At 32.8% G+C, this 115,343-nt stretch carries 103 protein-coding genes (2 of these 103 cut by a window edge); 58 read left to right on the top strand and 45 right to left on the bottom strand.

Annotated features, from left to right (window positions below; genetic code table 11):
* A protein-coding gene (locus tag QLQ95_RS03295; RefSeq protein ID WP_428238267.1) for a GNAT family N-acetyltransferase crosses the window boundary here: on the top strand, window positions 1-295 show its 3' portion. It extends 236 nt beyond the left edge of the window; 295 of the gene's 531 nt are visible here — the last part of the coding sequence; its start codon lies beyond the left edge, outside the window; the stop codon is at window positions 293-295.
* Between the two features lie 81 nt (window positions 296-376).
* Here QLQ95_RS03295 and QLQ95_RS03290 read toward each other — a convergent pair whose 3' ends face one another.
* Window positions 377-901, bottom strand: a complete 525-nt coding sequence (locus QLQ95_RS03290) for a hypothetical protein (RefSeq protein WP_095931853.1) — start codon at window positions 899-901, stop codon at window positions 377-379.
* 487 nt (window positions 902-1,388) lie between these two features.
* Between QLQ95_RS03290 and mtaB the strand changes: the two genes are divergently transcribed.
* Window positions 1,389-2,723, top strand: coding sequence for a tRNA (N(6)-L-threonylcarbamoyladenosine(37)-C(2))-methylthiotransferase MtaB (gene mtaB / locus QLQ95_RS03285; RefSeq protein WP_095931104.1), 1,335 nt, complete (start codon window positions 1,389-1,391; stop codon window positions 2,721-2,723).
* A 33-nt stretch (window positions 2,724-2,756) separates the two neighbouring features.
* On the opposite strand, the gene QLQ95_RS03280 is transcribed toward mtaB, so the two are convergent.
* The 9 genes from QLQ95_RS03280 to QLQ95_RS03240 form a co-directional block, all read right to left on the bottom strand.
* Entirely contained in the window at window positions 2,757-3,731 is a 975-nt protein-coding gene (locus QLQ95_RS03280; RefSeq protein WP_320494668.1) for an IS110 family RNA-guided transposase, read from the bottom strand.
* Window positions 3,732-4,085: 354 nt separating this feature from the next.
* Window positions 4,086-4,592: a hypothetical protein gene (locus QLQ95_RS03275; RefSeq protein ID WP_320492400.1), complete on the bottom strand. Its 507-nt coding sequence runs from the start codon at window positions 4,590-4,592 to the stop codon at window positions 4,086-4,088.
* 111 nt (window positions 4,593-4,703) lie between these two features.
* Complete coding sequence (locus tag QLQ95_RS03270) at window positions 4,704-5,420, bottom strand: 3-ketoacyl-ACP reductase (protein WP_095931102.1); 717 nt, start codon at window positions 5,418-5,420, stop codon at window positions 4,704-4,706.
* A 114-nt stretch (window positions 5,421-5,534) separates the two neighbouring features.
* The gene (locus QLQ95_RS03265; protein ID WP_095931101.1) at window positions 5,535-6,122 is read right to left on the bottom strand and encodes an LURP-one-related family protein; all 588 of its coding nucleotides are present in this window, start codon (window positions 6,120-6,122) and stop codon (window positions 5,535-5,537) included.
* Window positions 6,123-6,175: 53 nt separating this feature from the next.
* Window positions 6,176-8,338 carry a vWA domain-containing protein gene (locus tag QLQ95_RS03260; RefSeq protein ID WP_482502621.1) on the bottom strand — a complete coding sequence of 721 codons (2,163 nt, stop codon included), beginning with the start codon at window positions 8,336-8,338 and terminating at the stop codon, window positions 6,176-6,178.
* A 70-nt stretch (window positions 8,339-8,408) separates the two neighbouring features.
* A complete protein-coding gene (locus tag QLQ95_RS03255) occupies window positions 8,409-9,374 on the bottom strand; it encodes a hypothetical protein (RefSeq protein ID WP_482502619.1) in 966 nt (321 codons plus the stop codon).
* A 2-nt stretch (window positions 9,375-9,376) separates the two neighbouring features.
* Window positions 9,377-9,877 carry an RNA polymerase sigma factor gene (locus QLQ95_RS03250; RefSeq protein ID WP_320492378.1) on the bottom strand — a complete coding sequence of 167 codons (501 nt, stop codon included), beginning with the start codon at window positions 9,875-9,877 and terminating at the stop codon, window positions 9,377-9,379.
* Window positions 9,878-10,036: 159 nt separating this feature from the next.
* The gene (locus QLQ95_RS03245) at window positions 10,037-10,873 is read right to left on the bottom strand and encodes a DUF6929 family protein (RefSeq protein ID WP_482502617.1); all 837 of its coding nucleotides are present in this window, start codon (window positions 10,871-10,873) and stop codon (window positions 10,037-10,039) included.
* A gap of 24 nt (window positions 10,874-10,897) precedes the next feature.
* Window positions 10,898-11,563 (bottom strand): hypothetical protein, encoded by a 666-nt coding sequence (locus tag QLQ95_RS03240; RefSeq protein WP_482502616.1) that lies wholly within the window; start codon window positions 11,561-11,563, stop codon window positions 10,898-10,900.
* A gap of 228 nt (window positions 11,564-11,791) precedes the next feature.
* Here QLQ95_RS03240 and QLQ95_RS03235 point away from each other — a divergent pair, with 228 nt between their 5' ends.
* The 3 genes from QLQ95_RS03235 (at window position 11,792) to QLQ95_RS03225 (ending at window position 14,992) form a co-directional block, all read left to right on the top strand.
* Window positions 11,792-12,670 (top strand): PPK2 family polyphosphate kinase, encoded by an 879-nt coding sequence (locus QLQ95_RS03235; protein ID WP_482502614.1) that lies wholly within the window; start codon window positions 11,792-11,794, stop codon window positions 12,668-12,670.
* A gap of 251 nt (window positions 12,671-12,921) precedes the next feature.
* Window positions 12,922-13,971 carry a sensor histidine kinase gene (locus QLQ95_RS03230; RefSeq protein ID WP_482502612.1) on the top strand — a complete coding sequence of 350 codons (1,050 nt, stop codon included), beginning with the start codon at window positions 12,922-12,924 and terminating at the stop codon, window positions 13,969-13,971.
* A gap of 307 nt (window positions 13,972-14,278) precedes the next feature.
* Window positions 14,279-14,992 (top strand): LytR/AlgR family response regulator transcription factor, encoded by a 714-nt coding sequence (locus QLQ95_RS03225; protein ID WP_482502610.1) that lies wholly within the window; start codon window positions 14,279-14,281, stop codon window positions 14,990-14,992.
* 2 nt (window positions 14,993-14,994) lie between these two features.
* Here the strand turns inward: QLQ95_RS03225 and QLQ95_RS03220 are convergent, their stop codons facing one another.
* Complete coding sequence (locus QLQ95_RS03220) at window positions 14,995-15,930, bottom strand: DUF6268 family outer membrane beta-barrel protein (RefSeq protein ID WP_095931093.1); 936 nt, start codon at window positions 15,928-15,930, stop codon at window positions 14,995-14,997.
* Window positions 15,931-16,102: 172 nt separating this feature from the next.
* A complete protein-coding gene (locus QLQ95_RS03215; protein ID WP_095931092.1) occupies window positions 16,103-16,621 on the bottom strand; it encodes a hypothetical protein in 519 nt (172 codons plus the stop codon).
* A 189-nt stretch (window positions 16,622-16,810) separates the two neighbouring features.
* Between QLQ95_RS03215 and QLQ95_RS03210 the strand changes: the two genes are divergently transcribed.
* From QLQ95_RS03210 to QLQ95_RS03200, 3 genes are all read left to right on the top strand, one after another.
* On the top strand, window positions 16,811-18,193 hold the full coding sequence (locus tag QLQ95_RS03210; protein WP_095931091.1) for an MATE family efflux transporter: 1,383 nt from the start codon (window positions 16,811-16,813) through the stop codon (window positions 18,191-18,193).
* 95 nt (window positions 18,194-18,288) lie between these two features.
* Window positions 18,289-18,516: a hypothetical protein gene (locus QLQ95_RS03205; RefSeq protein WP_095931090.1), complete on the top strand. Its 228-nt coding sequence runs from the start codon at window positions 18,289-18,291 to the stop codon at window positions 18,514-18,516.
* Window positions 18,517-18,553: 37 nt separating this feature from the next.
* Window positions 18,554-20,491 carry an LTA synthase family protein gene (locus tag QLQ95_RS03200; protein ID WP_482502607.1) on the top strand — a complete coding sequence of 646 codons (1,938 nt, stop codon included), beginning with the start codon at window positions 18,554-18,556 and terminating at the stop codon, window positions 20,489-20,491.
* 82 nt (window positions 20,492-20,573) lie between these two features.
* Here QLQ95_RS03200 and meaB read toward each other — a convergent pair whose 3' ends face one another.
* The 3 genes from meaB to QLQ95_RS03185 form a co-directional block, all read right to left on the bottom strand.
* Complete coding sequence (meaB, locus tag QLQ95_RS03195; protein WP_482502605.1) at window positions 20,574-21,671, bottom strand: methylmalonyl Co-A mutase-associated GTPase MeaB; 1,098 nt, start codon at window positions 21,669-21,671, stop codon at window positions 20,574-20,576.
* 138 nt (window positions 21,672-21,809) lie between these two features.
* Window positions 21,810-22,451 carry an NAD(P)-dependent oxidoreductase gene (locus QLQ95_RS03190; RefSeq protein WP_482502603.1) on the bottom strand — a complete coding sequence of 214 codons (642 nt, stop codon included), beginning with the start codon at window positions 22,449-22,451 and terminating at the stop codon, window positions 21,810-21,812.
* 57 nt (window positions 22,452-22,508) lie between these two features.
* Window positions 22,509-22,916: an RrF2 family transcriptional regulator gene (locus QLQ95_RS03185; RefSeq protein ID WP_095931086.1), complete on the bottom strand. Its 408-nt coding sequence runs from the start codon at window positions 22,914-22,916 to the stop codon at window positions 22,509-22,511.
* A 293-nt stretch (window positions 22,917-23,209) separates the two neighbouring features.
* Here QLQ95_RS03185 and QLQ95_RS03180 point away from each other — a divergent pair, with 293 nt between their 5' ends.
* Together QLQ95_RS03180 and QLQ95_RS03175 are read left to right on the top strand one after the other, a co-directional pair.
* On the top strand, window positions 23,210-24,133 hold the full coding sequence (locus QLQ95_RS03180) for an AEC family transporter (RefSeq protein ID WP_482502601.1): 924 nt from the start codon (window positions 23,210-23,212) through the stop codon (window positions 24,131-24,133).
* A 99-nt stretch (window positions 24,134-24,232) separates the two neighbouring features.
* Window positions 24,233-24,871: a peroxiredoxin gene (locus QLQ95_RS03175; RefSeq protein WP_248727929.1), complete on the top strand. Its 639-nt coding sequence runs from the start codon at window positions 24,233-24,235 to the stop codon at window positions 24,869-24,871.
* Between the two features lie 191 nt (window positions 24,872-25,062).
* Here the strand turns inward: QLQ95_RS03175 and QLQ95_RS03170 are convergent, their stop codons facing one another.
* The 4 genes from QLQ95_RS03170 to QLQ95_RS03155 all read right to left on the bottom strand — a co-directional run bounded on the left by QLQ95_RS03170 (window position 25,063) and on the right by QLQ95_RS03155 (window position 30,322).
* Window positions 25,063-27,300, bottom strand: coding sequence for a cation:proton antiporter (locus QLQ95_RS03170; protein ID WP_482502599.1), 2,238 nt, complete (start codon window positions 27,298-27,300; stop codon window positions 25,063-25,065).
* A gap of 216 nt (window positions 27,301-27,516) precedes the next feature.
* Window positions 27,517-28,863 carry an adenylosuccinate lyase gene (gene purB / locus QLQ95_RS03165; protein ID WP_482502598.1) on the bottom strand — a complete coding sequence of 449 codons (1,347 nt, stop codon included), beginning with the start codon at window positions 28,861-28,863 and terminating at the stop codon, window positions 27,517-27,519.
* A gap of 68 nt (window positions 28,864-28,931) precedes the next feature.
* Complete coding sequence (locus QLQ95_RS03160) at window positions 28,932-29,624, bottom strand: sterol desaturase family protein (RefSeq protein WP_482502597.1); 693 nt, start codon at window positions 29,622-29,624, stop codon at window positions 28,932-28,934.
* Window positions 29,621-30,322 (bottom strand): SIR2 family NAD-dependent protein deacylase, encoded by a 702-nt coding sequence (locus tag QLQ95_RS03155; protein WP_482502595.1) that lies wholly within the window; start codon window positions 30,320-30,322, stop codon window positions 29,621-29,623. The genes QLQ95_RS03160 and QLQ95_RS03155 overlap by 4 nt, the downstream gene beginning before the upstream one ends.
* Window positions 30,323-30,456: 134 nt before the next feature.
* Between QLQ95_RS03155 and cysC the strand changes: the two genes are divergently transcribed.
* Genes cysC through QLQ95_RS03135 form a run of 4 tightly spaced genes read left to right on the top strand, consistent with a single transcriptional unit; the run spans window position 30,457 to window position 33,374 of the window.
* Complete coding sequence (gene cysC, locus QLQ95_RS03150) at window positions 30,457-30,984, top strand: adenylyl-sulfate kinase (protein WP_482502593.1); 528 nt, start codon at window positions 30,457-30,459, stop codon at window positions 30,982-30,984.
* A 4-nt stretch (window positions 30,985-30,988) separates the two neighbouring features.
* Window positions 30,989-31,675: an aspartyl/asparaginyl beta-hydroxylase domain-containing protein gene (locus QLQ95_RS03145; protein ID WP_482502591.1), complete on the top strand. Its 687-nt coding sequence runs from the start codon at window positions 30,989-30,991 to the stop codon at window positions 31,673-31,675.
* A gap of 4 nt (window positions 31,676-31,679) precedes the next feature.
* Window positions 31,680-32,648, top strand: a complete 969-nt coding sequence (locus QLQ95_RS03140; protein WP_095931077.1) for a sulfotransferase family protein — start codon at window positions 31,680-31,682, stop codon at window positions 32,646-32,648.
* A 60-nt stretch (window positions 32,649-32,708) separates the two neighbouring features.
* Window positions 32,709-33,374, top strand: a complete 666-nt coding sequence (locus tag QLQ95_RS03135; RefSeq protein ID WP_095931076.1) for a TrmH family RNA methyltransferase — start codon at window positions 32,709-32,711, stop codon at window positions 33,372-33,374.
* Between the two features lie 173 nt (window positions 33,375-33,547).
* Here the strand turns inward: QLQ95_RS03135 and secA are convergent, their stop codons facing one another.
* The 5 genes from secA to QLQ95_RS03110 form a co-directional block, all read right to left on the bottom strand.
* Window positions 33,548-36,892, bottom strand: a complete 3,345-nt coding sequence (gene secA / locus QLQ95_RS03130) for a preprotein translocase subunit SecA (protein WP_482502588.1) — start codon at window positions 36,890-36,892, stop codon at window positions 33,548-33,550.
* Window positions 36,893-36,979: 87 nt separating this feature from the next.
* Window positions 36,980-37,201 (bottom strand): DUF2795 domain-containing protein, encoded by a 222-nt coding sequence (locus QLQ95_RS03125; RefSeq protein ID WP_007138072.1) that lies wholly within the window; start codon window positions 37,199-37,201, stop codon window positions 36,980-36,982.
* A 262-nt stretch (window positions 37,202-37,463) separates the two neighbouring features.
* Window positions 37,464-38,033 carry a cob(I)yrinic acid a,c-diamide adenosyltransferase gene (locus QLQ95_RS03120; protein WP_095931074.1) on the bottom strand — a complete coding sequence of 190 codons (570 nt, stop codon included), beginning with the start codon at window positions 38,031-38,033 and terminating at the stop codon, window positions 37,464-37,466.
* Between the two features lie 43 nt (window positions 38,034-38,076).
* Window positions 38,077-38,583, bottom strand: coding sequence for a hypothetical protein (locus QLQ95_RS03115; protein ID WP_482502586.1), 507 nt, complete (start codon window positions 38,581-38,583; stop codon window positions 38,077-38,079).
* Window positions 38,584-38,647: 64 nt separating this feature from the next.
* The gene (locus QLQ95_RS03110) at window positions 38,648-39,355 is read right to left on the bottom strand and encodes an ABC transporter ATP-binding protein (RefSeq protein WP_482502584.1); all 708 of its coding nucleotides are present in this window, start codon (window positions 39,353-39,355) and stop codon (window positions 38,648-38,650) included.
* A gap of 291 nt (window positions 39,356-39,646) precedes the next feature.
* On the opposite strand from QLQ95_RS03110, the gene QLQ95_RS03105 reads away from it, so the two are divergent.
* The gene (locus QLQ95_RS03105; RefSeq protein ID WP_095931072.1) at window positions 39,647-40,306 is read left to right on the top strand and encodes a DUF6565 domain-containing protein; all 660 of its coding nucleotides are present in this window, start codon (window positions 39,647-39,649) and stop codon (window positions 40,304-40,306) included.
* A gap of 57 nt (window positions 40,307-40,363) precedes the next feature.
* Here QLQ95_RS03105 and QLQ95_RS03100 read toward each other — a convergent pair whose 3' ends face one another.
* The 4 genes from QLQ95_RS03100 to QLQ95_RS03085 form a co-directional block, all read right to left on the bottom strand.
* Complete coding sequence (locus QLQ95_RS03100; RefSeq protein WP_482502582.1) at window positions 40,364-41,143, bottom strand: O-methyltransferase; 780 nt, start codon at window positions 41,141-41,143, stop codon at window positions 40,364-40,366.
* A 21-nt stretch (window positions 41,144-41,164) separates the two neighbouring features.
* Window positions 41,165-41,647, bottom strand: a complete 483-nt coding sequence (locus tag QLQ95_RS03095) for an FKBP-type peptidyl-prolyl cis-trans isomerase (protein WP_379796962.1) — start codon at window positions 41,645-41,647, stop codon at window positions 41,165-41,167.
* Window positions 41,648-41,812: 165 nt separating this feature from the next.
* Window positions 41,813-43,675 (bottom strand): ABC-F family ATP-binding cassette domain-containing protein, encoded by a 1,863-nt coding sequence (locus QLQ95_RS03090; protein WP_379796960.1) that lies wholly within the window; start codon window positions 43,673-43,675, stop codon window positions 41,813-41,815.
* 90 nt (window positions 43,676-43,765) lie between these two features.
* A complete protein-coding gene (locus QLQ95_RS03085) occupies window positions 43,766-44,731 on the bottom strand; it encodes a T9SS C-terminal target domain-containing protein (protein ID WP_482502579.1) in 966 nt (321 codons plus the stop codon).
* 327 nt (window positions 44,732-45,058) lie between these two features.
* Between QLQ95_RS03085 and QLQ95_RS03080 the strand changes: the two genes are divergently transcribed.
* The 13 genes from QLQ95_RS03080 (at window position 45,059) to QLQ95_RS03020 (ending at window position 60,719) form a co-directional block, all read left to right on the top strand.
* Window positions 45,059-45,484 (top strand): adenylyltransferase/cytidyltransferase family protein, encoded by a 426-nt coding sequence (locus QLQ95_RS03080; RefSeq protein WP_320492348.1) that lies wholly within the window; start codon window positions 45,059-45,061, stop codon window positions 45,482-45,484.
* Window positions 45,485-45,495: 11 nt separating this feature from the next.
* A complete protein-coding gene (locus tag QLQ95_RS03075; RefSeq protein ID WP_320492347.1) occupies window positions 45,496-46,446 on the top strand; it encodes a GDP-L-fucose synthase family protein in 951 nt (316 codons plus the stop codon).
* 31 nt (window positions 46,447-46,477) lie between these two features.
* The gene (gmd, locus tag QLQ95_RS03070; protein ID WP_320492346.1) at window positions 46,478-47,605 is read left to right on the top strand and encodes a GDP-mannose 4,6-dehydratase; all 1,128 of its coding nucleotides are present in this window, start codon (window positions 46,478-46,480) and stop codon (window positions 47,603-47,605) included.
* 163 nt (window positions 47,606-47,768) lie between these two features.
* Window positions 47,769-49,133 carry a lipopolysaccharide biosynthesis protein gene (locus QLQ95_RS03065; protein ID WP_482502577.1) on the top strand — a complete coding sequence of 455 codons (1,365 nt, stop codon included), beginning with the start codon at window positions 47,769-47,771 and terminating at the stop codon, window positions 49,131-49,133.
* Between the two features lie 9 nt (window positions 49,134-49,142).
* Entirely contained in the window at window positions 49,143-50,495 is a 1,353-nt protein-coding gene (locus QLQ95_RS03060) for an O-antigen ligase family protein (protein ID WP_482502575.1), read from the top strand.
* 12 nt (window positions 50,496-50,507) lie between these two features.
* The gene (locus QLQ95_RS03055; RefSeq protein WP_320492343.1) at window positions 50,508-51,401 is read left to right on the top strand and encodes a glycosyltransferase family 2 protein; all 894 of its coding nucleotides are present in this window, start codon (window positions 50,508-50,510) and stop codon (window positions 51,399-51,401) included.
* Window positions 51,402-51,606: 205 nt separating this feature from the next.
* A complete protein-coding gene (locus QLQ95_RS03050) occupies window positions 51,607-52,500 on the top strand; it encodes a sugar transferase (RefSeq protein WP_320492342.1) in 894 nt (297 codons plus the stop codon).
* A 2-nt stretch (window positions 52,501-52,502) separates the two neighbouring features.
* Window positions 52,503-53,675, top strand: a complete 1,173-nt coding sequence (locus QLQ95_RS03045; protein ID WP_320492341.1) for a glycosyltransferase — start codon at window positions 52,503-52,505, stop codon at window positions 53,673-53,675.
* On the top strand, window positions 53,672-54,412 hold the full coding sequence (locus tag QLQ95_RS03040) for a WecB/TagA/CpsF family glycosyltransferase (RefSeq protein WP_320492340.1): 741 nt from the start codon (window positions 53,672-53,674) through the stop codon (window positions 54,410-54,412). The genes QLQ95_RS03045 and QLQ95_RS03040 overlap by 4 nt, the downstream gene beginning before the upstream one ends.
* A gap of 14 nt (window positions 54,413-54,426) precedes the next feature.
* Window positions 54,427-55,845, top strand: a complete 1,419-nt coding sequence (locus QLQ95_RS03035) for an undecaprenyl-phosphate glucose phosphotransferase (RefSeq protein ID WP_320492339.1) — start codon at window positions 54,427-54,429, stop codon at window positions 55,843-55,845.
* A gap of 102 nt (window positions 55,846-55,947) precedes the next feature.
* The gene (locus QLQ95_RS03030; protein ID WP_320492338.1) at window positions 55,948-56,739 is read left to right on the top strand and encodes a polysaccharide biosynthesis/export family protein; all 792 of its coding nucleotides are present in this window, start codon (window positions 55,948-55,950) and stop codon (window positions 56,737-56,739) included.
* Window positions 56,740-56,759: 20 nt separating this feature from the next.
* Entirely contained in the window at window positions 56,760-59,126 is a 2,367-nt protein-coding gene (locus QLQ95_RS03025) for a GumC family protein (RefSeq protein ID WP_320492337.1), read from the top strand.
* Between the two features lie 177 nt (window positions 59,127-59,303).
* On the top strand, window positions 59,304-60,719 hold the full coding sequence (locus QLQ95_RS03020; RefSeq protein ID WP_320492336.1) for an undecaprenyl-phosphate glucose phosphotransferase: 1,416 nt from the start codon (window positions 59,304-59,306) through the stop codon (window positions 60,717-60,719).
* A 26-nt stretch (window positions 60,720-60,745) separates the two neighbouring features.
* Here the strand turns inward: QLQ95_RS03020 and QLQ95_RS03015 are convergent, their stop codons facing one another.
* Window positions 60,746-61,483 carry a tyrosine-protein phosphatase gene (locus tag QLQ95_RS03015; protein WP_320492335.1) on the bottom strand — a complete coding sequence of 246 codons (738 nt, stop codon included), beginning with the start codon at window positions 61,481-61,483 and terminating at the stop codon, window positions 60,746-60,748.
* Between the two features lie 112 nt (window positions 61,484-61,595).
* Here QLQ95_RS03015 and QLQ95_RS03010 point away from each other — a divergent pair, with 112 nt between their 5' ends.
* Window positions 61,596-62,786 (top strand): DUF5009 domain-containing protein, encoded by a 1,191-nt coding sequence (locus QLQ95_RS03010; RefSeq protein WP_482502573.1) that lies wholly within the window; start codon window positions 61,596-61,598, stop codon window positions 62,784-62,786.
* A 243-nt stretch (window positions 62,787-63,029) separates the two neighbouring features.
* On the opposite strand, the gene QLQ95_RS03005 is transcribed toward QLQ95_RS03010, so the two are convergent.
* Window positions 63,030-63,587, bottom strand: a complete 558-nt coding sequence (locus QLQ95_RS03005) for a hypothetical protein (protein WP_482502572.1) — start codon at window positions 63,585-63,587, stop codon at window positions 63,030-63,032.
* Between the two features lie 135 nt (window positions 63,588-63,722).
* Between QLQ95_RS03005 and QLQ95_RS03000 the strand changes: the two genes are divergently transcribed.
* The 15 genes from QLQ95_RS03000 (at window position 63,723) to QLQ95_RS02930 (ending at window position 76,327) form a co-directional block, all read left to right on the top strand.
* A complete protein-coding gene (locus QLQ95_RS03000; protein ID WP_482502571.1) occupies window positions 63,723-64,904 on the top strand; it encodes a hypothetical protein in 1,182 nt (393 codons plus the stop codon).
* 75 nt (window positions 64,905-64,979) lie between these two features.
* Complete coding sequence (locus QLQ95_RS02995) at window positions 64,980-66,308, top strand: pentapeptide repeat-containing protein (protein ID WP_482502569.1); 1,329 nt, start codon at window positions 64,980-64,982, stop codon at window positions 66,306-66,308.
* Window positions 66,305-67,471: a glycosyltransferase family 2 protein gene (locus QLQ95_RS02990; protein WP_482502568.1), complete on the top strand. Its 1,167-nt coding sequence runs from the start codon at window positions 66,305-66,307 to the stop codon at window positions 67,469-67,471. The genes QLQ95_RS02995 and QLQ95_RS02990 overlap by 4 nt, the downstream gene beginning before the upstream one ends.
* Window positions 67,472-67,555: 84 nt before the next feature.
* The gene (locus QLQ95_RS02985; protein ID WP_482502566.1) at window positions 67,556-68,914 is read left to right on the top strand and encodes a dihydrolipoamide acetyltransferase family protein; all 1,359 of its coding nucleotides are present in this window, start codon (window positions 67,556-67,558) and stop codon (window positions 68,912-68,914) included.
* A 218-nt stretch (window positions 68,915-69,132) separates the two neighbouring features.
* Complete coding sequence (locus QLQ95_RS02980) at window positions 69,133-69,903, top strand: 3'-5' exonuclease (RefSeq protein ID WP_248727902.1); 771 nt, start codon at window positions 69,133-69,135, stop codon at window positions 69,901-69,903.
* Between the two features lie 87 nt (window positions 69,904-69,990).
* Window positions 69,991-70,602 (top strand): fumarylacetoacetate hydrolase family protein, encoded by a 612-nt coding sequence (locus tag QLQ95_RS02975; protein WP_095931061.1) that lies wholly within the window; start codon window positions 69,991-69,993, stop codon window positions 70,600-70,602.
* Window positions 70,602-70,946: an Hpt domain-containing protein gene (locus tag QLQ95_RS02970; RefSeq protein ID WP_008468078.1), complete on the top strand. Its 345-nt coding sequence runs from the start codon at window positions 70,602-70,604 to the stop codon at window positions 70,944-70,946. The genes QLQ95_RS02975 and QLQ95_RS02970 overlap by 1 nt, the downstream gene beginning before the upstream one ends.
* A gap of 175 nt (window positions 70,947-71,121) precedes the next feature.
* Window positions 71,122-72,375: a CinA family nicotinamide mononucleotide deamidase-related protein gene (locus QLQ95_RS02965; protein ID WP_320492331.1), complete on the top strand. Its 1,254-nt coding sequence runs from the start codon at window positions 71,122-71,124 to the stop codon at window positions 72,373-72,375.
* A gap of 71 nt (window positions 72,376-72,446) precedes the next feature.
* Window positions 72,447-72,683 carry a 50S ribosomal protein L28 gene (gene rpmB / locus QLQ95_RS02960; protein WP_008468080.1) on the top strand — a complete coding sequence of 79 codons (237 nt, stop codon included), beginning with the start codon at window positions 72,447-72,449 and terminating at the stop codon, window positions 72,681-72,683.
* Between the two features lie 27 nt (window positions 72,684-72,710).
* Entirely contained in the window at window positions 72,711-72,893 is a 183-nt protein-coding gene (rpmG, locus tag QLQ95_RS02955; RefSeq protein WP_011963553.1) for a 50S ribosomal protein L33, read from the top strand.
* 75 nt (window positions 72,894-72,968) lie between these two features.
* On the top strand, window positions 72,969-73,121 hold the full coding sequence (locus QLQ95_RS02950; RefSeq protein WP_008468081.1) for a DUF4295 domain-containing protein: 153 nt from the start codon (window positions 72,969-72,971) through the stop codon (window positions 73,119-73,121).
* 188 nt (window positions 73,122-73,309) lie between these two features.
* On the top strand, window positions 73,310-74,263 hold the full coding sequence (gene ftsY, locus QLQ95_RS02945) for a signal recognition particle-docking protein FtsY (RefSeq protein ID WP_095931059.1): 954 nt from the start codon (window positions 73,310-73,312) through the stop codon (window positions 74,261-74,263).
* Between the two features lie 485 nt (window positions 74,264-74,748).
* Window positions 74,749-75,189 (top strand): lipocalin-like domain-containing protein, encoded by a 441-nt coding sequence (locus tag QLQ95_RS02940; protein ID WP_320492327.1) that lies wholly within the window; start codon window positions 74,749-74,751, stop codon window positions 75,187-75,189.
* The gene (locus QLQ95_RS02935; RefSeq protein WP_095931056.1) at window positions 75,170-75,466 is read left to right on the top strand and encodes a DciA family protein; all 297 of its coding nucleotides are present in this window, start codon (window positions 75,170-75,172) and stop codon (window positions 75,464-75,466) included. Before QLQ95_RS02940 ends, QLQ95_RS02935 begins: the two co-directional genes overlap by 20 nt.
* A gap of 141 nt (window positions 75,467-75,607) precedes the next feature.
* Window positions 75,608-76,327 carry a hypothetical protein gene (locus QLQ95_RS02930; protein WP_095931055.1) on the top strand — a complete coding sequence of 240 codons (720 nt, stop codon included), beginning with the start codon at window positions 75,608-75,610 and terminating at the stop codon, window positions 76,325-76,327.
* 71 nt (window positions 76,328-76,398) lie between these two features.
* On the opposite strand, the gene QLQ95_RS02925 is transcribed toward QLQ95_RS02930, so the two are convergent.
* From QLQ95_RS02925 to bshC, 3 genes are all read right to left on the bottom strand, one after another.
* On the bottom strand, window positions 76,399-76,818 hold the full coding sequence (locus QLQ95_RS02925; protein ID WP_012026941.1) for a nucleoside-diphosphate kinase: 420 nt from the start codon (window positions 76,816-76,818) through the stop codon (window positions 76,399-76,401).
* Between the two features lie 231 nt (window positions 76,819-77,049).
* Entirely contained in the window at window positions 77,050-78,321 is a 1,272-nt protein-coding gene (locus QLQ95_RS02920; protein WP_320492325.1) for an acyltransferase family protein, read from the bottom strand.
* A gap of 123 nt (window positions 78,322-78,444) precedes the next feature.
* On the bottom strand, window positions 78,445-80,034 hold the full coding sequence (gene bshC / locus QLQ95_RS02915) for a bacillithiol biosynthesis cysteine-adding enzyme BshC (protein ID WP_482502559.1): 1,590 nt from the start codon (window positions 80,032-80,034) through the stop codon (window positions 78,445-78,447).
* Window positions 80,035-80,306: 272 nt separating this feature from the next.
* On the opposite strand from bshC, the gene QLQ95_RS02910 reads away from it, so the two are divergent.
* From QLQ95_RS02910 to QLQ95_RS02895, 4 genes are all read left to right on the top strand, one after another.
* The gene (locus QLQ95_RS02910; protein ID WP_482502557.1) at window positions 80,307-81,584 is read left to right on the top strand and encodes an MFS transporter; all 1,278 of its coding nucleotides are present in this window, start codon (window positions 80,307-80,309) and stop codon (window positions 81,582-81,584) included.
* A gap of 102 nt (window positions 81,585-81,686) precedes the next feature.
* Window positions 81,687-81,941 (top strand): autorepressor SdpR family transcription factor, encoded by a 255-nt coding sequence (locus QLQ95_RS02905; RefSeq protein ID WP_482502555.1) that lies wholly within the window; start codon window positions 81,687-81,689, stop codon window positions 81,939-81,941.
* Window positions 81,942-81,945: 4 nt separating this feature from the next.
* On the top strand, window positions 81,946-82,608 hold the full coding sequence (locus QLQ95_RS02900; protein WP_482502553.1) for an SdpI family protein: 663 nt from the start codon (window positions 81,946-81,948) through the stop codon (window positions 82,606-82,608).
* 16 nt (window positions 82,609-82,624) lie between these two features.
* On the top strand, window positions 82,625-83,983 hold the full coding sequence (locus tag QLQ95_RS02895) for an alpha/beta hydrolase family protein (protein WP_482502551.1): 1,359 nt from the start codon (window positions 82,625-82,627) through the stop codon (window positions 83,981-83,983).
* Window positions 83,984-84,052: 69 nt separating this feature from the next.
* On the opposite strand, the gene QLQ95_RS02890 is transcribed toward QLQ95_RS02895, so the two are convergent.
* Window positions 84,053-87,442 carry a DUF7948 domain-containing protein gene (locus tag QLQ95_RS02890; protein ID WP_482502550.1) on the bottom strand — a complete coding sequence of 1,130 codons (3,390 nt, stop codon included), beginning with the start codon at window positions 87,440-87,442 and terminating at the stop codon, window positions 84,053-84,055.
* A gap of 114 nt (window positions 87,443-87,556) precedes the next feature.
* On the opposite strand from QLQ95_RS02890, the gene QLQ95_RS02885 reads away from it, so the two are divergent.
* Entirely contained in the window at window positions 87,557-89,758 is a 2,202-nt protein-coding gene (locus QLQ95_RS02885) for a B12-binding domain-containing radical SAM protein (RefSeq protein WP_482502548.1), read from the top strand.
* Between the two features lie 68 nt (window positions 89,759-89,826).
* Here the strand turns inward: QLQ95_RS02885 and QLQ95_RS02880 are convergent, their stop codons facing one another.
* The 4 genes from QLQ95_RS02880 to QLQ95_RS02865 all read right to left on the bottom strand — a co-directional run bounded on the left by QLQ95_RS02880 (window position 89,827) and on the right by QLQ95_RS02865 (window position 93,228).
* Window positions 89,827-90,330: a hypothetical protein gene (locus QLQ95_RS02880; protein ID WP_482502546.1), complete on the bottom strand. Its 504-nt coding sequence runs from the start codon at window positions 90,328-90,330 to the stop codon at window positions 89,827-89,829.
* Window positions 90,331-90,430: 100 nt separating this feature from the next.
* Window positions 90,431-91,195, bottom strand: coding sequence for an MBL fold metallo-hydrolase (locus QLQ95_RS02875; RefSeq protein ID WP_095931046.1), 765 nt, complete (start codon window positions 91,193-91,195; stop codon window positions 90,431-90,433).
* An 84-nt stretch (window positions 91,196-91,279) separates the two neighbouring features.
* Window positions 91,280-91,966 carry a response regulator transcription factor gene (locus tag QLQ95_RS02870; protein ID WP_095931045.1) on the bottom strand — a complete coding sequence of 229 codons (687 nt, stop codon included), beginning with the start codon at window positions 91,964-91,966 and terminating at the stop codon, window positions 91,280-91,282.
* Window positions 91,963-93,228: a sensor histidine kinase gene (locus QLQ95_RS02865; RefSeq protein ID WP_320492315.1), complete on the bottom strand. Its 1,266-nt coding sequence runs from the start codon at window positions 93,226-93,228 to the stop codon at window positions 91,963-91,965. The genes QLQ95_RS02870 and QLQ95_RS02865 overlap by 4 nt, the downstream gene beginning before the upstream one ends.
* 164 nt (window positions 93,229-93,392) lie before the next feature.
* On the opposite strand from QLQ95_RS02865, the gene QLQ95_RS02860 reads away from it, so the two are divergent.
* Window positions 93,393-93,812, top strand: a complete 420-nt coding sequence (locus QLQ95_RS02860) for a DUF1573 domain-containing protein (RefSeq protein WP_095931044.1) — start codon at window positions 93,393-93,395, stop codon at window positions 93,810-93,812.
* Between the two features lie 168 nt (window positions 93,813-93,980).
* A complete protein-coding gene (locus QLQ95_RS02855; RefSeq protein WP_320492313.1) occupies window positions 93,981-95,561 on the top strand; it encodes a L,D-transpeptidase family protein in 1,581 nt (526 codons plus the stop codon).
* A gap of 132 nt (window positions 95,562-95,693) precedes the next feature.
* On the opposite strand, the gene QLQ95_RS02850 is transcribed toward QLQ95_RS02855, so the two are convergent.
* Entirely contained in the window at window positions 95,694-96,194 is a 501-nt protein-coding gene (locus tag QLQ95_RS02850; protein WP_095931042.1) for a C40 family peptidase, read from the bottom strand.
* Window positions 96,195-96,410: 216 nt separating this feature from the next.
* Here QLQ95_RS02850 and QLQ95_RS02845 point away from each other — a divergent pair, with 216 nt between their 5' ends.
* The 5 genes from QLQ95_RS02845 to mgrA all read left to right on the top strand — a co-directional run bounded on the left by QLQ95_RS02845 (window position 96,411) and on the right by mgrA (window position 103,620).
* Window positions 96,411-97,511: an SGNH/GDSL hydrolase family protein gene (locus QLQ95_RS02845; RefSeq protein WP_482502542.1), complete on the top strand. Its 1,101-nt coding sequence runs from the start codon at window positions 96,411-96,413 to the stop codon at window positions 97,509-97,511.
* Window positions 97,501-98,883, top strand: coding sequence for a sialate O-acetylesterase (locus QLQ95_RS02840; RefSeq protein WP_428238227.1), 1,383 nt, complete (start codon window positions 97,501-97,503; stop codon window positions 98,881-98,883). The genes QLQ95_RS02845 and QLQ95_RS02840 overlap by 11 nt, the downstream gene beginning before the upstream one ends.
* 410 nt (window positions 98,884-99,293) lie before the next feature.
* On the top strand, window positions 99,294-101,591 hold the full coding sequence (bglX, locus tag QLQ95_RS02835; RefSeq protein WP_482502540.1) for a beta-glucosidase BglX: 2,298 nt from the start codon (window positions 99,294-99,296) through the stop codon (window positions 101,589-101,591).
* A gap of 365 nt (window positions 101,592-101,956) precedes the next feature.
* Window positions 101,957-102,523, top strand: a complete 567-nt coding sequence (locus tag QLQ95_RS02830; RefSeq protein ID WP_482502538.1) for an HdeD family acid-resistance protein — start codon at window positions 101,957-101,959, stop codon at window positions 102,521-102,523.
* A 140-nt stretch (window positions 102,524-102,663) separates the two neighbouring features.
* Window positions 102,664-103,620 (top strand): L-glyceraldehyde 3-phosphate reductase, encoded by a 957-nt coding sequence (mgrA, locus tag QLQ95_RS02825; protein WP_095931037.1) that lies wholly within the window; start codon window positions 102,664-102,666, stop codon window positions 103,618-103,620.
* 132 nt (window positions 103,621-103,752) lie between these two features.
* Here the strand turns inward: mgrA and QLQ95_RS02820 are convergent, their stop codons facing one another.
* From QLQ95_RS02820 to QLQ95_RS02795, 6 genes are all read right to left on the bottom strand, one after another.
* Complete coding sequence (locus QLQ95_RS02820; RefSeq protein ID WP_482502537.1) at window positions 103,753-105,732, bottom strand: glycoside hydrolase family 97 protein; 1,980 nt, start codon at window positions 105,730-105,732, stop codon at window positions 103,753-103,755.
* A 109-nt stretch (window positions 105,733-105,841) separates the two neighbouring features.
* Entirely contained in the window at window positions 105,842-107,128 is a 1,287-nt protein-coding gene (locus tag QLQ95_RS02815; RefSeq protein WP_482502535.1) for a glycoside hydrolase 5 family protein, read from the bottom strand.
* A 132-nt stretch (window positions 107,129-107,260) separates the two neighbouring features.
* A complete protein-coding gene (locus tag QLQ95_RS02810) occupies window positions 107,261-108,451 on the bottom strand; it encodes an AGE family epimerase/isomerase (protein ID WP_482502533.1) in 1,191 nt (396 codons plus the stop codon).
* A 6-nt stretch (window positions 108,452-108,457) separates the two neighbouring features.
* Window positions 108,458-109,648 (bottom strand): glycoside hydrolase family 130 protein, encoded by a 1,191-nt coding sequence (locus tag QLQ95_RS02805; protein WP_482502531.1) that lies wholly within the window; start codon window positions 109,646-109,648, stop codon window positions 108,458-108,460.
* A gap of 27 nt (window positions 109,649-109,675) precedes the next feature.
* Window positions 109,676-111,067, bottom strand: a complete 1,392-nt coding sequence (locus QLQ95_RS02800; protein WP_095931033.1) for an MFS transporter — start codon at window positions 111,065-111,067, stop codon at window positions 109,676-109,678.
* A 36-nt stretch (window positions 111,068-111,103) separates the two neighbouring features.
* Window positions 111,104-112,240: a glycoside hydrolase family 26 protein gene (locus QLQ95_RS02795; protein WP_482502529.1), complete on the bottom strand. Its 1,137-nt coding sequence runs from the start codon at window positions 112,238-112,240 to the stop codon at window positions 111,104-111,106.
* 304 nt (window positions 112,241-112,544) lie between these two features.
* Between QLQ95_RS02795 and QLQ95_RS02790 the strand changes: the two genes are divergently transcribed.
* On the top strand, window positions 112,545-113,423 hold the full coding sequence (locus QLQ95_RS02790; protein WP_095931031.1) for an AraC family transcriptional regulator: 879 nt from the start codon (window positions 112,545-112,547) through the stop codon (window positions 113,421-113,423).
* Window positions 113,424-113,736: 313 nt separating this feature from the next.
* A protein-coding gene (locus QLQ95_RS02785) for a SusC/RagA family TonB-linked outer membrane protein (protein ID WP_482502527.1) crosses the window boundary here: on the top strand, window positions 113,737-115,343 show its 5' portion. It continues 1,561 nt past the right edge of the window; the window shows 1,607 of its 3,168 coding nt (coding positions 1-1,607); it begins with the start codon at window positions 113,737-113,739; its stop codon lies off the right edge, out of view.

The raw sequence follows: 115,343 nt of genomic DNA, 5'->3' as shown, positions 1-115,343 counted from the left end.
GTCTGGAATCAAATTTATTACAGACGAGATAAATAATCATAAAAACTTTTATGAGTTAGGATATCGTTTTATCGAAAAGCATTGGGGAAAGGGTTATGCTACAGAAGCAGGAAGAGCTTTTATTAATCATGCTTTTAACGAAATGAAAGTAGAAGTGCTTTATGCTTATGCAGATGCAGGAAACGAGAACTCAAGAAAAATTCTGGAGAAATTAGGATTTCATTTTGTAAATTCTTTTGAATACGATGAAGAATTAGAAGTTTGGTACGAACTTAAGAATCCAAACAGAATTTAAATAAAAAACGAATTCCAAATCTTTACATACTTAAAAGTCAGTAAAGATTTGGAATTAATTAAGAAGTAATATTTGAAAATATTATTTTTTAGCTACAGAAACAAAATATTTATTTCCGTCACCCATAGTTAATTTTACACGCTCGTCGCAAAGATCGATTGCAAAATTGGCACTTTCGTAACAGCTGCAAGTCGTATTTTTATCTTTAGACATTTCTGTCTTACAGTTGTTGTTTTTAAAGCTTGCTAATTGTGGAGTGTATAAACTAACTAAATCAGTAGAAGCGGTTACTAAAGAAATGATACTTGCAGAATTGTTGTTTGTAATTCTGTATACAATTCTATCTGTATAATTTACTTCGTTAACTGTTACTTTACGAATGTAGGTATAAGCTGTAGATCCTTCACCAGGTTCTTTAACTTCAAACTTAAACCCAACTGCACGAATAGCAACATCAAATTGCTGTTGTGAGTTAAAGCTTGCCCAAGTCGTCAATGTGCTAATAGTAGGAAATGGATTTGCATTTGCGGCTGGAGCATTAGTTTGCGCTTGCGAACTAAATACGGTTAAGAACATCAAGCAGATTGTGGGTAAAAATGCTTTCATAAAGCGTGGTATTTGTATTTTAATTTTGCCTACTCTCTTTGGTTTTCGGCTTTCCCATTTCATTTTGTAACACAAAACAACAACATAACGAGTAAAATTCAAAATTGTTATGCCCGAATTATTATTAAATTAATTAAAGCGTATCAAAATTCTTTAATCTAAACTAATTTTGAATTACATTCATAACAATGGTAAATGTAAGAAATTTAGAATTTAAAACCGAGAAAAACGTATTTAATCGATAAAATTTGCATTTAATCGATTATTTTGTCATTTAATTCTTATCAGAGCATTAAAATTTCAAGAATATCAGGCTCAGATTTTTTTTTAATAAAAATAGAAAAAATTAGCTTTCGAATGTTTCTAAATTAACATTAGTGTCAAATTATTGATTCGAAGTAGATTAATTGCTTTCTTTTGATGAATATTGTTTGTAAATTTGCAGCCTTAAATTTTTTGACAACGATTTCATTAATTTAAGCAGATTATGGAAAACAGAAAAAAAGTTGCCTTTTATACGCTGGGTTGTAAACTGAATTTTTCAGAGACTTCTACAATTGCCAGAAATTTTAATGACGAAGGTTTTGACCGCGTCGATTTTGAAGAAATAGCAGATATTTATGTCATTAATACTTGCTCTGTAACAGAAAATGCAGATAAGCAGTTTAAGCAGGTAGTTAGAAAAGCAATGAAGCTGAATGAAAAAGCTTTTGTTGCTGCTGTTGGATGTTATGCACAATTAAAACCAGAAGAATTAGCAGCGGTTGATGGTGTTGATTTGGTCTTGGGCGCAACAGAAAAATTCAAAATCACAGACTATATCCATGATTTGAGCAAAAACGATATGGGCGAAGTTCACTCATGCGAAATTGCTGAAGCCGATTTCTACGTAGGAAGTTATTCTATTGGAGATCGTACCAGAGCATTCTTAAAAGTTCAAGACGGTTGCGATTATAAATGTACCTATTGCACAATTCCGTTGGCAAGAGGAATTTCTAGAAGTGATGCTTTAGAAAATGTTTTAAAAAATGCCAAAGAAATTTCGGCTCAAAATATCCGTGAAATTGTTTTAACGGGTGTAAATATTGGTGATTACGGAAAAGGGGAGTTCGGAAACAAAAAACACGAACATACTTTTCTAGATTTAGTTCAGGCTTTAGATAAAGTAGAAGGAATTGAGCGTTTGAGAATTTCGTCTATCGAACCGAATTTATTGAAAAACGAAACGATCGAATTTGTTTCTAAAAGCAGAACTTTTGTACCGCATTTTCATATTCCGTTGCAATCAGGAAGCAATGATATTTTGAAATTGATGAAACGCCGTTATTTACGTGAAGTTTATATTGACCGTGTCAATAAAATTCGCGAAGTAATGCCACACGCTTGTATTGGTGTCGATGTGATTGTTGGTTTTCCTGGAGAAACAGATGAGCACTTTTTAGAGACGTATCATTTCTTAAATGAATTGGATATTTCGTATTTGCACGTATTTACGTATTCAGAAAGAGATAATACCGAAGCTGTTGATATGGAAGGTGTAGTTCCTTCAAATGTTAGAGCAAAACGTAGTAAAATGCTACGCGGTTTGTCAGTTAAAAAACGTCGTGCTTTTTACGAAAGCCAGTTAGGAACAAACAGAACAGTTCTTTTTGAAAGCGAAAATAAAGAAGGATACATTCATGGGTTTACTGAAAACTACGTAAAAGTAAAAACACCTTGGAATCCAGAATTAGTAAATACTTTGCAAGAAATCAATCTAACAAAAATAGACGAAGACGGAAGTGTACGTTTGGAGTTTTTGAATAAATTGGCGGAAGCTTAAAAAATATACTCAAAGTATTTGTCATTCCGATTTCTATGATAAAACCAAATCTTTTTCATAAAAGGTTTGGTTTTTTATTACTGCAAAAACTCTATGGATTATTTTGTTTCTCACAGCATTTAAAACACTCATTTTGTTTTTTCCTTCATCAACTTTTCTAATGTAATATCTTCTCAGATCATTATCGAATCTAATTGCACTCATTGCTGCCAAATGCAGAATGGTTTTTAGGTTTTTATCTGCAAGCATTGATACTCCGGGTCTTCTTTTTAATGATGTTCCAGATTGAAAATCAAAAGGCACGACTCCGCTGTAGCATGCCATTTTTCTTGGATCAGTTATAACTGTAAAACCTTCTGTTTTTGATAATAATGTCCATGATAGAACTTGGCCCACTCCAGGAACAGATCTTATCAGTTTCTGTTGCTGGCTTAAACTTTGGTCATTATGTATTACTTTTTCAATATCATTTTCAATAATCTTAATCTGTGCATCAATGCTTTTAATAAGTTTGATGTTTAAGCTTTTCAATTCTTTATCCATTGCAATGCCTTTCATTAATTTGTAGTCATGCTGCTGAACCATAAGCTGTTTTTTGATTTTTATTCTTAAAGCTCTTTCGGTTAATAATATTTTTATCTTTTTAATGGAGCAGGAACTTGGTTTCCATTCCCTATTTTCCTGATAATTTTTTTCAATAAAACTACAAATTCGCAACGCATCAATTTTATCATTTTTGCCTCTGACAAGACCTATGCTTTTCTTGATATGCAAAGCAGATATTACATAAACCTTAAAGTTGAATTTTTCAAGTGCTTCAAACAGATTCCAATTGTATCTGCCAGTATTTTCCATAGCGATCATTACATTTTCACCTGAATATTTTTTGAAAAAATGCTTTATTGCCTGAATCTTATTCTCAATAGAAAAATAATTTACTGATTCCTCTTTAACACAAATATCCAAAGTCTTGCTGCTGATATCAATGCCGATAATAATGTTTTTCATAACTTTGCTTTTACGATTCAACAAATGATTTGAGAAATTCATCATAAGCTCAACTCCTTAATAACGGGTCACTAGCCCAAATTTCTATCTGAGTCTTTGATGAAAAGGAAGCTAAAGTCTTAATCGAAATATGAGTCACAAGCTCGGAGGAACGAACAGTTTACTTTTGCTTCCTTTCTCAATCATAAATCTACTTAAAATTTCAAAAAACAAATCTAAAGGAGGAACGAGGAATCACACTCGAAACTCTACAAAGATTGACGATTATAGCATACGGAATTACTAGTGTGATTCCTCGTTCCTCGGAATGACAAAAAAAAAGCCTCTTATTAGAGGCTTTTCTGTTTTTATAAATTATTCATTTTCCTGAACAACCAATTTCAAAGAATTAATATAATCGGTATCAAATTCTATAACTCGAATTTTTTCGGGATTAAAACTTAATTCTCCTCCAAACTGACCTTGCGTATCTAAAAAATCGATAGTCAATTCTTCCTCATTTAATTCGATTAATTTTCCTAGATAAGCAGATTTAGATGATTTTTTTGCAATCTGAAAAATGCCATATTTCTCAGAAATAAATTTAATAATCGAAGTCAAATCTTTAATTGGGATAATATCATCCGAATTAATTTTTAATCCTTTCATCCGAATTACTTTTTCTGTGAAAGCCAAATCGTGATCTCGGTTTACGGCTTCAATGTTTTTATTTCTCAAAATAACAAAACCATCCAAAATAAAATCTACAGGATTATTTCGAAGCAAAATCCATTCATCAGAATAATCAATAAGAAATCCGGAGAAAATCTGTTTTTTATCCTGAAATTCTATTTCGACCAATTGTCTTAAATATTGTTCCATCATGTTTTTTTAAAATTCCAATAATTTAGTTCCAAATTCCAATATTTAAATTCCAAACTCCAATTACTTTGAGATTGGAATTTGGAATTTCAAAAATTTAGAATTTATTCTTTATGGGTTAGTAGACCAGATGCTGCTATTTTTAATAAACACTCTTCTGTTCAGTTTTAATTGAGCAATGATTAAATCTGCCATGTCTTCAGACTGCATTACTTTTTCTGGGTTTCCATCAGTTAAGTTTAAGTCTTTTGCCATATCAGTTGCAACGGTACTTGGTGTTAAGGCCGTAACACGAATATTGTGTTTTCTCATTTCCTGCATCAAAGAATCAGTTAAGCCTAAAACAGCAAATTTAGAAGCACTATAAGCACTTGTCAAAGCGTTTCCGTTTAATCCAGCAGTCGAAGAAATATTGATAATGTCTCCAGTTTGTCTTTCGATCATATTTGGAATAATCGCACGAGTAGTGTAATACGTTCCCATTAAATTGACCTGAATAATTCTTTCCCAAGCTTCTGGCTCTAATTCTAAGAATTTTCCAAAAGAAGCAATTCCAGCGCTATTGATTAAAATATCGATACTTTTAAATTCTGCAATAGCTTTTTCAACAGCAGAATTGATAGAGCTGATGTCAGAAACATCGGCAGACAAAGCCAAAGTTTTTACGCCCAATTTAGCAGTTTCTTCTGCCAGCTGATCAATATCGCTTTTTGTTCTCGAAACTAAAATTAGGTTTACGCCTTCTTTGGCCAAAGCAATTGCCACAGCTTTTCCAATTCCTTTTCCTGCGCCTGTAATAAAGGCATTTTTATTTTTTAAGTCGGTCATGATTGTATTTTTAGAAATGCAAAAAGCATCATTTTAAGTCTTACAAAAATAAGGTTTTGAAAACTAAAATGATGCTTTAAAAGATATTCTTAATCTAAGTTTAACAACTTTCTGTTATTCTTTCAGAACCATGTCTATACACATTACGGCTCCTAAAATTAACTGTCTCAACGGACTATCGGCTGCTACTGTCTCTTCAATTTGAAGTACATAATTATCGGCACTTGTAAAAAACTCTTTTCCTAATCCAGCCCATTTTTTATTTACTTGCGCTAATTGTTTGCCTTCATGAGAGAATTTAAAATCCCAACCGGTCCATTTTCCTTGAAGCGTTGCAACTGGTTTTTCGTTTTTATCTAGGATATCAAACTTTCCTCCAATAGAAAAGAATTTTTGTTTGAAAGTTCCAACCAAACGATCTTTTTCGTCCAAAACTTCAACAGTAGATCTAAAGATGGCAACACCTCTTCTTACTGTTATTAATTTTTCTCCAGAAGCAGTTGTAATTTCAACATTAAACGGAGTTGCTCTTTTATAATCTGTAAAACGAAATACTTTGGTGAAAAAACCAAGATTGTTTTCTCGGCAGTTCATTATAATTTGATTGGTTTCTGGATGATAAATATCGTAATTGTTTGCGGCTTTGAACATTCCAACATGTTCTTTTACTAAAAATAGATTTTGGCTTAAAATAGGATTCATACGTGTGTAAAATAAGTTTTAAAAATAAAGCCACAAATGTAATATAATTTTTATTAATTGTGCAGTTTCGAAGTTTCAACTAAACGAATAAATTCTGCTTTGTAACCTTCGCCGTCGTTTGAATTTCCTTGTTTGGCCAGTTTTATAATTTCTTTCGAAGATTTGTCAGCGATTAATTTTGAATCTCTCAATTTCAAACCAAACCAAGCTACGGCAGAACTAAATTTCATATCATCACTTGCTTTCTCTAAAATTACCGATTTGTTTTCGATTACCTGAACCATTTCGATGCTTTTATCGCCGTCAGGCTTTTTGTAACGGAATTTTATTGTAGCCAATTCATTGCTGTAATTAGTAGAACTGTTTTCGGTTTTAGTATATTTTAAAGGATCTGGCTGTTCTGCTAAATAATCGCTTTTTACTCCAGCTGGAATAATTTCATACAAAGCTGTAACCGTATGATTGCTGCCCAATTCTCCTGCATCAATGGCGTCATTTTTAAAATCTTCTGGACGCAATTTTCTGTTTTCATAACCAATCAATCTATACGCCTGAACTTGTTTTGGATTAAATTCAATCTGGATTTTTACATCTTTCGCGATAGCAAACATCGAACCTTTGAATTCTTTTCCTAAAAAACGATTGGCTTCTTGAATGTTATCGATGTAGGCATAATTTCCGTTTCCTTTGTCAGCCAAGATTTCCATTTTGCTGTCCTTGTAATTTCCCATTCCATAACCTAAACAAGTTAAGAAAACGCCTGTTTTTCTTTTTTCTTCAATTAGTTTTTCCATATCAGAATTAGAAGAACTTCCAACGTTAAAATCTCCGTCGGTAGCCAAGATTACTCTATTGTTTCCGCTTTTAATGAAATTTTCAGTTGCAATCTTATAGGCTAATTCAATTCCTGCTCCGCCGGCCGTACTTCCTCCAGCTTGCAAATTATCCAATGCATTAATAATTGTTTTTTTCTCATCTCCAGAAGTTGGCGGTAAAACCATTCCTGCAGCACCCGCGTAAACCACAATTGCCACTTTATCTTTTGGTCTTAATTCGTTAACCAAAATTTTTAATGATTGTTTTAGCAAAGGCAATTTGTTCATGTCTTCCATAGATCCAGAAACATCAATCAAGAAAACAAGATTTGAAGCGGGTAAATCTTCAGTTGGAATGTTTTTTCCTTGTAAACCAATTTTCAAGATTTTGTTATTGGAGTTCCAAGGCGAATCGCTCACTTCGGTATTGATCGAAAACGGATGCTCGTTTTTGGGCTGCGGGTAAGTATATTTAAAAAAATTAACCATTTCTTCTACACGAACGGCATCTTTTGGTACTTGCTGTCCGTTGTTTAAAAATCGTCTAATATTCGTATAAGAAGCATTATCGACATCTATAGAAAAAGTAGAAAGTGGCGCTGTTTTCGGACTTTCAAAAGCATTTTCTACAAAAGAATTATAATCTTCTTGAGTTGGTTCAGTTGGAATTGGCATAATGTTTAATTTTTTGTCCAATTCTTTTTCTGAAAGGTTTTTGTAGATTTCATTTTTGGTTGAAATTATTACAACACCATTTGAAGCTTTGCTTCCATAAATCGAAGTTGCCGCTTGGTCTTTTAAAACCGAAACATTATCAATATCATTCGGATTAATTTTTGCCATTTGATTGGCTTTTGCAGGAACTCCATCAATAATGTACATAGGTTCGTTTATGGGTGAAATTGATGCAGTACCGCGAATAGCAATTGGAGCTGGCATAGCAGAATATGCGATAGAATTTTGAGTTTGAATTCCTGCAACTTTTCCTTTAAGTGCTTGCTTAGCATCTTTTTTCTCTCTTTTTCTTTCAGCACGAGCATAACTTCGGTCTTCGTATTCAGAACTGGAAGTTCCATAGCCAACAACTACAACTTCTTGTAATTCAGCATGACTACTTTTTAGTTTAACATTGATAATATTTGAAGATTGTACATAAAAGGTTTGAGTATCCATACCGATGTAACTAAAAACAAGAGCGTCTCCCCTTTGTGCCTGAATAGAATATTTACCATCAAAATCGGTTTGGGCATACTTTTTAGTTCCTTTAATATTTATTTGAACCCCCGGAAGCGCTAGGCTAGATTCATCTGTAACTGTTCCTGTAATGGTTCTTTCTTGTGCCATGGTTACGAAACATATAAGCATAGCAATGGCTGATGAAATAAGTTTTAGACTTTTCATGATAATAAGTTTTAAGATTAATGTTTTGATTTTGCTTTGTCAAAGCTGCAGACTTTGACAAAGCATAAGATTATTTTTTCGGAGCTGGTTTTCCGTTTTTAGTAGTGATAATAAGAACTCCCTTTTTTCCTCGTTCGCCATATTTAGAAGTAGCTTCAAGGTCTTGTAAAATAGTTATAGTTTTAATTTCCTGTTTGTCTAAAGGCGCATAAGGACTTGTTGGGTTTTTGCCAAATAAATCTTCTTCAGAGTAATAGATGCCATCGATAATGTACAAAGGATCGTCTAAAACTACTAGGGACTCAACATTTTCAGGCTGTAAATTAGACATTTCTGCTTGCATCATTTTATCTCTTTTAGCATCGTCACTATGTGCCATAGCATTTCCGTTAAGAATTACCAGAGGAGCATTTTTCTTAGCTTTTTGAGCGGGTGCGGCTGCGTAAGCAACTTTAGCAGATTGTCTGTCTTTTGTGTCTAGATAACTTCTTTCTTCTAAAGCATCTTTTTTTGAAGAACTAGCATCTTCTTCATCAAAACTTTCACTTATTGCGACTTTTGCAGGAATAGTAGCTTCTGCTTCAATTTTTGGTGTCACAACAGCTTGAATTGGTTCTGCTTTAGGAATCATTGTTTCTTGAATCGCAACTCGTTCTTTGTTTTTAGTTTGATTTTCTAAAATTTTAACCGCTTCTTCATTAGAAACTATTTCTGAATCTGAGGTTGGAGTTGCCACTTTTTTATCTAAAATTGGTTTTTCCAATTGTTTGATTTCTTTTGCATCAAAAACCACTTTTGGTGTTTCTGTTACAGTTTCTTTATCTGCATGTAAAAATTGATATCCTAAAGAAATAAGTAAAAGAAGAGAAGCCGCAATTGCAATTTTCTTCCATAAAGCGATTGTTTTTTTATCTTCTTTTTTGTCCAGTTTTTCTTCAACACGCGACCAGACTTTTTCCATTCCTGGAAAGTCTTGAAACTCGGCTTTTTGCGAAGCTTCTTTTATTTTATCGAATAATTTATCTTGATTGTCCATGACTATTTTGCTTTTTGATAATACAGTTTATTAACCAGTTCTTTCAGTTTGGTCTTAGCGGCATTCAATTGTGATTTTGAGGTGCCTTCAGAAATCTTTAGCATTTCGGCTATTTCTTTATGAGAGAAACCTTCAATAACAAAAAGGTTAAAAACAGTTTTACAGCCGTCAGGAATGTGGTTTAATAAATTAAGTAGATCTTCTTCTTCCAACGTATTCAGTTCATCGACAGAAGGCTGAGAAATCAGCTTTATGTCGTCTAAATACATATTGAAGTTGGTTGCTTTTCTAATAGTCGCCAAACAATGATTTACAGTTATTCGTCTAGCCCAAGCTTCAAAAGCATACGCTTCTTTTAATTGATCCAGTTTGGTGAAAATAGTAAAGAAAGAATCGGCTAATGCTTCTTCAATTTCTTCTTCCTTTTTTAAATATCTTTTGCATAGGCGGTACAACTTAGGCGCCATGTATTCGTACACCTCACGCTGGGCGTCGCGATGCATTTTTTTACAGTTTGCTATTTGAGTCTCGTTTATCACAATTGTTGTCTTTCTTATATAGAGAGATAAAAAGATAAAAAGGTTGGGATGGGGGTGAAAAAAATATTAAAATATTTTTTTTGGGTTCAAAGGTTCAAAGGTTTTATTGTAATCGAATAGCTTTTACTTAATCGGTAATGTCAATTTATAGATTTTCGTTTCTAAAAGCTCTGTGTCATTGTCTTCGCAAAGCAAAAACTCGATTTTATTATTTTCTTTTTTGTATAAAGTTAGACCTTCAAATTTATTGGTTGCCGTAATTTTTTGAGTGAAATCTATTTTCATAGTTTTAACGTCTATTCTTCCAATGAAACTTCCTAAAATGTCTCCGTCATCATAAGTTGATTTGGTATCTTCGGCAGTTGAAAGGAAATAGATTTTATCATCGACCAAAACAGCATCGGTAAAACTGGAGCGAACGCCTTTTATTTTTGGCAGTTTGTAATTGACCGAAATCAGAGCAAATTCTTCTCCGAGATTTTTAGCGTGAATAGTAAAAATGGTGTTTTTGTTAGTGGCCCCATTTCCTCGATTGAATAAATACCAATTTTCTCCATCAAAAATAGCACCTTCCAGATTAAAATCTTCGGGTTTTATTTCTCCGAAATTCTGCATTACGGCATATAAATCGACTAAATTATTCTTTTGTAAAACCGTTTTCGATTTAATATCAAATTCAATCATTTTATTTCGGTTTTCGGTTGAGCCAGAACCAAAAACATACAATGTGTCGTTATGATGCGTTAGGGATTCAAAATCAGGTTTTAGATTTTTCGGAATATTTTGCATCGGATTATCAATTAAAGCGTGTTGATTTAATTGCTGATTCTGCATATTGTATTCGTAAAGGAATCCGCTGTTGTCGCCAATTACATAAAGTGCATCGTTATTGTAAAATAATCCTGATGCAGAACCGATTCCGATAATTTGAAATAATATTTCTAAGGTGAATTTTTCCATGAGTTTTATTTTGAAGTCTTTAGTTTATCTTGACTTTATCTTTTTAAATGTATTGTTTTTTTCGGCTTCTGAAGTTATTTTTTCAAGAATATCAACGATTAGTTTACTTTTTAAGTTGATATTGTGTTGATAATTGATATTTATTCCGGAATTATTTTTTTCTTGTAATTTATAAAAATCAAAATCCTTCTCTATTTTTTCATTATTTGTTAAGAGTTTGAAATTTTTATGACAGGAATGATCGACGGCTGATATATACCTCATTATTTTTTTTCCATCAATGCTTGGAGGTCTATATTCAAATGGTTTAATTTCTTCAATATCTATCAAACCTTTGTGCGAAAAATAAAGATTCCAAAGATTGCTTTCAGGTACAATAATTTTAGAATATATAAAACATATACTTATTTTCGTTTGATAAGTTTTGCCATTTTCTTTCCAAAATATGTAAACAGGATCATTTGGAAAATCTTCTATACAAAAATCCGTAGTATCATTTAGCTTAATATCATATGTTTTAATACTTCCAACGCAATAACTTTCATAAACACAAATCGTATCTATTTTTCGAGATTGAAGTTCTTTAACATAATTCGAAACTAAACTGTCAATTTTAACTTCCGAGTTATTTTGCGCATTTGCGAAAAACATTAAATGAAAAACAAATAAAATTAGAATTCTTTTAATCATTATGGATTTGAAATACTTGAATTGTTATTTTGAAAATGAGTGTCTAGCCCTGATAGAAATGGAAATACTTTGAAAAGAAATTGCATTTTTTCCTGACATAAGAAAGCGACCAACGGAAGCTCTTGTTATGGCTTTGAAAAAAAGCAGTTTATTGAAAAGTATTGCAATGAATAGCAGGAATATGCTTCGTAAAATTACTATATTTATAAGACAAAAATTGAAAAAGATATGAAATCAATAGATCCGAAAGATTTTAAAGTTGTAGATAAAATAAAGCTTAAAGAAATTCCAACTGTTTTGAATGTCAAAGCAGATGATGACGAAAAAGAAGAAAAATTAGATAAGGTACAAGCCAAATTAAGCGATTTGCAAGACGTAATGTACGCACACAACAAATACAGTGTTTTGATTTGTCTGCAAGGAATGGATACTTCGGGGAAAGATAGTTTGATTCGTGAAGTTTTTAAGGAGTTTAATCCGCGTGGAGTAGTGGTGCATAGTTTTAAAACGCCCACTTCAACAGAACTGGAGCATGATTATTTATGGCGCCATTATATTGCATTGCCAGAAAAAGGAAAGTTTGCCATTTTTAATAGAACCCATTATGAAAATGTTTTGGTAACCCGTGTGCATCCTGAATATGTCTTGGCCGAAAACTTACCAGAAATTAATTCTGTAGAAGATATTACGCCTGATTTTTGGAAAAATAGAATTGAACAGATTAATAATTTCGAAAAGCATATTTCTCAAAACGGAACAATCGTAATGAAATTCTATCTGCATTTGAGCAAAGAAGAACAGCGCCAGCGTTTATTGCGTCGTTTGGAGGAAGAAAAACACAATTGGAAATTTTCGCCAGGAGATTTAAAAGAACGTGGCTATTGGGATGAATACATGAAATATTATGAAGAAGCAATCAATAAAACATCGACTTCGCATGCACCATGGTATATTATCCCTGCAGATGACAAAGAAATGTCACGCTATATTGTAGCAAAAATTATTTGGGAAGAAATGAAAAAACATACCGATATTAAAGAACCTGAACTAGACGAAAAAACGGCTTCCAATATTGAATTGTATAAGAAAGAATTAGGAAAGAAGTAATGGAACAATTGAGATAATTAGTCAATTTGATAATTTTTGAACCCCGATAAGTTTTTAAAAACCTGTCGGGGTTATTTTATATTTATATCTGAGAAAATTTTAAACTGTTTTGTAAATACCATTGGTCAAAACAAAAACGCAGTTCGTCAAACTAATTTTAATAGTGCTTGTGGTTTATGCTCCTTTGTTATTTGTTTCAAAAAATATAGGACTATTTTTGAAGTCAAATTTTCTCAATAAATTAACTATAAATGATTGCAATCAGTAAAAATAGGCATTGGATATTTTTAGTCTTTTTTTGGAGCTTGTTGGGTATCACGATTTGGGCGCAGATGATCGAAGATTACGATTTCTTTACCGCTACGATTCAGGCTGTTTTAGTTTTGTTTTGTTCTGCTGTTTTAGCTCATATTTTAAGTGATGTTATACTGCCCAAAGCGCTAAAACAAAATAAAATGAGCTGGTTTGCGGTACAAAGCGTTTTTGTTGTAATGCTTTTGGGGTTTTGTCTGTCATTGATTTATATTGTTTTTTCTGATTCGGTTTTGAGAAGGAAAGCATATCCTGAAGCAGCAGATGTAGATTCTCTACAATTTTTGTGGGCACGATTTTATGGCAACATTCCGTCAGCGATTTTAATTTGTGGTACTGCTTGCGGACTTCGATTTTATCAGGAACATAATGTCATCGAAAGAAATCATGCACAATTACAGCAGGTTCATTTAGAAGCACAAATTAAGATTTTACAAGATCAGATCAATCCGCATTTAATGTTTAATGTGTTAAACCATATTCATATTCTGATGCAAAGCAATGTAAAGTTAGCTTCAGATTTATTGGTTCAGTTTTCGGATATTTTGAGGTATCAATTGTACGAATGCAATAAGGAATACGTGCCTCTGCATCTTGAAATTAAATATTTAAAAGACTTAATTGCTGTTGAAGAAACCAGATGGGGAAATGAACTAGAGGTTAAAAGTAAATGGAGCATTGAAAATGGACAGCTTCAGATTGTGCCTTTGCTTTTGGTTCCGTTAATTGAAAATGCATTTAAACACGTTTCAAGGCTTCCGAACCAAAAAAGATATGTGCATTTATCCTGCAAACAGCTCAACAATCAATTGAGTTTTAAAATTGAAAACTCTTATACAGAGCAATATAAAATAGCTTCAAAAAATCAAGGATTAGGTTTGGAAAATGTAAAGAAAAGGCTGGAAATACAATATCCAGAAAAACACAATTTAAACATCCATAAAACCGATTCGGATTTTACCGTTGAAGTAACTCTAGATTTGAGATGATTTTTTGCCACAGATTATAGTTTTTTTGCCACGACCCGAGCGATAGCGAACAGGCGAAGCAATTGCACGAATTAACGCGAATTTTTAATCTTGAAAATCTTAACATATTGCTTTGTGCTCTTAGCATCCTTTTATAAAACTAAAACTTTGCGAACTTTGCGTTAAAATTTTTAGCCACAGATTATAATGATTAAAGGGATTTCAAAAAAATCTGCTAAATCTGCTAAATCTGCTAAATCTGCTAAATCTGCCAAATCTGCCAAATCTGCGTGAAACAAAAAAACACCAAACCAGAAACAAAAAAAAGATGAATATGAAATGTCTCATTATCGATGATGAACCCATAGCAAGAAACGGAATAGCAGATTTTGTTTCTAAAATTGATTTTCTAGAAACTGTAGCGACTTGTGCTTCGCCTCTAGAAGCGACTTCATATCTTCAGGAAAAACAGATCGATTTATTATTTCTGGATATCAATATGCCTTATTTATCGGGATTGGAGTTTTTAGAATCTTTAGAGAATCCACCTTTAGTAATTTTTACAACTGCTTATTCAGAACATGCTTTAGACGGATACCGACTTCAGGTTGTAGATTATTTATTAAAGCCCATTACATTTCAGCGTTTTTATCAGGCTTCGTTAAAAGCAAAGCAATGGCATCAAATGATGAATTCTCCAAAACAAAGTCAATTAGATCCTTTTTTATATGTGCGTCAGGAAGAAGGATTTCAGAAAATTTCTTGGATAGATATTTTGTATATCGAAGGAATGCAAAATTATGCTAAGCTTCATTTTAAAGATAAAGTGCTAATTATTCATCAAACGATGATATCATTAGAAGAAACACTCCCTGCAGAAATTTTCTTTAGAATCCATAAATCATTTCTGGTAAATGTTACACATATAGATTCTATTTCTGGCGGGCGATTATTTATAAAAGGACAAGAACTACCTATTTCAAGAACTCGAAGAGAAGTATTATTGAAAGAGGTAGTGTATAAAAACTTGTTAAGCAGATAGCTCTAGAATTTCCATTTTAGAGCTATTGCTCCATAAAAAGTAGTAGTGAATCTTGGATCTGCAATATCTTTTTCTTTAAAGATTTCTTTAATTTTTCGGTTCGTCGTCGAAAAACTTCGAACAAGAGTAGTTCCTCCAGTTGGTTCTAAAATCCAATGTTTTCCAAATTTCATCTGAGGTCTTAAGCCTGCAATTATCTGCTGATATCCGAGTAATGTAGATTTATTTCCAATTTTGGTTTCAGCTGTCATTCCGCTTAATTCAGCTACTGCTTTTAAGTCAAAATGATCAGACATTCGATAGCCTATTTCTACGCCTTCCGGAAAAGCAACCTTAAAATGTAAAGCTCCAGTAGATTCCCAGTTAAAATAAATTCCAGGAAGCACCATTGGAACACCAAAACTATTAGTCAAAACAGGACCTGCACCCAAAGCCAGTTTAGGGTTAAATTGTTTGATAAAAAGAATTCCCCCTTGAATAAGGACATCATCTTTATTAATTTCGACCATGTCTGTATAAACACCAACGGAAGCCATTATTAATAAAGACCATGAAGAAGAAATGGAACGTAAATGCTTAACTCCAATTTGCGTATTGAGTAATTCATTCGGAAATCCGCCTTGAAATTCTACTGGTAGATCTTGAATATTGTAATTTCTGTTTTCCATTTTGGCGTAACTGCTATTAAAAAATACAGACCAGAGTTTTGGATGATCGTATTTATCCATTTTTATAGATAGGGGTACTTCAAAAGCGATCTGTGATCTTTTAAAATTGCTTTCGGCATTTGTTTTCGTACTGTCCAATGGCCTTACATATTTAGAAAAAGGGACAAAATCGAGTTTAAATTCGCCTGAAATTCCCGATTGTGAGCGTGCAGCAACTGTGGCAAGTAAAAAAAGTAAAAGTTGCGATAGATAAAAGATTGTTTTGTTCATGATTTGATTAATTTTTCTGCGAATTACCGCGTTCCAAATCAATCCTGAAAAATCATTTGACTACTAGCACTTTTGTTTTGACGAATGGTATGTGATAAAAATAAAAAACCCGACAGACCATTCAGACTGTCGGGTTTTTACCAAAAACAAAATAATAAATTAAACCTATTTTTTATAGTTTAAAACCATAAGCAACACGCAATGCTACTTGATTGGTTCTAAAATCGTGATAATCTTCGTAACGAACACTTAAGTCGATGTACTTGTTGGCATAACCAATTCCTGGAGCCCATAAAAAAGTTGTTTTATCGTAACCATTTGTTACCGCAAAACCAGCACCCAGTTCTCCTAAAACATAAAATTGATCTTTTAAGACAAAAGCTTTAAAACCTGCTTTGGCCGGAATAAATCCAAGATCTTTTATGTTGTTTCCAAGGTCATCTTTTCCCATAAATAGGTTTGTAAAACCCGTTGTTAAAGTCAAAGATGTTTTCTTAGAAAGATCATATTGTAAACGAACGTCTCCCCCAAGAGCCCAGTCGTAATCACCGTCGGTCGGTAATCCTCCATTTAATCCGACTCCTAATCTAAAACCCTGATCGTAATTTTCTACTCCGCTCTCTTGAGCAAAAGTGGTGTTGGCAAATAAAAACGTGAACGCAGCTAGGCATAACATCTGTAATTTTTTCATGGCTTATATTTTTGAAATTTCTATGTTGTAAAATTATATTGGAGGCGTTTGGAGTTTGTTATACAATTTTTAAAAATCGTTACATAATATTGAGTTCGTCTTATTTTTGTCTTAAAATTGGTATATATTTTTATTGATAGGATAGAATTCGAAGCTTCTGACTATCTTTGCGCACAAAATAGAATAAAAGTGAATTTAAAGCAGTACACCAAAGAGTTTTCGTATAATTTAAGACTAGCATATCCCGTAATTTTGGGTATGGTCGGGCATACTTTAATTGGTATTGTTGATAATATAATGGTTGGTAAAATTGGAAGCACAGAATTGGCGGCAGTTTCACTGGGTAACAGTATGATTTTTATTGCAATGTCTTTAGGAATCGGATTTTCTACAGCTATTACGCCAATCGTTGCCGAAGGTGATGCGGAGAAAAACGATACCAAAATTCGTTCTGCCTTTCATCATGGATTATTTCTATGTACAATTCTAGGATTGGTACTTTTTACCGTTATCATGTTTGCTAAACCAATTATGGAATTGTTAAAACAGCCAGAAGATGTTATTGTACTTGCAAAACCTTATTTAGGATGGGTAGCTTTTTCTTTGATTCCGCTTGTAATGTATCAGGGGTATAAGCAATTTGCAGACGGAATGTCTTTGACCAAATATTCTATGTATGCGATGGTAATGGCAAATGTGCTTCACGTAGGTATAAATTATGTTTTGATTTACGGAATCTGGATTTTTCCAAAAATGGGAATTATTGGCGCAGCATTAGGAACCGTAATTTCGAGAATATTTTTGGTAATGTTCATGCATATTATGCTTTCGCGAAGAGATGATTTAAAGCGATTTTTTAAAGGTTTTAGTTTTAATGAAATCAAAAAAACTATGATCAAAAAAATTATCAGTATCGGATTTCCTTCTGCAATGCAGATGCTTTTTGAAGTGGTTTTGTTTACCGCTTCGATCTGGCTTTGCGGGAACATCGGAAAAACAAGTCAGGCTGCCAATCAGATTGCTTTGAGTTTGGCTTCGATGACTTTTATGTTTGCAATGGGATTAAGTGTAACTTCTATGGTGCGTGTAAGTAACCAAAGAGGACTGATGGATTATAAAAAACTGATTGTTGTTGCCCGTTCTATCTTTTTGCTTGCTATAATATTAGAGACCGTATTTGCAATTTTCTTTATTATTTTCCACGATTATCTTCCATACATTTTCTTAAATATGGAAAATACAGGGCAGATTTTAGATAACGAAGAAGTTATTGGCATTGCTTCAAAACTGCTTTTAATTGCAGCTGTTTTCCAGATTTCTGACGGAATTCAAGTTGTTGTTTTAGGCGCTTTACGCGGATTACAAGACGTAAAAGTTCCAATGTACATTACTTTTGTAGCCTATTGGGTTATTGGTTTTCCGATTTCCTATTATTTAGGAGAACACACAGAACTGAAGGCGCAAGGAGTTTGGGTCGGACTTTTGGCAGGTTTGACTGCAGCGGCAATTTGTCTTTATATTCGTTTTCATTACTTGACAAAGAGATTAATTGCGAAATCAGATATAGAATAATTAAATTTGAAAAATATATTTCACTGATTTTGAAGATTAAAACAAGAGAAATCGGTTAAAAAAATAATAATCAATTACTAAAAAAATAAACACATATGGAATTACCTAAATTTTTACTTGGAGATAACACAGATTTTCCAGACGATATTTTTATCATTCACTTAGATTATCCAAGATTTATAATCAATTTGAAAGATGATGAGGTGGAGTTTTTAGAAGAAGCTGAAGATCTTGACGAAGCAGAATTAAATGCCGAAATGGAAGATTTAATTGAAAAAGCAAATGAGTTTTATGATAGAGAAATAAACCGTTACGAAGAGTAATTTGTTTCTCTAATTTTACGTTCTTATAACTATCTTAATGAAAAACTTACGTTTCTTAAAACCGATTTTTAGTTTCATCGCAATCGGATTATTGATTACCACTCTAAGTCGAGTATTTTTATTTTTTCTTTTTAAAGAAAGAGTAGTTCAAACGCCAGATTTCTGGTATATTTTTCCAATCGGTCTTCGAATGGATTTGATATTACTTTGTTATTTGTCGTTTCTTCCAGCATTACTAATTACCTTTTTGCCGAATAAATGGCTAAAATTTACCAATAAGTTTCTGGTAGTATATAGTTTTCTGTTTCTGTTTTTAATTCTTTTTGTAGAATTAGCTTCGCCAGATTTTGTAAAACAATATGATACACGTCCTAATAAGATTTTCTTAGATTATCTTATTTATCCAAAGGAAGTTGTAGGAATGCTTTTAAAAAGTTATTTGACTTCTATAATCGTAACATTTTTAATTTTAGGAGTTGCGCTTTATTTTGCTGTCAAAAAAGGAAAACAATTATTCTATACTTCAAGTGCAGAATACAAATTCAAGTTAATGATATTTCCATTAGTAGCTTTTTTATTGTTTTTTGGAGCACGTTCTAGTTTAACTTCAAAACGTCCTATTAATGCGAGTAATGCTGTTTTTTCTACCGATCAATTAACAAATGCTCTTGGATTAAATTCATTTTATACGGTTGCTTTTGCTGCCTATTCAATCAAAAATGAAGGAAATACAAAAATGTATGGAAAAATGGATGAAGCCGAAGCTATTGCTCGTGTAAAAAAATACATGATCGCGGGGCCGAAGGATTTTACCGATGCTGAAATTCCGTTTTTGCATGTCCAGCAACCAGATTCTTTATTGAAGAAACCTTACAATTTAGTAATCTTTTTGCAAGAAAGTTTAGGCGCAGAGTACGTTGGAATTTTAGGCGGAAAACCATTAACGCCAGAATTTGATAAATTATCTAAAGAAGGAACATTATTTACTAATTTGTATTGCACAGGAACCAGAAGTGTTCGCGGAATTGAAGCAGTAGTAACTGGATTTTTGCCTTCGCCATCTGAAAGTGTCGTAAGATTAGGAAATTCACAGCAAGGCTTTTTTACCTTAGCAGATGCTTTAAAACAAAAAGGGTACGACACCAGTTTCATTTACGGAGGAATGGCCAATTTTGATAATATGGCTTCATTTTTTAATGGAAATGGTTTTCAAGATATTGTTGATCAAACCGATTTTGAATCTGATGGGAATAAATATGCTTTTAAAGGAACTTGGGGATATTCTGATGAAGATTTGGTAACCAAAGCCAATCAGTATTTTAAATCAAAAGGAGATAAACCGTTCTTTTCCTTAATGTTTTCGACTTCTAATCACGAACCTTTTGAATATCCGGCAGGAAGAATTAAACCTTATGATAAAAAACCTAACACGGTAAATAATGCCATGAAATATGCCGATTTCTCTATTGGAAAATTCTTTGAAATGGCAAAAAAAGAGGATTATTTTAAAAACACAATTTTCATTGTAATCGCAGATCATAATACTAGAACATACGGCAAAAATTTAGTTCCAATAAATAAATTCCATATTCCAGCATTTATTATGGGGCCGGGAGTTCCAAAAGGAGCAGTTTATGACAGACTAGCAAGTCAAATTGATATTCCGCCAACATTGTTAGGGTATTTAGGAATGCCTTTTGAAACCCCAATGGTAGGACGCAACTTGACAAAATTAGATTCAAAAGTGCAAGGAAGATCTATTATGCAGTTTAATGACATTAATGCATTTAGAGTTGAGAATCAAGTTGTGATCATGCAGCCCAATTTGAAACCATTACAATTTGAAATCAAAAATGATACAACTTTAATTCCAGTTAAATTAAACGAAGATTTAGCAAAAGATGCCTTAGCGCATGTTATTACAGCAGGGAATTTGTATAAAGAGAGTAAGTATAAGCTTAGACCTAAAAAATAGGTTCAAAGGTTCAGAGTTACAAAGTAACAAAGTAACAAAGGTTCAAAGAAGCAGAGAAAAACTTTGCCACTTTGGACCTTTGTTACTTTACACCTTTATTAAAATATAGTTTTAATAACTCAGAAGCAGCGGCAAAAGATGAAATTTCATTGTTTTGCACTGCTTTTTTGTTTTCTTCCAATAATGAAATAATTTCAGGGAGGTTATAAAAATTCTGTTTCAATTGCTCATTGATGGTTTCCATCATCCAAAAATGATTTTGTTCGTTTCTTTTTTCTTGGAAAAATCCTGATTCTTTTGTCAATTCTAAATAATTAGAAATCGTACTCCAAACTTCGGGAATTCCATCTTTTGTTAGCGAACTGCAAGTGGTTACTTTAGGCTGCCAATTTGATTTTTTTGGAGGAAATAAATGTAAAGCACGATTAAACTCTAATTTCGCCTGATTGGCTTTTTTTACATTGTCGCCGTCTGCTTTGTTGATTACAATTGCATCAGCCATTTCCATTATACCTCGTTTGATGCCTTGGAGTTCATCGCCTGCACCAGAAATTTTTAAAAGTAAAAAGAAATCGACCATACTGTGCACAGCAGTTTCGCTTTGACCAACACCAACTGTTTCGATAATTATAGTATCAAAACCTGCGGCTTCACAAAGAATAATCGTTTCTCGGGTTTTTCGAGCCACTCCTCCTAAAGTTTCTCCAGAAGCACTTGGCCTAATAAAAGCATTTTCGTCTTTAACCAATTCTTCCATTCTAGTTTTGTCGCCCAAAATACTTCCGTGCGAAAGCGAACTGCTGGGATCAACGGCCAAGACCGCTACTTTTTTTCCTAGTTGAGTGAGATGTTTTCCAAAAGCTTCAATAAAAGTGCTTTTTCCAACACCGGGAACCCCCGTAATTCCAATTCGAATTGATTTATTAGCATGAGCCAAGCAGCCTTGAATGACCTCGCCAGCTTTTTCAAAATGATCTGGATTGGTGCTTTCGATTAAAGTGATGGCACGGCTTAAAGAGGTTCTGTTTCCTTCTAAAATACCATTAATTAACTCTTGAGAAGAAGGTTGTTGTCTGCGTTTATTTTTAATTTGATTGATAGCCAAAATATTGGTGATTTCGGGAGGTGAAATTCCAGCTTTTTTAGATATGCTACCAGTTTGTTTATTAGAATTTGACAAAACGCACTTTTTAGAAATGTAAAAGTACAGAAAACAAAAGCAGTTTCAAAAAGTTAGTTTGCCACGAATTACACGAATTTCTACTAATTCGTGGCAAAAAAACTTAGAATCTTAGTTTCTTAGCAACTTAGTATCTTTTTAATACCCAGCAGTAAACCTAACTTGGTGATGTTTTGGAGTTTCTACTTCATCAGCAATTACAACCGCTAAATCTTCTACAGAAAGAATACTTCTTTGCTCATCATTAAAAACAGGATTTTCTAATCCTAAACGGTATTTTCCAGTTCTACCTGTTTTAGTTCCAGCATGCATTTCGAAAGCAGGACTAAAAAATGCCCAGTCTAAATCTTTTTCTTCTTTTATGATATTTAAATAATGTCTTGCAGCATTTGCACCTGGGAAAATCTCTTTTGGAAAATCTGGAGTGTCAACCGCTTGTAAATCTGGAGCAACATATAAACTTCCTGCACCACCGATGGTGATAAAACGTTTAACACCCGATTTTTTAACCGCTTCCTGAATAGCTTTGGATCCAGCTAAAAAGTCATCGTAAATATTTGGGTTAGTCCATCCCGGATTATAAGCATTAACCACAACATCATGACCTTTTAAGATCTCTGCCAAAGCATCAATATTAAAGATATCTGTAGCAACCCAAGTAGCGTTTGCTGTATCTTTTGGAGTTCTTGCAATAGCAGTGATTTCATGTTTTCTATCTGCTAATTCGTTTAAAATTGCTGAGCCAACAAATCCTGTAGCTCCGATAAGTGCGATTTTCATAATATATAAATTTATTTAGTAATAAAAAATGTTACAGTTTAGGTTAAAAAAATAGTTTTAAAATTGATTCGAAAAATCTTCCAATGAAATACCTTCCAGCTGTAAGCTAACTTTCTGATTCATTTCGCTGTATAAATTCTCCAAATGCTGATTGATGTTTTTTCCAACAGGACAATCAGGATTCGGTTGGTTTTTAGCAAAACCTAAACCAATAGTTTCAAAGGTCATTTCGAATATTTGTTTTAAAGTCAGTTCGGCAGCATTAACCGCCAATTTTGTACCGCCATTTTTTCCTTCTTTACTTTCTACAACATGATGCGCTTTTAGGTTGGCAATTTCTTTTCGAACCAAAACAGGATTTAAATTAATACTTCCCGCAATAAACTCCGATGATAAATAATCATTAGGGAATTTATGCAGCAGAGTAAGAATGTGAATAGTTATGGCAAATTTACCTGAAATCATACTGTAATAAAATATGTTACAAATTTACATCTTTTTGTAACACAAAATACTAATTTAACTTTTTTTTATTTATTAGTGATTAGTAACTAGTTCTTAGTAATTAGTCTTGAGCCTTTGATACTTTGTAATTATTACTTTTGCATAGTAATTAGTAAAAACTATTAATTGTAAGCTGAAATGGTAGGAAAAAAGAATTGTGAGCATTAATTTTAAATTCTAACAAATTGATTCCTAAAAAAAAGTACTAACAACTAATCACTAAAGGCTAGTTACTAATTACTAAAAACCAATTAATGAACAACTTCATTCTAATATTTCTCTTTCTTTCACTCGGATTGATTTTACAGCGAGTAAAACAATTCCCGACTCATATTTATAAGACGCTCAATAAAATTGTTATTTATTTTTGCCTTCCAGCGGTTACTTTATACCATATTCCGAAGATAAAATGGAGTAGCGAATTACTGTTTCCGATAGGAGCAGGGTGGATTACTTATATTCTGGCTTTTATTTTTTTTCATTTTTTGGGAAGAAGAAATGGCTGGTCGAATAAACTGATTGGATGTTTGATTTTGACGGCAGGATTGAGCAACAGTTCATTTCTCGGATACCCAATTATTGAAGCCTTGTTTGGTAAGAAAGGCCTAGAAACGGCAGTTTTGGTAGATCAGCCCGGAACTTTTGTTGTGGTTTCAACACTTGGTGTTTTTACAGCCGCTTTTTATTCTAAAGGAAGCCCAGATGCTTTCGGTATTTTCAAAAAGATTATTTTGTTTCCTCCTTTCATAATGTTTGTTATCGCTTGTTTAATGAATATTTTTCAAGTTAATTTAAATGAAAATTTTCAATCAGCACTATTAAAAATTGGAAGTTTGGTAACGCCTTTAGCTTTGCTTTCGGTTGGTTTGCAGTTAACTTTTGATAGAAAAAGCCAGCATTGGAAATTTTTGCGATTGGGGCTTTTCTTTAAACTGCTTTTAATTCCTTTTGTGATTTTTGTTCTTTACGTTTTCATTTTTAACCAACATTCTGAAGTTATAAAAATCACTATAATGGAAACCGCTATGGCTCCAATGATAACCGGTGCAATCTTAGCCTCAACATACGGATTAAAGCCAAAATTAAGCAGTATGATGATTGGTTTCGGAATCCCGATTTCTTTTGTAACGCTTGCTTTTTGGTACTTCATTCTAAGTTTTATAGGAGTAAAATACTAATTATATCGATAAAGTAGAATTTTAACTTTTTTTTACCTTTTGAATGTTTTCTAAATGCATTTTTTAGTTAATTTTAGATGAACTAAAAAAATATAAATTATGTCAACATTAAGATTAGGCGATATAGCTCCAGATTTTCAGGCAGAAACCACACAAGGACCAATTAATTTTCACGAATGGTTAGGAGATTCTTGGGGTGTTTTATTTTCTCATCCAGCAGATTTTACTCCTGTTTGTACTACTGAATTAGGAACTGTAGCGAACTATGTTCCAGAATTTCAAAAAAGAAATACTAAGGTTATTGCTTTGAGTGTAGACGGTTTAGACTCGCATAAAGAGTGGATTAAAGATATTAACGAAACTCAAAATACAGAAGTAAATTTCCCAATTATTGCCGATGAGGATAAAAAAGTAGCAAATCTATATGATATGCTTCATCCAAATGCAAGTGATAAATTTACAGTACGTTCTGTTTTTGTTATCGGTCCAGATAAAAAAATCAAATTGACTTTGACATATCCAGCTTCTACAGGAAGAAATTTTGATGAATTACTCCGTGTAATTGACAGCTTACAATTGACAGCGAATTACAGCGTTGCAACACCAGCAAACTGGAAAGATGGAGAAGATGTTGTAATTGCACCAGCAATTCCAGATAGTGATATTCCAGCAAAATTCCCGAAAGGACACACACCAATCAAACCTTATTTGCGTTTGACACCGCAGCCGAATAAATAGTTTTTTTTGAGGTCCTAAGATACTAAGATACTAAGGTGCTAAGGTTCTAAGTTTTTTTTTCTTAGAATTTTAGCATTTTTGTTTTTATGAAAGCAAAGAAAATTAAAAAGTGTTGAGACTTTCAATTTATGAAAAGTTCAACACTTTATATATAAAGGCTTAGAACCTTAGTAGCTTAGCATCTCAGAACCTTACTTGGCTGCCAACAAAGCATTCATTCTTTTCTTGTCTCCTACAACCCACAGAATGTCATTTTTCTCCAAGATCAAACTAGATTCAGGATTTAAGATACGATTTCCGTTTCGTTCAATTCCTACAACCATCCCATCTGTTTTGGCTCTGAATTGTCCGATGCTTTTTTGAATAAATTCGTCTTGAGAAACTTCAAGCTGACGTAAAACAATATCGGTTTCTTCTACTTTTGCAGGCGGTTCTGTTTCGTTTTGAGTTAAGAATTTTGTGAATTCTGTAATTTGAGCATCAGTTCCGATTACGCAAATTTCGTCGCCTGGAAATAAGCGTTCGGTTTTAGTAGGAATCGGAATTGTGACTTCTCCTCGTTTAATGTAAGCGATATTAATTCCTAATTGCTCACGAATTTTAAGTTCTTGTAAAGTTTGTCCGACTAGATTAGATTCCTTTTTAATTTCGAAGAAAGACATGTGTCCGTCCCATGGCATTAAATTAGCATATCTTCTGTCGATCTTTTTGTTTTCACGATCGTTAAGATTCTTTAAAAAGTGACTTTCAATTCTGTGGTATTGCTCGTTTAATTTTTTAGGAAAAAGTTGATAAGCTCCAATTGCAATAATCAGCGCGACGAAAGCAACCAAAGGAGAGAAGAAAATATTCAATAAAAAACCGACAAAGAATAAACCAAGGCTCATTCTAATCAAAATAAGCATTAACAGTGCGCCACGATATTTACGTTCTTCCCAAAGAGCTTCAACTTCATCTACTTTTACACGACGAAGCGAAAGCGCCCATAAAAACGGTGCAATTACAACCAAAGTCAGTAAAGCGGCCAAAGTATTTCCGAATCGTGTATCGGCTACTAAAGGCGCTACAAATTTAGATGACAATAATATGATGGCAGTAATAATAATCGTATGAAGAACAATTTGAGTAATCGAAGAACGAAGAACAATCTGCCAAGTACTGACAGATTTAATCGCTTGGGCATTCACACTATAACGGTTAATATTTTTAACCCATCTTTTAGGCATTTTTGCTTCTAAAAAGAAAGCAAACCGCTCTGAATATTTAATTAAGAAAGGAGTAGTAAATGTAGTAATTGCAGATACTGCCACAATAATAGGATATAAGAAATCGCTGGTAACTTTTAAAGTCATTCCAAGCGTTGCAATAATAAAAGAGAACTCTCCAATTTGAGCCAAACTCATCCCGGTTTGAACAGATTGTTTTAAAGGTTGGCCAGAAATTAAAGCTCCGATAGAAGAACTGAATGCTTTTCCGAAGATGGTCAATAAAGTGATTATAGCCACAGGAAGAGCATAATTAACCAATGTTATAGGGTTGATTAACATTCCTACTGATACAAAGAAAACAGCACCAAAGAAATCTTTTACGGGCTGAATTAAATGTTCGATTTTTTCTGCCATTGTAGTTTCAGCAATAATAGATCCCATAATGAAGGCGCCTAACGCTGGAGAGAAACCAACATTTGAAGCAAAAATCACCATCATTAAGCATAAGGCTAATGAGATTATCAAGAGCATTTCGTCTGTTAATAGATGTTTTGCTTTTTTGAAGATGGTTGGAATGATAAAAATCCCTCCTAAAAACCAGATGATTAAAAAGAAAACAAGTTTTAAAACAGATTGCAATAATGCAGTTCCAGAAACCTGATCGCTTACGGCAATAGTTGATAATAAAACAAGCATCAAGATGGCAACTATATCTTCTACAATTAAAGCTCCGAAAACAATCCCTACGAATTTTTTTCCTTTAACTCCCAATTCGTCAAAAGCTCTAATGATAATGGTTGTGGATGAAATAGAAAGTGTGGCTCCTAAGAAAATACTATCCATTTTTCCCCAGCCCATCCATTGCCCGACTGCATAACCAATTACGGTCATAAACAAAATCTGGGTTATGGCGGTGACAGACGAAGTCCCTCCAACCTTCATTAGTTTCTTAAAGCTGAATTCGAGTCCTAAACTGAAAAGTAAAAATATAACCCCGATTTCGGCCCAGACTTCAACACTTTTCATGTCGGTTATAGATGGGAAAAAATCAAAATGGTTTCCAGCCAAAAAACCTGCAATCAGGTAGCCTAAAACCAAAGGTTGTTTCAATCTTCTAAATAATAGAACGGCAATTGCGGCAGTCATTAGGATTAAACCTAAATCACTAATTAAAGGTTGTAAGTGGTGTGTAGTTTCAGCAGCGGCGCTTAGTGCAATCATAGGTGGTATTTTAGTTTTCAGTGAGCTTGATCCAGCTTTTTATTTAAAGTTTTTTGTTCAAACTCTGGCTTTCTGAACAAAACGACTTTTTTAATGTAATTCACTGAACTCCAACTAAAATAAAGTTAAGTGAAGTAATCTGGACTACCCCGGGTTAAATAAAAAAAGCTATCTCGATAAAGATAGCTTTTTTTGATAAAATATTTGGTGTTTTTCTTAAATTCCTGTGTAGTTACTAGGTGTTATCGCTAATAATTCTGCTCTAACTGCATCTGAAACTTCCAAAGTTGCAATGAAGTTATGAATCGCATTTTTGTCAATCGCTTCATTAGTTCTAGTCAAACCTTTTAAAGCTTCATACGGATTTGGATAAGCTTCGCGACGTAAAATTGTCTGAATAGCTTCAGCCACAACTGCCCAGTTTCTCTCTAAATCTTCAGCAAATTTGTTTTCGTTTAAAAGTAATTTGTTTAAACCTTTCAAAGTAGCTTCAAATGCAATAATAGTATGTCCGAAAGGAACACCAACATTACGTAAAACAGTACTGTCAGTTAAGTCACGCTGTAATCTTGAAACAGGAAGTTTTGCAGCCAAGTGTTCAAAAATTGCATTTGCAATTCCTAAGTTTCCTTCAGAATTTTCAAAATCGATTGGGTTTACTTTATGAGGCATTGCAGACGAACCAATTTCTCCCGCTTTAATTTTTTGCTTAAAGTAATCCATTGATACATATGTCCAAATATCACGATCTAAATCGATGATGATCGTATTGATCCTTTTTAAAGCATCAAAGAAAGCTGCGAAATGATCGTAATGCTCGATTTGAGTTGTTGGGAAAGAATGTTTTAAACCAAGATCGGTTTCAACAAATTTATTTCCGAATTGTTTCCAGTCAATTTGCGGGTAAGCTACGTGATGCGCATTAAAGTTTCCTGTTGCTCCTCCAAATTTAGCAGCAAACGGAATATTGAATAGCAATCGCATTTGCTCTTCTAAACGTTCTACAAAAACCAAAATCTCTTTTCCTAAACGAGTAGGAGAGGCTGGTTGTCCGTGTGTACGTGCCAACATTGGGATGTTTTTCCATTCAACACTTAATTCTTTTAATTTTGCAATTACGGCGATTAAGGTTGGCATATAAACTTGCTCAAACGCTTCTTTTGTAGAAAGCGGAATAGCAGTGTTGTTAATATCTTGAGATGTTAATCCGAAGTGAATGAACTCTTTGTACTGAGATAAACCTAATTTCTCAAAAGCATCTTTAATAAAGTATTCAACTGCTTTTACGTCGTGGTTGGTTACTTTTTCTGTTTCTTTAATCCAAAGTGCATCTTCTGTTGAGAAGTTTTTGTAGATATTTCTCAAGCTTTCAAATAAACTAGAGTCAATACCTTGTAACTGAGGTAATGGAATTTGGCATAAAGAAATGAAGTATTCCACTTCAACCAAAACGCGGTATTTTATTAAAGCTTCTTCAGAGAAGAAAGGTGCTAAATTTTGAGTTTTATTCCTATATCTTCCATCGATTGGCGATATAGCATTCAATTCGTTTAGAGTAGTCATTGTTATGTTGTTTTTCGAAAGGTGCAAATATAAGGTATTGTTAAAACTTCTGAAAGCTATATTAGAGCTTAAATTATGGTTTTGAAAATTTTATCCCAGATTGTGAAGTAAAAACCGTAATTGTGAGATTCATTTTTATGATGATCATTATGAAATTTAGTAGTCGATATCCATTTTGTGAAGTAATTGTTGTACCAGAAAGATGGAAATATGTCTTTTTTTAAATGTCCAAATATTCCATAAGTAAGATTGAGAATCAAATAAATAATGATGCTCAAATAATTAAACTTCAAAACCGTAATTAGAAACAGCCATATAAAACCGAAACCTAGAGTTTCTATCGGATGTAGCACATACAAACTAAAAACATTGGTGTCAATATGGGTATGATGCAGTTTATGAATAGGGTACATCCATTTTAAATGATGAACCAGAAAATGAAAAAGGAACATTAAAAGATCCATTAGCAGAATCAATAAAAGTGTATCAAAAATGATAAGTTTAATTGATTGAGAAAAATCTATTTTCATGATTCCGTAGCGATACAGTTCAAAACCTATTAAAGTAATGAATGTGTTGCAAAGCAGTGTAGAAAACACCCATTTTCGATCTTTATTCTTCAAAAAGGTATTTTCGGGTTCGATTACTTTTCCAACTAAAACAGATAAACCTACTAACGCGGCATTTTCTATTAAAAAGAAAACAAAGAGCCAGAATATGTTAAACTGAAATAACTGTTGTAACCAGCTTTCAAAAATCATGTTGTTTTTTCTAAGTTCAGTAATTTTTCTCTTAAATCGGCAACTCCTTCAGAAGCAAATTTGGCAATGGTTTCGACTTTGTTTCGAAGGTTCGGAATCGAAATGGGTTTCGGATCAATATAAAAAACAGGTGTTGTGCTTGGTGTATAAGAAATCAATCCGGCAGCCGGATAAACCTGAAGCGAAGTTCCAATTACGGAAAAATAATCTGCGGTTTCTGTAATGTCAATAGCTTCTTCAAGTGCAGGAACTTCTTCGCCAAACCAAACAATATGCGGACGCAATTGATGCCCGTTTGTATCTAAATCTCCAGTTTGCAAATCTTCGGTCCAGTCTAAAATTAGATTTTTATTTTGTGTGCTACGTACTTTTAATAATTCGCCATGCAAATGCAAAACATTTGTGCTTCCTGCACGTTCATGAAGATCGTCAACATTTTGAGTGATAATTTGTACGTCAAAATCTTTTTCCAATTCAGCCAAAATGATATGCCCCAAATTTGGGTTTACTTCTTTTAACTGTTGGCGTCTTTTGTTGTAAAAATCGAGAACCAATTCTTGGTTTTTATGCCAGCCTTCTGGAGTTGCAACTTCCATCACATCATGCCCTTCCCAAAGACCATCACTGTCTCGAAAAGTTTTAATTCCGCTCTCAGCACTTATTCCTGCTCCTGTTAAAACAACAAGTTTCTTTTTCATTTTTAGTTTAATTAAAAGATAAAAATAGTGATTTCTTTGTTCAAATGTCTAGTAAATAAAGGGTATTTATACTCTTTGTCTCTCGTTCTAAATTATTTAGTTTTAATGTCGCGTTTTATAAAAGTGATGCTAAAATGATTTTAATTCAATTTACAGGATTATCTGGTTCGGGAAAAACGACATTGGCAGAAAATGTCAGACATCTTTTACTTCAAAATAATTATGAAGCCGAAATTGTAGATGGTGATGTGTACCGACAAACGATCTGTAAAGATTTGGGATTTTCTAAAGAAGACCGTTGCGAAAATGTAAGACGTCTTTTTAATGTTGGGCGAAATTTAATTGAGGAAAAGAAAATAGTTCTCATGTCGGTTATTAATCCATATGAAAATCTTAGAAATGAATTAAGGTCTTTTGAATTTGTAAAAACGGTATTTCTGGATTGCGCCATTTCTAATTTGATCGAAAGAGATCCAAAAGGCTTATACAAAAGAGCCTTGCTGCCAGACAGTGATCAAAATAAAATTAAAAGTTTTACAGGAATAAGCGATGTTTTTGAAATTCCGAAAAAAGCAGATTTAGTATTAAAAACAGATTCTGAAACCGTTTCAGTTTCTACCCATAAACTCTACCATTTTATACTTAGCAATTTAAATTTTTAAGGTTATGAATCCTTCTTCTTGTCAGCTTCCAATTTCTTTCTCGATAGAAAAACTGCAAAATGATTTATTGATTTGCGAAACCAATTTATGGACACCACATTTTAATACCAATCGATATGAAGGAAATTGGACAAGTGTTTCTTTACGATCGCAATCGGGTTTAGAGAATGATATTTTTTCTTTTCCAGATAAAGAGTATAAAAATACGCCTTTGCTTGACAGTTGCTCTTATTTTAAAGAAATAATGGATTGGTTTGAATGCGAAAAAGAGGCCGTAAGATTATTAAGACTTGGGCCTAATAGCGAAATTAAAGAACATGTTGATAATGATACTTCATATGAAGATGGATTTTTTAGAATTCATGTTCCAATTATTACAAACTCGGAAGTTTATTTTTATGTCAATCATCAGAAAGTTCCAATGAAAATGGGAGAATGCTGGTACGCCAATTTTCAGTTGCCACATAGCGTGCTGAACAAAAGCCCAGAACCTAGAATTCATTTAACTTTGGATTGCATTAGAAATGAATGGTCTGATGAATTATTTTCTAAAATGGGTTTTGATCTGAATTATGTGCCAAAATATGAATGTTCAGACGAAGTGAAAAGACAAGTTATTGTGGAGCTTTCTAGAAATCCATCGGAGACAAATGATAAGATTATTGCCGAACTTCAATCTCAAATGAAATAATAAAATGGAAAAGGTAAAAGATTTTATTTCAAATTGGATTCCGATTAAATTGATCGAAAAAGATAATGAGGTTTATTTCGAATGGACTTATTTTGCTGATATACCATTTGCAGAACCTTTTTTTGAAGAAACCATTGTAAAATGCCAAAGCCATGACTACAATTCAAAATCATTTAAATTAATAAGTACAGCAGAGAATATTATTGACTGGTCTAAAGAACTCGATTTTGTAGAATTAAAAGGATTGGTTTTTCATGTGTCAAGATGCGGATCTACCATGTTGAGTCAGTCTCTTGCCACTTCATCTGAAAATATAATGGTTTCTGAAGCTCCTATCATCGATCAGATTTTAAGAAGTAATGCTTTTGATTCCGCCATGAAAACCACTTTGCTGAAATCGGTTTTGAGATTCTTAGGGCAAAAAAGATTTTCTGAACAAAAACATTTGATTATAAAACTAGATGCTTGGAGTATTTTTAAAGCTTCTTATTTAAGATCTGTTTTTCCTGAAATTCCGTTTGCATTATTGTACCGAAATCCAGGAGAAGTTTTGAGATCGCATCAAAAAATGGCAGGCATGCACATGATTCCAAATTTAATTCCTTCAAGTGTTTTCGGAATCACTTCTAAAGAAGTTGAAGAAGTAAGTTTTCAGCAATATCAAGTTTTGGTTTTAGAGAAGTATTTTCAAAGTTTTCTAGATTTTTACGAAAGAGACCAAAATATAATAATGCTTAATTACAATGATGGAATGAAGAATGTAATAGAGCGATTCATAGCTTTTATTAATGTTGATTTTTCTGAAAGTGAATTGAACGCTATGCTGGAACGTCTTAAAAAACATTCTAAAAATGAACAAGCAGTTTTTACGGGAGATTCATATAAAGACGATATTTTGTCTGTGAATTTGGCTCAGCTTCATGCTTTGCACGAAAAACTTAATGTCAATTTTATTGCAGATTTGACAGGCTGAAAAATAAGGTGAAGTCTTCTTTCTCTTTTATTTATTATTTTTGCGCCAAACATAAATAAAATGATTGATTTAGATTACCTCGCATTCTTAGAAAATATATTGACAGAAAACAGAAAAGCTAATTTTTTAAAAGTACTAGAAAATAGAACAAAGCATTTTACAGTTGCAGTAGAAGATGTTTATCAAATGCACAATACAAGCGCAGTAATGCGAAGCTGTGAAGTTTTTGGAATTCAGGAATTAAATGTAATTGAACAGCGTTTTGGAAAAAGAATCGACAAAGAAATTGCTTTGGGTGCGCAAAAATGGGTTGACATCAATCGATTTGATTCGGTTTCAGGATGCCTTTCCGATTTAAAAAGTAAAGGATATCAAATTATTGCGACTACTCCGCACGAGAAAGATTGCATGTTGGAAGATTTCGATATTACAAAACCAAGTGCTTTATTCTTTGGAACAGAAAAAGAAGGATTGTCACAAGAAATTATGGACAACGCCGATGGTTTCTTAAAAATACCTATGGTTGGTTTTACAGAAAGTTTAAATATTTCTGTGTCGGCTGCCATTATCATTCAAAGTTTAACCAATAGACTTCGCAGATCTGATATTAATTGGAAATTGACAGAGGAAGAAATTTTAGTAAAACGCTTACTTTGGGCGAAAAACTCTATCAAAGATATAAAACGAATTGAAGAACGTTATTATCAGGATAACCCGAGGGATTAGTGTTCAGTATTTAGTGATCAGTCTCAGTTTTAGGACGAGGGAGTGAATTGGAAATAAAGATAATTTTCCATAAAAAAAGACCGATAGTTTCAACTATCGGTCTTTTTTTATGGAATTTATAAGTATCAGCCTATACTGTAAACTGTGCCTGCGACTGAATACTTAAAATATTATTAGTTAATTAAAACCCAAGTTCCAGCTGCTATTAAAGCTTCAGCTTTTTTGTACTTCATTGTTTCTGTTTTACCAGTAGCAACTTCTTGAACTACAACCGTATCATTTCTGTTGATTTTTGGCATATCTCGAACGATAGTTTCAGTAACTTGACGTTGTTGAGTTTCTCCAGCCTCACGGTTGATGCTTTCGCTATTTGGGATTTCGTCTTTACTTAATTGTAAATTTTCTTTTGGACGAGCGACTTCTCTTGCTTCGTGAATTTCAGGAGTGTTTTGAGCTGGTAAATCACCTTTGAATAAGAATGAAATAACTTCTTTGTTAACGTTATCCAACATTCCTCTAAACAAGTTGAAAGCCTCTAATTTATAGATAAGCAATGGATCTTTTTGTTCGTGAACAGCCAATTGAACAGATTGTTTCAATTCGTCCATTTTACGTAAGTGTTTTTTCCAAGCTTCATCCACAATAGAAAGTGTGATGTTTTTCTCGAAATCAGCAATTAATTGAGCACCTTGGCTATCATAAGCTTTTTTCAAGTCAGTTACCACATTCAAAGTTTTGATTCCGTCTGTAAATGGAACTACAATTCTTTCAAAATGATTGTTTGGCTCTTCGTAAACTCCTTTGATAATTGGGAAAGCTTCTCTAGCGCTTCTTTCTGTTTTTTCAGTATAGAAAGCTAAAGCTTCTTTGTACACTTTTCCAGTAACTTCAATATCAGATAATTTTAAGAAATCTGCTTCAGAGATTGGAGAAGTGATTCCGAAATAACGAATTAAATCAAACTCGTATCCTTTAAAATCATTTGTTACTTTACTGTTGCTTACGATTAATTCGCAAGTATCATAAAGCATATTCGCGATATCCAGTTTCAAACGCTCTCCGAACAATGCGTGACGACGACGTTTGTAAACTACTTCACGTTGCGAGTTCATTACGTCATCATATTCTAATAAACGTTTACGAACACCAAAGTTGTTTTCTTCTACTTTTTTCTGAGCACGCTCGATAGATTTAGTCATCATAGAATGCTGAATAACTTCACCTTCTTTCAATCCCATTCTGTCCATTACTTTCGCAACTCTTTCAGAACCGAATAAACGCATTAAGTTGTCTTCAAGAGAAACATAGAATTGAGAACTTCCTGGATCTCCTTGACGACCAGAACGACCACGTAACTGTCTGTCTACACGACGAGAATCATGACGCTCTGTACCAACGATTGCTAAACCTCCTGCAGCTTTTACTTCTGGAGATAATTTAATATCGGTACCACGACCAGCCATATTTGTTGCAATAGTTACCACTCCAGCTTTACCTGCTTCTTCAACGATTTGTGCCTCTTGCTTGTGCATTTTAGCGTTCAATACGTTGTGTGTGATTCCTCTCATTTTAAGCATACGGCTTAATAATTCTGAAATCTCTACAGAAGTTGTTCCAATTAATACTGGTCTTCCAGCTTGAGATAGTTCCGTAACATCTTCGATTACAGCGTTGAATTTCTCACGTGTTGTTTTGTAGATGTAATCTTCTTTATCAATTCTTGCAATTCCACGGTTTGTTGGAATTTCAACAACATCCAATTTATAAATCTGCCATAACTCTCCTGCTTCTGTAACCGCTGTACCAGTCATACCAGCCAGTTTGTTATACATTCTGAAATAATTCTGTAATGTAACAGTTGCAAAAGTTTGGGTTGCAGCTTCGATTTTTACGTTTTCTTTTGCTTCGATCGCTTGGTGAAGACCATCCGAGTAACGACGCCCGTCCATGATACGACCTGTTTGCTCATCGACAATCATAATTTTGTTGTCCATGATAACGTACTCGACATCTTTTTCGAATAAAGCATAAGCTTTTAAAAGCTGAGTAAGAGTGTGAATACGCTCGCTTTTTACTCCAAAATCTTGAAATAATCTTTCTTTAGCTTCAGCTTCAGCGTCTTTATCTAATTTTTGTTTTTCAATTGCTGCGATTTCTGTTCCAATGTCTGGTAAAACGAAGAAATCTGCATCAGTATCTCCAGAAAGGTATTTAATACCATTGTCTGTTAATTCTACTTGATTGTTTTTCTCTTCAATCACAAAATACAAAGCTTCGTCTACTTTGTGCATTTCGCGATTGTTATCTTGCATGTATTGATTTTCAGTTTTTTGAAGCAATTGTTTAATTCCTTCTTCACTTAAAAATTTAATTAATGCTTTATTTTTAGGTAAACTTCTGTAAGCTCTTAATAATTGGAAACCTCCATCTTTAGTATTACCTTCTTTAATTAATTTTTTAGCTTCAGCTAAGAAACCATTCGCTAACTGACGTTGTTGTGCAACTAAGTTTTCGATTTTTGGTTTCAATTCGTTGAATTCGTGACGATCTCCTTGAGGAACTGGTCCAGAAATAATAAGAGGTGTTCTAGCGTCATCAATTAATACAGAGTCAACCTCGTCGACAATTGCAAAATTGTGTTTTCTCTGCACTAAGTCGCTTGGAGAGTGCGCCATATTATCTCTTAAGTAATCAAAACCAAACTCATTGTTAGTTCCGTAAGTGATATCAGCATCGTAAGCTTTTTTTCTTTGCTCTGTACTTGGCTGGTGATTATCGATACAATCAACAGATAAACCGTGGAATTCGAATAAAGGAGCTTTCCAAGTACTATCACGTTTTGCCAAGTAGTCATTCACTGTTACTAAGTGAACTCCGTTTCCTGTCAAAGCATTTAAATAAAGAGGAAGAGTAGCAACCAAAGTTTTACCTTCTCCCGTTTGCATTTCAGCAACTTTACCTTCGTGTAATACCATACCGCCAATTAACTGAACATCATAGTGAATCATGTCCCAAGTGATGTCTTTTCCAGCAGCATTCCATTTATTTGCCCAGATAGCTTTTTCGCCATCAATAGTAATGTATGATTTTGTTGCTGAGAATTCGCGGTCTTTTGGAGTTGCAGTAACTTCAATATGAGAGTTCTCTTTAAAACGACGAGCCGTTTCTTTTACTACAGAAAACGCTTCTGGAAGAATTTCCAATAAAGTTTTTTCAGAGATTTCATAAGCCTCTTTTTCAAGAGCATCTATTGCATCATAAATATCTTCCCTTTTATCGATGTCTTCGATGTTTTCTACTTCTGCTTTAAGCGAAGCAATTTTAGCATCTTTATCAGCTCTAGCTTCTTTTATTCTGTCTTTAAAATAAACGGTTCTTCCTCTTAATTCGTCGTTTGATAGACTCATTAAAGGAGCTTCGAATGTTTTAATTTTGTTTAAGTAAGGTTGTAAAGCTTTGACATCTTTCTGCGACTTATCGCCGACAAAGACTTTAATAATACTGTTTATGAAACTCATGATTTATTGTATTTCTTTATTATATATATGTATTTGAACCAAAAAAAAAGTCTCTATGATGAGAGACTTTTTCCTTTGGTTTATTTTTTAATATTCATCCTCATTCCAAAGATAATCTTCGTCTGTTGGATAATCAGGCCAAATTTCTTCCATTGATTCATATATCTCACCTTCGTCTTCGATTGATTGAAGGTTTTCTACTACTTCTAATGGAGCACCTGCTCTGATAGCGTAGTCTATAAGTTCATCTTTGTTAGCAGGCCATGGCGCATCACTTAAATAAGATGCTAATTCTAATGTCCAATACATCTGTTATCTGTTTAGTTTGTGCAAAAATAAATTTTTTACTGAAAAAGACAAGTAAATTTTGATTTATTTTAATAAAATTTAAGAACGTCGATTATTAAATTCCAATTTTTAAATTCCAAACTTCAAAAAAGAAGTTTAAAAACCAATATTTAAATTCCAAATCCCAATGTTGGAAGGCTTTTTTTGTTTTTTATAAATTCAAAAGAATTTAAATTTTTCTCTTGGAATTTGGGATTTCAAAAATTTGGAATTTTCAGAAAATTCATTTTCTGGGTATCCATTTCACTTCCTCCGCTTTTAAGTCTGAGGACAACTTTCGTGCCAAGACAAAAAGGTAGTCAGAAAGTCGGTTTAAGTACGTGATTGCTATTTCAGGAACGTGTTCATTATGGCTTAAATGCACTGCTAAACGTTCTGCGCGACGACAAATACAGCGCGCTATATGACAATGTGACACGGTAGGATGGCCACCGGGTAAAACAAAATGAGTCATTGGCGGAAGGCTTTCATCCATTTTATCTATTTCGTTTTCCAGTAATTCGATATCCGAATCAATTATGCCGAGATTTTCTAAACGAAGTTTTCCGTTTTTCAAAACTTCTTTTTCTTGTGGAGTTGCCAAAATGGCACCAACGGTAAAAAGGCGGTCTTGAATTTCGATTAAAATAGTTTTATAATGAGAATCCATTTCCTGATCGCGAATCAATCCGATATAAGAATTCAATTCGTCAACAGTTCCATAACTGTCAATTCTAATATGGTCTTTTGGTACACGCGTTCCTCCAAAAAGAGCCGTTGTTCCTTTATCGCCTGTTTTGGTATATACTTTCATTTTTTAAGATGCTAAGGTTCTAAGGTGCTGAGATGCTAAGTTTTTAGTTTTCTTTGAAACCGAGTTCATCATGCAGTTGAGTTAATTTTTTTTGAGCTTGATTGTTGAAGTTTCCACTTACTCCCTCAACAAAATTAGCAGTTGATTGAAGCTGGTAACAGCTTAGACAAACCTGAGTTTGACAAATTACTGTATTATTTTTGAAATATATAAATGCAAGTCTTGGTTCATAACAGCCTGCTATATTTGGATTTTTATATGTTTTTTTGTTTCCAATAATCGAATTTAATCTTAAAATCTGATTTTGATTAAGTTTTTTCGTTTGACTAATTGTATTTATATATTTTCCTTTTTCATTAATAGGATTAAAGAAATGTTCACCAGAGAAACCAATATAATTTACTCCGATCACAGAGTCACATTTTATATTTTTAGAATAGGATAGAGTAGGGTCTATTTTTAATTTGATCGTTTTATCGTTTAGCCAAAATATTTTTGTTCTTGGTGCTTTTGGAGGTAATTCAGAATATTGATTTTCTTTTTTTGACACGTTTTCACACGATGTCAAAACCAAAAACGCAAGTAAAAAACATTTTATAATTCGCATTTATTATCTAAATTTTATTTGTGTGCAATTCTTTGGAAGTATCGCTTTCAATTAGACCATCTCGCAAACGAATAATTCTATGTGCATAAGCGGCAATATCTTCTTCGTGAGTTACTAGTATTACAGTATTTCCTTGTGCATGAATATCTCCAAAAAGCTTCATAATTTCTACAGAGGTTTTACTGTCTAAGTTTCCAGTTGGCTCATCGGCTAGAATAATAGAGGGTCTGTTGACTAATGCTCTTGCAACCGCAACACGCTGACGCTGTCCTCCAGAAAGCTGATTCGGCTGGTGATCCATTCTGTCGGCAAGATTAACCTGTTTTAAAACTTCTGTGGCACGAGCAATTCTTTCAGATTTTCCGTAACCAGCATAAATCATGGGTAAGGCAACATTGTCTAAAGCTGTAGTTCTTGGCAAAAGATTGAAAGTCTGAAATACGAAACCAATTTCTTTATTTCTGATTTCTGCCAGTTCATCATCTTTCATTTTGCTTACATCTTTTCCATTTAAAATATAACGACCTGAAGTTGGAGTGTCTAAACAGCCTAATAAATTCATTAATGTAGATTTTCCTGATCCGGAAGGTCCCATTAAAGCAACGTATTCGCCTTTTTGTATTTCTAGATCTATTCCTTTTAAAACATAAACGATTTCATTTCCTAAAGTAAAATTTCGTTTGATGTCGGTTATTTTAATTAATGGTTCAGCCATTTTTTTTTACAATTTTGGATTTAAAAGTACAAAACACTTTTCAATAAAAAGGATAAGTAGTTCAGAATTGGTTTTTGTTACAAAACCTCTTTCGTAAATACGTTTTTATATAATATATTTTTAAAAGAGAATAATGTTATATCTTTTTTAAAATATTTTGCAATATTATCATTGTTTTGTGTTTTTTATAGTTTTAAGATGTTTTTAATTTTAAAAACATGATAATAATGTAATTTATTAAGAAAAGCGTTTGGTAAATTTGATTAATCAATTAATTAAATAATCAAGATTATGAAAAATATCAAAATAGCTACAGGAATTGCTTTATTAGTATTAGGGTTAACATCGTGTAAAGATGAAAAACAAGAAAGAGCTCAAAAAACAGTAGAGAACTATGTAATCTATGTTGACTCTGTTAAAAATGTGGCAGCTGCTGACTTAAAAGAGAATTGGAAAAGTGTAGAAGCAGAATATGATAGAAGATCTACCGAAGCGCAAGCTGCGTTGGCTGATATTAAAGATAATGCTGCCGCAACAGAAAAAATAAATGCAAGTAAAATTAAGTACGAGGAATTTAAAAATGAAATGACCGCCCAATTTGCCCCTCCAGCTCCTAGTCCGAAACAACAGTTAAGAGATGCGTTGTTTGGTGCAGGAAAAATTGGTGATGATATGAGTTTTAATTGGGTTAATGCCCAAAACATTCATAGCGTTTATCAGCAGTTTGTTCATACTGTAGAAAATAATAAAGATAAATATTCTAGAGAAGACTGGGATGAAATCAAATTAATGTATGAAGCTCTTGACAGCCGTAAAAATACAGTTGAAAAAGAAGGTTTAACAGCTGAAGATAATCGTAAAATTGCTGGTTTGAAAGTAAAATTTGCACCAATGTATACTGTAAATAGAATGGGAGCTAAATCTGAAGAAAACAAAGACGCAAAAAAATAAGATTTTAAAATTTTGAATTAGAAAATGAAAAAGACGATCAGAAATGATCGTCTTTTTTTATGCTCGAATTATAAAATGCTCTTTCGGTTGTTCTCGTCTAAAGAATACAAATCCCCATTGAAAAGTATCAATCGTAACTTTTACTTGAGGATGATTTTTGATGATTTCCCAAGCTTCTTCCATATCTTCTGACCAATGAATATCGTCGAAAATCCATACAGAATCATTGTCGATTGTTGGTAGTAAAAGGTCAAAATAAGCTAAAGTTGCTTTTTTAGAATGATTTCCGTCAAAATAGACCAGATTGTAATTTGTTGCTTGAATGTTCTCAGAAATTAAAAAAGATTCAAACTCAGCAATTACATTTTCAACATTATTACAATCAAATTCAGCCAATTGATTTTGGGCAACATTTGCTGTATTTGGACAGCCTTCAATAGTAACAACTTTCGCTTTCGGGTTTCCCAAAGCTAGGGCTGAAGTTGCCAAACCCAAAGAAGTTCCTATTTCTAAAATATTCTCTGGCTTAAAATAATTGGTAACACGAAACAATAATTCTGCTCGTTTTGGCGAAATTCCTGCTGTTTGTGCAATTTTAGAAATTTGTCTTCTATTTGATTTGAAAACTCTCGATCCCGCTCCAAAATCGGTTACTTCAATAAAGTTTTTATTTTCTAAAAGCGATTTTCTATATTTTTTTAGAATTGCATATTCAGGTTTTGTTTTCTTATCATAAAAACATTTTGTCAGTAAATTAAAAACAAACGGCGAGTGAACGGCATGTTCGTTCTTAGAATGCCAAAGAAAGCTCAGATAAGATTTTATTTGAAAAAGCATCTAGAAATTTAGAATGAAAGATTAATTTACTTTAATCAATTTTACGTCGAAAATAAGTACAGACCCTCCTGGTATTGTCATATAATCATAACTTCCGTAACCCAAACGAGATGGTATTAAAAGAACTCCAGATCCTCCTTCTTTAAAATAAGGAATGCCTTCTGTCCATCCTTTAATTACTTGATTTAAACCAAATGAAATTCCTGTGTCTTTACTTTGATCAAAAACTTTTCCGTTGGTATAATAACCTTTATAAGCGACAGTTACATTAGAAGTAGAAGTTGGTTGAGCGCCATTACCTGGTTCTGTAATAATATAATAAAGACCTGAATCGGTTCTGGTTGCAGTTAAATTATTTTTGGTTAAATAATCTTTAATGTCCTTTTCGTTTTGTTCTGTGAAATCTTTTGCTGGTTCAGATGGGTCTTTTTCTGTATCTTTTTCCGTATTGTTACAAGAAATAAATAAGGTTAAAGTAAATACTGCGGCTAATAGTTTTTTCATTATGGTATTTTTTAATATTTATATAGTAAAGGGCAATTTTTTGTTTCAATAAAATTCATAAAAATGTGTAATATGTTTCACAAAGATTCACAAAAAAAAACTCAAAGATTCACAAAAAAAACTTTGCGTAGCTCTGAGGTTTCTTAGCGAATCTCAGTGTAATGACTATCCTTCAAGTTTAGCAGAAAGTTCAAACCAGCGTTCTTCTTTTGCTTCGATTTTATTAATTATGTTTTGAAGTTCGTTTGCTTTTTTCTCGATATCGGCATCTGCAATTTTTCCATCTGAGAATAATTGTTCGATTTTGGCTTTTTCAGCTTCTAAATCTTTAATTTCTCTTTCGATTTTCTGATATTCTTTTTGTTCGTTAAAGCTTAGGTTTCCAGTTGGATTGTTTTGTTTCCAGTCTTTCTTTTCTGCTTTGTTTTCTTCTTTTTGAGCAACATCAGCACTGTCTTCGTAAGCTCTAAAATCAGAATAGTTTCCTGGGAAATTTTCTATTTCGCCTTGACCTCTAAAGACAAATAAATAATCGACAATTTTATCCATAAAGTAACGGTCGTGAGAAACTACCAATAAACATCCTGGATAATCCAAAAGGAAACTTTCTAAAACGTTAAGCGTTACAATGTCCAAATCGTTTGTAGGCTCATCTAGAATCAAGAAGTTTGGATTCTGAATTAAAACCGTACACAAGTATAAACGCTTTAATTCTCCACCACTTAATTTCTCAACGTAATCATATTGTTTTTTGGCATCAAAAAGAAAACGCTCCAATAATTGCGAAGCCGAAATAATTTTTCCTTTTGTCAACGGAATATACTCTCCGTACTCTTTTATAATATCAATAACACGCTGACCTGGTTTTGGGTTAATTCCAGACTGTGTATAATATCCAATTTTTATAGTATCTCCTTTAACAACACGTCCGCTGTCTGGAGGAATTGTTCCTGTCAAAAGATTTAGGAAGGTCGATTTTCCAGTTCCGTTTTTGCCAATAATTCCGATTCTTTCTCCACGTTGAAAATCAAAACTGAAATTGTCAAGAATAACGCGGTCTTTGAATTTTTTAGAAAGTTTATGAAGCTCAATGATTTTGCTTCCCATTCTTTCCATATTAATTTCAAGCTCAACTTTATTTTCTTTTCGTCGGCTTTGCGCTTTTTCTTTAATAATGTAAAAGTCATCCTGACGTGATTTAGATTTGGTTGTTCTCGCTTTTGGTTGGCGGCGCATCCATTCTAATTCTTTTACAAACAAGTTTTTAGCCTTGTCAACACTAGCATTTTCAGAAGTGATTCTTTCTTCTTTTTTCTGTAAATAGTAAGAATAATTTCCTTTGTATTGGTATAGTTTTCCGTTGTCTAGTTCTATAATTTCGTTACAAACCCGCTCCAAAAAGAAACGGTCGTGCGTTACCATAAACAAAGTGATGTTTTCTTTGGCAAAGTAACTTTCCAGCCATTCGATCATTTCTAGATCTAAGTGGTTGGTTGGCTCATCTAGAATCAATAAATCGGGACGATTGATTAGAATTATGGCTAGAGAAAGACGTTTTTTCTGACCTCCAGAAAGATTTTTAACTTTAAGTTTGAAATCTTCCAACTTTAATTTGAATAAAATCTGTTTGTATTGCGTTTCAAAATCCCAAGCATTATGCTGATCCATAGCATCAAAAGCTTTTTGGTAAGCTTCTTCGTCAGCAGGATTTTCTAAAGCCTTTTCATAAGCTTCAATAACTTTAAGCGTTTCGTTATCTGAGGCAAAAATACTTTCTTCGATCGTAAGTTCATCTTGAAGATTATTGTCTTGCGATAGAAATGCCATTCTGATTCCTTTTCTTAAAACAACTTGCCCAGTATCTGGTTCTTCCAAACCATTAATAATGCTCATTATGGTTGTTTTTCCAGAACCATTTTTTGCAATGAAAGCGATTTTTTGATCTTTATTAATTCCAAAAGAAATGTTGTCAAAAAGGACTCTTTCTCCAAATGACTTTGATATATTTTCGACTGATAAGTAATTCACTTTGTAATTATAAGTTATAAATTATGAGTTATGAATGTTTTCTAAAACATAACTTTCTGCAAAAGTAAACTATTATCTTGCATTTGCGAATTATTTATGGAGATACAACCTTAGAACGGAACTTAAATCGAAATAATGAATTTGCTGAGGAACATTTATAACTGGTTTTCGAACAAGAGATTCATTCGTTAAAAAATAATGTAAACCATCTTTCGTCGCAATTCCTTCAATTTGATGAAAAGGAAGTTTTAAATCGATTCGCCTTTTATTTCCAGATAAAAAATCTTGATCTTTAAAATCGTAGAGCAGATATAAAAAAGGTTTTCCTACTTTGGTATAGCCGCACAAAGTAATTAGTTTTTTGTTTTCTAAATAAGTGGCACCAGTAACCAGACCTTTGGTATCAATTGTTGCTTTGAGTTTTGCAATTTGTGTTCCTTCTTGCTTTGGCAAAGCGTAAATATTGGTTTTAGACGATTTCCATTGCTTGGTAAATAGGTAGATGCTGTCTTTGGAAACAATAAATGCTTCACAATCAAAATCGGTTTTGTTTGGTTTTGATAGAGAAAAATTAGTTTGGTCAGAATAAGAAAATAGGATGGTTTCAATTTTCGGATTTTCTTCTAAAAAAGATCTTTTTTCAATTTTAAGAATTTTCAAATCGGTTCTATTTCCAGAATAATTATTGCCAAAATCGCCGATATAAAGATGTGTGCTGTCTTGTGAGATTTCTTCCCAATCATGATTGACAGTTTCAGGAAGAATGATTTTCTTCTTGATTTTTCCTAAAGTATCCAAACCATAAATCGTAGCGTCATGATCGTCATTATGTGTCCAGAGTAAATTTTTAAAAGCAATTAAGCCAGAGGTTTCTTTTATTGAATCACTCAGTTGTCTAGAATATTCTGGTTTTAAATCTACTTTTTGATAGATACAGCTTCCATCATTTAGTTTTGCGTTTGGATTGTAATTTTTGGACAGTGAATCTGTGCAACCCGAAATTTGACTATAGGCTGAGGAGGTAAACAATGCAAAAAGTAATATCGCTCTTTTCATTTGTAGATTTCGTTGAATGTCTCTGTAAAAGTAGCTTTTAATAGCTAAAGATACGTTATATCCGCATTTCTAATATTTTTTATAACCTAATTTTTTTGTAAGAGTAAAACTAGACTTTTTTATATTAAAATAAGACATTTCTTTTTTTTTGTCTTTTGATTATACTTTTACTACACTACTTTTGCAAAAATTAAAAAGCTCCCTCTTGTAAAATAAAGCATTTTCTGGAAGTTTTTTACTGAAATAAGAATTTGGATCCGAGTTATGTGACTCGGAGAAGCGAAGCTATGCTCTTTGGATATTTTTTTACTAACTATTCAATAATATATGAAGATAGGAATAACATTTAGCGCTTTTGATTTACTACATGCAGGTCATGTAAAGATGTTGGAAGAGGCGAAAAGACAGTGTGATTATTTAATTGTTGGATTACAGATAGATCCGGCATTAGATCGTCCTGAAAAAAATAGTCCTACACAAACAGTGGTTGAAAGATACATCCAGCTTAAAGGGTGCAAGTTTGTAGATGAAATTGTTCCGTATTCGACAGAACAAGATTTAGAAGACATTCTAAGATCTTTTAAAATAGATGTCCGCATAATAGGCGATGAATATCAACATAAAAATTTTACAGGTAGATTATATTGTGAAGAAAAAGGTATTGACCTTTATTTTAACAAACGTGATCATCGTTTTTCAAGTAGTGGGTTGAGGAAAGAGGTAGCGGTTAGAGAGTTGTCGAAGGTAAAATAAAAGTGGAGATTATGAAAAAGGATAGCAGAATTTACATAGCTGGTCATAATGGAATGGTAGGTAGTGCCATTTGGAAAATTTTGATTGCTAGAGGATTTACAAATTTAGTTGGACTTCCTAGTGCAGAATTAGATCTAAGAGACCAAAAATCAGTTTGTGATTTTTTTGCTGACATGCAGCCTGAGATTGTGATTGATGCAGCTGCTCGTGTTGGGGGAATCTTAGCTAATAATGATTTTCCTTATCAGTTTATAATGGAGAATATGCAAATTCAAAATAATCTAATTGATACTGCCTTGCGAAGTGGAGTAGAAAAGTTTATTTTTTTGGGAAGTTCTTGTATTTATCCAAAATTAGCTCCACAACCACTAAAAGAGCATTATCTGTTAACGGATGTTCTAGAGCCAACTAATGAATGGTATGCTATTGCAAAAATTGCGGGTATAAAAGCTTGTCAAGCTATTAGAAAACAGTTTGGAAAAGACTTTGTAAGCCTAATGCCAACAAATTTGTATGGTCCGCATGACAATTTTGATTTACATACTTCACATGTTTTACCAGCTATGATTCGAAAATTTCATGAAGCTAGAATAAATAATAACGCCACAGTAACTCTTTGGGGGAGCGGAAAGCCAATGAGAGAGTTTTTGTATGTCGATGATATGGCTAAAGCGGTTGTTTTTGCTTTAGAGAACAGGCTACCTCACTATTTATACAATATAGGAACAGGTCAAGATTTAACAATAGAAAAACTTGCCGCAATTGTGCAGCAAGTTACTGGCCATACTGGTAAGATTATTTGGGACGCTGATAAGCCTGATGGTACACCAAAGAAACTTATGGATGTCTCAAAAATGCATAAACTTGGATGGAAGCACGAAGTAGAGCTTTACGAAGGGATTAAAATAACTTACGATTGGTTTTCAAAAAACATTGAAAATTTTAAACAGATAAAATTATAAAGGAACTACACTGTCCAAAGTTGAATAAAGTATGAAAGTAGCACTTATAACGGGAATCACAGGTCAAGATGGATCTTATTTGGCTGAATTATTATTAGAAAAAGGATATCAGGTGCATGGGGTTAAAAGGCGTGCGTCGTCTTTTAATACACAGCGAATAGATCATCTTTATCAGGATCAGCATGATCAGCATGTAAATTTCAAATTGCATTATGGAGATTTGACAGATTCAACTAATATTATTAGAATTATTCAAGAAGTACAGCCTGACGAAATTTATAATTTAGGTGCAATGTCTCATGTAAAAGTGTCTTTTGATTCTCCAGAATATGTAGCAAATGTTGATGGAATTGGTACTTTACGCATTTTAGAAGCAGTTAGGATATTAGGGTTTGAGAAAAAAACAAGAATTTATCAGGCTTCAACTTCTGAACTATATGGAGGTTTGCCAGAAAATAAGAACGAAAAAGGTTTTTATGATGAGAACTCTCCATTTTACCCGCGTTCTCCATATGGTGCTGCTAAAATTTATGGTTTTTGGATAACAAAAAATTACCGGGAAGCTTATAATATGTTTGCCTGTAATGGTATTTTGTTCAATCACGAATCTCCAAGACGTGGTGAAACTTTTGTAACCAGGAAAATTACAAGAGCAACCGTTAGAATTGCACTCGGATTGCAAAATAAATTGTATCTGGGAAATTTAGATGCTAAACGAGATTGGGGACACGCTAAAGATTATGTTAGGATGATGTGGATGATTTTGCAAGCAGATAAACCTGAAGACTGGGTAATTGCAACAGGTAAGACAGCTGCTGTTAGAGATTTTGTACGCATGAGCTTTGCCGAAGTCGGAATTGAGTTAGAATTTATTGGCAATGGAGTTGATGAAAAAGGGTATGTAAAAGCTAGTAATAATCCTAATTTTCAAATAGAGATTGGTAAAGAAGTATTGGCAGTTGATCCAAAGTATTTTAGGCCTACAGAAGTTGACATACTAATTGGTGATCCAGCTAAAGCAAAGAGCAAATTAGGCTGGGAATGTAATTATGATTTACAGGCTTTAGTCACAGATATGATGCAAAGCGATTTGGAACTTATGCAAAAAGAGCAATACTTAAATGAAGTTGGGTATAAAACTTTAAATTATTTTGAATAGTGTTGTCTGCAGTAGACAAAACAGTTAAAAATGAGAAGACAAACCAGAGAATATTAAAATTACGAAACAAGAATTTTAAATAGTATCTAACATGCAAACTAAAGAACAATTCAAAATTAGTTTTATAACTCTTTTGTGTAAAGTTTAAAGCATTTAAATCGTAGTGATAAAAAAAATTAAGCAAAAAATTTACTCTTTTTTTTCAGAGGGACATAGCAGAACCATTTTAGCAAAAAAGAATATAGCAATTTCTTTTTTTATTAAAGGGGCCAGTATCGTTATAGGATTATTATTGGTCCCTATGACTATAAATTACGTAAGTTCTATGCAATATGGTATTTGGTTGACTATTAGTTCGCTGATAGGATGGATGAGCTTTTTTGATATAGGAATGGGTAATGGTCTTCGAAATAAATTAGCAGAATCATTAGCTTTAAATGAGTTTCAGCTTGCTAAAATATATGTAAGTACAACCTATGCCTGTTTGCTAATAATTTCTCTTGGCTTATTTGTATTTTTCTGTTTTTTAAATCCTTATATCGATTGGCAAACTTTTTTAAATATTCCTGAATCTGTAAAAGATGATATTTCATTAGCAGTTCTAATAATTTTCGGCTCTTTTTGTGTGCAATTTGTAGTTCAATTAATCAACACAGTACTTACTGCGGTCCATAAGCCTGCTATCGCTGGATTATTATTATTAATTGGACAATTATGTGTTTTAATCACTATTTACATTATGAAAAAAACGATTCAGGGAAATCTTACGGTTCTAGTATTAGCTTTAACAATGAATCCTGTTATAATCCTGACATTGGCCAGCTTATATTTTTATAAAACTAAATTTAAAAATATTGCTCCGGCATTTTCTCACGTAGATTTTAGCTATTCAAAAAAAATATTTCAAGTTGGAGGACACTTTTTTATTATTCAAATAGGTTCAATAATACTGCTTCAGACAGATAATATTATTATTTCAAAATTTATAGGGCCAGAATCTGTTACAAAATTTAATGTAGCTCTTAAATTGTTTTCAACAGTAATTATGCTTTTTTCAATTATAATGAACCCTTACTGGAGTGCTTTTACAGATGCAAATGCAAAAAGAGATTATGAGTGGATAAAAAATAGCGTTAAAAAAATAAGGCAAATATGGTTTTTTATTTCGATTGTTATTGTTCCCCTGATCTTGGTGTTTTCAAATTTTATATATAAGTTTTGGTTAGGCGATTCAATACAAATACCATTTAAGTTATCACTTTTGTTAAGTTTATATGTAATCGCCTATATGTGCTTAAATTTAAATAGTTACTTTTTAAATGGAGTAGGTAAGATAAGATTACAACTATATATTTATTTAATTGTCTGCATTGTGAATATTCCATTATGTTGTTTTTTGGCAAAAAAAATCGGAATAAACGGAATAGTAATTTCTAATTTATTAATGTTTGTAGGAATGAGCATCATTCTTTGGATTCAAACTAATAAGGTTTTAGCACATACAGATAAAAATATATGGAGCAAATAAAATAGCATTGTGGAATTAGCATCTACTAGAAGAAATTTTAAAAGACAATTAAAGACGAAGAAACCTAGTTCACGTATCTTGCTATTTGTTTATTTACAACTTACTAATATTATTACTGGACCTGATCTTGTTTTGAAATTTTTAGGTTTTAAATATGGTGATGTTGCAGAAATTGGGCTCGGGTGGTTTACAACTTCTGTAAATTTTATTTTTGTTCTACTTTCTGCATTGGTTCTTTTGAATAATAAAAAAGCAAGTTTACAACTCGTTACAAAAGAAAAAAAAATCATCATTATTTTGGTTTTAACTTTCTTTTCGAGTGTTTTAGTTCTAGATAATATGTTTAGTCAATCAATTAATTTGATTTTTTTAACTATTGGCTATTTTATTAAAGTTTGTAGCCTAATCGTTTTGTTTGATAAATATAACATAGAATTTTCTGCAACATTGCTTAAAGTATTAAAAATACTAATGATATTAATGTTGTTATATCTTGTGATTTTTTTTGCAAATGGTTTTTCAACAACATTAATTGGTCGATATCAAAGCATTTTTAACCAACCTAATACTTTGGGACAGTTTTCTTCTTTGACAATTGTTGCTTTATTTTCTGATAGATTGTATTTTTCCACGAGATGTAAACGTGCTAATAATAATCTTTCTTTTTTCTTTTTTTTGTCAATTGGGATAGTATTTGTTTTCATGAGTCAAAGTTTTACAAACTTGTTATTGATTACATTGATTTTATTGATTTATTTTTTTTATAGCCTAAGTAATAGAATATTGCAGGTATTATTACTTATTTCAATAATTCTTTTTTCTTTTTTCTTTTTTACAAATTCAAAAGATCTGTCGGTTTTGTCCTTTTCAAATGTTAATGTATCAGCATCAAATTTTAAAAGAGATTTAACTTTAACAGGGAGAACACAAATTTGGAGGGATGTTTTAGATAAGGTTCAATTGGAGAATAAAACACTATGTGGTTATGGAATTGGAGGTTTCTGGGGTAAAACAGGCGCACCCTCATCTAAAATTGATAATGCGCTTTTTGCAGAAATAGGCCAGTCGCATAATGGATTAATAGATTTATATGTTCAATATGGGCTAATAGGTGTTTCTTTATTTATATGTTTTTTGTCTAGTATTTTGAACAAATTATCCAAAATGAAATCTAATTCTTCGTACGTCATTTTTTTTAATTTCTTTTTTGTTTTGTTTCTTTTTAACAACTTAGTAGAATCCAGTTACCTTCAGCCCAAAAATTTTTTAAATATCATATTCTTTTTAATTATTGTATCTATTCTTAATTCAGTGCCCTCACAGGGATTTGTGCAAAGTGGACTAAAGAAGAATATCAATTAAATGTAAAAACTGATGATAAATAAAAAGATTACGGTTGCTATATGTACTTATAATAGACCTTTATTATTGGAAAAATGTATTGAATCTGTTTTGATACAAGACACGAGTTATGAATATGAAATTATTGTTGTAGATAATGACGCCAGAAAAACTGCTCAGGAAATAGTTTACAAGTATAGGACAAGAGTTCAATATTATTTCCAACCCTTAAAAGGATTGTCTTATGCAAGAAATATGGCAGTATCAAAATCAAATGGAGAATTTCTTCTTTTTATTGATGATGATGAATATGCCGATCGTGATTGGCTGAATAACATGGTTAGTTGTCAGGAAAAATATTCAGCTGATGTTGTTTTAGGTAAAGTGATTTATGAAATTCCCGACTATTTTCCTTCTTATATTAAAAAGAGTTCATTTTTTCTTCGTAAGAACAGAATTACTGGTGAAAGTGCAGGAATAAATGAAGGATATACGGGAAATACTTTAGTTCGTAAAGAAATTTTTAATTTGAGAACCCCTGCTTTTCTTGAAGAATTTAATCACACAGGTGGAGAGGACTCTGATTTTTTTAATTTTTTATTATCAAGACAAGCAAAAATTATATTTTCAAATGAAGCTATTATATACGAAACACAAGATTTTAAAAGATTAAAAGCATCTTGGTTTTATAAAAGAGGATATCGTTCAGGATATAATTATTCAAATCATCTTTTTAAAAACAATCATTTTTTTATTGGCTGTATAAAATGGCTATACAGTGTTTTTGGAGGTTTTATGGTGAGTTTCTTGTTAATTATCAGAATGATTTTTAGTCCAAATAAATATTTTATTAAAATGTTGGCAAAACTAGGCAATCAATTAGGGAAAATTGGATATGCCTTTCGTTTTCAAATTAAAGATTATTAAATAATTAATACTGATTGTAGGCTTGATTTTTTTAGACATGGTTTTGGATTTACCAATGAAAAAGAAATTTCTTACCTCAATAAAAGTTCAAAATTGATAGGTCTTCTATGAATTTATCCTCCTTTATAAAGTAAATTTTTTACAATTCTATAATTAGTGGGTCAGTATTATGCTTTTGCAAAAAGAATGATTTAAAAAAAAACAAATGAATAATTTTTCTCCAGTAGTCCTTTTCGCATATAAGCGTCTAGGGACTTTACAAAAAACAGTACAATCACTTCAAAAAAATTACCTGGCTGAGAAATCGGACCTTTATATTTTTTCGGATGAAGCAAAAACATCTTTAGATAAGACAGCTGTAACTGCAGTTCGAAAATATTTGCATTCTATTAATGGTTTTAAAAGTATTACGATCTATGAAGCATCAATAAATAAAGGATTAGCAAATTCAATTCGAGATGGTGTAAGCCAAGTTTTGAAAACTCATGAAACAGTCATCGTATTAGAAGATGATCTTGTGAGCAGTGCAAATTTTTTAAATTTTATGAATGAAGCTCTTCTCTTTTATAAGGACGAATCAAAAGTGTTTTCAATTGCAGGATTTAGTATGCCAATTAAAGTTAATACAGAATTTGATAATTACTTTACTCAAAGATCAAGTTCAACAGGCTGGGCAACATGGCGAAATCGTTGGTTAAAAATTGACTGGAATGTTAGTGATTACAATGAATTTAAAGAAAACAGGAAAGCAAGAAATAATTTTAATAAGATGGGTTCTGATATGTCAAACATGCTGGATCGTCAGATGCAAGGAAAGATAAATTCTTGGGCTATTCGTTGGTGTTATCATCAATTTAAATATGATTTGTTTTCTGCGCACGCTTTTGTTTCAAAAATTGAAAATGTTGGTTTTACAAAAGATGCAAGCAATACAACAGAAACATATAATAGATTTCAAACAATTCTAGACAGTGGGTTAAAAACAAACTTCCTTTTTTCTTCAGACATTCGTTTAGATCCAAAAATAATAAAGCAATTCACTAAACCATTTTCTATTCTTTCTAGAATTAAGTACAAAGTGATTAATTTGTTTCAGTAAAATTGAAAATTCTCATAATTCATACGCGCTATCAAATGTTTGGTGGCGAAGATATTGTTGTAGATCAAGAATTGAATTTATTAAAACAACATCATACTGTTGAGGTTATATATTTTCAAAATCATCTAGGATGGAGGGGAGCAATGCAATTTTTGGGCTCAATTTGGAACGTCTCTTCTGCGAGAAAAGTAAAAAAAAAAATTAGGGAATTTAAACCTGATTTGGTTCATATACACAATTGGCACTTTGCTTTAGGCCCCTTGGTTTTTAGAAAAATAAGTCAATTAAAAATTCCAGTTGTTCATACAATTCATAATTATCGTTTATTATGCCCTTCTGGTATTTTACTCAACAAAGGGCAATTATTTAGTCATAGCCTATATCAAAGATTTCCTTATACAGCAATATTTAAGAAAGTTTATAGGTCCTCGTTTTTCCAAACGTTTTGGCTTTCGTTTATTATCTGGTTTCATAAAAAAATAGGTACTTGGTCAAAAATTGAAAAATATTTGTGCCTTACTTCATTTGCAGTTGAACTTTTTCAAAAATCTAATTTTAATGTTCCTGTCGAAAAATTTGCAGTTAAGCCAAATTTTGTAATGACCAACAAAACTAAGTTGGAAGTTAAAAGGGGAAATCATTTTTTATTTGTAGGAAGATTGTCAGATGAGAAAGGGGTAAAAGTATTAATAGATGCTTTTAGGAATTCCTCATATGAACTCAAGATAGCAGGAGATGGTATATTAAAACAGCTTGTTGTAAATGCAAGTTTAGATAATAAGAATATCTGCTACTTAGGAAGCATACAAAATAAAGAAGTTAGATTAGAATTGAAAAAAGCTCAAGCCCTTATTTTTTCATCAATATGGTATGAAGGAATGCCAATGACAATAATAGAAGCTTTTTCATGCAGGACGCCAGTTATAGCATCAAATTTAGGAGCGATGTCTTCTATGGTTTCTAATAATTTAAATGGTTTTCATTTTGAGCAAGGTAATGCAGAGGACTTAATAAAAACACTACAATCATTTGATAAACTATCACAAGAAGTTAGAAAAGAAATTCAAAATAATGCCTATCAAACTTATAAAGAGAAATATTCGGTAAACTCCCAATTATCATATTTCAACGATATCTATATGTCAATTATTAATAAAAGAAATGAAGTGAAATGATTAATGAAATGTTATTTGAACCATGCCTTAGTTATAAAATATTTAAGGATGATTTGTCTAATTGTTTTTTAGACAAAAAAACATTGATTAATACTATTAATCAATATTCTTATTGTATCGCAGAAATAGATTTAACATTTAAAAAAGCCCTTCAGGAATCTGACATTCTTTTGCCGGATGGAATTGGAATTGTAGCTGCTGTAAAATTGTTGAATAATAAAAAAATTTCTAAGATAGCTGGAGCTGATCTTCATCACTATTTATTAAACGATTTAAATAAAAAAAAAGGAAAATGTTTTTATTTGGGTTCTTCTCAAAATACACTTGATAAAATTACTCAGCGAATTTCAAACGAATTTCCTGATGTGGAAGTAGAATCCTTTTCACCTCCTTTTAAAAATGAATTTTCAGATAATGATAATCAACAAATAATAAAGATAATAAATGATTTCAAACCTGATGTATTGTTCATTGGAATGACAGCGCCAAAACAGGAGAAATGGGCTTATAAGTTTAAAGAAATTTTAGATGTAAAAGTTATTTGCTCAATCGGAGCAGTTTTCGATTTCTATGCAGGAACAGTGGTAAGACCACATAAAGTATGGATAAATTTAGGTTTAGAATGGTCTGTGAGATTAATAAAAGAACCCAAAAGAATGTGGAAAAGATATTTATATTATGGGCCAGTTTTTGTTAAACTAATTTTAGAAAAAAAAATCAAAAGTTTTTTCAAATAGAGTTCTTTTCAATTATGAAAATTTTAAAAAAACTATCTGAATATAGTTTCTCGAGATACTATCAAATTCTATTTATTGTTTGGGATATGATTTTGTTAAATGTCTCAGTCTTTGTTTCTGGTTTGATTAAGTCTGATGATCTTGATGTCATATCCATAAAAGAGACACAAACTATTTCTTTGTTGGGTAATTTAATATGGATTGGATTATTGCTTTATAAGAATTCATATAAAATTATTAGGATAGAAACCTTAGAGTCAATTTTAAGCAGAACAATTAAAAAAGTTATTATTCACGCTTCTATTGTTGCAGTTTTTGTGGTTTTTCTAGAATATTCAAATATTTCTAGGATGCAATTATTTTGTTTTTATGTGTTTTTCTTTGTGTTATTGATGCTATCAAGGTTTTTTTTGATGCGATTTTTAAAATATGTTAGATCTAAGGGATATAATTATAGAAACTTTGTTATTGTTGGAGCTAACGACAAGGGTAGGAGCATACGCAAAATATTAGCCAAAAATTTAAATTATGGTTATAGATTTTTAGGTTTTTTTGATGAAAATGAAAATAGCCGTCATTTAGCAAACGATGTTATTTTGGGTGGGTTTAATGATATTCAGAACTACATGGCAAAAGTTCATGTTGATGAAATGTATATCGCATTGCATATCGATAATGTTAATATCATTAATTACTTAATAGATATTTGCGAGCAGCATATGGTTCGCGTGAAATTTATACCTGATTTTCAGTTGTATACTAAATCAAGTAGAGTTGAAATTTCTTTTTATGAGAATATGCCTGTATTAATGTCTCGCCGTGAGCCTTTAGAATATGCAGTAAATAGATTATTGAAAAAAGCTTTTGATATTTGCTTTTCAGGATTGGTTATTTTATTAATATTTCCGTGGTTGTTTCCAATTATAATGCTAATTATAAAAGTAGAATCTCCGGGTCCTGTTTTTTTTAAACAAGATAGATCTGGGCGGGATAACAAATCTTTTACATGTTTTAAATTTAGAAGTATGAGTGTTAATGCTTCTGCAGATGAGAAGCAGGCTCAGAAAGGGGATTCACGAGTTACAAAATTTGGTGCTTTTATTCGTAAAACAAGTATTGATGAATTGCCACAATTTTTTAATGTTTTTTTGGGCAATATGTCGGTAGTTGGACCACGCCCCCACATGTTGTATCATACGCAAGAATATAGTGAGTTAATCAATAATTATTTAGTTCGGCAATATGCCAAACCAGGGATAACTGGTTGGGCACAGGTTAATGGCTATCGCGGTGAAACCAAAGCACTGGTTGATATGGAAAATAGAGTAGAATGCGATATTTGGTACATTGAAAACTGGAGTTTACTTCTTGATGTGAAAATCATTATAAAAACAATTATTAATGTTTTTCGAGGAGAAAAAAATGCGTATTAGATTTCTTCCAAATTTAAAAAATACCCCCTTTTTATAAAAGTATGTTTGCAGGATAGGCTTTCTATTTTGTTGTAAATGTTTTATGATTTAAAATCAAACCTAATGAAATTTCAATTTGTCTTTTTGATAAAAACTTTCGTTTTTTTGTCAGTTTTTTTCTTGTTTTTTTCTTGTGCTTCTAAGAAAGATCTCGTCTATTACCAAAACATTGATTCTCTTCAAACCAAGCAAAATGTAACTTCTTATGAAGTTAAAATTCAGCCTGATGATTTACTAATGATTATTGTTTCTGCTGATGACCCTGAGGTTGCTATTCCTTTTAATTTAAAAACATACAGTATTGCCGGTAACAATAAACTGGATGTTGCTCGTGGTCAAGAAACGTTGCAATTATATTTGGTAGATCATAACGGAAATATTGAGTTTCCTGTAGTTGGGAAAATAAAAGTTGGTGGATATAGCCGTACAGAAGTGTTGGAATTATTGCAGAATAAAATTGGGAACTACATTAAAAACCCAATAATCAATCTCCGTATAACAAATTTCAAAGTCTCATTGCAAGGAGAGGTGAATCAACCAGGAACTTATCCTGTTGCTTCAGAAAGAATTACGTTAATTGAGGCTTTGAGTATGGCCAAGGATTTGACTATATATGGAAAAAGAGATAATATTTTAGTCATTCGGGAAGTTAATGGAGTAAAATCATACAATACAGTAGATTTAACAAAATCAGATTTTATTAATTCTCCTTTTTACTATTTGGCTCAAAATGATGTAGTATATGTTGAGCCTAATAAAACTAGAGTGAATTCCTCGGCAGTCGGTCCAAATACCTCTGTAATCATTTCTGCGATCTCTATTTTAGTTTCGCTTTCAGTCCTAATTTTTAAATAAAATCGAAATAATAAAGTATAATGAAAGAGTTTTACAATGATGTTGAAGATGATGCTGAAGATCTTGATCTTAAACAACAATTAGAAAAATATTTAGTTCATTGGCGTTGGTTTTTACTGAGTATTATAATAGGCCTACTGTTGGCTTTTTTATATTTAAGATTTTCAACAGCTTATTATGAGGCTTCAACTACAATACTTGTTAAGGATGAGAAAAAAGGTGGGATGCTTTCAGAACTTTCCGTTTTTTCAGATTTAGGTTTGGGATCAAGTATGAAAAGTAATCTTGATAATGAAATTGAAATTTTAAAATCAAGAACTTTAGTAGAAAGTACCATTTTGAAACTTAATTTAAATGTTGCTTTGTTACATGAGAAAAATTTTATCGAACGTGATATATATGACGAAGCTCCAATAGAAATTCATTTTGTAAATAAAATGCAATCGTTTAGAGAGGCAAATATTAATCTTAATTGCGAACTAAGAACTGCTGAAACTTTTTTATTGGTAGAGAAAACTGAAAACAAGGAAAGCTTTATAGAATCGCCTAAGAAAGAATTTAGATTTGGAGAAAAAATTTTTACGAAAATAGGAACTTTAGTAGTAAACAAAACATCTTTTTTTTCTGATTTTTATTCAAATGGGGAGAAATCTATCTCCATTTTGATAAAACCATTAGATGATTTAACAGAAGATTTTAGGAAAAAACTCAAAGTAGAACCTATTAGTAAAACCAGTAGTGTGGTTAGTATTTCAGTTTCAGATCCAGTCGCTAAAAAGGCTGAGGAGTTTTTAAACAATATGGTTGAGATTTATAATGAGAGTTCAAAACAAGATAAAAATTTCATTTCAGAAAACACCTCTAATTTTATTGCAAACAGACTTGCTCTGATTACACAAGAACTTGATGGAGTAGAACAAAATGTTGAGAGCTTCAAAAAATCAAATCGACTAACTGATATTGAATCTGATGCAAAGCTGTATGTTGAAAGTTCAAATGAATATGATAAAAAAGGAGTTGAAACTGAAATTCAGTTTAACATAGTTTCTTCGTTGCTTGATTTTATTAAAAAAAGTTCAAACTCAGATTTGTTACCTTCTAATCTAATTTTAGATAAAGGAGATGCATCTAATTTGATTAGTTCCTACAATCAACTGGTTTTAGATCGTAATCGAGTTTTAAAATCGGCAACAAATGAGAATCCAACGGTTGTAAAATTAGATCAACAAATAAGTTCTTTAAAACTTAATGTTGCAGAAAGTTTGAATCGGATGCAGTCTAATTTGCAAATTCAAAATCGTGATCTAAAAACCAAAGAAGGGGTTTTGAATAGTAAAATTGGAAAAATTCCAGTTCAAGAGCGTCAATTTAGAGTGATAGCGAGGCAGCAAAAAGTAAAAGAAGAGCTTTATTTATACTTATTGCAAAAGAGAGAAGAAGCGGCAATTTCGTTAGCCGCAACTGAACCGAATGCTCGAATAATTGATACGGCAAAAGCAGAAAAGAATCCAGTTAGTCCAAAGAAAAAGATAATTTATCTAGCAGGAATTTTATTTGGGATATTGTTTCCGTTGGGTATTATATATGCAGATGATTTGTTAAATTCTAAAATTAAAAGCAGAGATGATTTAGAAGGGAAAACGCAAATTCCATTTATAGGCGATGTACCTAATTGCGAGGATGTGTCAGAATTAATCCAGCCTAATAGCAGGAGTAGCTCTGCAGAAGCGCTTCGTATTGTTAGAACCAATCTTGGATTTATGCTGAATAAAGATGAAGTAGGTAAAGCAAAAACGATATTTGTAACTTCAACTTTTGCTTCTGAAGGTAAAACATTTATTTCGACAAATTTAGCAGCCAGTTTTGCATTGTTAGAAGAAAAGGTTTTGCTTATAGGTATGGATATTAGAAGTCCAAAACTGAATGAATATATTAATCTTCCTTCTGAAGGGCTGACAAATTATTTGTCTTCAAGCAATAAAGAAATTGAGGATTATATCGTAAAGCATGATAAATATGAGAATTTTTATATTTTGCCTGGAGGAATAGTTCCACCAAATCCACCTGAATTGTTGACGAACAAAAAAGTAGATCAGCTATTTGAAAAACTAAAAGCAGAATATGATTATATAATAGTAGATACTGCTCCGGTTAGTCTCGTAACGGATACATTGCTTATAGCAAAAAATGCTGACACTTTTGTTTATGTAATGCGTGCCAGATTTTTAGAAAAACGAATGATATCTATTGCAAACAGATTTTTTAGAGATAAAAAACTTCCTAATATGTGCATTGTTCTAAATGATACAAATCCGAAAGGAATGTATAGTTACGGTTATGGAGAGAAATTGGAGAAAAGGGGGTGGCTTAAAAAAATTATCAGCTAAAATAAAAAAAACGGCTCAAAATATTTTGAGCCGTTTTTTTTTGCAAAACAATTGTATCTATGTTGTTAATTTAATGTTTCACAAGAATTGACGTAAAAATAGTATATAGCAATAATTAAAATACTATTTTCGTCATTTAGACTAAAAACAAATCTTATTCAGACAAAAAGCTTAAAAATGAACTTTTTACAAAACCTATCACAATATCGTTTTTCGCGTTACTCTAAACTATTATTTGTGTGCTGGGATCTTTTATTATTAAATTTTGCTGTATATCTATCTGCTATGACAAGATTTGGAGATACAGAGAAGCTTTTTTTAAAAGACGAAAAAACGATTTCACTATTAGCTAACTTGATCTGGATTGTTTTACTGATGCAAAAAGACTCTCATAGAATTATAAGGATAGAATATATTGAATCAATTTTAAAAAGAACAATTAAAAAGATTCTTATACATGTCGCCTTAATAGTCTTTTTTGTTGTTTTTTTAAAATATACAGACATTTCAAGGCTTAGGTTGTTATATTTTTACCTGCTTTTTTTTACTTTACTAATGATCTCCCGCTATATACTAATGAAACTCTTAAAGTATGTTAGAGCTAAAGGATATAATTTTAAAAAAATCATTATTGTAGGAGCTAATGAAACAGGAGAAAAGATGCGGAAAATACTAGCTAAAGATCTAACATATGGATACAAATTTTTAGGTTTTTTTGATCAAAAGAATGAATTAGAAAATCAATCTATTCCAATTATCGGAGGATTTGATGATGTACAAGACTTTATTATTAGAGAAAAAGTAGAAGAAGTGTATGTAGCTTTGCATATAGATAATATTAAAGTAATAAATGAGTTAACAAAAGTATGTGAGCAAAACTTGGTCAGAATTAAATTTATTCCTGATTTTCAGTTGTATACAAAATCTAGTAAGGTTGAAGTAGCTTTTTATGAAAATACACCTGTCTTAATGCTACGCCCTGAACCTTTAGAATTAGCAATAAACAGACTTATAAAAAAAATCTTTGATCTTTGTTTTTCTGCACTAGTTATAATTTTGATCTTTCCCTGGCTCTTTCCAATAGTGATGATAATTATAAAATTGGAATCAACAGGGCCTGTGTTTTTTAGGCAAGATCGTTCTGGTCGAGACAACAAATCATTTTCATGTATTAAATTTAGAAGCATGTACCTAAATGATTTGGCACATGATAAACAAGCTAAAAAAGGAGATTTGCGTATAACAAAATTTGGAGCCTTTATGCGTAAAACAAGTATTGATGAGTTACCACAATTTTTTAATGTCCTTTTCGGAAATATGTCTGTAGTAGGTCCACGGCCTCATATGATCAATTTAGCCAAAGAATATGGAGAACTAATAGATAATTATTCGGTTCGCCATTATGCTAAACCAGGAATTACAGGTTGGGCACAAGTAAATGGTTATCGAGGAGAAACAAAAAAGCTTTCTGATATGCAAAATAGAGTAGAATCCGATATTTGGTATATAGAAAATTGGAGTTTGCTATTAGATGTTAAGATTATAATTAGAACAATTATGAACATTATTAAAGGCGAAGAAAATGCTTATTAGCAAGTTCTATATCGTTGTATTTTTTTTTAAAATTTGAAAAAGGAATTGTTTGCAATTACTTCTTTCAAAATGGAAACATCCCTAATATTTACCTTTTGCTCAAAAGATTTAACATGCTTATTGTGATGGACATCAGTTCCTGCAAAATCATACATTCCTTTTTTGAGAATTTGTTCGGCTATTTTGTTAATTTCACTTCCGTAATAACCGACAACTGAAAGTAAGTTTAACTGAAATCGGCATCCCGCTTTTTTTAATTTATCATATTCATTAAAGTTTTTATGATAAAATAAATATCTTTCAGGATGAGCCAAAACAGGAATATATCCTGCTACTTGTAGGTCAAAAAGCGTTTTATAAAGCTGTATTGGAGCATTCATATAAGACATTTCTACCAATACATAATTATCTTTTAAAGTTAAAAGCTTTTCACTTTTAAAGTGATTCTCAAACCAGTCGTCCATAAAATATTCTGCAGCTGCTTTAAGAGGAATATTTATATTTTCATTTGTTATAATCTGTTTAGTTTCTATATAAGAATTGATAATAGTCAAAGGAGAGTTATCCCAAAGATAGTGGCTAATATGTGGAGTTGTAATAAATTGAGATACTCCCAATCCCTTTAAAGATTTAATAAGCATTTTAGTATTGTCAATAGTTTTTGCGCCATCGTCAATTCCTGGTAACAGGTGAGAGTGAATATCGACAAAGTTACCGCCTAGCAGATCTCTTAAAAAAGGTTTCGATTTGAAAAATGATAACATAGTACAAAAAAGGTTTAGCTCAATTCATTATGCTGCAAAAATAATCTAGAATTTGTAATAAGACATTTTAGATTTATGTTATATTTGATTTTTAGTAAAAAAGTAAAAAATTATGAAAATAAAAGAGAATTTGTTTGATCAGCGTATTATTTCTATTGATGCTTTGCGTGGAATTACCATTTTTGTAATGATTTTTGTAAATGAGCTTGCGAGCATTCAAAATGTGCCGCAATGGTTAAAACATATGCCCGCAGATGCCGATGCAATGACTTTTGTTGATTTAGTTTTCCCTGCTTTTTTATTCATTGTTGGAATGTCTATTCCGTTTGCTTTTAATGCCAGATTGATAAAAGGTGACAGCCCGAAAACAATTTGGACACATACTCTTAAAAGAGCCATTGCTCTTATTGTAATTGGCGTTTTTATGGTCAATGCCGAATATGGCTACGACGCTTCTAAAATGATAATCGCACCTGCGTTTTGGGGGCTTTTAGCCTATGCGATGCCAATTCCGATTTGGAATAAATATCCAAAAGATTTTCCTTTATGGTTAAAAAGCATACTTCAATACGGAGGGATTTTAGTTCTAATAACACTGTATTTTTTATATGTTCAAGAAACTGGGGATCGAGGAATGACTCCAAAATGGTGGGGAATACTCGGATTAATCGGTTGGGCGTATCTTTTTACAGTAGTTTATTATTGGTTAGTTTCTGGAAATTTATGGGCAATGATTGCATTTTTAGTTTTTTCTGTTGCAATGAATTCACTTAATCTAACCGAAAATTCTTTTGTACAAAATACTTCTTGGTTGAGTTTTATAGCTGGACATTTAACGCATGCTTCTTTAGCTTCAGCAGGAATAATAGTTTCGTTATTGTTTTTTGATAGAAAAATCAGTTCCAAAATCAACTGGCCAGTAATTGGTTTTGTTGCGCTATTTACAATCACGGCTATTTTGCTTCGTCCTTACTTTGGAATTTCAAAAATTAAAGGAACACCATCGTGGACGATGTTTTCGGCAGCAATATGTACCGTTTTGTTCTATTTGTTGTATTGGCTGATGGAAGTTAAAAAACAAACCAAATGGAGTGAATTTTTTATGCCTGCAGCGGCAAATCCGTTATTGATTTATATTTTGCCAGGCGTGATTTATTATTTCTGTAAAGCGTTTAATCTTCATATTATTCCCGGATATTTTAGAGAAGGAGTTCCTGGAATTATTTGGTCTTTAGTATTTTCTATCATTATGCTTTATGTTATGAAAATCTTGAATCGATATAAAATTCAGCTGCACCTTTAATTTTTCAAGTTTCAGGTTTCAAGTTTCAGGTTTCAAGTTTCAAGTTTCAAGTTTCATGTTGTTGAACTTAACCGCAAAGAGCGCAAAGATATACACAAGGTTCGCAAAGTTTTTAAAGCTTTGTGAACTTTGTGTTTGTAGTGAGTGGAACATAGAACAAAAACTTGCGTATTTTGCAGAAAAAAAAGACAATGTTTCAAGTTCCGGATAAAACTTGAAACTTGAAACCTGAAACAAAAAAAACTAAAAACTCACCGATTTTATCTTCAGAACAGAACCTGAAGTAGGATTGTAATTGACAAAATTAAGCTTGCATAAATTATGAATGTTTAAAAGTTTTCCGTCAGGGAGTTCATCTTGTCTGAAATCTGACCATAGAATTTTTATTGTAGAAAAGCGTTTAGGAGAAGCAGGTATAGAAACTCTTGGATGTGAGCCTCCGTGCACGCAACCAGTACCTTCTGGATTGCCCTCTCTCGCTTGCAGTTTTATAATTTGTGTAGATTGATAAGTAATTTTGAGGTATTTAGAATCGTCTGAAAGATTTGCAGGAATTCCGTCATTGGTTTCAGAGGGCGTAATCATAACATTCAATTCTATTTCACCCTTAGGGTTGTCATTTGTTGTAACGCTAACCATTCCATTTTTCAGACGGAATTTATTTAGTGTGTCTTCATTTTCTACAGAAGGCCCAGCAATGAACCATTTGTTTGTTTTTACAAGATTTATTTCATTTTTCTGATAGGTTGCTGAAAAGCCAAAGAGCATAATCAACGGAAGAAAAAGACAATAGCGAAACATAGCAAAGATTTTTAAAATCAAATAATTTAGCATTTCAAATATAACTTTTTATGTAATTCAGATTAGCATAAAAAAATGATTGATATTCTTAATAAAATTCTAAATTTGTAAGAGGGTGTTTTTAAAATATTGTGTGTGAATGGTTTAAAAAATAAATACATTGTAGTTTTATTTTTAATTGGATCGTTTTGTCAAGCTCAAAATGATAGCGCAAATGTGGGTACACGAGATATTTTGGATGTTATACATCGAGTTTTTGATAAGCAGGACACCATTCGTCCAGAAAGAAATAAAAAACTAGCTTTTTCCTTATTGCCGGTTCCGGTTGGCGTTAATTCCAGCACAGGTTTGGTTGTTTCTTTCCTGACTACATTTTATTTAGGAGATCCCAAAACAACCAGAATGTCTCAGGTTACTTTTTCGCCTTATTTTAGTTTTACTAAGCAATTTGTATTTCCAATTCAGTCTTACATCTATTCAAAAGATAATAAATGGAGTCTTATTGGAGATTATCGCTACATGATTTATCCCCAAGATACTTATGGATTGGGCGAAGACAATTCAGATAAAGAAATGTCAACGCTCGATTACCAGCAATGGCGTTTTTATCAGTTTATTACCAGGCAGGTTATTGGAAATTATCGTTTGGGAGTTGGCTTTCTTTTAGATAATTATAAAAATATTTCGGAAGAATCATATATAGAGGGAGAAACCGATTATTTCAAATATATGAATGGCGATTACTCTAACGAGACTTCGTTTGGTTTTGCCTTGCAGGGACTTTACGATTCGAGGGAAAACATTATTAATCCCGAAAAAGGTTTGTATATAGAAGCCGATTTTAGAATAAATACGAGTGGAGTAGAAGGAGACAAATGGCAATCTTTGTATTTTGATGCTCGAAAATATCATTCTTTCAGTAAAACCAAACATCGAGTTTGGGCTTCAAGAGCTTTTTACTGGTCAACGTTTGGCGGAAAACCGCATTACTTAGATTTGCCAAGTATTGGTTGGGATCGTGAAGGCAAAACAGGACGTGGATTTACCAAAAATAGATACCGAAGCAATGCTCTTATTTATTTTGAAACCGAATACAGGACCGACATAAGTCGAAACGGATTTTTTGGTGCTGTTTTTTTTACTAATATTTCTTCAGTTTCTAAGTTAGATACCTATCAATTTAAAAATTGGAATCCTGCGGTTGGAACAGGAATTCGTATTAAATGGAATAAACGCAATGGCAGTAATTTGGCATTAGATTACGGAATTAGTAAAAACGATTGGTCATTGCGTTTGGGGTTATCAGAAAATTTCTAATTTTTTAATAAATGATTTTTTATTTTTTAATCCAACAAGAAGTATTATACTATTTTTGAGCTGTAAAATTTTAATATGAAAAAAATCAGCGTTATTTTTTTTGCCATAATTGTCATTGTATTTGGCTTCTACAGGAGTATTTTTTTAAACTCTTTTCAAGAATTTGCTTGTTGGCTTTATCCTATGGATGAAAGTAGAAATGCAGAATTATTAAAAATCTTATTAACAGTTATTGGTGGAATAGGAATTTTAATTGGGCTTTATCTTAACTATAAAAGAACCAAATCATCTGATAAAGCAATTCAATTGCAAAGTTTAGCGATTTCTAAGCAATCGGATCAACTTGAATTATCTCGAAAATCACAAATAGATGAAAGATTTAAAAATGCTGTAGAACAATTAGGGAGTGAAAAAGAACCAATAATTCTTGGAGGAGTTGCTGTTCTTAATCAAATTGCTATTGAAAATTCTCGAGATTATGCTGAAGTAGTTTTTAATATATTAACAAGCTATATAAGATCTAGCACTAATATTCATACAAAAAAAGCTGATGATTTTAGCAGTACTGTGATACAGACAATAGTCAATAATTTGTTTAAACCTAAGGATGAAACTAATAATCCCTATAAAGACTTTAAAGGGAACTTAAGTCATTGTAACTTGACTTCTATTAATATAGATGGAGTAAATTTTAGTAATTTTGATTTGATATTTACTTATTTTTCTATGAATATAAGTGATGTTGATTTTTCGAATGCAAATTTGAGTAGAGCAAAATTTGTACTTTCAAAAATAAATAATTCTATTTTTTTTCAAACAGATTTACATCAGACTCTTTTTAATATGGCAGAAATTGAAAACTGTAGTTTTGAAAGAGCATCAATTCTGGCAAGTAATTTTTTAACGACGAAACTTTATAATGTGAATTTTGATTATTGTGATTTTTCAAATGCAAAATTTATTTGTTGCTTTTTGAATAGAACAACTCATTTTCGATCTAATATTATAAATAATGATTTTTCATTTTCAAGTTTTAAAAATGTAAGTTTTGAAGATACTGAGACGTTAAGCGGAATAGATTTTAAAGGAAGTCTTTTTTATAATTTCAAAATTAATAATGAGTCTTTAGAATTAAATTTCAATGGATGTGACACTCTTCGTAGTTTTCACTTTGACTTCTGTCAATTTATAGATAAGTTAGATGTTAAATCTAATCAGAAAAGTAATTCTTCTCAAATAGTAAACTTACAAGAAGCAATGTTTTCTAATAAATTCACATTTGATGAATTTACTGAAGAGGACGTTGAGAAAACCAAAAGAAAGCACGATAATATTTTAAAAGAATTTGAAATTACTTTTAAAAATATCAAGAAAAATAAAAAAGTGGATAATAAAAATTCATGAAAAAGTTATCGGTTGTCATTTTAAATTATAATGTGCGTTACTTTCTAGAACAATGCGTTTTAAGTGTTCAGGAGGCAATTGCGGCAATCGATGCAGAAATTATTGTGATTGACAATAACTCATCAGACGAAAGTGTTTTGATGATGAAAGAAAAATTTCCAGACGTAAAACTGATCGAAAACAAAGAAAATTTTGGATTCCCGAAAGGCAATAATATTGGTGTTCGTCAAGCGAAAGGAAAATATATTTGTATTTTAAACCCAGATACCGTCGTTGCTGAAGATACTTTTACGAAGATTTTGGCTTTCGCCGAAAGGCAAAAAAATCTCGGAATTGTTGGCTGTAAATTGATTGACGGGACAGGTGAGTTTCTTCCAGAAAGCAAACGCGGAATTCCCTCGCCTTGGGTTGCTTTCACCAAAATTTTCGGATTGTATAAAGTTTTTCCCAAATCCAAACTCTTCAATCAATATTACGCACAGCATTTAGATGAAAACGAAACGGGGGAAGTAGATATTCTCGTTGGCGCTTTTATGCTTTTGAAAAAAGAGCTTTATGAAGATTTAAAAGGTTTTGATGAAGATTGTTTTATGTATGCTGATGATATCGATTTATCGTATAGAGCATTGCAAAAACAAAAGGCAAATTTTTACTTTCACGAAACTACAGTTTTGCACTATAAAGGAGAAAGCACCATAAAAGACGAAAAATATATGAAGCGTTTTCAGGAAGCTATGAATTTCTTTTATCAGAAGCATTTTAAGAAGTCACTGTTTTTTAGTTTTTTCATCCAAATCGGAACTTGGTTTTTCTCTTTTGTAAAAATGTTTCAAGGTAAAACAAGAATAAAACCAAATCCAGAATTGCATGTTTTTTATTCTTTAAACGAAGATTTGTCTCACAAAATAGCCCTAATTTTAAAAAATAAAGTCCAGTTTTTAAAAATCCCGAAAGAAAAAATGGTAAATTCGTGCCTGATTTTTAAGGGAAAAAACGTCGAAATAATTTTGGATAATCAGTACATTTCATTCAAAAAATGTATCGAAATCATAGAAACTATTAAAGATAAGAGTATTACTTTTAAAGTTTTGCCTAAAAATACCCATTTTATTATTGGAAGTAATTCCAGAAATGACAGAGGGCAAATTGTAAAAATCGAGTAAAAAATTATATTAAATGAAATTTATGTTTAAAATATTCATTAATTTCGCAATCTGAAAATCAAAAACATCTTTTAGATTAACAATATGGCAAGATTTGAATTAAAGCTTCCTAAAATGGGAGAAAGTGTCGCTGAAGCAACTATTACAAATTGGTTGAAAGAAGTTGGAGACAAAATTGAGGCTGATGAAGCTGTACTCGAAATTGCAACAGATAAAGTTGACAGCGAAGTGCCTAGCGAAGTATCAGGAATTTTAGTTGAGCAATTGTTTGGTAAAGATGATTTAGTGCAGGTAGGGCAGACTATTGCTATTATTGAAACTGAAGGCGGAGAAACAGCAACTCCAGAAGCTGTAAATACAGTTCAAGAAACTGCCGCTCCTGCAGAAGCTGCAGAAATCGAAAAAACAATCGAATCGGTTAAAGAAACGGTAACTTCTCAAGATTTCTCAGGATCAGATAAATTCTTTTCTCCATTAGTAAAAAATATTGCAAAAGAAGAAGGTCTTTCTTTAAACGAACTCGAAAACATTCCAGGTTCTGGAAAAGATGGACGTGTGACTAAAGAGGATATTCTAAAATATGTAGAAGCTCGTAAATCGGGTTCTATTCAAGCTCCGCAAACAGTTGAAGTTGCTCCAAAAGTTGTTGCAGAAACTCCAAAAGTTGAAGCTCCAAAGGCAGTTGAGCCAGTTGTTCAAAAAAGCCAGCAAGCAATACCAGTTTCTGTAAATGGTGGTGACGAAATTGTTGAGATGGACAGAATGCGTAAACTGATTTCGGGTTACATGGTAGCATCGGTTCAGACTTCGGCTCACGTGCAATCTTTCATTGAAGTAGATGTAACGAATATTGTAAAATGGAGAGATAAAGTAAAAGCAGCTTTCGAAAAAAGAGAAGGCGAGAAACTGACTTTTACTCCAATTATGATGGAAGCAGTTGCAAAAGCTTTAAAAGATTTCCCAGGAATGAATATTTCTGTTGACGGAGATTATATCATTAAAAAGAAAAATATCAATTTAGGAATGGCAGCAGCATTGCCAAACGGAAATTTAATTGTTCCTGTAATTAAAAATGCAGATCAGTTGAATCTTGTTGGAATGGCAAAAGCGGTTAACGATTTAGGAAACCGTGCAAAAGCTGGGAAATTAAAACCAGACGATACACAAGGTGGAACTTACACGGTAACCAATGTTGGTACTTTTGGAAGCGTTTTCGGAACGCCAATTATCAATCAGCCTCAAGTTGGAATTCTAGCGCTTGGTGCTATTCGCAAAGTGCCTGCGGTTATTGAAACTCCAGAAGGTGACTTTATCGGAATTCGTCAGAAAATGTTCTTATCGCACTCTTACGATCATAGAGTTGTAGATGGTGCATTAGGAGGAAGTTTTGTGAAAAGAGTAGCAGAATATTTAGAAGCTTTTGATGTAGATAGAGATTTCTAAAAATAAATTACAAATAAATTCAAATCCGACAGGTTTAAAACTTGTCGGATTTTTTGTTTTGTAAGAAAAGAATTAAGCAGTACTACGTAGACTTATTAAAAGCTTGTTTTTGAAAAGTTAAAATTGATTAATTGAAAGCATTTTTCGACAAAAAAAATCAGAATAAAGAGAGATATTCCGCTTTAAAAATTACATTTGTAAACTTATAAAAATTAGAAATGGAATTAAAACTTAACAAGCCAATTTGCTTTTTTGATCTCGAAACAACGGGAATTGATATCGGTAAAGATAGAATCGTAGAAATTTCAATATTCAAAGTTTTTCCAAACGGAAACAAAGAAAGTAAAACCTGGTTGGTTAATCCAACAATTCCAATTCCTCCACAAACAACTGCAGTTCATGGCATAACAGACGAAAAAGTAGCCAATGAACCCACTTTTGCAGAACTGGCTCCGCATATTCATAATATGATAAAAGACAGTGATCTTGGCGGATTTAATTCAGATCGTTTCGATATTCCGCTTTTAGCAGAAGAATTACTTCGCGCAGGAGTTGATTTTGATATGAAGAACAAAGTTTCTGTAGATGTGCAGACTATTTTTCATAAAATGGAAGAGCGTACTTTAAGTGCTGCTTTGAAATTTTATTGTGGAAAAAGTTTAGACAATGCGCATTCGGCAGAAGCGGATACAATGGCAACTTACGAAATCTTGAAAGCGCAATTAGATCGTTATCCAGAATTAGAGAACGATATGAAATCTTTGTCTGAATTTACGACACGTAAAAAAATCGCCGATTTTGCAGGAATGATTGCTTTTGATCAAGATGACGAAGAAATTTTTACTTTTGGAAAACATAAAGGAGCTAAAGTGGAGAAGGTTCTAGAAACAGAACCAGGGTATTTCAGCTGGATTCAAAATGCTGATTTTCCGTTGTACACCAAAAAAGTCTTGACAGCAATTAAATTAAGAAAATTAAATACTAAATAAGTTTCTAAGATGCTAAGATTCTGAGATTCTAATTTTTTTAGATTCTTAGTATCTTAGCATCTCAGTATCTCAGCAACTTAAAAAAGAATGAAAATTATCTGTGTCGGCAGGAATTATGCCAATCATATAGAAGAGTTGAAAAACGAACGCCCAAGCGAGCCAGTTGTTTTTATGAAGCCAGATTCGGCGGTTTTGTTGAAGCAGCATCCTTTTGTTATTCCGGAGTTTTCTGAAGATGTTCATCATGAAGTTGAAATAATCGTAAAGATTAATAAGGTAGGGAAATATATTGAGCCAAAATTTGCTCATAAATATTATGATGAAATAAGTGTTGGAATCGATTTTACTGCTCGAGACCTGCAAAGTAAATTGAAAGAAAAAGGACTTCCGTGGGAAAAAGCCAAGGCATTTGACGGTTCTGCAGTTATTGGAGATTTTTTGCCAAAAACTGATTTTGTTTCTATGGAAAATCTTAATTTTGAATTAAGAAGCAATTCAGAAACAGTTCAAAAAGGAAACTCAAATATGATGCTTTGGAAAATTGATGAATTGATTTCTCACGTGTCTCAGTTTTTTACCTTAAAAATTGGAGATATTATTTTTACAGGAACGCCTGCAGGTGTTGCGGCTGTAAAACCAAATGATGTTTTAGAAGGCTTTTTAGAAGATAAAAAATTATTCAGAATACAAGTAAAATAATGGCTTTAAAGTACAACCTTTCGAAAGTTTATGCGCTTTCAGATAATGACCCTGAATTTGTAAATCAAATTTTAACCTTATTTGTTACAGAAGTTCCAGAAGATTTAAAACAAATTAAAGAAGGAATAAAAAAGAAGGATCATAAATACGCCTATTCCTATGCTCATAAAATAAAGCCTACACTTGATTTGATGGGGTTAAATGTGGCTTTTGAAGAAATTTTGCAGGTAGAAGCTTGGACAAAAGCTGAAGGCAAGAAAAAAGATATTATCGAAACTTTTAAAAGTATTAAAGTGCAAGTAAAAGAAGCGATTAAAGAAATTAAAAAAGATTTTGATCTTTAATATAAAATTTGACTTATTCCTGTTTTTAAAGGAATAAGTCAAAACATTTTTTAAATTTTGTAAACGGGCTTATAGTTTGTAAAAGCCGTTAATACCTTCCTCCTAGACAAAATTTAATTTTCTACTTATAAATTATTAGCTTATTTATTTAAGCGACACAAATATTTCACTGATTATGAAAGCAGCAATTATTACTATTGGAGATGAAATCTTAATTGGTCAAATCGTAGATACAAATTCGGCTTTTATTGCCAAATCACTTGATAGAATTGGAGTTGAGGTGGCAGAAATGCTGTCAATAAGCGATGACAAAAAACATATTTTAGGCACTTTTACGCAACTACAAAACAAAGTAGATGTTGTGATTGTGACAGGTGGATTAGGGCCAACCAAAGATGATGTAACAAAGAAAACTTTCTGTGAATACTTTGATGATGAGTTAATTGTAGATCAAAAAGTTTTGGCGCATGTGACGGAATTAATTGAAGGATTTTATAAAAGACCCATTTCTCAATTGAACAAAGATCAAGCTCTTGTTCCGTCAACCTGTACTGTTTTGCATAATAAAGTTGGAACTGCGCCAGGAATGTGGATGAAGAAAGAAAATACCGTATTTATTTCGCTTCCGGGAGTTCCGTACGAAATGAAATATCTGGTAGAAGAAGAAATAATTCCTAAAATTGTCCGCGAATACAAACGTCCTTATATCATTCATAAAACCATTTTGACGTATGGGCAAGGAGAAAGTTTAGTTGCAGAACGTATTGAGCAATGGGAAAACAACCTTCCTGAATTTATAAAATTGGCTTATTTGCCCAATCCAGGGCGAGTTCGTTTGCGTTTAACTGCTCGCGGGACTAATAAAGAGGAATTAGAAGAAGCGATAGAAAGTAATGTGCAGTCCTTGGATGCCATCATTCATGATATAATTGTAGGTTACGAAGAGAATGAAACAATTGAAACAGTAATTGGTAAGTTGCTTTTGAAACAAAATAAAACCATCTCAACAGCAGAAAGTTGCACAGGTGGAAGAATTGCATCATTATTGTCGGCTGTTCCAGGTTCGTCAAGCTATTTTAAAGGAAGTATTGTTTCTTATGCGACAGAAGTTAAAATAAATGTTTTGGGAATACCGAAAAATTTAATTGATCAATTTTCGGTCGTTAGTGCTGAGGTTGCATCGGCTATGGCTTTGAGTGCTAAAGATTTGCTAAAAACCGACTATGCGCTAGCAACGACGGGCAATGCAGGTCCATCAAAAGGCGATTCTGATGCTGAAATAGGCACTGTTTTTATTGCTTTGGCAACACCAGACGGGGTAATTGTCGAGGAATTTAACTTCGGACAACCTCGTGAAAAAGTGATAGATAGGGCGTCTGTCAAGAGTTTGGAAATATTACAGAAAGAAATTTTAAAATTTGTGCAATAATTTTTTGCTACAATGGTTTATTTTTCTTTTCTTTGCACCCTGATTTTGAATAACGATAAAAGATAAGTATAATGTCAAGAGTTTGTGACCTTACAGGTAAAAGAGCGATGGTAGGAAATAACGTTTCTCACGCTATGAACAAAACTAAGAGAAAGTTTTCTGTAAACTTAGTTAAAAAGCGTTTTTATCTTCCAGAAGAAGATAGATGGATTACTCTTAGAGTAGCAGCATCTACGATAAAAACAATTAATAAAAATGGAATCACTGCTGTTTTGAAAAAAGCACAGTCAGAAGGATTTATCAAATAATCTTTTCCTAAATAAATATATAGCAAGATGGCAAAGAAAGGTAATAGAATCCAAGTAATTTTAGAATGTACTGAACACAAAGCTTCTGGTGTTGCAGGAACTTCTAGATATATTACAACTAAGAACAAAAAAAATACTCCAGACAGATTAGAGATTAAAAAATTTAATCCAGTTTTAAAAAGAGTAACTGTTCACAAAGAAATTAAGTAATAATTAGAGATTTTGATTAAATCTCAAATGGTTTTTCATTTGAAGATTTAATGAATTTCAAATAACATTTGAATCATGGCAAAGAAAACCGTAGCATCGTTACAAACATCTTCTAAGAGATTATCAAAAGCCATCAAAATGGTAAAATCTCCTAAAACTGGTGCGTATACATTCGTAGAATCTATTATGGCTCCTGAAGAAGTTGATGAGTTCTTGAAAAAGAAATAATTACAATTACATTATATAGAAAAGCTACTTTCTTTCGGAAGTAGCTTTTTTATTACCTATATTTGTCTAAAAATTTAAAGAATCGTAACAATTGGCCTTTTTTGGTAAAACAATTGCGCTTTCTTTAAAGATTTGGATTTCTTGCATGAAAATCAAGAAATCTAGTAAATCTAAATAATCTACAAAAAATGAGTTTTTTTAAAAAATTATTCTCTACCGAAAAAAAAGAGACTTTAGACAAAGGTCTTGAAAAAACGAAAACTACTTTTTTCTCGAAGTTAAGTAAAGCCGTTGCAGGGAAATCTAAAGTTGATGATGATGTTTTAGATAATCTGGAGGAAGTTCTTGTGGCTTCTGATGTTGGGGTAGATACTACTTTGAAAATTATTACAAGAATTGAAAAGCGTGTTGCTGAAGATAAATATCTAGGAACAGAAGAATTGAATCAAATTCTTCGTGATGAAATTGGTGCTTTATTATCTGAAACGAATACAGGTGAGGCAACAGAATTTGAAATTCCGAAAGATAAAAAGCCTTACGTTTTAATGGTTGTTGGAGTAAATGGAGTTGGAAAGACTACAACAATTGGTAAATTGGCTTATCAATTTAAAAAAGCGGGGCATAATGTTGTTTTAGGTGCTGCAGATACATTTCGTGCTGCTGCGATTGATCAATTGCAAGTTTGGGCAGATCGTGTAAATGTGCCTATTGTAAGACAGCAAATGGGAAGCGATCCTGCTTCTGTAGCTTTTGATACTTTACAATCTGCAGTTGCTCAAAATGCTGATGTTGTAATTATTGACACAGCTGGACGTCTTCATAATAAAATCAACTTAATGAATGAGTTGACAAAAGTAAAACGTGTAATGCAGAAAGTGGTTGCTGATGCGCCTCATGATGTGCTTTTGGTTTTGGATGGCTCTACAGGACAAAATGCTTTTGAACAAGCTAAACAATTTACGGCAGCTACAGAGGTTACTTCATTAGCTGTTACAAAATTGGATGGAACAGCAAAAGGCGGTGTGGTAATTGGAATTTCAGATCAATTTCAAATTCCTGTGAAATATATTGGTGTTGGCGAAGGAATTGAAGATTTGCAAGTCTTCAATAAATATGAATTTGTAGATAGCTTTTTTAAATAATTAATAATGAAAAATATATCAGCTTTAACTTTTTATTTTGCTAGTGTAATATCTTTTGTTCTGGCAAATGTTTTAAAGGATAAAAATCTTTCGGTATATTATGTTTTATTGGTTCTAGGGATAGTTTTATTCTTTTTAGGTGTTCTTAAAAGAATACGTTCTAATCGATAAATATAATTGAAAATTTATTGAGTCTTTAAATAGGATTCGTTTAGGCGTTTCTATTTAAGGATTCTTTTTTATTGGTAATGCCTGTTTTGAAAAATAGTTGAATGTGTTTTCGATTTTTATTTCTTTTGAGGATTATAAGGTTATCTTTGTAGTCTGAGAAAATCTTCTTTTGAAACCGGAAGCCTAGCCATGATGGGAGCGGTATCCTTTTGTGCCTGGGTTCGGCGCAAAAGATACAGCGGACAGCAGGAAATAGCTCCTAATTCTTCAACTTCATTCAGATTAAAAAAGAATAAATTTTAATATTTTTATTTATGAAAAACACTTTTATAGTTTTGTTTTGTTCACTTTTATTTGTGAGCTGTAAACAGGAAATAAAACCTGCAGACCTCGCTAAATTAAATGGTTATTGGGAAATTGAAAAAGTGGTTTTTGAGAAAGGCGAGGAGAAGGAATATAAAATGAACGAGACTTTTGATTTTTTTCAAATTAAAAACAATAAAGGAGTTCGAACGAAAGTGATGCCACAATTTGATGGTACATTTTTGACAACAGACACTTTTGAGAATGTTTCGGTTCGTTTTACTGGAGAACAAGTTTTCTTAGATTATAAAACGGATTATGCAAAATGGAGCGAGGAAATTATTTCGCTCTCTGATGACAAATTGGTGGTTAAAAATCCACAAAAAATTGAATATCATTATAAAAAAGCTGGACCAGTAAACCTTTTGAACGATGGCGAAAAGACTAAATAACGAAAGCACGATTAGTGCTGTATTACAGCAGATTATTCAAGTGAATAAATTGCAGCCAGGTATGGATCAAATTGATGTTCGTGACGCTTGGAAAAATCTTATGGGGAGCGGGGTCAATACTTATACTCGAAATGTTGTACTGAAAGGCAGTACACTTTATGTAGAATTAGGTTCGTCTGTTCTGCGCGAAGAATTAACTCATGGAAAATATAAAATTGTTAAAATGATTAACGAAGAATTGGGACGCGAGGTAGTAAAAGATGTTGTTTTACGCTGATTTCATTTGATTTTTTTTAATAAGATTAACTTTAAAAATAAGTAACACTTCTATTGTGAAGTGTTTTTTTTTGCGATACATTTGAGCGTTATTTTTTGTAAGTAGCATCTTTTAGTAACCCAAAAACAATTAAAAAAAACAATGAAAAAAATTTTACTTATTTTAACCGTATTATTTGCTTTAACTAGCTCTGCACAAAAGAAAAAAGTTGCTGTTGTCTCTTTTTATACAGATAAAACAATAGATCTTTCTGAGCTTGGTTTAAATGGTTTGGCTGCAGTGACAGATTTAGGAAGTAATCCGAATTTTAACTTATTGCCAATTTTGGAGAAATATCATAATGCATTTTTTAATGATTATTCGAAAAAATTTCCTTTTGATTTAATTCCTGAAACGGAAGTAACTCAAAAACAAGAATATATTGATTACGTTCCTCATTTTGATAAAGAAGGAGATGCTGGAAAATATATTATCAACTATCCTGGATACAAATATATTTATGAAGGAATAAATGGTTCTGCAAACGAAGTGGCTACAGCAACTATGTTTAAAGATAATGCTGATGGTGTTTTGTTTACTGAAATTCATTTTGCTGTAGTAAAAGGATTCGCTGTTGGTGGAACAGGAACTATTAAAATGAAAGCTTATGCAAGAATTGCTTTGTATGACAAAAATGGAAAAAAATTGTTTGCTTTCAATGAAGGAGCAACATCTAAGAAAACTGGAACAATTGTAGGAGGTATTCCTGTTTTATCTTTTGATAAAGTATTGCCAATGTGTGAGAGTGCATTAGATGAGCTTTTGAAAGATTTAGATGGAAGAATTGAGAAAATGGTAAAAAAGACTGCTAATACTCTATAATCAGTTCGTAATAAAAATAAAAAACCCGCTTCAATTTGAAGCGGGTTTTTTTGTTTGATTTGTAATTCTTATTAGAATTGCTCTCTTCCTGCAAAGTGGAATGCGCTTTCGATAGCAGCGTTTTCGTCGCTGTCAGATCCGTGAACTGCATTTTCTCCAATTGAAGTAGCGTATGCTTTACGAATAGTTCCTTCAGCAGCTTCAGCTGGATTTGTAGCTCCAATTAAAGTTCTGAAATCTTCTACTGCGTTATCTTTCTCTAAAATAGCAGCAACAATTGGTCCGCGAGACATGAATTCAACTAATTCTCCGTAGAAAGGTCTTTCTGCGTGAACTGCGTAAAATGCTTTTGCATCTGCTACAGTTAATTGAGTTAATTTTAATGAAACGATTTTGAAACCACCATTAGTAATCATTGCTAAGATATTCCCGATGTGTCCGTTTGCAACAGCATCTGGTTTAATCATTGTAAAAGTTCTATTTGTTGCCATTTTATATTTTATTAAATTTTGTGCAAAAGTATACTTTTTTTATGAATTGATTTTAATTAATTCGTAATTAAAACATAGTAGAATAATGTTTTAACCAAGAATAGGCTTTTTTTTGAGTCATTATGTAGAGATGCACTGCAGTACATCTAACAAAAAGTAAATGTTTAATGAAAAAAGACGCACTGCTGTGCGTCTCTACAATTATGTTTCTCTCTATATATCGTGTAAAAATTAGACTTTAAAGATTAATTTGTTTCTGTAGAATACCCACAAAATAAATGTCCAGATTGCAACGTATGTTAATGCGCCTGCCAAAGAAGCAGTCATTGGATTGCTAAAAAATGGTGCAATTCCGAAACGGTATAGATAGTCTAAAAGGTTAATTTGTTCGCCAGAAAGTGATGGATGCTGAAAACGAATGAGTACCAAAGCTTGAGGAATAATTTGTGAAGCAAAGAAAACAATCATTGGATTTACTCCCCAAATAACAAATAGTTTAAAGCCTTTTTTGAATTCTCTTATGTCAATTATATAATATAATGCTGTAAGACAAATTGTTGCCAATCCTGTTGTATATAAAACGTAACTGCTTGTCCAGATTGATTTGTTTATTGGAAAAACTAAATCCCAGATTAAACCGAAAAAAACTAACGCAGTGCCGATCGTTCCCATTCTTTGGGCTTTTTGGATTTTAGTTACATTAAGCAATAGAATTTGTCCGATGAATAAACCAATAATGCCGTTTACAATTGATGGCAAAGTACTTAAGATTCCTTCTGGATCCCAAGTATTGGTTTCATGGTACATATGTCCTTTCAAGAAAATGCTATCAACCCAAGCGGCTAAATTAGTGCCTCTCTCTAAATTTGCTTCTCCAAAACCAGGAACAGGAATTAAAGTCATAACCGCCCAATACCCTAGAAGTAAAATTGCTCCCGTAATAATTTGAGTTTTTCGAGATGTCTTTAAATATAAAAGCGAAACGACAAAATAGACTACTGCAATACGCTGTAAAACTCCAGGAAGTCGAACATCTTGATAATTTTCAAATCCGCCGTAGGCTAAAATGAGATAAATAGCCAATATGCCAAATGCAAAAATGTTTTTTAGTCGCGTGCTAAAACTTCCCATCAAAGCATAACCAACTGCAAAAGTAATGACCAATCTTCCAATTAGAAGCGGAATTCCGTCTAATCCAAAAAGCTGAATTTTTCCGAAGAAATTAAAGAAAATCCCCAAACAGAACATTCTTAAAGAACGAATCAGGATTTTGTTAAACGTTGTTTCGTCATACTTTTTCTCTGGCATTGCAAGCGGTACAGCAACTCCCATTATAAAAATAAAAAACGGAAATACAAGGTCGGTTGGTGTACAGCCATTCCAGTGCGCGTGTAAAAGCGGAGGATAAACATTTCCCCAATCTCCTGGATTGTTTACAATAGTCATCAATAGAATTGTCAGTCCGCGAAAGACATCAAGCGAAATTAATCGATCTCTTACCATTAGGTTAGTTAGTTAATAGGTTATAAAATATAATTCTATTTGGTTTGAGAGAGTAAAGATTTAGAAAATGTGCTGGTTATTTGTTTCTAAATCTGTACTTTTTAATTTCTAAAGATAATTATTTTAGATTATTATGATGTCAAAATTATGTTCTAAAGGTTTTAATTTCTGAATTAAAAGCGGAATCAATTGCTCTCCTTTTTCTAAATAAAATTCAGAAAAATTGGCTTGGCGCTCTTGAAGGCTGTTATTTGGAAATAATTCGCACTGCAAATCGGTAACACGCTCCAATTGATCGGCTAGTTTTCTTTTTTGTGCTTTTAACAAACGTTTTTCTAGATTTTCTAAACCTTTCTTTTGTTTTACTTCTTGAGCTTTAACTGCTCCAGAAAAAGATTTATCGGTCTTTTCGGCCAATTCAAAAAGATAAGCAAACTGTTTTTCAAGCGCTTCTTTTTGAGGAGTTAAATCAATTGGAAACGGAGATAGTTTATGCGTAATCTGATTGACTAAATTCTCTGATTTATTGAATAAATCTTTCCAAGTTAAATTTAAATTATCGGCTTTTTTAACTTGTTTTTCGGTTGCTAAAAGAACTGAATTTCGAACTAATAATATTGGGAAGGTAATGTTTACTGCCTCAAAGAAAGCTTTTAATTCTAACCAATAAGCAATTTCCCCGCCTCCGCCAATGTAGCAAAGATTAGGAAGAATAATTTCCTGATATAGCGGACGCATAATTACATTGGGACTGAATTTTTCAGGATTGCTTTCTAATAGTTTTAGAATTTCTTCTTTAGAAAATGAAATTCTAGTGTTGTTAACTAGGTATTTATCATTTTCAAAAATGATTCTTTCGCGCAGTTTATCTTCAATGTAAAATAAATTTATTTCACGAGGATTTACTTGAACAGTATAGTCAGAAAGTGCTTCAATTGATTTTTGAACGGCTTTAAATGAAGTCTGATGTTCTAATTCTTCTTTTACAAACGGAATAAAAGCACGTTTTAAATTGGTATCGTCTGCATCTATAATTACTAAGCCATAGCTTGAAAAAAGCGCATTGGCCAAAAAGCGAGTTGCATCGGCTAGATTTTCGTGTTTTAAATACGCATTTTCAAAAAGCTTCTTAAGTGCATTTGCATTGGTGCTTGAACCTAATTCTTGAGAGTAAATTTCAAATAAATTCTCTAAGCCTTCAGTTGAAAGTCTTCCAACTGGACCAGTGCTTTCTGCATTCCAACGGATTTTTTTCCCTTTAAAATTAAAATAATTGATTTCTTCAAAATCGTGATCTTCGGTCGCCATCCAATAAACGGGAACAAAATTGTACGAAGGATATTTCGATTTTAATTCTTTAGTTAAATTAATCGTAGAAATAATTTTATATAAAAAATACAATGGTCCGCTAAATAGATTTAGCTGATGTCCAGTTGTAATGGTAAATGTGTTTTCGAGTTTTAAAAGCGCAATATTATGTTGAGTTGACTCCGAAAGTTCAATATTTTGATATTGTTTTTCCAGCGTTTCAACCAATGCGTTTCTATTGTTATGATCAAAATTGGCTGATTTTTCAGCTATTTGTTTTTCAAAATTTTCTAGGCTTGGAAAATGGTTGTACAGCGGTTTTAACTCTGGTTTCTGATCTAAGTAATCTTGCATTAATTTAGAGAAATATCCAGAAGATTGAAAGCTGATACAGTCGGTTGGCATAATTTTAAATTTATTTTTGACAGCTGTAAATTTAATGAAAATATACAGGTAAAAACGCTTTTAACGAATGCTTAAGATTTGATTTTTAATTTTTGTTTTAAAGTACCTTAAATCAAGTTTTTAAATTGAAATAAAATTCGTGTTTTTAAAATGGAAAAAACATCATATTTGTTAAAAAACGTATGATGTTTTAAAACTAATTCTTTGAAACATGAATTATTAATAATGAAACTATATTTTTGTAATCAAAAAAAAAGTTATATCTATTTTACATGAAAACTAACGAGAATAAAAAGAACTCTCTAAAACATGTTCTTTTTGGAAGCCTTATTGGTACCACAATTGAATTTTTTGATTTTTATATTTATGCCAATGCAGCAGTGTTGGTCTTTCCTCAATTATTTTTTCCTAGTTCAGATTCGACAATGGCGACTCTGGAATCTTTAGCCACTTTTTCTATTGCCTTTTTGTCGCGCCCTTTAGGTTCGGCATTTTTTGGCCATTATGGTGATAAGATCGGACGTAAGTTTACTCTTGTTGCAGCTTTATTGACAATGGGAATTTCTACAGTAACGATAGGATTTTTGCCAAGCTATGCGAGTATTGGTGTAGCCGCTCCGTTATTATTAATGCTTTGCCGATTCGGACAAGGTGTTGGTTTAGGAGGCGAGTGGGGAGGCGCTGTTTTATTGGCGATAGAAAATGCACCACCAAATAAACGTGCTTGGTACGGAATGTTTCCGCAATTAGGCGCTCCAATAGGATTATTGCTTTCTGGTGGAACTTTCTTGTTGTTGACAGATTCGATGAGTAATGAAGATTTTATGAATTATGGTTGGAGAATTCCTTTTATTGCCAGTGCATTTTTAGTGATAGTTGGTTTTTATATTAGGACTAAAATTACAGAAACGCCTTCGTTTGAAAATGCCAAAAAAGAGGAAGAAGAGGTAAAAGTTCCTTTTCTAGAATTAGTAAAATCATATAAAAATCAGTTGGTTTTTGGAACATTCGCGGCAATAACAACATTTTTGGTTTTCTATTTAATGACCGTATTTACACTTAGCTGGGCTACTTCAGATTTAGGAATTGTAAAAAGAGACGGTTTATTGATTCAATTATTCTCAGTATTGTTTTTTGCGCTTTTTATTCCGGTTTCTGCTGTTGTTGCCGACAAGATTGGTCGCCGCAAAATGCTTATCGTCGCAACTGCGGCTATTGCCGTTTTCGGATTTTTCTTTTCTTACTTTTTAAGCTCTGGAAATATCGTTTTGGTTAGCATTTTTGCCTGCATCGGAATGTCATTAATGGGTTTTACTTACGGACCTTTAGGAACTTTTCTGTCTGAATTATTCCCAACAAATGTTCGTTATTCTGGAGCCTCTTTGACTTTTAATATGGCGGGAATTTTAGGCGCCGCTTTTGCACCAATGATAGCAATTTGGTTGGCTAAGACCTATGATGTGAGTTATGTAGGTTTCTATTTGGTAACCGCTGCACTTATATCTTTAGTTTCATTTTTGGTCATTAGCAAAGACGAACATAAATTTTAAGTTATAGATTTAAAATATTTTAAAAGCAGTAATGTAAAAAATTACTGCTTTTTTTTGTTTGTTAGAAAAGTATTTAGATATTTGTCTAAATATATAAATGTAATGAATGATATTTTTAAAGCATTAAATGATGCCACTAGAAGAGAGATTCTAGATCTTTTAAAGGAGAAGGATCTATCTGCAGGAGAGATTGCAGACGCTTTTAATATTTCTAAACCGAGTATTTCACATCATTTGGATATTTTAAAACGGGCGGATTTAATTACATCTGAAAAAAACGGACAATTCGTCATTTACTCCATCAATACCACCATAATGGAAGATGTTTTACAATGGATACTAACCTTTAAACAATAATAATATGAATCTAGAATTAAGAAAAGAACTCCCTATAATTGGAATTGTTTCGATTCCTTTTATTTATTTGGCAACAGTTTGGAATAGTCTTCCCGAGAGAGTTCCTATACATTGGAATTACGAAGGGCAAATTGACAATTGGGGAGATAAGATTAGTTTACTGTTTCTAGTTTTTATGCTTCCAGTTTTAATGTATGTTTTAATGACTGCAGCATCTAAAATTGATCCTAAAAAAAGAATTTCATTAATGGGGAGAAAGTTTTATCAGCTTAAGTTTTTCTTGGTTTTATTTATGTCTTTGCTGGCTACATTTATTGTTTACATCACCAAAAACCAATCTTTTTCGAGTCCGGGTTTAATGTATGTTGCAGTTGGAATTTTACTAATAATTTTCGGAAATTATTTTAAAGTTATTCAACCGAATTATTTTATTGGAATTCGCACACCGTGGACACTAGAAAATCAGCAGGTGTGGAAAGCTACTCATTCCTTTGCAGGAAAATTATGGCTTGCGGCTGGCTTTGTTTTCATCTTGGGAGGCTTGTTGTTTTCGGGATTTAATTTTTCTAAAATTTTTGTAGGTATTGGCGTTACCATTGCTTTTGTTCCTATTATTTATTCTTATTTTAAGTTTAAAAGTTTAGAAAAAAAAGAAAATAATCTTTAAGTAATTAAGCATCGAAATGAAAAAAATAATACTTTTTATATTGATAATTTTTAGTTCTTCAAAATCGTTTGGACAAGATATTTCAGGACAATGGAATGGTATTTTAAAAATTCAAAATAATGAGCTAAGAGTTCTATTTAATATTACTAAAACAGAAAAGGGGTATAGTTCTACGGTGGATAGTCCAGATCAAAATGCAAAAGGAATTCCTGTTACATCTACTACTTTTGAAAATTCGGTATTGAAATTAGATATTGCAACTATCGGTGGTTTATACGAAGGAAGGTTAGGTGCTGATAATATTTTTGTTGGGAAATTGATTCAAAACGGACATACATTAGATCTTAATTTATCTAAAGGAAATGTGGAAGTTGCAAAACCTCAGGAACCTAAACAGCCATTTTCTTATTATACAGAGGATGTAAAATTTGAAAATAAAACAGATAAAGTGACTCTGGCAGGAACGTTGTCTCTGCCTAAAAAAGAAGGTAATTTTCCTGTAGTTATTTTGATTTCTGGAAGTGGAGCGCAAAATCGGGATGAAGAAATGCTAGGGCACAAACCATTTTTAGTTTTAGCAGATTATCTTACCAAAAAAGGAATCGCTGTTTTACGTTTTGATGATCGTGGTTTTGGTCAATCTACAGGCGATTTTAAAAAAGCAACTACTATGGATTTTGCAAAAGATGTACAAGCTGGAGTAGACTATTTGAAAACGAGAAAAGAAATCGATAAAAATAAGATTGGTTTGATCGGACATAGCGAAGGCGGCATAATTGCTCCAATGATAGCTGGAAATTCTAAAGATGTTAAATTTATAGTTCTACTTGCTGGACCAGGAATTCGAGGCGATAAATTGCTACTACTGCAAAGAGAGTTATTAGAAAAACAAATGGGAGTTCCAGATGCGGTGGTAGAGCAGAGTAAAGAAAATTTTAAAGGTGATTATGATTTTATTATTCAAAGCACTGTTAATGATGATGATTTGAAAGCCAAAGTCAATTCGTATTTTAAATCAAAATTAGGGAATGATGATATGGCTAAAACCACTACAGATCAAATTACAAGTCCGTGGTATTATACTCTTTTAAAACTTGATCCAAAGCCTTTTTTAGAAAAAGTAAAATGTCCAGTTTTGGCACTTAACGGAAGTAAAGATTTGCAGGTTCCAGCTCAAGTTAATCTTGAAAACATTAAAAAAGCCTTGACAGAAGCAGGAAATAAGAAAGTAACCATTAAAGAATTACCAGATTTAAATCACTTATTTCAAGAATGTAAGACAGGTTCTCCAACTGAATATGCCACTATTGAACAAACCTTTTCGCCAATAGCTTTGGAAGAAATTTCGAGTTGGGTTTTAGTGCAAACGAAATAAAACCATGTAATCGCAAAGATGTATACAGTTCAAAGAGGTTCTTTTCAGTATAAATCTTTGCGATTTTTTTTAACGTTTTAAAGAAAAATGGCCTCTATATTCTGCTCCATTCATTCTCGTAACCGTAAACCAATAGTCTGATGCAGGCAATTGATTTCCAAGATAAGTTCCGTTCCAAGAAGTGTTTAATGCCAATTCTTTAACTAATCTTCCGTAGCGATCAAATATTCTAATAGACGAATTAGGAGCTAAATAAGCTGGGTCGATTGTCCATGTATCATTGTAACCATCTCCATTTGGAGTAAAGAATTTTGGGAAAGGAAGCTCCTCAGTCAAATTGATGCAATCTCTACTTTTTGCTTCTAGAATGTTTATTACTACAGGAATTCTATCACTTTCACAACCACTTATGGTTTGAGAAGCATAATAGGTAATTCCGTTTTCAAGTGCAGTTGATTCTGCTAAATAACTTATGGAAGAATAACTTTCGTACCATTTGACGTTTTGACCATCAAGTATGATATCACTAATTTTTGCATTTTCTTGAATACAGAATTCCTGTGGAGAATTTGCAATCGGACTCGGTGTGTCTTGTATTTTTACTGTAATTGGTAATCTTTCACTTTCGCAATCGTTTTGTGCTTGCGAAACATAATAAATACGACTTTCCAATAAAGTTGTTTCTGGCAAAATAGATGCTGAAAAAAAAGTATCAAACCATTTTATATTTTGCCCAATAATTGGAATATCATTTAAAGTTGCGTTTTGCTGTACGCAAAATGTATGTGAAGAATTTACTTCAGGAAGTTGATTCGTAATAATAACGGTTTGATTTTGAGATGATACATTTCCGTTTCCATCATCATAATCCCATTTTATAGTATAAGTTCCGGGAACAGAATATGATAAAGGATCCGCGGTTGTGGCAGTAATTGTTCCAGCACATTTATCTGTTGCTTTGGGAAATATTTTCACTTCAGTATGACAATCTCCCGATATAGTTGGAAGATCCGGAATGTTTGCAACTGGAACTTGTATATCTCCAATTACAACATCAAAAGTGTATGTTTTTTCACAGTTGCAATCATCGCTTACCACTAAATGGTATTGTCCATTATTTACACTTGATGGATTTGTAATGGTTGGATTAGACAGAGTACTTGTAAAACCATTTGGACCAGTCCATAAATAATTATATCCAGAATTAGAATCAGCTTTAAAAGCTAATGTTTCACCAAGACATACAGGTGAATTTGTTGACGGATGCACATCAATGTTACAGCTTTTTTCTTCTGAAAAATTGATTAGATAAAAATTCTTTCTTCCGTTAAGATTTTGCTGATAAGAATTCGAATCTGTTATTTTGTTATTTTCAACAGGTGTATCTGCAAAGACAGCATCTTGGGCTGTAGTTCCTCCAATAACAATATTATTATTTTCAAAACAAATTTTGTTTTCAGAATACTGATCGAATCCATTTACATAAGTTCCAAAAACTAAGCTTCCAGATTTAGTAAATTTTCCGATATAACCCTCTGCAAATCCTTTTCTTTTATAGGCGCATGGAGTAGTTATCGATTGATCGCCACCTTCGCCACCAATGTAAATGTGATTGTTTTTAAAAATTAATGAATATACAGCCGATGATGTTCCTAGATAGGTTCCCCAAATTCGCTGGCCGTCTTTATTTAATTTTGCTAAAAAACCAGTTTGAGTCCAACTGTTGTAATCATCAAAACTTCCTGGCGAGGTAATATTATCATCATTGTCACTTCCGAATAAATCTCCTCCAATGTAAACATTGTTTTCGTCATCATTTACAACAGCTTTTATTCTATTGCCAGAACCATAATAAGTGCTCCAAATTCTATTTCCATCTAAACTGAATTTATAAACCGTACCATTAACGCCATTTTTATAATTGGTCTCTTGAAATGTTCCAGGAGTAGAAATATAATTTAAACTAAAAGTTTTTCCTCCTAAAATAAGATAGTCAGATGCGACTTTTATAGTATGTAAATAATCATTGCTTTCCCCGCCTACATAGGTACTCCACACAAGATCGCCACTAGGGTTAAACTTAGTCAAAAAACCATCGAACGAACTATTTCCAGGCATACCAGAGTGATTTAATAAAGTCTGAAAATTATTGTTTGTAGAAAATCCAATGTAACTGTTTGTGCTTCCTACAATATAGATATTATCATTACTATCAATATCTACATCTTCGGCAGAATCTGTACCAGAATTACCCATGTATGTTGCCCACAATCTCGTTCCAGAGGAGTTAAATTTTGCAAGAAATGCATAAGTGGTGTTACTTGTTGTAGTTTGAATATAAGCTCCAGTTGTAGATATGTTTCTTTTGCTATCTGTACTTCCAGTAATTACAACATTATTTTGCTTGTCAATCTTTAGGCCAAATGCTCGATCCCAACTTTCTCCACCATAAAAAGTACCCCAAACTCTTTTTCCTGAAGGATCAAATTTTACAATTATTGCGTCAGATTGCATATTTCTAGAATCGAAAGCAGTGGTCTGATGGGCTCCAGATGTAGCATAAATTCCTGATGTACTGCTCGTGTAGCCCGTAAAATAGATATTGCCAAAACTATCAGTGTCTATATCTCCAAAGTAATTTGATTCGCCTTCACCATAATAAGTTCCCCACAATCTTACCGGAGTAGGATCAATAACAACTGTTTTACCCGCTAAGAAGTTTGCAGAACGAAATCCATAAACATCTTTTTTTAGCTTTTGATATCCAATAATTATTTCTTTTTTACGTCCTTTTTCTTCAATCCAGCTAGCAGGAATTGTTTCTTCCATTTTTCCAAAACGAACATTCATTTGGATTTTATTATCTACCAAATCGGTTTTGGCACCGTTAAATTTTAATTGAATATCAGAGATTTTTCCCTTTGGATGAATAACAAAATTATATTCAACAGCTTTTTTGGGATCTTCGGGAATTGTAAAAACAGCATCAATATTAGGATATATATTTTTGTAGGTAATTTGTTTATACTGATGAACTCCCAGAACGCCTTCTGGTTGATTTGGAACGTTATAATAATTATCAAAATCAGCTGATTTTTGTTCCGTAATTAATTCAACTTTAGAATTTGAATTGACAAAATCAATGTCTACCCTATGAAAAATATATTCTAGATTGAAATCGTCTTTTTCTTTGTTATCTTTTTCTGGAAATAGTTTTGGTGTTGCCGAACGAACAATTGGCGTCTTTTTTACTTCATAGATATCATAAGAAAATCCATTTTTCTTTAACTGAACATTTAAACCTCCCGAATTCAGTAAATACTTAACGTCGGTATTAGGTTTGCCATTCTGATCGATAATTTGACCTTTATTTTCTTTAAAACCAATTGATTGATTTTTGTTTTGTGAAAACAATTGTAGCGTTAATAAGAAAAAAAGTAAAAGTAATCTATGTTTCATTAGAGTAATTTGGATTGCGACAAATGTAATTAAATGTTTACAAATTCAAATCAAAAATTGAAACGCTAAAAAGTCTCAAAATATCCCGTATTTTTGCAAAAAAATAATACTCTTTTGAAAACAAAACTTTTTGTAATTACGCCGCCATTTACACAACTGAATACCCCGTATCCGGCAACGGCGTATATAAAAGGTTTTCTGAATACTAAAAATATAGAATCAGTTCAGGCTGATTTGGGTATTGATGTGATTTTAGAATTGTTTTCGAAGAAAGGACTTATTGATTTGTTTGAAGTTTCAAGCCTGAAGTTTGAAGTTGGCTCTGAAGTCTCTGATAATTCTAAGCGAATTTTTGCTCTTCAAGACGAATATATTAAAACGATCGATTCTGTAATTCAGTTTTTGCAAGGAAAAAATCCAACTTTGGCTCTACAGATTTGTCAGGAAGATTTTCTGCCAGAAGCTTCTCGTTTTGCGCAACTAGAAGAACTCGATTGGGCTTTTGGAACAATGGGAACGCAAGACAAAGCAAAACACTTGGCAACTTTATATCTCGAAGATATTTCAGATTTTATTGTAGAATGTGTTGATGAGAATTTTGGTTTCAGCCGCTATGCCGAACGTTTAGGACGAAGCGCCAATTCTTTTGATGAATTGTATGAAGCCTTACAGCAAGAACCGACTTATATCGATTCGATTTTAATTTCACTTTTAAAAGCTAAAATCGAAGCGGTAAGACCAACTTTATTTCTAATTTCTGTTCCTTTTCCAGGGAATTTATATAGCGCATTTAGATGTGCGCAATGGGTAAAAGAAAATCATCCTGAAATTAAAATTTCAATGGGTGGAGGTTTTCCTAATACCGAATTGCGTTCCCTTTCTGATAAACGTGTTTTTGAGTTTTTCGATTTTATCACTTTAGATGATGGAGAAGTCCCAATTGAAGAATTAATTTTTCATTTAGAAAACCCAGATTCGAATTCTTTCAAAAGAACATTTTTATTAGAAAACGGAGAAGTAGTCTATAAAAACAATTCTTTAAAACACGACTACAAGCAATCTCAAGTTGGAACACCAGATTATTCAGATCTGCCTTTGGATAAATATATTTCGGTGATCGAAATTGTTAATCCGATGCACCGAATGTGGAGCGACGGAAGATGGAACAAACTCACCATGGCACACGGCTGTTATTGGGGAAAATGTACTTTCTGCGATATTTCTTTAGATTACATCAAAGTATATGAACCCGTTGCGGCAAGTATGCTTTGTGATCGAATAGAAGAATTGATCGAAAAAACAGGTCAAAACGGATTTCATTTTGTTGATGAAGCCGCACCGCCAGCTTTAATGCGTGCGTTGGCGCTTGAAATTCTAAAAAGAAAACTAGCCGTAACTTGGTGGACCAATATTCGTTTTGAGAAAAGTTTTTCAAAAGATTTATGTTTGTTACTGAAGGCTTCAGGCTGCATTGCTGTTTCAGGAGGTTTAGAAGTTGCTTCAGATCGATTATTGAAACTGATAGACAAAGGAGTAACTGTTGAGCAAGTCGCAAAAGTAACACGTAATTTTACCGAAGCAGGAATTATGGTTCATGCGTATTTAATGTACGGATATCCTACCCAAACCATTCAAGAAACGGTCGATAGTCTAGAAATGGTTCGCCAATTGTTTGAAGCGGGCGTTTTACAATCTGGATTCTGGCATCAATTTGCATTGACGGCTCATAGTCCGGTTGGCTTATATCCAGAACAATTTGGCGTAACCAAGAAAACGGAAACAATAGGAACTTTTGCAAATAACGACATTGAGTATACTGATGCAACAGGAATTAATCACGACAAATTTAGTTTCGGATTAAAGAAATCGCTTTTTAATTTTATGCACGGAATCTGTTTCGATTATGAACTTCAGGATTGGTTCGATTTTAAAATTCCTAAAACCAAAATTCACCCTGACTTTATTTTTAATGCATTAGAAGAACAAAATGATTTCAATACTAAACCAAATGCAAAAGTGGTTTGGCTTGGAGGAAAACCTGCTGCAGAAATCTTCGCAAAATCAAAAAAGGGAAGAAGTTGGGAAATGATGTCGCTAACTTTTCATGATAAAAAAGAAAGTTTCAATATTCAAACCGGAAAAGAAGAAGGCGAGTGGCTGACTTCAATTTTATCCAAAATAGCAGTTTCAGGTTCTAAAAATTATACTTTTCAGGAGGTCAAAAATGATTTTGAATCCGAATTGGAAGATTTCGAATTGTTCTGGTATTCTAAACCGATAAACACTTTGCGTGAATTTGGGTTATTGGTACTTTAAACAAGTAGGATAATTAATTTTTTGTTACCCAGTAATGTAAGTCTCTTTCTACATCGTAAACCATTCTTTTAACACTTCGCCTGATTACGAAATAAGGAATTCCGATCATTAAAGACATATGGAATAAAAGAAAGGGAAAAAAAAAGAAAGGGAAAAAAATGAAAGGGAAAAAAAATGAAAGGGGGATTTTCACCAGGTAGGAAAATAGAACTGAAAATCGAGATCAAATAAAACAGAATCATTATTCCTAAAAATAAAAGCATTCTCTTCTTAAAGCCATTAATTTCGGCATTTACAATTAATAGGTTATGATCTTCTTTGAATGTGCCGGTTACTTTTGCAAACGAATAATTATTGTTAAAGAATTTCCTCCTTTTTTTAAATTCGAAACTATTATTAAGGATGTTGCCTTTATATTCATTTTTGCTTGATTCAAACACTTCAAATGGAACAAAACTTAAATCAGATTCATCAACGTTAGTTCTGAATTTTTGAATGAAATCTATTTTTGAAATGGGTAATTGTATAGAAATGTCTTGAACTAAATTTATCTTCCTTAAAAAATCCTCCATTTATTTTGATTTGGTTAGCGAGCCAAATATAATATTTCTAGAAGAACTGGAAATAAAACATCATCTAAATGATTCTTGTTTTCAAAAAAATAGTTTAGGATTAGTATTCTATACATTCTCCGTCATTCGGAATAGAAGTTTTGCTTAAAAGACCATGATCTGAAAGAGCAGTTCTTAATTGTAATCGGGTGGTTGGGCAATGATTTAAAGCTTCTAAATGATTGGCAAGGACTTTTCCTGGTGCTAGTGTTACGAACTTTAAAATGTCGTCCATTCGCATTAGCAAAGGTTGGCCGATATCTAATCTTGCGGTTCCGCATGCTATAATCGAAATGTCTGGTTTTAATTGCGTTAAAACTTTATTTACATGTTCTGTAAAAACAGTGTCGGAACTGATGTAAATCGATTTTTGATCTGCCAGTTCAATAAGAAAACCCATTACATTTCCCATTAATTTGGCAATGAAACCATAACCGTGAATGGCTGGAATCCCGGTAATTTTTCCATCCAGAAATTTTTGCGGTTCCCAATATTCAAGAGTCTGAATTACACTAAGACCTCTTTGCACAAGAGCTTTTTCATCTTTAGAACTGCAAATTACAGGAATGCTTTTTCTTCTTAAAAAAACTTCACCAGCTTTGTCTATATGATCAGGATGCAAATGTGTGATCAAACAATGCGTCACTCGACTTAAAATGTCACGACTGTTTTTTGGCAAAGCCACCAAAGGATTTCGTTTTGGTTTGTATCTGAAAATAGTAAAAGGCGGAATTGTTTTTCTTTTACCTAACATTGGGTCAACTAAAATGACATGCTTTTCTGTTTCAATTACCAAAGAGGCATTTCGCAAATGATGTAATTTCATATCCAAGAAAATTAGATATTAAAAATACAAAGTTTTTCGAGAAACTACTTACAGATTTTTCTTTATTTTTAACAGAATTGTGATTTATCCTATTGAAAACCTAAACCCAATTCCATGAAGGTTTTCAATCGAAATTCCTTCTTCATTGGCAAGGATTTTACGAAGACGGGAAATGAAAACATCCAAACTTCTTCCCATAAAATAGTCGTCGGTTCCCCATAGAGACGTTAAAATCTGTTCTCTTTTCAAAACAGAATTTTTATGATCTAGAAAAAGTTTTAATAATTCGGCTTCACGCTGAGTTAAACCAACCTTTTCTTCATCATTAAAAAGAATGAAATTTTTAGTATCAAAATGATATTTTCCTACTTCGTAAATTGTTTTTGCAGGAGAAATATTTTTCTGTGAACGTTTCAAGAAAATTTCAATTTTCAGCAGTAATTCTTCAATGCTGAAAGGTTTTACCAAATAATCATCTGCACCGATACGAAGGCCTTTAATGCGGTCTTCTTTTAAAGTTTTAGCCGAAAGGAAAATAATCGGAACATCGACGTCTATTTTTCTAACTGCTTCAGCAAGCTCAAAACCATCCATTTTTGGCATCATAATATCAAAAATGCAAACATCAAACTCTTCTTCTTCAAAAATTTTAAGCGCAGATTTTCCATCAGAACAATGAATAACTTCATAATTATTTTGCTCCAAATTATCTTTGGTTAAAAACGCAAGGGTTTCGTCGTCTTCGGCATATAGTATTTTGAAGTTTCTCATTTTTTGTTAGGAATTGATAAAGTTATAGTAACACCTTTTTCTTTATTGTTTTCGGCTTTTATTTTCCAGTTTTGCAGACTGCAGATTTCTTTTACATAATATAAACCGAGTCCAAATCCGTTAACTTCATTGCTCTTTTCATTTTGAACTCTATAAAACTTATCAAAGATAAAAGATATTTTTTTAGGATTAATTCCAATTCCGTTATCTATAAATTCTAGTTTTAAACAATTGTTTTCTTCTGTGAATTTAATCGTAATTTCTGGCTTTTCATTACAATATTTCACTGCATTATCCAGTAAATTATAAACTAAATTACCAAAATGAAAAATATCGGTTTCCAGCAAATATTCTTTTGAAGAAGTTTCGATTTTAATAGAAGCTTCAGGATATTTTAATTGGATGTTTTCAATTGCTTCTTCAATTATGGGCACAATTAAAATACTTTCTTTTTTAAGTTCTAAAGGAGCATAATCGGATTTTGCGATGTTTAAAATCTTTTCGATATGGCCGTTTAATTTATTTCCTTGATTGATAATAATATCGGTGTAGGTATATAGTTTTTTGTCTTCTTTAATTGGTTTTTGTTCAATTAAATATTTAGAAGCGATAAGAATTGAAGCCAGAGGTGTTTTAAATTCATGCGTCATATTATTAATGAAATCACGCTGCAGTTCCGAATATTTTTTATGCTGTAAAAGCTTAAAAATCGAATAAACGTAAATCAGTAAAATCAGGATCAATGCCGTTGAAAGTACAAACCAAAAACGCATCGAACTAAATAAATAAGTAGTTTCATTTGGAAAACGAACGGCAAAATAATAGACTAGATTTTTATGTTTAGGAAAATAAACGGTCTTTTTGCATTCTGCTTTTTTCTTATAAAGCGAAATGTAATCACCATAAATCATTTCGTCGCTTTGACAATTGTACATCGCGTATTCGAAATCGGTCGTGATGTTCATTTTTTTGAATTCTGTTTTTAGATAAAATTCTAAAATATCAGGTTCAAACTCGTTATCGACATTTACTATATAATAATCGTTGGCAATTTTCTGAACCGGATTTTGAACCGGCAGTTCGTGGTTAGTTCCTTCGTATAATTTTTTAGCCACTTCCAACAAAGCAATATGGGCTTTCTGGCTAAGCTTTTTTTGTTCAATTGTAAAAGCTTCTTTTGTCCATAACAATTGTGCAACCAAAATACTAATGATGGCTACCAATCCTAAGAGAATGATGCTGTTGAGTTTATTAATTTTCAAGAATAACAAATTTTGAGAGTGTAATATTAATCAATTTTAGCCTGAAAATAAGCGATTAACAAGTCATTAACAAACGTTTGAAAGCGGTTAACAGCAATTTGATTTTGTCTGAATTACCTTTGTAATATCAATATGAACTACAAACCATTTTAAATATATCAGTTATGAAAATGATCAAAATTTCGATGTTAGCTTTGGCTTTAGGCCTTATGTCTTTTTCTGCAATTGCACCAGTACAATCTTTAGTTTCAGAGAATGAAATTTCAGAAACTACAGCTGCTTCTACAATTGTTTGGAAAGCAGAAACAATTGATGTAGGACAAATTCCACAAGGAACTCCAAAAGCAATTGTTTACGAATTTAAAAATACAGGAAAAACAGCTGTAGTTATTACAAACGTTCAAGGATCTTGCGGATGTACAGCGACAGATTACACAAAAGAACCAATTCAGCCAGGTAAATCTGCAAAAGTTACTGCAACTTACAATGCTGCAAACAAAGGTGCTTTTACAAAAACAGTTACTGTAACAACTAGTGCAGAAACAACACCAAAAGTACTTACTTTAAAAGGTACAGTTATCTAAGAATTTTAATAGGTTGGTTATATGGCGAAAGCTCCAGACATGTAAATTGTTTGGAGCTTTTATTTTTTTATTAATCGTTTAAACTTCAAAAAAATAAGGATTAAGAATTATTGCCGAGAACTTTGTTTTAATAGAATTTTTTCTACTTTTATTCAAAAATTTTAAGCTATGAAAATTTGGTATACGCCTATAGTTGCAGTTGTTTTTTTTGTTGTTTTTTCGTGTAATTCGAAAGCAGATAAGAAAGAGGAAAATTCAATAAAAACTGTTGAAAAAATTCCAGAATTAAAACTTACTATTGATACTGTCCGGATCGCAAAGTTTTATGAAAATTATCCAAAACTGGAGAAATTTAAAGGCGATGTAACTTCTTTGTATCAAAAAAACAAATCGACTCAATTATGGCAGGATAATAAAGGTGTAGTGGAGTTTGGAAATACACTATTCAATCAATACAAAAATTTAGATCAAGAAGGATTGAAAGCTAATTATCCTTATAAAGAAGAACTAAATTCTGTTTTTGAAAGTAATCCAACCAAGAAATTATCCAAAGAAGATACTGATTTACTGCTGTCAAATTTGTATTACTACTATGCAGAAAAAGTATATGCAGGTTTCGATGAGAAAACTAGTATTTCTTTAGAATGGCTTTTGCCTCGCAAAAAGTTCAATTACCAAGTGCTTTCTGATTCTATCTTTAAAAAATCAACCATTTTGGATGATAAGAAAAGAAAGATGTTCAGCCAATATTATAAACTTCGTGATGCTCTAAAAGAATATAGAGAAATTGAAAAAAATGGTGGTTGGAAAACGATCGAAACAGATGAAGATTATAAAGCTCTAAAAGTTGGAGACTCATCAAATGTTGTGGCTCAGATAAGAGAAAGGCTTTTTGTGACCAAAGACCTTAAAGAAGACAATAAAAGCGTGGTTTGCGATACGACTTTAATGAAAGCTATTAAAAACTATGAAGTGCGCCATGGCTACACTCCCAAAAACACCATTTTATTAGAACATATTAATGACTTGAATATTCCAGTTTCGGAACGCATTAAAACGATTATTGTTAATATGGAGCGTTGTCGTTGGATTGATCCTGAATTAGAAAAAGGTCAAAAATACATTGAAGTCAATATTCCTGAATTTAAATTATATATAGTTGAAGACGGAAAAATCGCTTTTGTGTCGCCAGTTGTGGTGGGAAGGGCGATGACAAAAACGGTTGTTTTTAGCGGAATGATGAGCAATATTGTTTTTAGTCCGTATTGGAATGTGCCACCAAGCATTATCAAATCGGAGATTAAACCTGGAATGGCAAAAGATAAAAACTATTTGCAGAAGAAAAATCTCGAATGGAATAACGGTGCAGTTCGTCAGCTTCCAGGAAAAAATAATTCTTTAGGTTTGGTGAAGTTTTTATTTCCAAATTCAAGCAATATTTACTTGCATGATACACCTTCAAAAAGTTTGTTCGAAAGAGAGAGCCGAGCTTTTAGTCATGGTTGCGTGCGTGTAGCAAAACCTCGTGAATTAGCAATAGAATTATTAAAAGTCGATCCGCAATGGAATCCTGCAAGAATTGATAAAGCAATGCACGCCGGAAAAGAAAGCTGGTATACTTTAAAGAAAAAAGTTCCAGTTTACATTGGCTACTTTACCGCTTGGGTAGATCGCGAAGGAAATCTAAACTTCTATAAAGATATTTACGGAAGAGATGAAAGTCTTATCAAATTATTGACTGAAGAATAGAAAATGAATTTCAAGCAGATTAAAGCAGATTTAATTAGATTTTTTACACTTTGAAAATAAATAAATCTGCATGTATCTGCTTAAATCTTTTTAAATCTGCGTGAAAATAAATTTAGTGTAAACAGAAAAAAACTATTTACTCAAAACATCCACACATTTATAAAAACGTTTGGTGTAGTGTTCTGTATCAAGTGATGTTATAGTTACTTGCTGCGCTTTTCCTGACGAAGCGTGAATAAATTTCGACTGCATTCCGTTGGCTTCACAAATAATGCCGACGTGCCCCACAACATTTCTGTTTTTATATCCGTAGAAAACCAAAATATCTCCAACTTTAAATTCTTCTGGTTTTAAAGTTTTACCGATGTTTTTATAGCCGCTTGAACTTCTAGGAAGCGTCATTCCAAAATTTTTAAACACATAACTGACAAAACCCGAACAGTCAAAACCTTTTTGCGGATTACTGCTCGCGTATACATAAGGCGTTCCTAAATATTTTTTTGCATAAACAATTATAGAATCACGATTAATTTCGGTTGGAGTTTGAGGCAGGTTTTCCTTTTCCTTCTTTTTTAAATTAAAAGAGGAAAATAAAATAAAGGCTGATAGAAAAATAAAAAAATGTGATCTCATTTTATATACAAAAAGGGTTAAACGGTAAAGATAAGCCTTAAATCTAGAATTTCAATAGAATACCATTTGTTTCAATTGTAAGAATTAACGTTCTATCGACAAAAATTGATGTGTTTATGTGGTGTTTTTTTATTACTTTTTGACATTTTAGTATCTTTTTAGATAATCTCTTTCCAATATATTTGTGAATCGTATTTAGATTTTAACAAATAAATTATGTTTCCCAAAAAAATAGCACTTTTAATTTCGTTTTTGCTGATTTCGATCATTTCGAACTCACAAACACTAAATTCAAATAAAACTTTCCTCTATCAAGGTCGCATAGAAAAATTGCAGCATGATACTATCATTTTAATTGGAACAGCTTCTTCTGTTTCTTTCAATTTTACTGGAAATGAATGTTCGATTTTACTTCAAAGTGTAGATGCTTACGAACATCATAATTATGTTCAATTGGTTTTGGATGGAAAATATATTGGGAAAATTAGAATTGAAAAAGGTGCGGTTCAATCTTTTCCAATAAAGATTATTTCAAATCAAAAAGAACATCGTTTAGAAATTTATAAAAATACAGAAGCACATACAGGGGGAGTTTTGTTTGCTGGAACAACGGCAAAGCTGACTTCAATTTCGTTTAAAAAGAAAAAGAAAATCGAGTTTATCGGAGATTCGATTACTTGCGGTGCAGCAAGCGATGGTTCTGAAATTCCTTGCGATAAAGGAGAATATTACGATCACCACAATAGTTATTATGCTTACGGTCCAACACTTTCAAGAGAAATTGGTGTCGATTATTTAATGAGTTGTGTTTCTGGAATTGGAATGTACAGAAATTGGAATGACGAGAATAAAGACGAAGTTATAATGCCTGATGCTTATCCAAATTTGTATTTGACGAAAGATGCTTCGAAACCTAAATATGATTTCGCTTTTCAGCCAGATATTATCAGCATTGCTTTAGGAACAAATGATTTTTCTGGCGGAGATGGTAAAAAAGAACGTCTTCCATTTAACGCTGAAAAGTATGTTTCTAATTATGTAAACTTCATCAAAATGCTTTACAAACATAATCCGAAAGTGCAGATTGTAATTACGAATAGTCCAATGGTTGGAGGAGAAAGAGGAGTTGTTTTTGAAGATTGCCTAAATAAAGTTAAAAACGCTTTCGCGAATGATAAAGCGCATAAGCCTATTCAGATTTTTAAATTCAAACCGATGACGCCGAACGGATGTATGGGACATCCAGATGTGGCAGATCATAAGGTTTTGGCAGACGAATATGCTCCATTTTTAAAGAAGTTACTAAATGAAAAATAATATCTATAAGTTTGTTTTCTTTTTATTGATTTCCAGTACTATGATGGCAAACGTTTCGCTTCCGAATATTTTTAGTGATAATATGGTTTTACAGCGCAACTCTGAAGTGAAAATTTGGGGTTGGGCAAATCCAAAAGAAGAAATTAAACTGGTTTCGAGTTGGAACAATCAGGAATATAAAACCGTGGCCAGTAATCAGGCAAAATGGGAATTAACGATTAAAACTCCAGAGGCTGGTGGACCTTTTACTATTTCGATAAAAGGCTACAATGAAGTCATTTTAAAAAATATTCTAATTGGCGAAGTCTGGCTTTGCTCTGGACAATCGAATATGGAAATGTCGGTAAGTTGGGGAATTGATGATGGCGAAGAAGAAATGAAAAACGCAACAAATCCAAACATTCGATTTTTTACGGTTCCGAAATTAACTGCTACAAGTCCGCAGAATAATTTGTTGGGAAATTGGACAGAATCGACTCCGGAAACGATGAAATATTTTAGCGCTATTGGTTACTTTTTTGCCAAACGCCTTCGCGAAGATTTGAAAAATGTTCCAATCGGATTGATTTCTTCCAATTGGGGAGGAACTCCTGCAGAAATCTGGATGCCAGAAGATGTGGTAAATAATGATCCGCTTTTATTAGAAAATGCTAAAAAACTAAACGAACAAGAATACGGACCAAGACAGCCAGGACGTGCTTACAATGCCATGATTTACCCGATTGTAGGATTTAAAATTGCAGGAACGCTTTGGTATCAGGGAGAATCAAATGTGGGGTCTTTGGTTTATGATAAAACTCTGGGAGCGTTAATTACGTCTTGGAGAAAAGAATGGAAAGACGATTTTCCTTTTTATTATGTTCAGATTGCACCGTTTAAAACGGGTTCAAATAATTTCTCAAATGTAACAGTTAGAAATTCGCAGAGAAAATTATTGAAAGAAGTTCCCAAAACAGGAATGGTTGTGATTAGCGATATTTCGGATACGATTGATATTCATCCAAAAAATAAAAAATCGGTTGGAATTCGTTTAGCGAATCTGGCTTTGAAGGAAACGTATAAAACCAATTCTAATTTGGTAAATGGTCCCTTGCTTAAAGAGGTTAAGATTGAAAAAAACAAGGCAATTATTTCTTTCGATTATGCTGACGGACTTTATTTTAAAGATAAAAAATCGAATCAATTTGAAGTAGCTGGAAGTGATGGAGTTTTCTATCCAGCCGAAGCTTCGATTAAAAATAATGAAGTGATTTTGACAAGTAAAAAAGTAGCTTCTCCAGCAAAAGTGAGATTTGCATGGGGAAATACAATTCAGTCCGATTTGTTTAATAAAGCGAATTTGCCTGCTTCTTGTTTTACTAGTGAATTTTAGATTTTAGAATGTAGATTTTAGAATATAGAACATAGAACATAGAATATAGATTTTTGATTGTAGATCTGTTTTGTCAGGCTGAGCGAAGTCGAAGCCCTGCAAAGTGAGAAATAGAGTTTGTTATCCTGATGAAAGAAGCATCACACACGTAACTCGACAAAGTTTGGCGAAGTTCTGTACGGAGTTTCTAGTGTGATCCTTTTTTCCTCAGGATAACAAAATAACCAAAACGCTCTTTTGAAAACGATTTGCGTGAGGGATAGAGGCGGTATCCTTTTGTGGAGAGAAACGGAACAAAAGATAAAGCCGAAAGCCCGACCCGCCTTTTTCGGCGGGACACGCCCAAAAAAACTTAGAATCTTAGCGTCTCAGAAACTTAGAAACTAAAAAAGAACTAACTAAACCACACTATGAAAAATAAAAAAATAATTATTATCGGGGTTTTGTCCCTGTTTACTGTTGGAAATATGAGTGCACAAAAAAAGCCGTATCTGGATAAAAATAAAACTGTTGAGCAACGCATTGATTTGCTTTTGCCATTGATGACGCTGGAGGAAAAAGTGGGACAGATGAACCAATATAATGGTTTTTGGGATGTTACTGGACCTGCGCCAAAAGGCGGAACAGCCGAATTAAAATACGAACATTTAAGAAAAGGATTGGTTGGTTCGATGCTGACGGTTCGTGGCGTAAAAGAAGTTCGTGCGGTGCAGAAAATTGCGGTTGAAGAAACAAGATTAGGAATTCCGTTAATAATTGGTTTTGACGTAATACATGGTTATAAAACGTTAAGTCCGATTCCGTTGGCAGAAGCAGCAAGCTGGGATTTGGAAGCGATTAAAAAATCGGCGGCGATTGCGGCAGATGAAGCTTCGGCATCTGGAATTAACTGGACATTCGGACCAAATGTTGACGTGGCAAACGATGCGCGCTGGGGACGTGTGATGGAGGGTGCAGGAGAAGATCCTTATTTGGGAAGTAAAATTGGTTATGCGCGTGTGAAAGGTTTTCAAGGAGAAACCATTGCAGATTTGGCCAAAGTAAATACGATTGCAGCTTGCGCGAAACACTTTGCTGCTTATGGCTATGTTGAAGCAGGTTTGGAATATAATATCGTGGATATCAGTAATTCTAAATTGTATAATTCGGTTTTACCTCCTTTTGTAGCAACGGTTGAAGCGGGAGTTCGTACGTTTATGAATTCGTTTAATACTTTGAATGGTGTTCCTGCAACTGGAAATGCTTTTTTACAAAGAGATATTTTAAAAGGAAAATGGAAGTTTGACGGATTTGTAATTTCTGATTACGCTTCGATTCGTGAAATGATTGCGCATGGATATGCAAAAGACGAAGCGGATGCAACAGCTAAAGCGGTTATTGCAGGTTCTGATATGGATATGGAATCGTATTTGTATGTGGCAAAACTGGTCGATTTAGTAAAATCAGGAAAAGTAAAAGAAGCCTTGGTTGATGATGCTGTTCGCAGAATTTTGCGTGTGAAATTTGAGTTAGGATTATTTGATGATCCGTACCGATACTGTGATGAAAAACGCGAAAAAGAAGTTGTTGGCAGTAAAGCGAATAATGAAGGCGTTTTGGATATGGCGAAGAAATCTATCGTTTTACTGAAGAACGAAAAGAGTTTGCTTCCGCTAAAGAAATCTGGACAGAAAATTGCTTTAATTGGGGCGTTGGCAAATGATAAAAACAGTCCGCTAGGAAGTTGGAGAATTGCGGCTTCTGATGATACAGCGGTTTCGGTTTTAGAAGGAATGCAACAATACAAAGACAATCAACTGACTTTTGAAAAAGGTGTTGATTTATTGAAACAAAAAGCGACTTTCCTAACAGAAACGGTTTTCAATACAACAGATAAAAGCGGATTTGAAGCAGCGAAAAAAGCAGCAAAAAATGCCGATGTTGTGGTAATGGTTTTAGGTGAATATGGTTTTCAAAGCGGTGAAGGAAGAAGTAGAACTGATTTGAACCTCCCTGGATTACAGCAAGAATTGCTAGAAGAAATTTATAAAGTGAATCCGAATGTGGTTTTGGTTCTAAATAATGGTCGTCCGTTGAGTATTCCTTGGGCAGCAGAGAATGTTCCAGCAATTGTAGAAGCTTGGCATTTGGGAACTCAGACTGGAAATGCAGTTGCTCAGGTTTTATATGGAGATTATAATCCGAGTGGAAAATTGCCAATGTCGTTTCCTAGAAATGTAGGTCAGGTACCAATTTATTACAACAAATACAGCACAGGAAGACCAATTGACAGTGATAAAAATGTTTTTTGGTCGCATTACATGGATGTAGAGAAAACGCCTCAATTTCCGTTCGGTTTTGGATTGAGTTACACGAAATTCGATTATAAAAACTTGAAATTGAATAAAACGGCTTTTGCAAAAGGAGAAAATGTTGAGGTAAGTGTTGAGGTAACGAATTCAGGAAATTATGACGGAAAAGAAGTAGTGCAATTGTACATTCATGATGAATTTGCAAGTATCGTTCGTCCAATAAAAGAATTAAAAGGTTTTGAATTGGTTAATCTGAAAAAAGGTGAAACTAAAACGGTAAAGTTTACTTTGACAGATAAAGAACTTGGTTTTTATAACAATGAAGGAGCTTATTTAGTAGAACCGGGAACTTTTAAAATCATGGTTGGAGGTAGCTCTGATAAAGGTTTGCAGAGTGGTTTTGAAATTAAAGAATAGGTTTTTTAGGAGAAAAGTAAAAAAGTAACAAAGTTTTTAATCTCGCAAAGGCACAGAGTCGCAAAGATTTTTGAATAGCGCCTAGCTTCAGCTAGGGGAATAAGATTTGAATAAGGAAAGGGCTTTAGCCAAACTTTATAGGTTTGGCTAAAGTCCTTTTTGATTGTGTTTATGTTTTCTAAAGCTGGACGCAATTGATTTTTTTGTGATGGTAAGTGTTTATATGTCAGTATTTTATTATGTAAAAAATATTTTGGCTTACGCTTTTGTCTTATCTTTGATAGACAGCCATTTAAATGTTTTTTATTGGCAGTTAAGGTAAGCTGAAAACTTTATAGAGTAAGCATGATTTTAAAAGTATACCTATGGAAAATTCTTTATTTAAAAAAGTAAAAAAAGCTATTGATTACTGGTATATTCCATTATTGGTGGGATTGCTGTTTGTTGGAATCGGAATTTGGTCTTTTATCACACCCGTAGCGGCTTATTTAACTCTTGCATTTCTCTTTAGTGTTTCGTTTTTAGGAAGCGGAATTTTTGAAATCATTTTTGCACTTTCAAATAGAAAGAAAATTGACAATTGGGGATGGACATTAGCATCTGGAATTTTAGGTTTTGTAGTAGGAATATTGTTGATTATTAATCCGTTAATTTCAATTACTTTACTGCCACTTTATGTTGGATTTGTGGTTTTATTCCGTTCAATAATGGCAATAGTTATTGCTTTTAATTTAAAGAGTTACGCCGTTTCTGATTGGGCAAATCTTTTAATACTGGGAATATTGGGAACAATATTCTCGTTTGTCTTATTGTGGAATCCTATTTTTGCAGGTCTTTCGCTTGTGTATTGGACTGCTTTTGCTTTTATCGCGCTTGGAATTTTTTATATTTATTTCTCTTTCAAGTTGAAAAGAATACACGATTTAGATTAAAAAATAAAGATTGGTTTTTAATTTTCGCTCGCAGATTTAGCAGATCAAATGGATTTTTTTAATCTCCTAAATCTGCAAAATCTGCGGGAGTTTTTTGTATTTTTAAAATCTATTAAAGCTCCAACTTTTAAATTAAAACAATGAAATATAACAGATGCGGGAAAAGCGGATTGCTGCTTCCTGAAATTTCTTTAGGATTATGGCATAATTTCGGTTCGGTTGATAATTTTGATAATGCCGAAAGTATTGCCATTGAAGCTTTTGATAAAGGAATTACTCATTTTGATTTAGCGAATAATTACGGGCCAGTTCCAGGTTCTGCTGAAGAGAATTTTGGTAAAATCTTATGGCATAATTTTCAGGGAAATCTGCGTGATGAAATCGTGATTTCTACAAAAGCTGGTTATACGATGTGGAACGGACCTTATGGAGATTGGGGCTCTAGAAAATATCTTTTATCTAGTTTAGACCAGAGTTTAAAACGAATGAGTATTGATTATGTCGATATTTTTTACTCACATCGTCCAGATCCAGAAACTCCTATTGAAGAAACGATGATGGCTTTGGATCACGCTGTTAGAAGCGGAAAAGCTTTGTATGTCGGAATCAGTAATTATTCGGCAGAACAGACTCGAGTTGCAGTTGATGTTTTAAAACAATTGGGAACGCCTTGTTTGATTCATCAAGCAAAATACTCGATGTTGGAACGTTGGGTTGAAAATGGCTTATTAGATGTTTTGGAAGAAAAAGGAGTAGGCTGTATTGCGTTTTCACCTTTGGCTCAAGGATTATTAACAGATAAATATTTAAATGGAATTCCTGAAAATTCAAGAGCACATAATCCGAACGGACATTTGAAAGAAGATGAGGTGACGCAGGAACGTATTCAGAAATTGATTCAACTTAATGAAATTGCCCAGAATAGAAATCAGTCTTTGGCGCAAATGGCTTTGGCTTGGCTTCAAAAAGATAAACGAATTACTTCTGTTTTAATTGGAGCTAGCTCTGTAAAACAATTGTGTAATAATATTGATTGTCTTCAAAATAAGGAATTTTCGCAGGATGAATTGAATGCGATTGAAAAGATATTAGCTTAATTGTGAATTGTTAATGCACGGGATTGTAGAGATGTACCGTAGTGCGTCTACGTCCAGTTTAGATTCTAAATAGTTAAAACCCGACAGGTTTCAAAAACCTGTCGGGTTTGTTATATAAAATGGATGTTATTTTTATTTAATAGTCATTGCCAGTCCTCCACCGCTTGCCAAACGATATTTTAACTTGGTTGTCGAGTCAACAGTAATAATCTCTTTTTTATAATCGGTAGCAGCTTTATCAGCATTTACACCATCAGAGAAAATTTCGGCTTGGAATTTTTTGCCTTTTTCAAGGAAAGAAAAATCAATTGTAATATCTCTAGAATCCCAATTTGTAATCGCGCCTAAGTACCAAGTATTTCCTTTTCTTCTAGCGATAGAAACGAATTTTCCAACTTCTCCGTCTAAGGCAACAGTTTCATCAAAAGTAGTCGGAACTTTAGCTATAAAATCGGTGCTTTCTTGTTCCTTCATAAAAGCAGTTGGACTGTCGGCCATCATCTGCAAAGGCGCTTCAAAAATCGTGTAAAGTGCCAATTGATGGCATCTTGTTCCCTGACTCATTGGAGTAGAATGACTTGGTTTGAATTCGCTTTTGGTAGCATTTCGCATCGCGCCTGGAGTGTAGTCCATTGGTCCAGCCATCATTCTAATAAACGGAATTGTGGTATCGTACAGCGGAACATCATCATTTGCAGTCCATTTATTATTTTCCAGACCTTTTACGCCCTCAAAATTTAAAATATTTGGATACGTTCTCTGAATTCCAGTTGGTTTGTACATTCCGTGAAAATCAATAATCAATTTATGATTGGCTGCTTTTTGTGCAATATCATAAACCGAATTGACCATTTTGGCATCGTCACGATCAATAAAATCAACTTTAAAACCTTTTACGCCAAGTTTTGCATAATTGTCAAAAACGGCTTCTGTTTTATCATTTATTGCCATCCACGAAGCCCACAAAATAATGCCCACGTTTCGTTCTTTCGCGTAAGCGATTAAAGCTTCCAGATCCACATTCGGATTGTGTTTCATAATGTCGGTTTCTACGCTCCATCCTTCGTCCAAAACCACATATTCAACTTTGTTTTTAGAAGCAAAATCAATATAATATTTATAAGTCTGTGTATTAATTCCCGCTTTAAAATCTACATTGTAAATATTCCAATCGTTCCACCAATCCCAAGCGACTTTTCCAGGTTTTATCCACGAGACATCCTTTATTTTGGAAGGCTCGGCTAATTTCTGAACCATATCATTATTGGCTAAAGCAGCATCATTTTCAGAAATGACAATCGCTCTCCACGGAAAAGTTCTCGTTCCTTTTGTTTTTACCAAATAATCAGCTCTTTCGGTAATTAATTTGTTGAGGTAATTAAATCCGCCGTTAGTTTCTTGGGTTGGATATTTAGAAAAACGAGATTCAAAACCTGTTTTGTTTTTATTATTGGTTACAAATAATCCCGCATAATCTTCGAGATCAGCTTCTAGAAAAACGGCTTTTTTATGGTTTTTATACTCAATTAGAAAAGGTAAAAACGCCAAAGTATCTTTAGCAAATTCACTTATTTTTTTGTTTTCATAATGCGATTCAAACGAAGAAATAAACTGATCTTTCGGATTTCTTAAATCACGTACATACGGCATTAAAGTATTATAATCCTGATCGAAATTCAGAACGACTTCTTCGTCTTTAACCGTAATCTCTTTTTTCTTTTTTGTGATGAAACGATACGCGGCGCCATCATCAAAAACACGAAATTCAAGAGCGAAATCATTTTTGAAATTTACAATCAGTTTATTGTATTGATCTTTAACCGTTTTCTTTTTGTATAAAGGCGTTTCAAAAGAAGTATTTACGCTTTCTTTTTTTGAATTTAAAACAACTGGGTTTTTTCCCAAAACCAAATTTTGATCTAAAGTCAAAGACATTTCAGATGGAGCCAAAATCACATCGTTTTCATGAGAAATTGACCAAGAGATTTTACCATTTACAGCAATTTTAACTTCGATTTTTCCGTCGGGAGATTTCAGAATAAAGTCTTGTTTCTTTTGTGAAAAAGAGATGTTCAGGAATAAAAAACAAAAAAGAATAAATATATTTTTCATGCTGTGCGATTTTGTTATTCTGTAGAGGCGCACCCGCAGTGCATCTACGTCCAGATTACGTTGTATTTTAAACCCGACAGGTTTTTAAAACCTAGTAAAGTAGTTGTTTTTATTTCTTTAATTCTGAATTGTATTTTTTTACAATTTCTAATGTCGATTTATCTCCATTAAAAACAGAATTTAAACCTTGTGGTTCTTGCGGAGGATCTGTTGTTAAAGGATCGCCTGGATTCCATTTTCCGGTTTCGTTTATTGCTTTTCCTTCGCCTCCATAACCCCAGAAATTGGCAGCTCTCAGAGGACCATTATTTTTAACGCTTTCTGCCACTCTTCCAAAAATATAGCTGTAGAATTGATTTCTGTAAACAGAAGAGGCTCCCGCATTCAGGTTTTCATTTTCTCTCGGAAGTCCAAATTCTTCAATAATAATAGGTCTTTTCAGATTGTTGGCAACCTTAATATGATCGTCAATGTATTTACCAGCATTTTCGATTGTTGCAGGCATTGTCGCTTCGGCATTATCGGCTTTAAACCAATTCCAGTTTTTAGGCCAGATATGCATCGTCAAATAATCGATATTCGGATTTTGATGCGTTCTTTCGAAGATTTCCATGCTGTCGTTCGAACTATTTTTCCCTTCAGAACCTGTAGAAACCAGATGGTTTTTGTCTAAACTGTCAATTAAATCAACAATGTTATTGAGCCATTTCGTGAATTTAACTTCATTTTCTACCGTAAAAAGTCTCGGTTCATTTCCAACCTGCCACGACATAATCGTGTTGTCTTCGTTGTATTTCTTTTTAGAATAGGCATTTGTTCTTCCAATAATAAACTTTACATGATTGTTTAAAGCTTCCATGCAAGGCTCACAGCTGTGAAACTGTTCTGTATACGACATAAACTGAGGCCAAGTATTCGGCGGAATATTCGGAACTGGAATTGCTCCTTTGCCATTCCATTCTAAGTACTGCGACATTCCGCCCGACCATTCCCAGTTATTGGTTAAGTACAAAACGGCGTACATGTTTCGTTTACTCATTTCGTTAATCAAGAAATCCAATCCGTCCAATAAATCTTCATCATATTTTCCCTGCTCATATTGCAGTGCGGGACGAACGGTAAAATCATATTTTCCGCCATCGGCACCCACTAAAACACGTAAATTATCGATTCCGTTTTTCTTCATTAAATCCAACTCGCGCAAGAGCCTTTTACGATCGCCTATTTTTTTAGAAGCCAGCATACTTCCGTACCAGTAATTGGTTCCAATATAAGCGTACGGTTTATCGCCTTTATAAAACTGGTTTCCTTTTACGGTGATTTTTTCCTGCGCCTGACAAGCAATTGCGGTAAAAATCAAGGCCAATGAAAGGGTTTTAAAAAATCTGTTTTTCATAATTTATATTTTAAGGAGCTAATCCCGCTATCCGCTGTATCTTTTATGGTGAACCCCACCATAAAAGGATGCCGCTTCTATCGGGGCTAGGACTTTACGTTCTGTAAGACGTTTTGATTTTTATTTGAAACTTCAATTTCCGATTCGATGAATAAGCTCTAGGCAAGCTCGGCCATTATGATAAGGACATTTCCAGAATCCGGCTTTGTCTTTTTTCATTAAACTATAATCGTCATAAACTCCCCAATACCATTCTCCATTTTTCTGATCGATCATATACTTTTTTATGAATTTCCAGTTTCTGTAAACGATATCCAAATATTCCTCTTTTCCCGTTAATTGATAGGCGTTGTAAAAACCAATTAAAGCTTCAGCTTGTGGCCACCAATGTTTTTCTGCAATTAACTCCTTTTTTTCAGGATCATATTCGTACCATAAACCGCCATCAGCATCTAGACCTTCTTTGGTTACTTCTGCAATTTGAATGGCATGTTTTTTATAATTGGCAATCAAAGTTTCATTTCCCGAAATTTCGGCACATTGCTGCAAAAGCCAAGCTGCTTCAATATCATGTCCGTACGATATGACATCTGGTTTTTCTTTCCAGTTTTCGTCAAAAAATAAGCGTAAATGTCCCGTTTCAGTATTGATAAAATACTTCTCGATGGTTTCTAATAATTCAACAATATCTAGGAGCAATTTTTCATCTTTCCAAACTTTATACAAATTCACATAACCTTCAATAATATGAAGATGCGTATTCATGGTTTTCTTTTCGTTGGCATCTTTTTCGCTTAAACGCAAATCGTCAATAGGTTGCCAATCTCTGGTGAAAGCTTCAAAATAGCCTTTGTTTATCTTATCATAGCTATGCTCTTGAATTTTTGCATATAAGTTTTTAGCAATTTCTAAAGCTCTTTCTTCTTTTGAAATGGCATAATATTCAGACAATCCATAAATCGCAAAAGCCAATGCGTAAATCTGGTTTTTGGTGTCTTTTGGAGTTTTATCCTCATTTATACTCCAAAAAAGACCTCCAAATTGTGTGTCATAAAAATAAGAAGCAAGAAATTCGAATGCTCTTTTTGCCAGTCTTTTGTGGTTTTCGTTTCTAGTGGTTTTGTAACTGGCAGAGAACGTCCAAAGAATTCGGGCATTCAGAACCGAACCTTTTTCTGCATGAGCAATTTGAAGATCGTTAAAATCGATTTGCCCAACAAAACCTCCATTTTGATCGTCAATAGTACGTTCCGACCAATAGTTTAGGATAGAATCCAGTTCTGCGGTTAGTTCCGATTTTAAAAGCTTTCTTTGTAATGACACGATATTTTAAATTGCGTTATTTTTTTCGATTTGATTGATGATGGTTTGCACTGAACCTGCCGAAATAAAAGTATCTGCTGGAGTATTTATTACATAATCGACAAGTTTATCTACAGATGAAACTGCCACGTGCATTCTAGTGTCTGAAGAAGCGTAATAAACGTAAACCGTTCCATCTTCGTCTTCGATCCATCCGTTAGAAAATAAAACATTCGATACGTCTCCAACTCTTTCAATTCCTTCAGGTCCCATAAAATGCCCTGCGGGAACGTGTGTTACTTTTGTAATATCATTCAAATCGGTCATGAACATATACAAAGTATAGCGTAATCCTGCTGCAGTATTTCGAACTCCGTGCGCTAAATGCAACCAACCTTTTGATGTTTTAATTGGAGCTGGGCCCAAACCGTTTTTCAGTTCGTAAATCGTATGATATTGTTTTCCAAAAATGATTTTTTCGTCTTTTACAACAGGATTGGTCATGTCTTCAACGTAACCTAAACCAATTCCTCCACCATTTCCAACATCAATAAAACCATCTTGTGGACGTGTATATAAAGCGTATTTTCCGTTTACAAATTCTGGGTGTAAAACTACATTTCGCTGTTGTCCTGTGTTCGAAATCAAATCTGGAAGTCTTTCCCAGTTTACTAAATCTTTAGAACGCACAATTCCCGCATTGGCTACAGCCGAACTGGTATCGCCTTTTGGAGCTTTCGGATCTTTTCTTTCGGTACAGAAAATCCCGTAAACGTAACCATCTTCGTGATTAATAAGACGCATATCGTACACGTTTGTATCCGGTTCTTCAGTTTGTGGAATCACACACGGTTTATCCCAAAATTTGAAATTGTCAATTCCGTTTGGACTTTCGGCGATCGCAAAAAAAGATTTTCTGTCGATTCCTTCTACACGAACAGCCAATAAATATTTTCCATTCCATTTTATTGCGCCAGCGTTGAAAGCGGCATTCACGCCAATTCTTTCCTGTAAAAACGGATTTGTTTTTTCGTTAAAATCAAAACGCCAGTTTAATGGGATATGTGCCGCAGTAACGACAGGGCTTTTGTAACGTTCATATATGCCGTTTCCAACTATTTCTTGAGGTTCGTTTTTTTGCTCAAGCAATGTTTTATGTTGTTTTTCTAATGCCGATTTTCTTTCTTGAAAAGTGGCTGAAGATGTTATCGTTGTCATATCAATTGATTTCTATGTCTTTTGTTTTTAATGATTTTGATCTCTTTTTTCGTTTAAATCTTGTTCTATAATCTGTAATTTCTCTTCTGATAAAGGGTAAAATGCTATAAAAGCTACTGAAATTGCGGCCGCAATTGCTGGCAATATGCTTAACATTAGCTGAATTCCGTTTTGTGCTGTTGCGGTCTGCTCAACATTGGCTTGAAAACCGTAATATCCTAAAAGCCATCCTGCTCCTGCGCCACCAATCGTCCATCCAAATTTTTGCGACATAGATGAAGCAGAGAAAACTAATCCTGTTGCTCTACGTCCTTGTTTCCATTCAGAATAATCGGCACTGTCGGCGTACATGGACCAGATTAAAGGAAAAATACAGCCCGCACAAATGCTGATTAAAACTTGAAAACTCATAATTAAGAAAACATCTTCTTTTCCGAATAAATAGAAAATAAGACTTAAAATGGCTGCCAAAGCCATTGCACCAAAAAAGGTTTTCTTTTTACCAATTTTATTGGCAATTGGTGTTGCAATGATTACTCCGATAATGTTTGCTGCTTGTCCTAAAACCAAATAAATTGAAGTTGGCGTCATGTGGAAATCGGTTCCGAAAAGCGAAAAATCAAAATTTACAGAACTGCTTACATAATATTTGAAGTAGTAAACGGCAGCCCCGTCACGAATTGAATTGAATACCAAAGCTCCGATTCCGGCTCCCAATAAAATCCACCAAGGTTTATTTTTCCAAAGATCTTTTAAATCTTCTTTCAAGTTATTCTGTTCATCTGCAATAGGTTTGATTCTTTCTTTAGTGAAGGCAAAACAAGCCCAGAAAAAGACAGTTGTAATTAATCCGAAGACGGCAATTGTTGCCAGCCAGCCCGTTTTAGAATTTAAATTTCCTCCAAAATAATTTACCAAAGGTTCAATTAGCCAAAGCGCTAAAAGACTTCCTCCAAAAGCAAAAACCATTCGATAAGACGAAAGTGTGTTTCTTTCTTTTCTATCAGATGACATTACGCCCAAAAGTGAAGCGTAAGGAACGTTGATTAAAGAATAAATCATCATCATTAAGGAATAGGTCACATAGGCGTAAATAATTTTTCCTTTTTCATCAAAATCTGGAGTGTAAAAAGTTAAAACTCCAATCACGGCAAAAGGTATCGCTACCCAAAGTAAATAAGGTCTAAATTTTCCCCATTTGCTTTTGGTTCTGTCAGCCAGAATTCCAACAATTGGGTCAAAACATGAGTCCCAGATTCTAGTAATTAAAAACATAGTTCCTACTACAGCAGGCGCCAATCCGAAAACGTCGGTGTAGAAAAATAGCAGATACATGCTAAAGATTTTCCAGAACATAGAAGAAGCAGCGTCTCCAAGTCCGTAACCGATTTTTTCTTTTAAACTAATTTTGTCGTGCATTGGTTATTTTTTAAGGTTGTAATTTATTTGGGGCAATTATTTTAATTTTTTCTGAATGTCTTTTTCAAAGATAGTCTGGTCGAGATTGTAAAAATCGATAAAATCTTTTTCGCTTACTTGGCCTGAAAATGGCGCATAATAATGCATTTTTTGCTCTTTTTCCTGCCATCCGTGATTTCTCCAAAGCAATACATAAGAAATTTTATAATCTCCAATTGCTTTCAGTAAAGTTCCCGTCCACCATTTTGGGTCTGGAACGGCTTCATAACCAGCTTCAGCGAGTGCCATTAATTTGTGTTTTTTTGAGCTGATTTCGTTTAATATTTTAAATTGATTTTGAACTTCAGCAACGAATTTTTCGCCATTTGGATCATTACTGTTTTGGTAGGTGTCAAAACTCAACATGTCGGTATAATCATCTCCAGGATAATTGGCTAGAAAGTCGTTTTCGCTTCCAAAACTTCCTGTGTTATAAACATAAATCAAGTTGTGAACCCCTTTTTTCTGAAGGTAATCAAAAGTGAATTTCCAAGCGGTTTTGAATTCCTCTGGAGTGCAATTTCCTTTTCCCCACCAAAACCATCCGCCAGTAAGTTCATGGAAAGGCCTGAAAAGTATCGGAATATTTTTGCCATTTTTATCCTTTAAAGACAAAAAGAAAACAGCTGCTTTGTCTAGCCAAGAAGTAAATTTTTTATGATTTTCGGCTCCAGGGAGAATCGTTTTTAAAGAATTTGGAACATTATCCCAAGCATTTTTTCCTGTTGCAGGATTGTCAAAATGCCAGCTGATAGTCGAAATTCCGCCTCTAGAATCTGCCTCAATAATATATTGTTTCATTTTAGCAAAAGGAACTCCATCAATATTATTCGGACTGTCATTTTCTAAACCCGCAATATCCCAGCCATAAACTGCAGGATAATCTCCAACAACCTCTTTAATGTCGCTGCGGCCCTCTTCGTACTTCCATTTTACACCATAAGCCAAATCGTCTTGATGTCCGAATAAGAAACCTTTTTGAGTTAAAGTATTAAGTTCTTTATATAAAATTTTAGTTTCTATTGTTGCTTTTTTATCTGAAAGTGACAAATTAGTATTACTAGTGCTTTTTTGAGACCAACACGAACTGCTTAGTGCAGTTACAGTTAAAAGCGTTAAAAAATGTTTTTTCATCGAAAAATAAGAGTTGGCTGTTTAGCTAAATGCTAACTAAACAAGGGTTTACGGTTTTTAAATAATAGCATTTCTTCTGTCGAAAATTCTCTATGCGATTAGCGTTAAAATTATTAAAACTATAAAAAGTTATTTAATAAAAAATGATTAATGTTTATTATTAATGTTCTTTTTAAAGAAATGATAAATTAATTTTTTCAAAGATAAACGGATGATTATAGTGTAATTAATATTATTTTATCAATTATATATCATATTATTGCATCAAAAAAAGAACATTTGTTTTCCTGAAATAGTTTTTAAGATGAGTAATACGAAGAATTTTTATAGAGAAATAGCACCGCTTGCTGCGAGTGACAGCTTTTTGGTTTTTGATCGTGTAAAAGATAGTTTTGATTTTCCTGTTCATTATCATCCAGAATTTGAGATCAATTTTATTCAGAATGGAAAAGGAGTTAAAAGGGTTGTAGGAGATAATATTGAAGAAATTGATAATGTCGAGCTGGTTTTGATTGGTCCCAATTTATATCACGGCTGGGAATTGAATAAATGCACAAATAAAAAAATACACGAAATTACGATTCAATTTCATAACGATTTATTTCATGAGTCTTTGCTTGCGCGACGTATCATGAATCCGATTCGCGATATGTTTAATAGATCAATTCACGGAATTCTTTTTTCTAAAAAAACAGCCGAAGAATTGATGCCAAGACTCGTAAGGCTTTCTAAGCTGGATGGTATGGATTATTTTTTAGAGATTACATCTTTACTGTATGATCTGGCCAATTCTAGAAATCAGCGTTTGCTTTCGACTTATACAGTAGATTATGATACTTTTGATGATTATGATAAAATGAAATTAGTTTACGAATATGTGCAAAAGCATTTTGCTGAAAAAATCACTTTAGAAGACGTGGCAAATGTGGCGAGTATGTCTATAATTTCTTTTAACCGATTCATTAAAAAGAGGACTGGAAAAACTTTTGTGAATTATATAAATGACATTCGTATTGGTTATGCGGCGCGTTGGCTGGTAGAAAAAGATATGAGTGTTTCTGAAGTTGCTTTTAAATCTGGTTTTAATAATATAGCAAATTTCAATCGTAGTTTTAAAGCTACAAAAAATTGTACACCAAGCCAATATCGTGAAGAGTTTTCTGGTTTAAAACGAATTTTATAGTGATACTTTTTTATCACAAATAAATATTATTTTTAACGAAAACGTTTGATTTTTAAGATTTCATTGGTTTTTTTGCATCGTTTGTGTTGTAGAGAGAGGTGTGATTGCGAATAATTTAAAATTTACGCGTTTTTATTTTTATATGTGTTTTTTTAAGGGCTTATAGTAAAAATATTATCATTAAATGATATAATACTATCGATTTGATAATCCTGTCTGTTATAGATTTGTTAAATAATTTAAAAGTAAAAATTACCCAGGCATTTACTTTTGGATTATGCAATAAACAAATTTAACTAACCAAACACTTATTATGAAAAAACTAATGACTAGCTTCATTCATTGGAGGGCTGACCACAAAGCCATTCCTTTGATATTATTTTTGTTACTGACTAGTAATTTTATTACGGCTCAGGTAAAGGTTTCGGGAACTGTATCTGATGAAAAAGGGTTATCTATACCAGGTGCCAATATCATAGTTACAGCTACAAAGAAGACGGCTTCAACAGATTTTGATGGTAAATATTCTATCGAAGCACCTGCAAACTCTACTATTTCTGTTTCATTTATTGGATATGTTTCGCAAACTATCAATGTTAAAAATGGCGGAACAGTAAACGTTGTCTTGAAACTTAGCGCAGAAGATTTGCGTGAAGTTTTGGTAAACGTAGGATATAGAAGCGTAAAGAAAAAGGATTTGACAGGAGCTATTTCTACTGTTACTACTAAGGATATTGCAGACTCTCCACAAGTATCTGTAGATCAATTGTTACAAGGACGTGCTGCTGGGGTAACAGTAACGAACAATTCTGGACAGCCAGGAAGTAGTGTCTCGGTTAAAATTCGTGGAACTACTTCTATTTCTGGAACCAATGAGCCATTGTATATTGTAGACGGTATTCCGATTTCTGGAGATGCTGCCAATACGGCAACTGGAGGTTCAATCGTTACAGGTTATTTAGGATCCAATACAGGAAACGTAACTTCGAGCCCTATAGCTTTTTTAAATCCGAACGATATCGAAACAATGGATATTTTGAAAGATGCTTCTGCAACTGCTATCTATGGTTCTAGAGCGTCGAATGGAGTTGTTATTATTACTACAAAAAGAGGTAAAAAAGGAACAGGAAAAATCACTTTTGATTCTTATTTCTCTATTCAAAATGTAACTCGTTTGTTAGATACTATGACTTTGAGTCAATATGCTGCACAGCAAAATGCTTTGGCAGGTGTTTATGGTGTAACGCCGCGAGATGAATTTGCTGTTCCGTCTGTTCTGGGTAAAGGAACAAATTGGCAAGATGAGATTTATAAAACGGCTATAATGAATAATTATCAGGTTTCGTTTTCTGGTGCAAAAGATGGTACTAACTACTATATTTCTGGAGGTTACACTAATCAGGAGGGTATTGTTATCGGTTCTGGTTTCAAAAGATATAGTTTTAAAACAAATGTTGACAGCAAACTAAAAGATTGGCTTACTGTTGGAGTGTCTGTTGGAGCAGGTGTAACCAATGAAGATATCACAATCAATGGTGCTAGCAATGGTATTATCAGTACTTCTATTTTGTCTACGCCAGATGTTGCGGTAAAAGATACGAATGGTAACTATGCTGGTCCGCCAGCAGATGGGTCAATTGGGGTTTGGATCAATCCAGTAGCTTCTGCATTGATGAATACTAATAAGTTGATTAAGAAAAATTTTATAGGAAATTTTTATGCTAACTTTAGAATTGCCAAAGGATTGGAGTATCGTTTTGACTTTGGTGGATCTACTAATATAGATAATTTTGAAGGTTTTCAGCCTACTTATAAATGGGGTTCAGCGGTTAGAGAAACCAACATGCTGACAGAGAGAGCAAACAATTGGTATGGACTTAACGTTAAAAACGTTTTAACGTATAAAGCTGATGCTGGAAA

The sequence above is a fragment of the Flavobacterium sp. B330r genome (assembly GCF_056824325.1).
The sequence above is the reverse complement of the archived record's forward strand: the minus strand, read 5'-3'. Positions and strand labels throughout refer to the sequence as shown.

What these genes read in the sequence shown, in the direction of transcription:
- QLQ95_RS03290 (WP_095931853.1), bottom strand. Translation starts at nt 901, where the DNA reads ATGAAAGCATTTTTACCCACAATCTGCTTGATGTTCTTAACCGTATTT.
- mtaB (WP_095931104.1), top strand. Translation starts at nt 1,389, where the DNA reads ATGGAAAACAGAAAAAAAGTTGCCTTTTATACGCTGGGTTGTAAACTG.
- QLQ95_RS03280 (WP_320494668.1), bottom strand. Translation starts at nt 3,731, where the DNA reads ATGAAAAACATTATTATCGGCATTGATATCAGCAGCAAGACTTTGGAT.
- QLQ95_RS03275 (WP_320492400.1), bottom strand. Translation starts at nt 4,592, where the DNA reads ATGGAACAATATTTAAGACAATTGGTCGAAATAGAATTTCAGGATAAA.
- QLQ95_RS03270 (WP_095931102.1), bottom strand. Translation starts at nt 5,420, where the DNA reads ATGACCGACTTAAAAAATAAAAATGCCTTTATTACAGGCGCAGGAAAA.
- QLQ95_RS03265 (WP_095931101.1), bottom strand. Translation starts at nt 6,122, where the DNA reads ATGAATCCTATTTTAAGCCAAAATCTATTTTTAGTAAAAGAACATGTT.
- QLQ95_RS03260 (WP_482502621.1), bottom strand. Translation starts at nt 8,338, where the DNA reads ATGAAAAGTCTAAAACTTATTTCATCAGCCATTGCTATGCTTATATGT.
- QLQ95_RS03255 (WP_482502619.1), bottom strand. Translation starts at nt 9,374, where the DNA reads ATGGACAATCAAGATAAATTATTCGATAAAATAAAAGAAGCTTCGCAA.
- QLQ95_RS03250 (WP_320492378.1), bottom strand. Translation starts at nt 9,877, where the DNA reads ATGCATCGCGACGCCCAGCGTGAGGTGTACGAATACATGGCGCCTAAG.
- QLQ95_RS03245 (WP_482502617.1), bottom strand. Translation starts at nt 10,873, where the DNA reads ATGGAAAAATTCACCTTAGAAATATTATTTCAAATTATCGGAATCGGT.
- QLQ95_RS03240 (WP_482502616.1), bottom strand. Translation starts at nt 11,563, where the DNA reads ATGATTAAAAGAATTCTAATTTTATTTGTTTTTCATTTAATGTTTTTC.
- QLQ95_RS03235 (WP_482502614.1), top strand. Translation starts at nt 11,792, where the DNA reads ATGAAATCAATAGATCCGAAAGATTTTAAAGTTGTAGATAAAATAAAG.
- QLQ95_RS03230 (WP_482502612.1), top strand. Translation starts at nt 12,922, where the DNA reads ATGATTGCAATCAGTAAAAATAGGCATTGGATATTTTTAGTCTTTTTT.
- QLQ95_RS03225 (WP_482502610.1), top strand. Translation starts at nt 14,279, where the DNA reads ATGAATATGAAATGTCTCATTATCGATGATGAACCCATAGCAAGAAAC.
- QLQ95_RS03220 (WP_095931093.1), bottom strand. Translation starts at nt 15,930, where the DNA reads ATGAACAAAACAATCTTTTATCTATCGCAACTTTTACTTTTTTTACTT.
- QLQ95_RS03215 (WP_095931092.1), bottom strand. Translation starts at nt 16,621, where the DNA reads ATGAAAAAATTACAGATGTTATGCCTAGCTGCGTTCACGTTTTTATTT.
- QLQ95_RS03205 (WP_095931090.1), top strand. Translation starts at nt 18,289, where the DNA reads ATGGAATTACCTAAATTTTTACTTGGAGATAACACAGATTTTCCAGAC.
- QLQ95_RS03200 (WP_482502607.1), top strand. Translation starts at nt 18,554, where the DNA reads ATGAAAAACTTACGTTTCTTAAAACCGATTTTTAGTTTCATCGCAATC.
- QLQ95_RS03190 (WP_482502603.1), bottom strand. Translation starts at nt 22,451, where the DNA reads ATGAAAATCGCACTTATCGGAGCTACAGGATTTGTTGGCTCAGCAATT.
- QLQ95_RS03185 (WP_095931086.1), bottom strand. Translation starts at nt 22,916, where the DNA reads ATGATTTCAGGTAAATTTGCCATAACTATTCACATTCTTACTCTGCTG.
- QLQ95_RS03180 (WP_482502601.1), top strand. Translation starts at nt 23,210, where the DNA reads ATGAACAACTTCATTCTAATATTTCTCTTTCTTTCACTCGGATTGATT.
- QLQ95_RS03175 (WP_248727929.1), top strand. Translation starts at nt 24,233, where the DNA reads ATGTCAACATTAAGATTAGGCGATATAGCTCCAGATTTTCAGGCAGAA.
- QLQ95_RS03170 (WP_482502599.1), bottom strand. Translation starts at nt 27,300, where the DNA reads ATGATTGCACTAAGCGCCGCTGCTGAAACTACACACCACTTACAACCT.
- purB (WP_482502598.1), bottom strand. Translation starts at nt 28,863, where the DNA reads ATGACTACTCTAAACGAATTGAATGCTATATCGCCAATCGATGGAAGA.
- QLQ95_RS03160 (WP_482502597.1), bottom strand. Translation starts at nt 29,624, where the DNA reads ATGATTTTTGAAAGCTGGTTACAACAGTTATTTCAGTTTAACATATTC.
- QLQ95_RS03155 (WP_482502595.1), bottom strand. Translation starts at nt 30,322, where the DNA reads ATGAAAAAGAAACTTGTTGTTTTAACAGGAGCAGGAATAAGTGCTGAG.
- cysC (WP_482502593.1), top strand. Translation starts at nt 30,457, where the DNA reads ATGATTTTAATTCAATTTACAGGATTATCTGGTTCGGGAAAAACGACA.
- QLQ95_RS03145 (WP_482502591.1), top strand. Translation starts at nt 30,989, where the DNA reads ATGAATCCTTCTTCTTGTCAGCTTCCAATTTCTTTCTCGATAGAAAAA.
- QLQ95_RS03140 (WP_095931077.1), top strand. Translation starts at nt 31,680, where the DNA reads ATGGAAAAGGTAAAAGATTTTATTTCAAATTGGATTCCGATTAAATTG.
- QLQ95_RS03135 (WP_095931076.1), top strand. Translation starts at nt 32,709, where the DNA reads ATGATTGATTTAGATTACCTCGCATTCTTAGAAAATATATTGACAGAA.
- secA (WP_482502588.1), bottom strand. Translation starts at nt 36,892, where the DNA reads ATGAGTTTCATAAACAGTATTATTAAAGTCTTTGTCGGCGATAAGTCG.
- QLQ95_RS03125 (WP_007138072.1), bottom strand. Translation starts at nt 37,201, where the DNA reads ATGTATTGGACATTAGAATTAGCATCTTATTTAAGTGATGCGCCATGG.
- QLQ95_RS03120 (WP_095931074.1), bottom strand. Translation starts at nt 38,033, where the DNA reads ATGAAAGTATATACCAAAACAGGCGATAAAGGAACAACGGCTCTTTTT.
- QLQ95_RS03110 (WP_482502584.1), bottom strand. Translation starts at nt 39,355, where the DNA reads ATGGCTGAACCATTAATTAAAATAACCGACATCAAACGAAATTTTACT.
- QLQ95_RS03105 (WP_095931072.1), top strand. Translation starts at nt 39,647, where the DNA reads ATGAAAAATATCAAAATAGCTACAGGAATTGCTTTATTAGTATTAGGG.
- QLQ95_RS03100 (WP_482502582.1), bottom strand. Translation starts at nt 41,143, where the DNA reads ATGCTTTTTCAAATAAAATCTTATCTGAGCTTTCTTTGGCATTCTAAG.
- QLQ95_RS03095 (WP_379796962.1), bottom strand. Translation starts at nt 41,647, where the DNA reads ATGAAAAAACTATTAGCCGCAGTATTTACTTTAACCTTATTTATTTCT.
- QLQ95_RS03085 (WP_482502579.1), bottom strand. Translation starts at nt 44,731, where the DNA reads ATGAAAAGAGCGATATTACTTTTTGCATTGTTTACCTCCTCAGCCTAT.
- QLQ95_RS03080 (WP_320492348.1), top strand. Translation starts at nt 45,059, where the DNA reads ATGAAGATAGGAATAACATTTAGCGCTTTTGATTTACTACATGCAGGT.
- QLQ95_RS03075 (WP_320492347.1), top strand. Translation starts at nt 45,496, where the DNA reads ATGAAAAAGGATAGCAGAATTTACATAGCTGGTCATAATGGAATGGTA.
- gmd (WP_320492346.1), top strand. Translation starts at nt 46,478, where the DNA reads ATGAAAGTAGCACTTATAACGGGAATCACAGGTCAAGATGGATCTTAT.
- QLQ95_RS03055 (WP_320492343.1), top strand. Translation starts at nt 50,508, where the DNA reads ATGATAAATAAAAAGATTACGGTTGCTATATGTACTTATAATAGACCT.
- QLQ95_RS03050 (WP_320492342.1), top strand. Translation starts at nt 51,607, where the DNA reads ATGAATAATTTTTCTCCAGTAGTCCTTTTCGCATATAAGCGTCTAGGG.
- QLQ95_RS03040 (WP_320492340.1), top strand. Translation starts at nt 53,672, where the DNA reads ATGATTAATGAAATGTTATTTGAACCATGCCTTAGTTATAAAATATTT.
- QLQ95_RS03035 (WP_320492339.1), top strand. Translation starts at nt 54,427, where the DNA reads ATGAAAATTTTAAAAAAACTATCTGAATATAGTTTCTCGAGATACTAT.
- QLQ95_RS03030 (WP_320492338.1), top strand. Translation starts at nt 55,948, where the DNA reads ATGAAATTTCAATTTGTCTTTTTGATAAAAACTTTCGTTTTTTTGTCA.
- QLQ95_RS03025 (WP_320492337.1), top strand. Translation starts at nt 56,760, where the DNA reads ATGAAAGAGTTTTACAATGATGTTGAAGATGATGCTGAAGATCTTGAT.
- QLQ95_RS03020 (WP_320492336.1), top strand. Translation starts at nt 59,304, where the DNA reads ATGAACTTTTTACAAAACCTATCACAATATCGTTTTTCGCGTTACTCT.
- QLQ95_RS03015 (WP_320492335.1), bottom strand. Translation starts at nt 61,483, where the DNA reads ATGTTATCATTTTTCAAATCGAAACCTTTTTTAAGAGATCTGCTAGGC.
- QLQ95_RS03010 (WP_482502573.1), top strand. Translation starts at nt 61,596, where the DNA reads ATGAAAATAAAAGAGAATTTGTTTGATCAGCGTATTATTTCTATTGAT.
- QLQ95_RS03005 (WP_482502572.1), bottom strand. Translation starts at nt 63,587, where the DNA reads ATGTTTCGCTATTGTCTTTTTCTTCCGTTGATTATGCTCTTTGGCTTT.
- QLQ95_RS02995 (WP_482502569.1), top strand. Translation starts at nt 64,980, where the DNA reads ATGAAAAAAATCAGCGTTATTTTTTTTGCCATAATTGTCATTGTATTT.
- QLQ95_RS02990 (WP_482502568.1), top strand. Translation starts at nt 66,305, where the DNA reads ATGAAAAAGTTATCGGTTGTCATTTTAAATTATAATGTGCGTTACTTT.
- QLQ95_RS02985 (WP_482502566.1), top strand. Translation starts at nt 67,556, where the DNA reads ATGGCAAGATTTGAATTAAAGCTTCCTAAAATGGGAGAAAGTGTCGCT.
- QLQ95_RS02980 (WP_248727902.1), top strand. Translation starts at nt 69,133, where the DNA reads ATGGAATTAAAACTTAACAAGCCAATTTGCTTTTTTGATCTCGAAACA.
- QLQ95_RS02975 (WP_095931061.1), top strand. Translation starts at nt 69,991, where the DNA reads ATGAAAATTATCTGTGTCGGCAGGAATTATGCCAATCATATAGAAGAG.
- QLQ95_RS02970 (WP_008468078.1), top strand. Translation starts at nt 70,602, where the DNA reads ATGGCTTTAAAGTACAACCTTTCGAAAGTTTATGCGCTTTCAGATAAT.
- QLQ95_RS02965 (WP_320492331.1), top strand. Translation starts at nt 71,122, where the DNA reads ATGAAAGCAGCAATTATTACTATTGGAGATGAAATCTTAATTGGTCAA.
- rpmB (WP_008468080.1), top strand. Translation starts at nt 72,447, where the DNA reads ATGTCAAGAGTTTGTGACCTTACAGGTAAAAGAGCGATGGTAGGAAAT.
- rpmG (WP_011963553.1), top strand. Translation starts at nt 72,711, where the DNA reads ATGGCAAAGAAAGGTAATAGAATCCAAGTAATTTTAGAATGTACTGAA.
- QLQ95_RS02950 (WP_008468081.1), top strand. Translation starts at nt 72,969, where the DNA reads ATGGCAAAGAAAACCGTAGCATCGTTACAAACATCTTCTAAGAGATTA.
- ftsY (WP_095931059.1), top strand. Translation starts at nt 73,310, where the DNA reads ATGAGTTTTTTTAAAAAATTATTCTCTACCGAAAAAAAAGAGACTTTA.
- QLQ95_RS02940 (WP_320492327.1), top strand. Translation starts at nt 74,749, where the DNA reads ATGAAAAACACTTTTATAGTTTTGTTTTGTTCACTTTTATTTGTGAGC.
- QLQ95_RS02935 (WP_095931056.1), top strand. Translation starts at nt 75,170, where the DNA reads ATGGCGAAAAGACTAAATAACGAAAGCACGATTAGTGCTGTATTACAG.
- QLQ95_RS02930 (WP_095931055.1), top strand. Translation starts at nt 75,608, where the DNA reads ATGAAAAAAATTTTACTTATTTTAACCGTATTATTTGCTTTAACTAGC.
- QLQ95_RS02925 (WP_012026941.1), bottom strand. Translation starts at nt 76,818, where the DNA reads ATGGCAACAAATAGAACTTTTACAATGATTAAACCAGATGCTGTTGCA.
- QLQ95_RS02920 (WP_320492325.1), bottom strand. Translation starts at nt 78,321, where the DNA reads ATGGTAAGAGATCGATTAATTTCGCTTGATGTCTTTCGCGGACTGACA.
- bshC (WP_482502559.1), bottom strand. Translation starts at nt 80,034, where the DNA reads ATGCCAACCGACTGTATCAGCTTTCAATCTTCTGGATATTTCTCTAAA.
- QLQ95_RS02910 (WP_482502557.1), top strand. Translation starts at nt 80,307, where the DNA reads ATGAAAACTAACGAGAATAAAAAGAACTCTCTAAAACATGTTCTTTTT.
- QLQ95_RS02905 (WP_482502555.1), top strand. Translation starts at nt 81,687, where the DNA reads ATGAATGATATTTTTAAAGCATTAAATGATGCCACTAGAAGAGAGATT.
- QLQ95_RS02900 (WP_482502553.1), top strand. Translation starts at nt 81,946, where the DNA reads ATGAATCTAGAATTAAGAAAAGAACTCCCTATAATTGGAATTGTTTCG.
- QLQ95_RS02895 (WP_482502551.1), top strand. Translation starts at nt 82,625, where the DNA reads ATGAAAAAAATAATACTTTTTATATTGATAATTTTTAGTTCTTCAAAA.
- QLQ95_RS02890 (WP_482502550.1), bottom strand. Translation starts at nt 87,442, where the DNA reads ATGAAACATAGATTACTTTTACTTTTTTTCTTATTAACGCTACAATTG.
- QLQ95_RS02880 (WP_482502546.1), bottom strand. Translation starts at nt 90,330, where the DNA reads ATGGAGGATTTTTTAAGGAAGATAAATTTAGTTCAAGACATTTCTATA.
- QLQ95_RS02875 (WP_095931046.1), bottom strand. Translation starts at nt 91,195, where the DNA reads ATGAAATTACATCATTTGCGAAATGCCTCTTTGGTAATTGAAACAGAA.
- QLQ95_RS02870 (WP_095931045.1), bottom strand. Translation starts at nt 91,966, where the DNA reads ATGAGAAACTTCAAAATACTATATGCCGAAGACGACGAAACCCTTGCG.
- QLQ95_RS02860 (WP_095931044.1), top strand. Translation starts at nt 93,393, where the DNA reads ATGAAAATGATCAAAATTTCGATGTTAGCTTTGGCTTTAGGCCTTATG.
- QLQ95_RS02855 (WP_320492313.1), top strand. Translation starts at nt 93,981, where the DNA reads ATGAAAATTTGGTATACGCCTATAGTTGCAGTTGTTTTTTTTGTTGTT.
- QLQ95_RS02850 (WP_095931042.1), bottom strand. Translation starts at nt 96,194, where the DNA reads ATGAGATCACATTTTTTTATTTTTCTATCAGCCTTTATTTTATTTTCC.
- QLQ95_RS02845 (WP_482502542.1), top strand. Translation starts at nt 96,411, where the DNA reads ATGTTTCCCAAAAAAATAGCACTTTTAATTTCGTTTTTGCTGATTTCG.
- QLQ95_RS02840 (WP_428238227.1), top strand. Translation starts at nt 97,501, where the DNA reads ATGAAAAATAATATCTATAAGTTTGTTTTCTTTTTATTGATTTCCAGT.
- bglX (WP_482502540.1), top strand. Translation starts at nt 99,294, where the DNA reads ATGAAAAATAAAAAAATAATTATTATCGGGGTTTTGTCCCTGTTTACT.
- QLQ95_RS02830 (WP_482502538.1), top strand. Translation starts at nt 101,957, where the DNA reads ATGGAAAATTCTTTATTTAAAAAAGTAAAAAAAGCTATTGATTACTGG.
- mgrA (WP_095931037.1), top strand. Translation starts at nt 102,664, where the DNA reads ATGAAATATAACAGATGCGGGAAAAGCGGATTGCTGCTTCCTGAAATT.
- QLQ95_RS02820 (WP_482502537.1), bottom strand. Translation starts at nt 105,732, where the DNA reads ATGAAAAATATATTTATTCTTTTTTGTTTTTTATTCCTGAACATCTCT.
- QLQ95_RS02815 (WP_482502535.1), bottom strand. Translation starts at nt 107,128, where the DNA reads ATGAAAAACAGATTTTTTAAAACCCTTTCATTGGCCTTGATTTTTACC.
- QLQ95_RS02805 (WP_482502531.1), bottom strand. Translation starts at nt 109,648, where the DNA reads ATGACAACGATAACATCTTCAGCCACTTTTCAAGAAAGAAAATCGGCA.
- QLQ95_RS02800 (WP_095931033.1), bottom strand. Translation starts at nt 111,067, where the DNA reads ATGCACGACAAAATTAGTTTAAAAGAAAAAATCGGTTACGGACTTGGA.
- QLQ95_RS02795 (WP_482502529.1), bottom strand. Translation starts at nt 112,240, where the DNA reads ATGAAAAAACATTTTTTAACGCTTTTAACTGTAACTGCACTAAGCAGT.
- QLQ95_RS02790 (WP_095931031.1), top strand. Translation starts at nt 112,545, where the DNA reads ATGAGTAATACGAAGAATTTTTATAGAGAAATAGCACCGCTTGCTGCG.